The organism is Bartonella sp. AD24XZML (genome assembly GCF_042196485.1).
Classification (GTDB): Bacteria; Pseudomonadota; Alphaproteobacteria; order Rhizobiales; family Rhizobiaceae; genus Bartonella.
This window is the reverse complement of the sequence record NZ_JBHIQH010000006.1, coordinates 1-115,343: the sequence shown is the minus strand read 5'-3', so window position 1 is coordinate 115,343 and position 115,343 is coordinate 1. Positions and strand designations below refer to the sequence as shown.

The 115,343-nt window shown below is 36.8% G+C and carries 84 protein-coding genes and 1 pseudogene; 46 read left to right on the top strand and 39 right to left on the bottom strand.

Annotation, left to right across the window (positions count from 1 at the left end):
• Window positions 1-788: 788 nt before the first annotated feature.
• The 3 genes and pseudogenes from ACFIMX_RS00550 to ACFIMX_RS00540 form a co-directional block, all read right to left on the bottom strand.
• Window positions 789-1,066, bottom strand: a pseudogene (locus ACFIMX_RS00550) (Arm DNA-binding domain-containing protein); the annotation flags it as partial.
• A 456-nt stretch (window positions 1,067-1,522) separates the two neighbouring features.
• A complete protein-coding gene (locus tag ACFIMX_RS00545; protein WP_375639496.1) occupies window positions 1,523-6,181 on the bottom strand; it encodes a translocation/assembly module TamB domain-containing protein in 4,659 nt (1,552 codons plus the stop codon).
• A complete protein-coding gene (locus ACFIMX_RS00540) occupies window positions 6,181-8,145 on the bottom strand; it encodes an autotransporter assembly complex family protein (RefSeq protein ID WP_375639494.1) in 1,965 nt (654 codons plus the stop codon). Before ACFIMX_RS00540 ends, ACFIMX_RS00545 begins: the two co-directional genes overlap by 1 nt.
• Before the next feature lie 417 nt (window positions 8,146-8,562).
• Between ACFIMX_RS00540 and ACFIMX_RS00535 the strand changes: the two genes are divergently transcribed.
• Window positions 8,563-10,095 carry a YifB family Mg chelatase-like AAA ATPase gene (locus ACFIMX_RS00535; protein ID WP_375617482.1) on the top strand — a complete coding sequence of 511 codons (1,533 nt, stop codon included), beginning with the start codon at window positions 8,563-8,565 and terminating at the stop codon, window positions 10,093-10,095.
• A gap of 11 nt (window positions 10,096-10,106) precedes the next feature.
• Here ACFIMX_RS00535 and ACFIMX_RS00530 read toward each other — a convergent pair whose 3' ends face one another.
• The gene (locus tag ACFIMX_RS00530) at window positions 10,107-11,012 is read right to left on the bottom strand and encodes a transporter substrate-binding domain-containing protein (protein WP_375617481.1); all 906 of its coding nucleotides are present in this window, start codon (window positions 11,010-11,012) and stop codon (window positions 10,107-10,109) included.
• Window positions 11,013-12,267: 1,255 nt separating this feature from the next.
• On the opposite strand from ACFIMX_RS00530, the gene gyrB reads away from it, so the two are divergent.
• The 11 genes from gyrB (at window position 12,268) to tsaE (ending at window position 30,686) form a co-directional block, all read left to right on the top strand.
• On the top strand, window positions 12,268-14,700 hold the full coding sequence (gene gyrB, locus ACFIMX_RS00525; protein WP_375617480.1) for a DNA topoisomerase (ATP-hydrolyzing) subunit B: 2,433 nt from the start codon (window positions 12,268-12,270) through the stop codon (window positions 14,698-14,700).
• Between the two features lie 117 nt (window positions 14,701-14,817).
• Window positions 14,818-15,600, top strand: a complete 783-nt coding sequence (gene ubiE, locus ACFIMX_RS00520) for a bifunctional demethylmenaquinone methyltransferase/2-methoxy-6-polyprenyl-1,4-benzoquinol methylase UbiE (protein WP_375693889.1) — start codon at window positions 14,818-14,820, stop codon at window positions 15,598-15,600.
• Window positions 15,601-15,602: 2 nt separating this feature from the next.
• The gene (ubiB, locus tag ACFIMX_RS00515) at window positions 15,603-17,189 is read left to right on the top strand and encodes a 2-polyprenylphenol 6-hydroxylase (RefSeq protein ID WP_375608982.1); all 1,587 of its coding nucleotides are present in this window, start codon (window positions 15,603-15,605) and stop codon (window positions 17,187-17,189) included.
• 68 nt (window positions 17,190-17,257) lie between these two features.
• Window positions 17,258-18,679 carry a bifunctional phosphopantothenoylcysteine decarboxylase/phosphopantothenate--cysteine ligase CoaBC gene (gene coaBC, locus ACFIMX_RS00510; RefSeq protein WP_375617478.1) on the top strand — a complete coding sequence of 474 codons (1,422 nt, stop codon included), beginning with the start codon at window positions 17,258-17,260 and terminating at the stop codon, window positions 18,677-18,679.
• A gap of 1,887 nt (window positions 18,680-20,566) precedes the next feature.
• Window positions 20,567-21,286: a sulfate transporter family protein gene (locus ACFIMX_RS00505; RefSeq protein WP_375617477.1), complete on the top strand. Its 720-nt coding sequence runs from the start codon at window positions 20,567-20,569 to the stop codon at window positions 21,284-21,286.
• Between the two features lie 982 nt (window positions 21,287-22,268).
• On the top strand, window positions 22,269-23,189 hold the full coding sequence (gene accD, locus ACFIMX_RS00500; RefSeq protein WP_375617476.1) for an acetyl-CoA carboxylase, carboxyltransferase subunit beta: 921 nt from the start codon (window positions 22,269-22,271) through the stop codon (window positions 23,187-23,189).
• A 4-nt stretch (window positions 23,190-23,193) separates the two neighbouring features.
• Entirely contained in the window at window positions 23,194-24,513 is a 1,320-nt protein-coding gene (locus ACFIMX_RS00495) for a bifunctional folylpolyglutamate synthase/dihydrofolate synthase (RefSeq protein WP_375693888.1), read from the top strand.
• 42 nt (window positions 24,514-24,555) lie between these two features.
• On the top strand, window positions 24,556-25,554 hold the full coding sequence (locus tag ACFIMX_RS00490; protein WP_375617474.1) for a complex I NDUFA9 subunit family protein: 999 nt from the start codon (window positions 24,556-24,558) through the stop codon (window positions 25,552-25,554).
• Between the two features lie 712 nt (window positions 25,555-26,266).
• Window positions 26,267-27,664 carry an adenosylhomocysteinase gene (gene ahcY / locus ACFIMX_RS00485; protein WP_375617473.1) on the top strand — a complete coding sequence of 466 codons (1,398 nt, stop codon included), beginning with the start codon at window positions 26,267-26,269 and terminating at the stop codon, window positions 27,662-27,664.
• 34 nt (window positions 27,665-27,698) lie between these two features.
• Window positions 27,699-30,164, top strand: a complete 2,466-nt coding sequence (locus ACFIMX_RS00480; protein WP_375639485.1) for an ATP-binding protein — start codon at window positions 27,699-27,701, stop codon at window positions 30,162-30,164.
• Between the two features lie 51 nt (window positions 30,165-30,215).
• Entirely contained in the window at window positions 30,216-30,686 is a 471-nt protein-coding gene (gene tsaE / locus ACFIMX_RS00475; protein ID WP_375617471.1) for a tRNA (adenosine(37)-N6)-threonylcarbamoyltransferase complex ATPase subunit type 1 TsaE, read from the top strand.
• A gap of 679 nt (window positions 30,687-31,365) precedes the next feature.
• Here tsaE and trxA read toward each other — a convergent pair.
• From trxA to ACFIMX_RS00445, 6 genes are all read right to left on the bottom strand, one after another.
• Window positions 31,366-31,689: a thioredoxin gene (trxA, locus tag ACFIMX_RS00470; protein WP_375611361.1), complete on the bottom strand. Its 324-nt coding sequence runs from the start codon at window positions 31,687-31,689 to the stop codon at window positions 31,366-31,368.
• Between the two features lie 177 nt (window positions 31,690-31,866).
• Complete coding sequence (addA, locus tag ACFIMX_RS00465) at window positions 31,867-35,343, bottom strand: double-strand break repair helicase AddA (protein ID WP_375693887.1); 3,477 nt, start codon at window positions 35,341-35,343, stop codon at window positions 31,867-31,869.
• Between the two features lie 2 nt (window positions 35,344-35,345).
• Window positions 35,346-38,465, bottom strand: coding sequence for a double-strand break repair protein AddB (addB, locus tag ACFIMX_RS00460; RefSeq protein ID WP_375693886.1), 3,120 nt, complete (start codon window positions 38,463-38,465; stop codon window positions 35,346-35,348).
• 385 nt (window positions 38,466-38,850) lie between these two features.
• Window positions 38,851-40,425, bottom strand: coding sequence for a peptide chain release factor 3 (locus ACFIMX_RS00455; RefSeq protein WP_375639481.1), 1,575 nt, complete (start codon window positions 40,423-40,425; stop codon window positions 38,851-38,853).
• Window positions 40,425-42,086, bottom strand: coding sequence for a lysine--tRNA ligase (locus ACFIMX_RS00450; RefSeq protein ID WP_375693885.1), 1,662 nt, complete (start codon window positions 42,084-42,086; stop codon window positions 40,425-40,427). Before ACFIMX_RS00450 ends, ACFIMX_RS00455 begins: the two co-directional genes overlap by 1 nt.
• A gap of 378 nt (window positions 42,087-42,464) precedes the next feature.
• Window positions 42,465-43,700 carry an argininosuccinate synthase gene (locus ACFIMX_RS00445; RefSeq protein ID WP_375693884.1) on the bottom strand — a complete coding sequence of 412 codons (1,236 nt, stop codon included), beginning with the start codon at window positions 43,698-43,700 and terminating at the stop codon, window positions 42,465-42,467.
• Window positions 43,701-43,870: 170 nt separating this feature from the next.
• On the opposite strand from ACFIMX_RS00445, the gene ACFIMX_RS00440 reads away from it, so the two are divergent.
• Complete coding sequence (locus ACFIMX_RS00440) at window positions 43,871-44,512, top strand: LysE family translocator (RefSeq protein WP_375617465.1); 642 nt, start codon at window positions 43,871-43,873, stop codon at window positions 44,510-44,512.
• A gap of 792 nt (window positions 44,513-45,304) precedes the next feature.
• Here the strand turns inward: ACFIMX_RS00440 and rlmN are convergent.
• The 6 genes from rlmN to lptC form a co-directional block, all read right to left on the bottom strand.
• Window positions 45,305-46,531 (bottom strand): 23S rRNA (adenine(2503)-C(2))-methyltransferase RlmN, encoded by a 1,227-nt coding sequence (gene rlmN, locus ACFIMX_RS00435; protein ID WP_375639479.1) that lies wholly within the window; start codon window positions 46,529-46,531, stop codon window positions 45,305-45,307.
• 41 nt (window positions 46,532-46,572) lie between these two features.
• Window positions 46,573-47,076, bottom strand: a complete 504-nt coding sequence (locus ACFIMX_RS00430) for an invasion associated locus B family protein (RefSeq protein ID WP_375611465.1) — start codon at window positions 47,074-47,076, stop codon at window positions 46,573-46,575.
• 1,885 nt (window positions 47,077-48,961) lie between these two features.
• A complete protein-coding gene (gene ptsN / locus ACFIMX_RS00425; protein ID WP_375606109.1) occupies window positions 48,962-49,426 on the bottom strand; it encodes a PTS IIA-like nitrogen regulatory protein PtsN in 465 nt (154 codons plus the stop codon).
• Between the two features lie 911 nt (window positions 49,427-50,337).
• The gene (lptB, locus tag ACFIMX_RS00420) at window positions 50,338-51,132 is read right to left on the bottom strand and encodes an LPS export ABC transporter ATP-binding protein (protein ID WP_012754448.1); all 795 of its coding nucleotides are present in this window, start codon (window positions 51,130-51,132) and stop codon (window positions 50,338-50,340) included.
• Window positions 51,133-51,138: 6 nt separating this feature from the next.
• Window positions 51,139-51,738, bottom strand: coding sequence for an LptA/OstA family protein (locus tag ACFIMX_RS00415; protein WP_375639478.1), 600 nt, complete (start codon window positions 51,736-51,738; stop codon window positions 51,139-51,141).
• Between the two features lie 76 nt (window positions 51,739-51,814).
• Window positions 51,815-52,459 carry an LPS export ABC transporter periplasmic protein LptC gene (gene lptC / locus ACFIMX_RS00410; RefSeq protein ID WP_375617462.1) on the bottom strand — a complete coding sequence of 215 codons (645 nt, stop codon included), beginning with the start codon at window positions 52,457-52,459 and terminating at the stop codon, window positions 51,815-51,817.
• Between the two features lie 183 nt (window positions 52,460-52,642).
• Between lptC and ihfB the strand changes: the two genes are divergently transcribed.
• The 7 genes from ihfB to ACFIMX_RS00375 all read left to right on the top strand — a co-directional run bounded on the left by ihfB (window position 52,643) and on the right by ACFIMX_RS00375 (window position 58,544).
• Window positions 52,643-52,921 (top strand): integration host factor subunit beta, encoded by a 279-nt coding sequence (gene ihfB, locus ACFIMX_RS00405; RefSeq protein WP_273790186.1) that lies wholly within the window; start codon window positions 52,643-52,645, stop codon window positions 52,919-52,921.
• 7 nt (window positions 52,922-52,928) lie between these two features.
• On the top strand, window positions 52,929-53,225 hold the full coding sequence (locus ACFIMX_RS00400) for a lipopolysaccharide assembly protein LapA domain-containing protein (protein ID WP_375617461.1): 297 nt from the start codon (window positions 52,929-52,931) through the stop codon (window positions 53,223-53,225).
• Between the two features lie 172 nt (window positions 53,226-53,397).
• Window positions 53,398-54,321: a class I SAM-dependent methyltransferase gene (locus tag ACFIMX_RS00395; RefSeq protein WP_375639476.1), complete on the top strand. Its 924-nt coding sequence runs from the start codon at window positions 53,398-53,400 to the stop codon at window positions 54,319-54,321.
• Between the two features lie 2 nt (window positions 54,322-54,323).
• Complete coding sequence (locus ACFIMX_RS00390; RefSeq protein WP_375617459.1) at window positions 54,324-55,178, top strand: TrmH family RNA methyltransferase; 855 nt, start codon at window positions 54,324-54,326, stop codon at window positions 55,176-55,178.
• Complete coding sequence (gene lspA / locus ACFIMX_RS00385) at window positions 55,168-55,671, top strand: signal peptidase II (protein WP_375617458.1); 504 nt, start codon at window positions 55,168-55,170, stop codon at window positions 55,669-55,671. The genes ACFIMX_RS00390 and lspA overlap by 11 nt, the downstream gene beginning before the upstream one ends.
• 1,123 nt (window positions 55,672-56,794) lie before the next feature.
• Window positions 56,795-57,568, top strand: a complete 774-nt coding sequence (locus ACFIMX_RS00380) for a Bax inhibitor-1/YccA family protein (RefSeq protein WP_375611347.1) — start codon at window positions 56,795-56,797, stop codon at window positions 57,566-57,568.
• Window positions 57,569-57,680: 112 nt separating this feature from the next.
• Window positions 57,681-58,544 (top strand): endonuclease/exonuclease/phosphatase family protein, encoded by an 864-nt coding sequence (locus tag ACFIMX_RS00375; protein ID WP_375617457.1) that lies wholly within the window; start codon window positions 57,681-57,683, stop codon window positions 58,542-58,544.
• Window positions 58,545-58,549: 5 nt separating this feature from the next.
• Here the strand turns inward: ACFIMX_RS00375 and polA are convergent, their stop codons facing one another.
• From polA to ACFIMX_RS00345, 6 genes are all read right to left on the bottom strand, one after another.
• Window positions 58,550-61,459: a DNA polymerase I gene (gene polA, locus ACFIMX_RS00370; protein ID WP_375639475.1), complete on the bottom strand. Its 2,910-nt coding sequence runs from the start codon at window positions 61,457-61,459 to the stop codon at window positions 58,550-58,552.
• A gap of 299 nt (window positions 61,460-61,758) precedes the next feature.
• Window positions 61,759-62,466: a DNA polymerase III subunit epsilon gene (dnaQ, locus tag ACFIMX_RS00365; RefSeq protein WP_375617455.1), complete on the bottom strand. Its 708-nt coding sequence runs from the start codon at window positions 62,464-62,466 to the stop codon at window positions 61,759-61,761.
• A 4-nt stretch (window positions 62,467-62,470) separates the two neighbouring features.
• Complete coding sequence (gene coaE, locus ACFIMX_RS00360; protein WP_375617454.1) at window positions 62,471-63,058, bottom strand: dephospho-CoA kinase; 588 nt, start codon at window positions 63,056-63,058, stop codon at window positions 62,471-62,473.
• The gene (locus tag ACFIMX_RS00355; RefSeq protein WP_375684770.1) at window positions 63,055-63,927 is read right to left on the bottom strand and encodes a shikimate dehydrogenase; all 873 of its coding nucleotides are present in this window, start codon (window positions 63,925-63,927) and stop codon (window positions 63,055-63,057) included. Before ACFIMX_RS00355 ends, coaE begins: the two co-directional genes overlap by 4 nt.
• Window positions 63,920-64,516 (bottom strand): Maf family nucleotide pyrophosphatase, encoded by a 597-nt coding sequence (locus ACFIMX_RS00350; protein ID WP_375693883.1) that lies wholly within the window; start codon window positions 64,514-64,516, stop codon window positions 63,920-63,922. Before ACFIMX_RS00350 ends, ACFIMX_RS00355 begins: the two co-directional genes overlap by 8 nt.
• Window positions 64,513-65,352: a pyruvate, water dikinase regulatory protein gene (locus ACFIMX_RS00345; protein ID WP_375693882.1), complete on the bottom strand. Its 840-nt coding sequence runs from the start codon at window positions 65,350-65,352 to the stop codon at window positions 64,513-64,515. Before ACFIMX_RS00345 ends, ACFIMX_RS00350 begins: the two co-directional genes overlap by 4 nt.
• Before the next feature lie 552 nt (window positions 65,353-65,904).
• Between ACFIMX_RS00345 and rho the strand changes: the two genes are divergently transcribed.
• From rho to ACFIMX_RS00315, 6 genes are all read left to right on the top strand, one after another.
• Window positions 65,905-67,170: a transcription termination factor Rho gene (rho, locus tag ACFIMX_RS00340; RefSeq protein ID WP_015857121.1), complete on the top strand. Its 1,266-nt coding sequence runs from the start codon at window positions 65,905-65,907 to the stop codon at window positions 67,168-67,170.
• A 31-nt stretch (window positions 67,171-67,201) separates the two neighbouring features.
• On the top strand, window positions 67,202-68,509 hold the full coding sequence (gene mnmE, locus ACFIMX_RS00335; protein WP_375693881.1) for a tRNA uridine-5-carboxymethylaminomethyl(34) synthesis GTPase MnmE: 1,308 nt from the start codon (window positions 67,202-67,204) through the stop codon (window positions 68,507-68,509).
• Window positions 68,510-68,615: 106 nt separating this feature from the next.
• Window positions 68,616-70,484, top strand: a complete 1,869-nt coding sequence (mnmG, locus tag ACFIMX_RS00330; RefSeq protein ID WP_375693880.1) for a tRNA uridine-5-carboxymethylaminomethyl(34) synthesis enzyme MnmG — start codon at window positions 68,616-68,618, stop codon at window positions 70,482-70,484.
• Window positions 70,484-71,131: a 16S rRNA (guanine(527)-N(7))-methyltransferase RsmG gene (rsmG, locus tag ACFIMX_RS00325; RefSeq protein WP_375693879.1), complete on the top strand. Its 648-nt coding sequence runs from the start codon at window positions 70,484-70,486 to the stop codon at window positions 71,129-71,131. Before mnmG ends, rsmG begins: the two co-directional genes overlap by 1 nt.
• A 6-nt stretch (window positions 71,132-71,137) precedes the next feature.
• On the top strand, window positions 71,138-71,935 hold the full coding sequence (locus ACFIMX_RS00320; protein ID WP_375617447.1) for a ParA family protein: 798 nt from the start codon (window positions 71,138-71,140) through the stop codon (window positions 71,933-71,935).
• Between the two features lie 41 nt (window positions 71,936-71,976).
• Window positions 71,977-72,873 carry a ParB/RepB/Spo0J family partition protein gene (locus ACFIMX_RS00315; protein WP_375684768.1) on the top strand — a complete coding sequence of 299 codons (897 nt, stop codon included), beginning with the start codon at window positions 71,977-71,979 and terminating at the stop codon, window positions 72,871-72,873.
• 22 nt (window positions 72,874-72,895) lie between these two features.
• On the opposite strand, the gene ACFIMX_RS00310 is transcribed toward ACFIMX_RS00315, so the two are convergent.
• The 7 genes from ACFIMX_RS00310 to dapF form a co-directional block, all read right to left on the bottom strand.
• A complete protein-coding gene (locus ACFIMX_RS00310) occupies window positions 72,896-73,363 on the bottom strand; it encodes a hypothetical protein (RefSeq protein ID WP_375693878.1) in 468 nt (155 codons plus the stop codon).
• Window positions 73,364-73,560: 197 nt separating this feature from the next.
• Entirely contained in the window at window positions 73,561-74,058 is a 498-nt protein-coding gene (locus ACFIMX_RS00305) for a hypothetical protein (RefSeq protein WP_375693877.1), read from the bottom strand.
• Window positions 74,059-74,060: 2 nt separating this feature from the next.
• Window positions 74,061-74,822 (bottom strand): hydroxyacylglutathione hydrolase, encoded by a 762-nt coding sequence (gloB, locus tag ACFIMX_RS00300; protein ID WP_375693876.1) that lies wholly within the window; start codon window positions 74,820-74,822, stop codon window positions 74,061-74,063.
• 62 nt (window positions 74,823-74,884) lie between these two features.
• Entirely contained in the window at window positions 74,885-75,571 is a 687-nt protein-coding gene (locus ACFIMX_RS00295) for a septation protein A (RefSeq protein ID WP_375620900.1), read from the bottom strand.
• Window positions 75,568-76,812, bottom strand: coding sequence for a signal recognition particle-docking protein FtsY (ftsY, locus tag ACFIMX_RS00290; protein ID WP_375693875.1), 1,245 nt, complete (start codon window positions 76,810-76,812; stop codon window positions 75,568-75,570). The genes ACFIMX_RS00295 and ftsY overlap by 4 nt, the downstream gene beginning before the upstream one ends.
• 14 nt (window positions 76,813-76,826) lie before the next feature.
• Window positions 76,827-78,110: a tRNA (N(6)-L-threonylcarbamoyladenosine(37)-C(2))-methylthiotransferase MtaB gene (gene mtaB, locus ACFIMX_RS00285; protein ID WP_375639464.1), complete on the bottom strand. Its 1,284-nt coding sequence runs from the start codon at window positions 78,108-78,110 to the stop codon at window positions 76,827-76,829.
• Window positions 78,110-78,961 (bottom strand): diaminopimelate epimerase, encoded by an 852-nt coding sequence (gene dapF / locus ACFIMX_RS00280; RefSeq protein ID WP_375639462.1) that lies wholly within the window; start codon window positions 78,959-78,961, stop codon window positions 78,110-78,112. The genes mtaB and dapF overlap by 1 nt, the downstream gene beginning before the upstream one ends.
• 225 nt (window positions 78,962-79,186) lie before the next feature.
• Here dapF and ACFIMX_RS00275 point away from each other — a divergent pair, with 225 nt between their 5' ends.
• The 8 genes from ACFIMX_RS00275 (at window position 79,187) to lpdA (ending at window position 90,317) form a co-directional block, all read left to right on the top strand.
• The gene (locus ACFIMX_RS00275; RefSeq protein WP_375639461.1) at window positions 79,187-79,732 is read left to right on the top strand and encodes an AprI/Inh family metalloprotease inhibitor; all 546 of its coding nucleotides are present in this window, start codon (window positions 79,187-79,189) and stop codon (window positions 79,730-79,732) included.
• Window positions 79,733-79,830: 98 nt separating this feature from the next.
• On the top strand, window positions 79,831-81,030 hold the full coding sequence (zapE, locus tag ACFIMX_RS00270; RefSeq protein ID WP_375639460.1) for a cell division protein ZapE: 1,200 nt from the start codon (window positions 79,831-79,833) through the stop codon (window positions 81,028-81,030).
• Window positions 81,031-81,318: 288 nt separating this feature from the next.
• Window positions 81,319-82,281, top strand: a complete 963-nt coding sequence (gene mdh, locus ACFIMX_RS00265) for a malate dehydrogenase (protein ID WP_375617436.1) — start codon at window positions 81,319-81,321, stop codon at window positions 82,279-82,281.
• 88 nt (window positions 82,282-82,369) lie between these two features.
• Window positions 82,370-83,566, top strand: a complete 1,197-nt coding sequence (gene sucC, locus ACFIMX_RS00260; protein WP_375639458.1) for an ADP-forming succinate--CoA ligase subunit beta — start codon at window positions 82,370-82,372, stop codon at window positions 83,564-83,566.
• Between the two features lie 3 nt (window positions 83,567-83,569).
• The gene (gene sucD, locus ACFIMX_RS00255) at window positions 83,570-84,472 is read left to right on the top strand and encodes a succinate--CoA ligase subunit alpha (protein ID WP_375639457.1); all 903 of its coding nucleotides are present in this window, start codon (window positions 83,570-83,572) and stop codon (window positions 84,470-84,472) included.
• Window positions 84,473-84,635: 163 nt separating this feature from the next.
• Window positions 84,636-87,635: a 2-oxoglutarate dehydrogenase E1 component gene (locus ACFIMX_RS00250; protein WP_375693874.1), complete on the top strand. Its 3,000-nt coding sequence runs from the start codon at window positions 84,636-84,638 to the stop codon at window positions 87,633-87,635.
• A 32-nt stretch (window positions 87,636-87,667) separates the two neighbouring features.
• Complete coding sequence (odhB, locus tag ACFIMX_RS00245) at window positions 87,668-88,879, top strand: 2-oxoglutarate dehydrogenase complex dihydrolipoyllysine-residue succinyltransferase (protein ID WP_375617432.1); 1,212 nt, start codon at window positions 87,668-87,670, stop codon at window positions 88,877-88,879.
• A 31-nt stretch (window positions 88,880-88,910) separates the two neighbouring features.
• Window positions 88,911-90,317: a dihydrolipoyl dehydrogenase gene (gene lpdA / locus ACFIMX_RS00240; RefSeq protein ID WP_375617431.1), complete on the top strand. Its 1,407-nt coding sequence runs from the start codon at window positions 88,911-88,913 to the stop codon at window positions 90,315-90,317.
• Window positions 90,318-91,332: 1,015 nt separating this feature from the next.
• Here the strand turns inward: lpdA and ACFIMX_RS00235 are convergent.
• Together ACFIMX_RS00235 and ACFIMX_RS00230 are read right to left on the bottom strand one after the other, a co-directional pair.
• Window positions 91,333-92,571 (bottom strand): saccharopine dehydrogenase NADP-binding domain-containing protein, encoded by a 1,239-nt coding sequence (locus ACFIMX_RS00235; RefSeq protein WP_375617430.1) that lies wholly within the window; start codon window positions 92,569-92,571, stop codon window positions 91,333-91,335.
• 55 nt (window positions 92,572-92,626) lie between these two features.
• Window positions 92,627-93,724, bottom strand: a complete 1,098-nt coding sequence (locus ACFIMX_RS00230) for a carboxynorspermidine decarboxylase (RefSeq protein WP_375639548.1) — start codon at window positions 93,722-93,724, stop codon at window positions 92,627-92,629.
• Between the two features lie 167 nt (window positions 93,725-93,891).
• On the opposite strand from ACFIMX_RS00230, the gene ACFIMX_RS00225 reads away from it, so the two are divergent.
• The 7 genes from ACFIMX_RS00225 to mnhG all read left to right on the top strand — a co-directional run bounded on the left by ACFIMX_RS00225 (window position 93,892) and on the right by mnhG (window position 100,670).
• Complete coding sequence (locus ACFIMX_RS00225; protein ID WP_375617429.1) at window positions 93,892-94,389, top strand: BA14K family protein; 498 nt, start codon at window positions 93,892-93,894, stop codon at window positions 94,387-94,389.
• Window positions 94,390-94,618: 229 nt separating this feature from the next.
• Entirely contained in the window at window positions 94,619-97,540 is a 2,922-nt protein-coding gene (locus ACFIMX_RS00220) for a monovalent cation/H+ antiporter subunit A (RefSeq protein ID WP_375617428.1), read from the top strand.
• Entirely contained in the window at window positions 97,540-97,881 is a 342-nt protein-coding gene (locus ACFIMX_RS00215; RefSeq protein WP_375617427.1) for a Na+/H+ antiporter subunit C, read from the top strand. The genes ACFIMX_RS00220 and ACFIMX_RS00215 overlap by 1 nt, the downstream gene beginning before the upstream one ends.
• Entirely contained in the window at window positions 97,881-99,503 is a 1,623-nt protein-coding gene (locus ACFIMX_RS00210; protein WP_375639453.1) for a monovalent cation/H+ antiporter subunit D, read from the top strand. The genes ACFIMX_RS00215 and ACFIMX_RS00210 overlap by 1 nt, the downstream gene beginning before the upstream one ends.
• Complete coding sequence (locus ACFIMX_RS00205; RefSeq protein ID WP_375693873.1) at window positions 99,500-99,985, top strand: Na+/H+ antiporter subunit E; 486 nt, start codon at window positions 99,500-99,502, stop codon at window positions 99,983-99,985. The genes ACFIMX_RS00210 and ACFIMX_RS00205 overlap by 4 nt, the downstream gene beginning before the upstream one ends.
• The gene (locus ACFIMX_RS00200; protein WP_375639451.1) at window positions 99,982-100,263 is read left to right on the top strand and encodes a K+/H+ antiporter subunit F; all 282 of its coding nucleotides are present in this window, start codon (window positions 99,982-99,984) and stop codon (window positions 100,261-100,263) included. The genes ACFIMX_RS00205 and ACFIMX_RS00200 overlap by 4 nt, the downstream gene beginning before the upstream one ends.
• A complete protein-coding gene (mnhG, locus tag ACFIMX_RS00195) occupies window positions 100,260-100,670 on the top strand; it encodes a monovalent cation/H(+) antiporter subunit G (protein ID WP_375614351.1) in 411 nt (136 codons plus the stop codon). Before ACFIMX_RS00200 ends, mnhG begins: the two co-directional genes overlap by 4 nt.
• A 16-nt stretch (window positions 100,671-100,686) precedes the next feature.
• Here the strand turns inward: mnhG and ACFIMX_RS00190 are convergent, their stop codons facing one another.
• The 4 genes from ACFIMX_RS00190 to ACFIMX_RS00175 form a co-directional block, all read right to left on the bottom strand.
• A complete protein-coding gene (locus tag ACFIMX_RS00190; protein WP_375633929.1) occupies window positions 100,687-101,079 on the bottom strand; it encodes an MliC family protein in 393 nt (130 codons plus the stop codon).
• 17 nt (window positions 101,080-101,096) lie between these two features.
• Window positions 101,097-101,492, bottom strand: a complete 396-nt coding sequence (locus ACFIMX_RS00185) for an MliC family protein (RefSeq protein WP_375617422.1) — start codon at window positions 101,490-101,492, stop codon at window positions 101,097-101,099.
• 416 nt (window positions 101,493-101,908) lie between these two features.
• Complete coding sequence (aroB, locus tag ACFIMX_RS00180) at window positions 101,909-103,042, bottom strand: 3-dehydroquinate synthase (RefSeq protein ID WP_375639448.1); 1,134 nt, start codon at window positions 103,040-103,042, stop codon at window positions 101,909-101,911.
• Window positions 103,017-103,649 (bottom strand): shikimate kinase, encoded by a 633-nt coding sequence (locus ACFIMX_RS00175; RefSeq protein WP_375639547.1) that lies wholly within the window; start codon window positions 103,647-103,649, stop codon window positions 103,017-103,019. Before ACFIMX_RS00175 ends, aroB begins: the two co-directional genes overlap by 26 nt.
• A gap of 260 nt (window positions 103,650-103,909) precedes the next feature.
• Here ACFIMX_RS00175 and ACFIMX_RS00170 point away from each other — a divergent pair, with 260 nt between their 5' ends.
• From ACFIMX_RS00170 to ACFIMX_RS00160, 3 genes are all read left to right on the top strand, one after another.
• Window positions 103,910-104,848: a site-specific tyrosine recombinase XerD gene (locus tag ACFIMX_RS00170; protein WP_375617420.1), complete on the top strand. Its 939-nt coding sequence runs from the start codon at window positions 103,910-103,912 to the stop codon at window positions 104,846-104,848.
• Window positions 104,849-104,926: 78 nt separating this feature from the next.
• Window positions 104,927-105,883, top strand: coding sequence for an acetyl-CoA carboxylase carboxyltransferase subunit alpha (locus ACFIMX_RS00165; protein ID WP_375617419.1), 957 nt, complete (start codon window positions 104,927-104,929; stop codon window positions 105,881-105,883).
• Window positions 105,884-105,923: 40 nt separating this feature from the next.
• Window positions 105,924-106,673: a L,D-transpeptidase family protein gene (locus ACFIMX_RS00160; RefSeq protein WP_375633615.1), complete on the top strand. Its 750-nt coding sequence runs from the start codon at window positions 105,924-105,926 to the stop codon at window positions 106,671-106,673.
• A gap of 886 nt (window positions 106,674-107,559) precedes the next feature.
• Here the strand turns inward: ACFIMX_RS00160 and ACFIMX_RS00155 are convergent.
• From ACFIMX_RS00155 to ACFIMX_RS00145, 3 genes are all read right to left on the bottom strand, one after another.
• On the bottom strand, window positions 107,560-108,621 hold the full coding sequence (locus ACFIMX_RS00155; RefSeq protein ID WP_375633924.1) for a CobW family GTP-binding protein: 1,062 nt from the start codon (window positions 108,619-108,621) through the stop codon (window positions 107,560-107,562).
• A 406-nt stretch (window positions 108,622-109,027) separates the two neighbouring features.
• Entirely contained in the window at window positions 109,028-110,125 is a 1,098-nt protein-coding gene (locus ACFIMX_RS00150) for a D-alanyl-D-alanine carboxypeptidase family protein (protein WP_375639446.1), read from the bottom strand.
• Window positions 110,126-110,817: 692 nt separating this feature from the next.
• Window positions 110,818-111,624 (bottom strand): 1-acyl-sn-glycerol-3-phosphate acyltransferase, encoded by an 807-nt coding sequence (locus ACFIMX_RS00145; protein WP_273790137.1) that lies wholly within the window; start codon window positions 111,622-111,624, stop codon window positions 110,818-110,820.
• A gap of 129 nt (window positions 111,625-111,753) precedes the next feature.
• On the opposite strand from ACFIMX_RS00145, the gene thiD reads away from it, so the two are divergent.
• Entirely contained in the window at window positions 111,754-112,608 is an 855-nt protein-coding gene (thiD, locus tag ACFIMX_RS00140; protein ID WP_375617415.1) for a bifunctional hydroxymethylpyrimidine kinase/phosphomethylpyrimidine kinase, read from the top strand.
• Window positions 112,609-114,441: 1,833 nt separating this feature from the next.
• On the opposite strand, the gene ACFIMX_RS00135 is transcribed toward thiD, so the two are convergent.
• Complete coding sequence (locus ACFIMX_RS00135) at window positions 114,442-114,918, bottom strand: GNAT family N-acetyltransferase (RefSeq protein WP_375639445.1); 477 nt, start codon at window positions 114,916-114,918, stop codon at window positions 114,442-114,444.
• 180 nt (window positions 114,919-115,098) lie between these two features.
• Here ACFIMX_RS00135 and ACFIMX_RS00130 point away from each other — a divergent pair, with 180 nt between their 5' ends.
• Window positions 115,099-115,314 carry a hypothetical protein gene (locus ACFIMX_RS00130; protein ID WP_375693872.1) on the top strand — a complete coding sequence of 72 codons (216 nt, stop codon included), beginning with the start codon at window positions 115,099-115,101 and terminating at the stop codon, window positions 115,312-115,314.
• Window positions 115,315-115,343 lie beyond the last annotated feature (29 nt).

Sequence of the window (115,343 nt, the reverse complement as noted above, 5' to 3'; positions counted from 1 at the left end):
AAAATGATATTCCTCCAATACCTTAACTGCTTGAAGAGTTTATAAATGCACAACGTTAGTGCTTATATAAGGCTATAATTTCAATATGCAAAAAAACAGATGAAAAGCAAAATGACATTCCTCTTTCTTTTAACCGCTAAAATAGAAAAATACGACATATAACTCTGATAAATATTTTTACAAAAATATCTTTTAATATACATTTTAATACTTTGATTTATAATCATAATTTGTTATTTTACATCTTAAACAAAAGATAAGATGTAATTTGCTTATTGCAAATTTTCTTTATATTTATGATGAATCAATCAAAAGCGCTTGTTGTACGTCATAAGAGATATTGGTATATGCATAAAAACTCTTAAGATAAGCAATAAAAATACCTCTACACTTTCAAGTGAAAAGATTGTCAGCAACATGAGAAGCTGGAAAATAGAATGATAATGCCGGCTTATAGCTTTAGTAAATACTTATACCGTTATTAATAAAGGTAGTGTGGATTTTATACCATTCATAAGAGGTACTTTATACCATTTCACAAGCAATCTTATGAAATAGACTCAAGCGCACACTGAGAAATGTTGCTTTAAAACAAGCACATAAACTTGCAATACAATAATGTTATATTTTGGAGTATTCTGTTCGCGGAGCTATTCGTTATAAGAAAAGTGATCTCATTCAAGACACAATAAACAAAAATCTAAAATAATAGGTAATTTTTATTATTAAAAAATATTGCTTTAAATGCGTTTGACAATAAAATCGATATCTTATGAATTCTCCGCTTAACGCTTTTGTTTATCACGTTCTTTAATGGAATCATGTCCTTCACATAAAAACAGAATGCCATTGTGTTGCAAATTCACGTGCTTGTTTTAAAGAAACCTCTCTCAAAGTCTTCCCCAAACCCATTTCGCGATAACGTCCGTGAATTGTATAATGATAAATCCATTAAGCTGCCCTATCTTTACGCTTATGGAGTAACAAGCCGGCACTATTCACACTATTCTGCCAGTCCCTAATGTTGCGACAGCTCTTAGTTCTCGAGATGATTCATAAGAGGCATTTTTAGTCATTTCTTAATAGTTTTATCCGCACAGGATTCTCCGCTTGTAGGCATGCAAGCCGAATGGTTTTGATTGATTCAACATGAGAGAGATTAGTAATGAAAGAATCATATAATATTCAAAGTTCTAATTCAAGTTGAATAACAATAAATTATCTTTATAAATCAATATATTGTACACACTCCACTCTTTAGGCAACAGCACGATATGGGCTTGAAAACAAGGTAAGGTATTTCTCTAAAATAAATATATAGCAGCAAAATAACATACTATCTTTCGTGAAGATTTTGTCCCTTTAGAGAATAGCATGAACAAAAAATCGAATATTTCAGATATATCTCTTCACGCCTCAACAAAAAGGTTCTTCTTTTATAGGATTTCTAGTCTATCTCTTCTTCCTCAGATTTAGAAATGAGAGACAAAAAACGAAGAAATTGTTTTTTTAAATTCAATCTTTAATAATCTCTTTCATAAAAGAGACCTATACTAGAATTTTGTTCATTTCCTATGGCACCTTTAGCTTTGAGATGACGCGAAATATCTAAATTAATTGTCCCTTTCGTCGTTCCATCAGACCCTGCTTCAAAGCCCAAATAAATATTATTGTGTATGTAGCGTCCAATACGTAAGCCTGTATTCCCCTTCTCATTAACGATAACATCAAGATCATCAAGTCCAATTTTAGTTCGTAAAGTATTCAACAAAGATGTATTAGAACTACCTGCAAGATCAGCCGCTGCTGCTGCAAGTTGAGCAATCTGAAATGGTGATAATTCACTAAGAGAGCGATTAAAAATCAAACGCGCCAAAATCTCATCCTGAGGCAAATTTGGTTGTGATGAAAAATTAATATCAAGATTATCAACCGTCCCACTTACAGTTACAGTGACGCGAATATCACCACTGTTATTGTTGGTTACAAAATAAACCGTAGGATTAAGATTACCACTAAAACTCGCTTGTCCTTGATCAAAATTAAGACGTTGCGACAGAATATCAAAACGTCCACGAATCATTCTAAATTCACCAACTGGATGCACATCATTCAATGGACCTGCTAGATTAATGCGTCCTCCCAGTTCAGCATCTAAGCCTTTTCCGCGTACAAAAAATTGATTGCGTGCTGTAATACGCATATTTGATAGCACGACAGATGAAGATTCTTGTGTAACTATACGGCTTTTGCTTTTGTTCGTGTTCTTAACATCAGCACGTTCAAGTGTTGTTTGAATCGATTTAGTTAAATTCTTATTTCTAACATCAAGAAACTTGGCACTTTTAAAATGATCAGGAACAAAAACTTCAGCTTTTTCAACGATGATATCACCACCAAGAACAAGACTATTTAAAAAATGACCTGTCATTGTCATCTCACCTGATAATGTTGCCAGAATCATAGAACCATCATTATAATTGGCATTATCAAGATGAAATATCAAATCTGTCTCTAGACCATTAGAGATACGACCTGAAGCAGAAATTCCTCCCCCCTCAAACGAAGAAGCTGAAGCTTTTTCTATAAGGATATGATCACCTTTCAATTTGCCTTCAATCGTTATATTATTCAATCCTACATTTGTTTGTGAATCAAAAAAGCTACCGTCGCCTATAGAAATATTTCCTATCAATTGTGGCTTTGATAATGACCCATTAAGAGCTGTATCAATTCTTGCTGTACCCGTTATATGTGCACCACGCTTAGCTAATAAGAGATTAACAAAATCAAGAGGCATTATCCCTTTAACGTTTAATTTTGCCTCTGAACCATTAAGAGATACAGGCCCATCGATGGAAAGATCTAATCCTTTATCTCCAGTAGCTATCATATTTTCAATATGAAATGTCGATTTTTTATAAGAACCACGAGCATTTATATTGATTGACATCGGTCCTTTATGCGTCATAGCGGTTAAATTTTGACTAGAAAGCTCAAAATGAGCAGATGGATCCTTCATTGTTCCATCAATATCAACTTTACCTATTACTGTCCCATCAAGCGCTTGTCCTGCAATAAAACCATTCGCCAAACGTGCAGATAAATTTTGCAAATTAATATGAAGATCAAGCGCATTTTTCTCTAGAGATACACGCCCCTGAGCTTGTGCTTGTACTCCTTCTCCTTTGAAATTTGCATTCAAAGTAAGATTTTGATCTACAGTGTTTCCCGTAGCAGAAAAAGAAAAAGGCATAATTTTTTTATCTTGAAAAGCAACGGTTGTCAGTCCCTCACCTTTTATATCGTAAGTTATATCAGGTTTTTTTAAATGACCACGAATCATAACCTGCCCTGTTACACTCCCTGCTGCTCCAAGATCGGATTTCCACAAATTGACTAAAGTAGCAGGAAGGGCATTCATTGTAAGTTGTAAATTCAGGGTATCTTGAATATTTCCTGCTAAGATGATGTTGCCCCCATTTATTGCAATTCCTAATTCATTGATTGTCATTCCATCTTTATCAAAAGAAATTATAGATGGCTTCGGCAATGTTGCATGAAAAGTATGTTGTTTTAAGTCTACAGCTTCAATTTGCACTTCTCGTTTTATACTTTCTGGAAGTTCCTCAACCATTAAACGACCAGAAAGCCGTGCATTGAGAGTATCATGCAACATCGCCTGGACAGTAAAAACCGTTTGTCCATTATTCCTATCAGCGTGAGCATTTAAACGATTGACCATTACCAAAGGTGTTTGAATATGTTCTGCATTGATAACTCCTTCAAACTGAGTCATGCCAAAAGGATCGAATATGTCAACATCTATTGCCAATTTTTTTATTTTATTCTTGGAAAAATTCAAATGGTTAACATGCGCCTTCACATTGGTTTTTTGTCTGCCATTTTGTTCATCAAAAATAAAATCTCCTTTTACTTTTCCATTACCATCCTGCAAAAATAACGCTGAAAGTACGGAAATATCATCGGCATCAATATGCAGTGCTCCTTTCAAAAAACCGCCAAGTTGTTGAGAAAGATCACCCGTTATTTTTGCACTTCCCCCTCTAATATCGATATTTTCAAGTTTTCGAATTTTATGAGAATCTTCAAAAGAGGCCGATAAATGCAAAGGTTTCTTAGCAAAAATTCCTTCACCCTTTACCACCCCTGCTAAAGAAGTAACTGGTGCTGTATTATCTACAAATGCATCTATGTTAAATGTTGTGTTTTGAAGTTTCTTCCCTACAATTAATGCTTCAGAAATATGGGCACGTGTATTTAGTTTTATATGGCTATTGCGCCCTCTCGCCGTACTTTGAATTGTAAGTGCACCGCTTATCCTTGAGTCTAATTTGGACAAATCAGATATTTGAGCAGATAGATCCATTTTAGCGCTTTCATCTGAAAAATAACCATTAGCCTCTATATTTGTATATTGATTTTTCAAATTAAAATGACGTAAAGTGAAGCCCATTCTATTTCGAGCAGCACCACCTGAAAGAGTAGTATTTCCTTTGAATAAACGATCAAAAGACTGCATGCCTATTTTCATATCGTCAGCCATTCCTGATAATTGGAGATCAAAAATGCCACTCAATAAACTGATCGTTCCTTTGGCTTTAATATCTGCACTACCAGAAAGTGATTGTTTACTGAACACTTCCAAAGGAGTTAATGTTTGAGCTTTTAAACCGAGATCGCCTTTAAAAACAAAATTCTCCATTGTCCCTTTTAACCAAGAAGAAAAACCCTGAGCCGTAACACTCAGATCATGAATCAAAATTGGTTTGTTCGAAACAATATCCGTATCTAAATGCACATGAACCGCTTGGCTTAAATTTTCTACTAATGCTCCCTTAATCTTTTTAACCCCTTGAAGCGTCCCTTTAACCTGAACACCAACATGACGAGAAGCTGCATTATCAAGATTTTCGCTTACTCCTCCCATATCAAAAATTGCATCGCGAATATAAATATTTTTATTGCTTAAATGATTTACAACCAACCGCCCATTCCAAGATTGTTGACCTTCGCGACCATAGTCAATGTTCAAAGCAAGAGTATTCGCAGGTTTTGGCACTTCTGATATAGGTAAATGAACAGACTCCTTTTCGTTATCAAGAGCCATTTTGCCATCAACAAAAAGCCGTCGCAAAAATCCATCGGCGGTTATTTCAGCATTGGCTATAACATTCATTGCTTTGTTCTGAATAACCATCTGATCAAGGTGTGTCACACCTTCTTTTGTTCTTCTTGCCTTTGCTTTTAATGTTATATCAGATTCGAAGAGACTACGATATTGAACAGGTATTAAAGGGCTCAGTGTTCCCTCTAATTTCGTAGAAAAACTCTGTCCTTCTGGAACACTTGCAAGAATAACATTACCATCTAAAATAGAATGATGATCGGACTCTAAAGAAAGTTTGATAACCAAATCATCAAAAGTACCATCACCTTTCACGACGAGACTTAATGCTGGACGTTGTTCAATGTTAAAAATATTCGCCAAAATACCATTTTGTGGTTCGTTAGCAGAAATATCAATTTGAGCTGTACGATTACTATCAGATATCTTGGTGAGAACAGAAAAAGAACCCGGTGCATCTAAACGATGCGCCGCTATATCGACATCAAAATTACCACCAGCCAAGGTGAAATTGCCTTTTAAGGACATATCAGCAGAAAAACCAAAAAGATTCTGTTCAAATGTCACATGTTGAGCTGTAAGCGTATTGATAGAAAGAGCAAGCGGCAATTTTGGTAAAGAGAACTTACCCGTCTCAAGGGAAGAAACAAAAGAAGAATTGCCTTGCGGTTTGCGTAAAAATGTAACCTGTTCTGCCGAAAGCTGGTTAATATCCATCCGCCCTCTCAGCAACGCTAGACGATTCCAATCCATTTTAGCATTGGTAATTTTAAGCCAAACCCCTTTTTTATCACTGACAGTAATAGTATCAATTGATGTTTGAGAAGACAGTGTCCCTTGCATATTGTGTAAACGAACTTGACGATTAGGCGCTGAAAGCTTTCGTTCAATTAAAGAAACAAACCATGAGCGATCATCTGTTTTCATTTCGCTAGAGGGAAGAATGTCTCCTCTTTGCGCAAAAACAAAACCACCCACCCAAAAAAACAAAAATACAAAGAAGAAAGCTGATAAACGTACACCTTTTTTCATTAAAATGCTTGCCCTATACCCACATAAAAACCAATGCGAGGGTCACCCTTCTCTCTCTTTAAAGGAAAGGCTAAATCAACGCGTAAAGGACCAAGACCCGTCATATAACGACCTCCTATACCGGCTCCCCATTTAATTTTTTGAGAAAAATCAAAATTCGCCTTTCCCCCTACTAAACCTCCATCAAGAAAACTGACAAACCCTATTTTATCATTTAAAGAAACACGCAATTCTGCTGACCCTTCAATAAGTGCCCGTCCACCAACAACCCCATCATTTTCTGTTTTGATACCAATATTACGGTAAGCATAACCACGAACAGAGCCCCCACCACCAGCAAAAAAAAGCGTATTTGCGGGTACTTGTGCTGTATCATTCCCAAGAATTGTACCAAGCTTTGCCCGCGCAGCAACAACAAAACGATCCCCTTCATCCAACGCCCAATAAGAACGACCTTCTGCTGTTACTTTTGCAACAAAGTTGCTAAAACGCATCTCATAAAAAGGCTCAATGAAAACTTCACCATATAAACCTTTTGTTGCATTAAACTTATTATTACGACTATCGTAAATCAAACCGCTAGGGAAACCGATTGTTGTAAAATTACGGCTCCCAAAATAGATATCACGTGAATAACCATTTGAAACTTCTACAGCAGCCTGTCCCGATAGATTACCATTAAAAATATGCGTAATACCTAATTTTCCTTTGATGGCTTTTGTCGTATAATTTTCTAAAACATCTTGTTGTATTTTTAATTCTGACCTGAAATCTGTATCTGGCGTGAGTACACCGGGCTTTACAAATGTGCCACCAAAAAGATAATCAAAATTTTTAAAATTATATGATTGCTTTTTATTGCTACCAACACCACTTATTTTTGTTTCAATTTTAAGAGTCTCTGCATGACCAAAAAGATTGTTATGCATCCAATAAGTCTCAAAACCAGCACCGTCTAAAGTTGAATAGCTACCGCCTACACCAAAACGACGTGGTTTACGTTCTTGTACAACAAGTGCAAGCGGTAAACTACCATCTAGATTAATAGTATCAGCCTCACGTATATTGATAGCACGAAAAACACCAAGGCGCGCAAGACGTTCATTTGCCTTAGCTAACGCATCAGAATCGTATATCTGCCCTGGTTTCAATCCGGTCATCCACGCGATATAAGCTGAATCTACACGTGGTTTCTTACTTATATTACGCACACTTAAAGGACCATAATAAGCCTTTTGTCCAAGAGCAACAACAATCCGTCCTTCAACACGCAACGCAGCATGGTCAGCCACGACCTCACTCTTCATAATTTTAGCTTTAGCATAACCTTGTTGCCGCCATCCTTCTATCGCCCATTTTTCTGCTTTCAAAATGGTTTCAGATTTAGCAATAGCCCCAACTTTATAGCCCAATTCTTCAATTGTGGGCATTTTATGCGCTTTACGTTTTTCAAACGGAGCTACTTTATCAATATTTGCAATACTAAAAACATATTGTGGACCAGCATTAATTGTAATAACAATATTGGACCGTGCTGGAAGTTGAGTTACCGGACTTAAATCAGCGACTTCTAAGCCATTAATTTTAATACTAATAACACCACCATAGCGTCCATCAGCATAAAGAGCAGAAAGAATTGCTCGATAATCTGAACGCGCCTTGGCGAGCAAACCAGAAGAACTGGCGGATGCTTTCTCTTTATCAGCAACAAGAGAAGAAACAGATTTAACTATTTCTATACCTTCTAATGGTGCACCTGGCGGTGCAACAACATCAACTTTATAAAATTTCTCTGTACTTTTGGCATAATGTGAAGAAGAATTTGTTTTCTTTTGACCAAAAAGAGGGATGCCGAAAAAATCAAATGCAGCAAGTGGCTGTGGAAAAGAAAAAGCAAAACACAAGCCTATAAATACACAGCGCACAGTCCCTGATTTTAATAAAATTCTTGTCTGGTATACCATAAAATCAGATACCTTATAATACACTTTGCATCTACTACGCTTTAAATAATATAAAAATAAGAAAGGTAAATATAATTACTTTGCACATTTTGCACATTTTACACGTTTTATCACATCAAATAACACTCTGCGATACATAACGTCATCCTCCCCTTATATTTTCATAAAATTCTGCACTGTTGTATAACACGAACAGCCTCATTCTTTTTTTCTTAACATATTTATTTAGCTTATTATAAATGTTTTATTGCGTCCCATATCATCATGGTTAAATTTGTACAAATGACTTTCCATGGGAATGCTAAAAAACTGCCCACGTATATAGTTCTCTCTATAAAAAAAGCTATAGAGATGCTTCTTGATTTTTATAAATAGATATGATTGTCTCTACCAAGTCTAAAGGGGGAAAATAAATAAATGATCGCACGTATTACAACTGTTGCTTTTCGCGGTCTAGAAGCAGTCCCTGTCGATGTACAGGTTATGATTTCGTCTGGTAAAATAGGAATGGCTATTGTTGGATTAGCTGATAAGGCAGTTGCAGAAAGCCGTGAACGTGTACAAGCAGCCCTCCACGCTTGTGGACTTTCTATGCCTACTAAACGAATTACGATTAATCTTGCACCAGCTGATTTGCCTAAAGAGGGATCGCATTATGATTTGCCAATCGCTGTAGGCTTAATGCTTGCTATGGGAATCCTCCCTCCCGAAGTAGCTCAAGACTATATCATTTTAGGAGAATTATCACTGGATGGTTCACTTACCGCTGTTAATGGTGTTTTACCAGCTGCCATGACAGCTTTATCACTCGATAAAGGACTGATTTGTCCCTTCCAATGTGGACCTGAAGCAGCATGGGCAAATGCAGAAATAAATATTCTTGCCCCAGAAACTCTGCTCACTATAGTCAACCATTTCAAAGGAACCCAAATTCAAAAACGTCCACAACCGCGCCAATATACTATCGAAACTGGACTTCCAGATCTTTGCGAAATCAAAGGACAAAAAACAGCCAAACGTGCCTTAGAAGTTTGTGCTGCTGGACGCCATAACCTTTTGTTTGTAGGTCCCCCTGGTGCTGGAAAATCTATGCTAGCGCAACGCTTACCTTCCATTTTGCCACCTCTTGATAGCCGTGAGCTTTTAGATGTCTCTCTGATTGCTTCTATTACAGGAGAAACGGTTCATAATACCATTTCACTTCATTGCCCCTTTCGTTCCCCACATCATTCTGCTTCCATGGCCGCAATGATTGGTGGAGGGCTTAAAGGACGACCAGGAGAGGTCTCCCTTGCTCATAATGGTGTGTTATTCCTTGATGAATTGCCTGAATTTTCTCCACAGGTTCTTGATTCTCTTCGTCAACCTTTAGAAAGTGGGGTGTCAGTTATCGCCCGCGCTAATCACCATATTAGCTATCCTGCTCGCTTCCAACTTATTGCCGCAATGAATCCTTGCCGTTGTGGTATGGCAGGCGAAAAAGACCATGTTTGCCCTAAAGGGATACGCTGTCAAATCGATTATCAGTCCCGTATTTCTGGTCCTCTGCTTGACCGAATTGATTTACGGATTGATGTCCCTGCTTTGACGGCTATGGACCTTATGCAACCAGAACAATCAGAAAAAAGCTGTGACGTTGCCAAACGCGTCGCACGGTGCCGTACCATTCAAGCTAAACGTTTTTCAACAATGGGGTTTGATCATATTCGTACCAATGGCGATTGCCCTGCCAAAATTATAGAACAGATTGCCATTCCTGATAAAAGTGCGACCATACTCTTACGAGATGTGAGTGAAAAAATGCACCTCTCTGCACGCGCTTATCATCGCATTCTCAAAGTTGCACGCACAATTGCTGATCTTGACGGATCAGATACTCTTTCACGCTATCATCTCGCAGAAGCTATTTCCTATCGACTAGGCGCAGAAAGATTAACAGCCCTTAATTAAAAAACTACTCATCAATAAAAACTTATTGGAAAATAACGCAAATAAAGTTCTGTAAGTTTACCATCCTCTTCTAGAGATTTCAGCGCATAATTGAGTATATCAACCAATTTTTCATTCTTTTTTGCAACAGCAAGCTGCATTCCTTGCCCCAATAACTGTGGCGCCATATATGCCCCCCCAACAAAATGGCAGCAATCAACAGATTTTTGTTTTTTGAACCATAATGATAAAGCAAATCCATCATCAAAAATAAGGTCAATTTTACGCTCTTGTAATGCTTTATAGAGCTCTTCTCTCTTTTTAAACCCTTGCCATTTGGCTTTAGGAAAATAATGTTGAAAGAGTTTTTCGTGAACACTTTTAGACAAAACACCACTGGTTAAATGTATCAATTGATCACTTATTGGCTCATCGAGATTTAAACGTCGAGAAGCAACAAATCGCGCTGGAAAGCGCAAATATGACTTTGTAAAAACAAGATCTTGCTGGGTTTTACTTGTTTCTTTTAAACCCGCAATAATGACTTCTGCACCACCATTTTTAACATGTTCTACAAGCTCTTTCCAAGGAATCACTTCTATTTCACAAAGCTTCTCTAATTTTAATTTTGAGCAAATAGCGCGCAATAAATCGATATTATAACCTGCAAGATACCCCGATTGATCAATAAAATTAAAAGGAGGAAAATCAAAACTTGTTACAAAACGCAAACGAAAGATATCCGTTGTATCAGGTTGTACCAAATGTTCATGCGAATCAAAAAAAGAAGGCAGCCTTTCAGCTTCTGCGTAAGAGGAAAATAGAACCCCCCCTGCTACAAATAAAATACGAATAAAAATATTGTATGGATTATTGAATAAAAAGTACTGTAAACGCAATTGAAGATGTTTCACATATATAGATTTTTTTATTTTCAAAATCTCTCCCCCATTTTTCAAAACTAAGATACAACACTTCTTAACTATTATCTAACGCACTTCACCAAAATATCTGGCGTTTAATAAATAAAATTCTTGCTATTTTTGAAACCATTGAAAATGCTTAGATTTCTGATGTTAATTTTCCAAAATGAATATATAAAAAGTAATTTTAGAGAAAAGCGATTTAATTTTTTAATATAAGAAATAAGCTGTATATACTTTAGTGGTACACTTTATTTTATCAAAATATCCCGCGTACCTTAAAATATTAAGACCATTTCCTTGCGTATCACAACCTGGGAAGTATATAGATACTATTGAAGAAAAGAGTAAAAACACCCCTCAAATGCCGAGGGTTTTCTCAACATTAAGGTTGCACCAACATTTAAGAGCTGAAAAATAAAATGATGATTCTGATTTGCACTTTATTGTCACGATGGGAAAGATGGGGGACATAAATCTTGTAGTATTCACAGGGTATTTTGCGTTATACTATTCAAATATCGTTGTAAAATGAGTTTGGGAACATTGAGAGATGCTCCTTAAAAAAGCGCGTGAATAAACAGTACAATGGCGTTTTGTTTTGAATGAGCGATGCAACCTCACCAGAATACAAGAAACAAAAGCGTAAGATAATGCGTCATTACCCTCATTATTCAAAAACATCACCGTAAGACGTTTTTTAAATTGTAAAGTTGAATATAAAGATGATCGTGGAAACATGTTTTTACATTTACGCATTTATATTTTCCTCAAATGAAGCTTTTTTCACATTTTAAAGATGACACAAACCAATATACATAATATTTTCGCCTCAATCTAACATACAAAAGTTTGAACTGCTTAGAGAGCTCGCAACTTTTGTTTTAAATATATGGTAGAATTAGGATTGAAAAATTGATTTATGGATAAAACAAGTGAGACCTTTATTAGTGTAACACAAAATGCATAACTAATTCTGAAACAGAACGTATATGCAAAAATAAACAAAGTAAATAGCATCGTTTATGAAACAGCTTTTTGTATAAGTCATAAGTGTTTATTCGCCTTATATCACCGCCCTAGTGTTTTACAGCATAACAGTACACTATCATTTTATCATTCTCTCCATTATATATCGACAGATATTGAATCTAGATCTGATATACGGTAAATATTTAATGTGGTTATTCCATAAATAACTGATCAGAACATTGAGCTTTAAAAAAAGCGGATAAAATATTGTAAATTGAACACAGGAATGGACTAACTTATGAGTGATGAAATAACCTCACCAGCACAAAGCAATAACTATGATGCCGCTTCTATCAAAGTTCTCAAAGGTCTTGATGCTGTACGCAAACGTCCTGGTATGTATATCGGTGATACTGATGATGGATCGGGGTTACATCATATGGTCTATGAAGTTGTAGACAATGCTATCGATGAAGCTTTAGCCGGTCATGCAACTCTTGTAAACGTCACACTCCATGCTGATGGTTCTTGTTCTGTTCGTGATAATGGACGTGGAATTCCGACAGATATCCATCCAACAGAAGGTATTTCTGCAGCTGAAGTTATTATGACACAGCTTCATGCCGGCGGAAAGTTTGATCAAAATTCTTATAAAGTTTCAGGCGGATTACACGGTGTTGGCGTCTCTGTTGTGAATGCATTATCCGTTTGGCTTAAATTGCAAATCAAACGCAATGGTAAAATTCATGAAATATCATTTACCCATGGGGTAGCTGATGCTCCATTAAAAGTTGTTGGCGATTGCGATCAAGAAAGTGGAACAGAAATTAGATTTTTACCAAGCTCTGAAACCTTTACTATGGTTGAGTTTGATTTTGAAATTTTGGAGCGCCGCTTACGGGAATTAGCCTTTCTAAATTCTGGGGTTTATATTCTTCTTGTTGACGAGCGTCATGCTGATATTAAATCCGTTGAATTGCATTATGAAGGTGGATTAATAGAGTTTGTGAAATATATTGACCAATCAAAAAAAGCTCTGCTTGATACTCCTATTTATATTGCAAGTGAAAAGGATGGTATGAGCGTTGATGTTGCCCTGTGGTGGAATGATTCCTATCATGAGAAGGTCTTGTGTTTTACCAATAATATCCCTCAGCGTGACGGTGGAACGCATTTGATAGGTTTTAGAAGTGCCCTTACACGCCAAATTAATGGCTATGCTGAATCTTCAGGTATTGCTAAAAAAGAAAAAGTGAACTTAACCGGTGATGACTGCCGTGAAGGATTAACAGCTATTCTTTCTGTCAAAGTTCCTGATCCAAAATTTTCTTCACAAACAAAGGATAAGTTAGTCTCTTCTGAAGTGCGCCCTATTGTTGAAAGTTTGGTCAATGAAGGTCTTTCAATATGGCTGGAAGAACATCCTCATGAAGCAAAACTTCTCATTAGTAAAGTGGTAGAAGCTGCAACAGCACGTGAAGCAGCACGCAAAGCACGTGAACTCACAAGACGAAAAGGGGCGCTTGATATCACTTCTCTACCAGGAAAGCTTGCCGATTGCCAAGAACGAGATCCCGCAAAATCAGAAATCTTTATTGTCGAGGGGGATTCGGCTGGCGGTTCAGCAAAAAGTGGGCGCTCACGTCAAAATCAAGCAATTTTACCCCTTCGTGGAAAAATCCTCAATGTTGAACGAGCACGTTTCGACCGCATGCTCTCATCTGATATGATTGGAACACTTATTACAGCTCTTGGAACGTCTATCGGTAAAGATGAATTTTCACCGGATAAATTACGTTATCATAAGATTATTATCATGACAGATGCGGACGTTGATGGAGCCCATATTCGTACTCTGCTGCTCACTTTCTTTTTTAGACAAATGCCCGAGTTGATTGAACGTGGACATCTTTATATTGCTCAGCCTCCTCTTTATAAAGTGTCGCGTGGAAAATCTTCCCAATATATTAAAAATGAAGCAGCGTTTGAAGAATTCTTGATCGATACTGGATTAGAAGAAACAACGCTTGAGCTTTCAACGGGAGAAGTTCGTGCAGGGGCTGATTTGTATCAACTCGCTAAAGATGCTCGTATATTACGTCAACTTTTAAATGGTCTTCATACCCGTTATGACCGTAATATTGTTGAACAAGCAGCAATTGCTGGCGCTTTTAATCTTGAAGTCTTTGCAACACAAGAAAAAGCGCAAAAAATAGCAGATACTACAGCACACCGCCTTAATCTGATTGCTGATGATATGGAACAAGGTTGGAGTGGACAATATACAGCAGATGGAAGTTTATGTTTTGAGCGTATTTTGCGTGGTGTTAAAGATGTTGTTACGCTTGATGTGGGACTTATAAATTCAACTGATGCACGCCAAATTGATCGCATTTCCCAAAATTTTATCGACATATATCATCCTCCTGTTCTTTTACGTCGCAAAGATAAAACAGAGCGTATTTTTGGTCCTATGAGCCTTTTAGAGAGCATTTTTACAAACGGTAAAAAAGGTGTTACTCTTCAACGTTATAAAGGTCTTGGGGAAATGAATGCTGAACAACTTTGGGAAACAACGCTTGATCCCAATGCACGTTCTCTTTTACAAGTAAAAATTAATGATGCAACCGATGCAGATTCACTCTTTTCTCGTCTCATGGGTGATGAAGTTGAACCTAGACGTATTTTTATTCAAGACAATGCCTTAAGCGTTGCCAATCTTGATATCTAAAGGTACTCTTCTGTTTTTGGCTGTGTAAACGTCGTAGTTTTATACGTTGTTTTTTCGTAGTTGAACATTCCCTCTCTATTTCTTTACGATAAAAGAAAAATAAGGAAGATCATATACATGGCAATTGAAACAAAACGTGTAGGAACCAAGGGTGGCATGGAGCACTCTTTTGGTTTTACAAGAGTAGATGAAACACAAAAACAATTCATGGTGGATGGTGTGTTTCATTCTGTTGCTGAAAATTATGACAAGATGAATGATATCTTATCCTTAGGGCTACACCGTGTGTGGAAAAATTCCATGATTGCTTGGCTTTCCCCACCAGCACTTTCTCATTGGAAAGTTCTTGATGTCGCTGGCGGTACAGGTGATATTGCTTTTCGTATTCTTAATGCTTCACGCCAAAAAGCCCATGCTACGGTGCTTGATATTAATGGCTCAATGCTCAGCGTTGGCAAAAAACGCGCACAAAAAAATGGTCTTGCCCCTCTGATTGATTTTGTTGAAGCCAATGCAGAAAATCTACCTTTTGAAGATCGAAGCTTTGACGCTTACACGATTGCTTTTGGAATTCGCAATGTTCCTCATATTGATCAAGCTCTTAGAGAAGCTTTTCGTGTTTTAAAGCCCGGTGGACGTTTCTTATGTTTAGAATTTTCAAATGTCGAGATGCCTTGGCTCGATAAAATTTATGATCTTTGGTCTTTCCATGCTATCCCTAAGCTGGGTCAATTTATCGCAAATGATGGCGATGCTTATCGTTATTTGGTTGAATCTATCCGCAAATTTCCTAAGCAAGATGATTTTTCCCATATGATCAAGCATGCGGGGTTTTCGCGGGTATCGTACCGCAATCTCACCGGTGCGATTGCAGCGCTGCATTCAGGTTGGAAAATTTAAAAATGGTGCAAATTTCCCCTTACTTTCAATTGATGCGTGCAGGATGGGTTTTAACACGTGAAGGTGTTTTAAGTGCTCTTCCTCATGATGATCTTCAAGGATTTCCAGCGCTATGTCATCGTATAGCGAGTGCATTAGCACGACGTAAAACGAAAAAAAAACAGCGATCTGAAAATATTTCATATGCCATTAATAAGCTTGGACCCTCTTACATAAAACTTGGTCAATTTCTTGCAACAAGGCCTGATATTGTCGGCCGTGATATTGCGGAAGATTTGTCACAACTACAAGATCGCGTCCAAACATTTTCTTGCACCGCCGCTATTGCTCAAATTGAAAGTTCTCTTGGTCGCTCTATTGATGATTTATTCGTAAATTTTTATCCCCCCATTGCCGCCGCTTCTATTGCTCAAGTTCATCCAGCTGAATACAGTGATGAAACTGGCCATAAGAAAAAATGTGCTGTAAAAGTTATTCGTCCCAATATCAGAGCACGTTTTTCTAAAGATCTTAGAGGATTCTATCTCATTGCTCATTTGCAAGAGCGCTATATCCCTGCCTCTCGAAGGCTTCGTCCTGTTTGTGTGGTGGATACTTTAGCACAAACAACACGGCTTGAAATGGATTTACGCCTAGAAGCAGCAGCTATATCTGAAATGGCTGAAAATATTCAACATGATACAGGCTTTCGGGTTCCACGTATTGACTGGGAACGGACAGGACGTAATGTTCTTACAATGGAATGGATTGATGGTATAAGAATATCCGAAACTTCCAAACTCAAAGAAGCAGGATTTGATTTGAAGGCGCTTGCTATTACGCTTATTCAATCTTTTCTTCGTCATACACTGCGTGATGGTTTTTTTCACGCCGATATGCATCCTGGTAATTTATTTGTAGATGAAAAAGGATGTATTGTTGCTGTTGATCTAGGCATTACAGGAAGGCTTGGCAAAAAAGAAAAGCATTTCCTTGCTGAAATCCTTTATGGCTTTATTACCCGCGATTACCATCGAGTTGCACGCGCCCATTTTGAAGCAGGTTATGTTCCTTCACACCATAATATTGAAAGCTTTGCGCAAGCCAACCGCGCTATTGGCGAACCAATTCACGGACAATCAGCACAAAGCATTTCCATGGCTAAATTGCTCACTTTATTGTTTGAAGTCACTGAATTATTTGACATGCAAACGCGACCTGAACTTTTATTGTTGCAAAAAACGATGGTTGTTGTGGAAGGCGTTGCCCGCACATTAGACCCCACTTTTAATATGTGGAAAGCTTCTGAACCCGTTGTCAAAGAATGGATTAGTAAAAATTTAGGACCCGTAGGCGTTGCAAAAGACTTTAGTGAAGGAGCACAAGCTCTCCTTTCGCTGGCACGCAAAACACCACAATTGGTTCAAAATTTCCAACGAATAGAAGAAGATTTCAATCAAATGAGAAAAACAGGTTTTAATCTTTCTCCTGCTACCCTCAAACAACTTGCTGTAGAACAAAGTCACAGAAACCGTTATGGTCGTTATAGTCTTTTCATCATTGCACTTTGTTGCGCTTGTCTTACTTTTTACTTTTTTCATCTTTTCTAATCTCCTTAATATGCTAAAAATATCAACAATGAAATCATTGCAATCATTTTATTTCTTGGAGGTATTTTATGGCCAGTATTACCATTCGTAACCTGTCTCCTGAAACCAAAGAAGCTTTGCGCATACGCGCCGCGCAAAATGGTATTTCTATGGAAGAAGAAGTCCGGCGCCTTTTGAGCAATCCCTCTCTTCTCACCACACAACCCCTTCATGCTAGCGCTGTTGAAATGCAATCATTGAAATCAAAATCTCTCCTTCTTATTATTGGTGGAAGTATTGCATCCTATAAAGCACTTGATTTGATTCGCCGTTTACAAGAACGTGGAGCACATTTAAAAGTTGTGATGACAAAAGCAGCGCAAAAATTTATTACGCCTTTAGTCGCTGAAGCTTTAAGCGGTGGTACTGTATATACTGATTTATTTTCACACGAAGAAGAACACGATATCGGACATATCCGATTAGCACGTGATGCTGACCTGATTATTTTAGCTCCTGCTACAGCCAACCGTATTGCAAAAATAGCCAATGGCATAGGAGATGATCTGGCTAATTGCATTCTTTTAGCGGCACGCTGTCCACTCTTGATTGCACCCGCTATGAATCCGTCCATGTGGACGCATCCAGCCACTATTCGCAATGTTGCACAATTGCGCGCAGATGGCGTTCATATCATCGGACCAGAAATCGGAAATATGGCTGAACGTGACGAGATGGGATATGGACGCATGAGCGAACCTTTAACTATTGTCGCTACCATAGAGAATCTTTTGAATGTGCATGAAAAACCTCTCTCTGACCGCCATTTCATCGTTACCTCTGGCCCTACTCATGAACCAATTGATCCAGTGCGTTATATTGCTAATCGGTCTTCAGGTAAACAAGGTCATGCCATCGCAACCGCTCTTGCACATTTGGGTGCAAAAGTAACACTTATTTGTGGACCTGTTAATCTCGCAGACCCACAAGAAGTAAAAACCATTCATGTTGAAACAGCACAACAGATGTTACAAGCCGTTCAAACCGCATTGCCTGCTGATGGTGCTATCTTTGTTGCCGCTGTTTGTGACTGGCGCAGTCAAACGCAGTCTTTACACAAAATTAAAAAGAATGCTCATAAAATACCACCATCCCTTCATATGGTTGAAAATCCTGACATTTTAGCAACGATTGGACACGCTCCAAACCGCCCCTCATTGGTCATTGGTTTTGCTGCTGAAACATGTGATATCATTGCCAATGCACAAAAAAAATGTGTTGAAAAAGGAGCTGATTTCATTCTTGCTAATGATATTTCTCTTCAACTAGATGGTACAAGTGTCATGGGCGCTGATACAAATCAAGTTTATCTCGTAAGTAGAAAAAAAGTTGAACAATGGCCCCATATGAGTAAACAACACGTAGCGCAAAAATTAGCAAACGTGATTGTATCATTTTTTGCCCCCAAAATACCTACTCCTCATGAGGAAAATATACCCCTTTGCAAATAAGAACTCTTCAAACGCGTTGATATTAAAACACCTTATAAAATAGAACTGACAATAGGTGTCTATCCATCTCAATTAGTATATAATATTTCTGGTTTATAATGATAATATCGCATTGTTCATATTAAATTAGAATCCCAAATATCATAAGATTCTCTCATTCCCAATCTCTCTCATGTTGAATCAATAAAAATCATTTTCTTGCACGTTGTAAACAAGGATAACTGTATGAATACAAAACGTTTCAGAAAGAACTAAAAGCGCTTATAATGGACCGTCTCAAGAACCAAGGGCTTGTCTCGGACAAACACTGAGGATGATGGTGCCAGCGTGCTCTTTTTATTAAGCGTAAAGTTAGTGATGCCCTATAAGTTTTATATTATTCACGAGAGCTTTACCCATATACCATTCACAAACGCTGTTGCGAAATGGGTGTGATGAGCGTTGGGAAATGTTTTTTTAAAAAATCCTATCTCACCCTAGCCTTCATAAAAGTAGGATCTATTGCACCACTGTCTCGCCAGCTTATAAAAAAAACAAGCTATCATTCACTTTGGCTACCATCAATTTTGACAAAGCTCTTGTAATGGATAAAATTTATAAAAAGCATTTTCTTTCTTCAATGTTTTTATCCACATATCGGTCATATTTATGATATGCAAATAAATGATTTTGATTGTTTCATGATGAGAGCAGCTAATGAGAAAATATGAAAACTTTATTTTGAGCTCTTATTCGCTATGAAAAATAATGTATAAATCAATGATATTATAATATCTCAATGCAATTTGAAGCATATCTCACACTGACGCTTATAAAGAGTGTAGACAAAATTCACTGCACCACTGTCTATAAGTTTATGAAACTGAAGCCTTTATTATTTTTCTCAGTGATCGGTCTTTAAAATTAAATGTGTGTGTCCTCTCTCCAGAATACCAAGACCACAAAAACTAGAATTTTATCCATGATATCCTCACATTGTGATGTTTCATGAGAAGCATTTTTATTCCTTTATTGAAAGCTTTGTATCCATACATTGGTCTCGCCTATAATGTGTACGTAAATAATTTTTTGATGTTTAATAGAGTCTTTGAAATTAAAGAATATTTCTATATTTTGGATTCTTATTCAAGTTGAAAATGATCAATTCTCTTCAATAAATTAGTGGTGTTATTATCTAAAAATTATTTGATACAGTGCACCACTTGTATGAAAAGTGTTTCAATGAATTCTTACCTCATTGCACTTATAGCTTTTAAAATTCAAAATCTCATCATTTTTAAGCATCCGTGGTTTCTCCCTTTCTTTGCTTCTTCTCAAAAAACTGCTCTTCTATGGGATCGGACGGTCAATCGCCTAAGCTTATTTTTTCCACTTCTATCATATTAATCATTCTGTTGCCCAAAATTAGAATATCTACGGAGCTACTACGTTACCCCTATTCCATTGAACTCATTTTTTGAAAGCGAGAGACAAAAGCATGCCGCCAAATAGTAGAAAAGTACAGAATTTTAGGAATTGTGCAAAACAATTAAACACTTAGATAAACGAAGTTAGATAACTCTACTGAATAAATAGAAGTAAACAACTTTTCTCCAAAATAGTTCTTATTCCTTAATTTTTTAAATATATCATATAAACGCAATAATCTACACTATGTATAAAAATACTAAAAATTTCTTCTACAACAGCTACTTTTTAAATTCTTCTTTGTTTTTAAAAATCAAAATTTCTATTTATTCAAACTTTATTTTTAACAAAGAAACCTTAACTGTTTTTTATAATGTTCTTGAAAAAAAATCTTGTAATTCAAAGAAAGAAAAAATTACACTGTACATACTTTAAATATATTTCTTGTTTTTTTTGCTTCTTTCCTTAGTTTGTTAATCTATGATTTTTACTGCTGCTTATCGTGCTTTACAACGTCTTCTGACCTCGCAATATCGTATTATGATACTGAAAGCATTGGGGGTTACTTTTTTCATTCTCACCATTTTATGGTTATGTGTGCACCAACTTTTTGTGTCTTACTTTTGGCCCTGGATTGCTCAAATTCTTCCTGGACTCCCTAGTTGGGCGGGATGGATTGGTTTTAGCATGCTTATCATTTTTAATCTTGGTTTGGCTCTTTTGTTGGCTTTTTTTATTGCACCGATCTCAGCTATGATTGGTGGTTTTTTCATTGACTCTGCTGCTGAAATCATTGAAAAAGAGGAGTACCCAAACGAGCCTATTGGACAAGCTTTGCCGTTTCAGCGTTCTCTTATCATTTCTTTTAAATTTGTTATTTTAAGCCTTCTTGGTAATGGAATTGCTTTTATTTTATTCTTCATACCAGGTATTAATTTAATTGCTTTTTATCTTATTAATGGTTATTTGCTCGGTCATGAATATTTCTTGTTTGCGGCTTACCGTTTTCGAACAGAACAAGATGCCCGTGCTTTTTTACATACTCATTACACAACGGTTTTTGGCGCAGGATTATTGATAGCGCTTTTTGTTTCGATTCCAATTCTTAATTTAGCAACACCGCTTTTTGCAGCTGCCTTTATGACATATTTACACAAAATGCTTTCCCAAAAGACCATGGCACGCATTACACAAAAATAGTGTTCCTTGACTTTAAGGTTAATAAAACTTGCCAGCCAAAGAAAGCATAATATAAAATTTTATGCTTTATCTTTTATTAAAGCAATATATTGATTTATAATGATAACTTATCGTTTCACAACATAAGTGAAAAACCTAAATATTATGAGGGTTTCTCATTTTAATCCTATTCATATTGGGTCAATTGAAATCGTTTGTTAATATGTTATAAACGGAGGTGGTGTGCGGATAAAAGTACTTTCAAAAAGGCGTGAAATATCTTTGTATGAATCCTCTTAATGCAAACATTATCGTCGTATTGAAAACTGAAAAAGAATATGATGGTGCCGCTTTGTACTTTCTATTTCAGTAAAAACGGATAGCATAATGTCTTTTATACCATTCATGGAGAGTGTATACTCTTCATAAGAGAGTTTTGGAAATTATTGAAAGATATCTGTGTAAAATAAACACGTAAATGAGTAATATAATGGTATTTTGAGCGTATTCTATTTTAATTGTGAAAAGCACGCGCTTTAAAAAACCTTTTGAAAAAAATCTTGCTCTGATGTTAGCGTTTCGCTAATATGATGTCGTCTTATACAGTATTTTAAATGGATTATTTTAGCCTTATTAACGGCTTATATTATAAGGTTTCTTTTCTTCAGAACCGTTGATACAAGTGATTAATTGGATATTCATTTTTATTAAAAAATAAGGGATTTGTTAACCATCGCAAGGAGTGAATTTTAATACCAAAGTAAAAAAAATAAAAACATGTAAGTTCTTAAACTTATGAGAAATTTGTTATAGAGAATACTCTTCATAGATATGATTGTTATGATATTGGAAAATTAAAAAGTTAAAAAACAAGCTATACGTACACTGATAAAAGTATTAAATAGACTCCTTTGTTCCATCGGTAAAGCAAATGTGACTGCTTAGGTTCATATTCTTTCAAATCATGCGAAAGATGTGTAATATTTAAAGGAAGGTTATAAAGATGAACTGGATTACAAATTATGTTCGTCCTAAAATTAACTCTATATTGGGGCGCCGTGAAATTCCAGAAAATCTATGGATTAAAGATCCTACCAATGGTGAAATGATCTTCCATAAAGATCTGGAAGCTAATCAATTTGTAGCTCCCAATTCTGGCCATCATATGCGTATCAGCGCTAAAAATCGTCTCATGCATTTCTTTGATGATGGCGTTTATACAGCTCTTGAAAATCCAAAAGTTGTAACAGATCCTTTAAAATTTCGTGACGAAAAACGCTATATTGACCGGTTAAAAGATTATCGTTCTAAACTTGGTGTTGATGATAATATTTTAAGTGCACGTGGTACGATTGAAGGCTTACCAATCATTGCAACCGTTCAAGATTTCGCCTTTATGGGTGGATCACTCGGTATGGCTTCAGGAGAAGCTATTATCAAAGCTTTTGATACTGCCATTGCCGAAAGGCGTCCGCTGGTTCTTTTTTCTGCTTCTGGTGGCGCACGCATGCAAGAAGGAACGCTCTCGTTGATGCAAATGCCTCGTACAACTGTAGCGATTGAAATGTTGAAAGAAGCAAAACTTCCCTATATTGTTGTGCTGACTAATCCAACCACCGGTGGTGTTACTGCTTCTTACGCCATGCTTGGTGATATTCACATTGCCGAACCTGGCGCTATGATTGGTTTTGCTGGTCCACGCGTGATTCAACAAACTATACGCGAAACCCTACCAGAAGGTTTTCAAAGTAGTGAATATCTGCTCGAACATGGTATGATTGATATGGTTGTATCACGTTTAGAAATGAAAACAACGATTGCGCGTCTTTTACGTTTGATGATGAAACGCCCTGCTGTTTTTAACCCTTCCGATCCATCTCCTACAGACTCTCAAACATCGCTTTCTACAACAAAAGCAGCTTAAATTTATGCAACAAAGCCAAATACAAAAGGTGGTAGATGATTTACTAAAAAATTATCCGAAAAAATTTGATCTTTCTTTAGAGCGTATTATTCACCTTTTAGAGCGTCTTGGTAATCCACATTTAAAACTTGCCCCTATTATTCACATCGCTGGAACAAATGGCAAAGGATCTGCCTCAGCAATTTGCCGTGCTCTTTTAGAAAGTGCAGGATACTGCGTTCATGTCTATAGCTCACCTCATCTCGTCAACTGGAATGAACGCTGCCGGATAGGTCAAAAAGGAGGTGGTCAACTTGTTACAGAAAACCAATTGGCTGAGACAATCCGTGAAATTATAAAAGTAAATCGTCAAGAGCCGATTACTATTTTTGAAATTTTTACAGCCGCTGCCTTTATGCTGTTTAGTATACATCCAGCTGATGTTGTCATTTTAGAAGTTGGATTGGGAGGACGTTTTGATGCTACCAATGTCATTAACAAACCAGCTGTATCGCTTATTATGCCCATCGATTATGATCATGAGAACTTTCTTGGAAACACAATTGCTCAAATCGCTTTTCAAAAGGGGGGAATTATCAAACCAAACGTTCCAGTAGTCATCGGGAAGCAAAATTATGAAGAAACTCTTGCTACTTTAATACCCCTTGCCGATAAAAATAAAGCACCTTATTCTCTATTTGATCAAGATTATCAAAGTTATAAAGAACATGGACGTATGGTTTTTCAAAACAATCAAGGTCTCATGGATCTTCCCCTTCCTAACCTTATTGGAGGCCACCAAATTGCCAATGCTGGCGCATCTCTTGAAGCAGTCTATCAAGCGGGCTTTCAACTTTCAGAACAAGCCATAAATGATGCTTTGAAAAATATCTATTGGCCCGCACGGATGCAACATCTTATCCAAGGACATTTGGTTGATCAACTGTCTCCTAATATTGATTTATGGTTAGACGGTGGTCACAATCCTGCTGCTGGAAAAGTTATTGCAGCAGAACTTACACAATGGAGAAAAAAAACAGATCGTCCTATTATTATGATTGCTGGCATGCTCAATACCAAAGATGCTGTCGGTTATTTTCGTTCCTTAGTGAACCTTGTCGATAAAATATATACGATACCGCTAATTAACAATAATGCCAATATCTCTCCAATAAAATTAGCTGAATCAGCGCAAAAAGCAGGAATCTTTGCTACTCCACAAGCACATCTACAAGATGCTTTGCATAAGATTAGAGCCGAATATAAAGAGGCAATTGTCCTTATTAGTGGTTCCCTTTATCTTGCGGGAGATATTTTACGTGACAATAAAACACCTCCATGCTAGAAATTGATTATTTTAAAGCTTTGAAAGATAGACTTTTTAATCATGCAACTTGATTGTGCACTTTATCAACATCCTAAACTTATTACTGTTTTTGGCGGATCTGGTTTTGTAGGACGACATGTCGTTGAAACTTTGACTAAGCGGGGATATCGCGTTCGTATCGCTGTTCGTTATCCACAAAAAGCTTATTACATGCTCCAAATAGGAGAAGTAGGACAAACCCAAATGCTTAAAACGGATATCAAGCATCGTGCCTCTGTTGCACGCGCGTTGCTTGGAGCTGATGCGGCAGTGTTTTTACCTGGTAGCTTAAAACAAGCAAATCAATCGAATTTTAAAAACACACAAATTGATGGTGCTTACAATGTTGCTGAATTAACAGCACAAGCTGCTATTCCACTCATCTATATGTCAGCACTTGTGGCTAACGAGAATGCTTCATGTCTTTATGCACGTGTTAAGTTTATGGGTGAACAAATCGTTCATAACAAGCATCCTCAAGCAATTATTATCCGTCCATCCGTTATCTTTGGACCAGAGGATTGTTTTTTTAACACCTTAGCAGATTTGTCACGTTTTTTACCAATTATGCCTCTTTTTGGGGGTGGGCAAAGCAAATTGCAACCCGTGTATGTTGGTGACGTTGCTGAGTTTATCGCGCGCGCTTTAGATGGACAGGTTGCTTGGGGAAAAAATTATGATCTTGGTGGTCCCCAGATTATCACCTTTCAAAATACTCTTGAAAATATACTCAAAATTATTCACCGTAAAAAAACAATCCTATCCATGCCTCTTTCTGCTGGTCTATTGATTGGAGGAATTTTGGGAACTATCGGTAAATTGCCTTTTGTACCAACACTCGTAACAGTCAATCAGATACGTTTTTTGCAAATGGATAACATTGTTTCTAAAGAAGCTATAGAGAATGGATATACTTTAGAAGGTGTAGGTATTACCCCCAGAGCAATGGCAGCATTCTTGCCAAGTTATCTCTGGCGATTTCGTCCACATGGTCAATTTTCCCAAAACCTACTCGTCTAGAATAAATTCTTCCAAAACTAAGTTAATTATTTGATTTATAATTCATAGCGCGTCGTTAGCGGTTTTAAAATCAGAGTATTCAATAGAGTGATGTTTTTACATTTTAAATACTCTATTCAGTATCACAAAAAATGTTTAATCGTATATCTATAGTCTTTTGATAAAAATCGTTGAAAACAGGAGAAAAGTACTTCTTATAAACTGTCTTTATCCAAGAGCAGGTGCAACATTGGAATCCTAAAGAACCGATTCTGAACTGCCTATCCATAAACAGATAATCTATGGCTTTGCATTTATATTATTTTGCTAAAAAGCTTAGTCATGAGATTATAGTAATTCTTCCTTTTTCAACAACCGCATAAGTGAGTAGAATACGAGTATACTACTTTCGATATTATCCCATAAAAATCGATATAAAAACTGTAAAGCAATGCACCATTTTTATTATTTAAAAGGTATTCCCTCTGGAGACTTTTAAAAGCTTTAAAGTTACGTGAAAAGGATAGAATTTTGTTTATATAATAAGACTTATCATGAAGATCTCCTATTCTGTCAGTAACATCACTACTCAGATCCATAAATGCATATTTGTTGCACAAATTTATGGAGATTTTAAAAGAGCTTTTTCACATAAAGAAGTCCTCTTCTTGTCTTGCATTTTTTTTTAATTTCTCCTACCGTCTTGGAAAAACTTATTTTAAAGGAATGAAGAATGGCAGCTCAAGATTTTGTTGTCAAAGATATTGCACTTGCCGCTTATGGTCGTAAAGAACTTGATATTGCTGAAACAGAAATGCCTGGTTTGATGGCTTGTCGTAAGGAGTTTTCTTCCAGTCAACCTTTGCGCGGAGCGCGTATTTCTGGCTCATTGCACATGACAATTCAAACAGCTGTTTTAATTGAAACATTAAAAGCGATTGGCGCCGATATACGGTGGAGCTCTAGCAATATTTTTTCTACGCAAGACCATGCAGCAGCAGCTATCGCCGCAACTGGCATTCCTGTATTTGCCGTTAAGGGTGAAACATTGGAAGAATATTGGACTTATATAGATGCAATCTTCCAATGGCCAGATGGTAATCCTTCCAATCTTATTTTAGATGATGGAGCTGACGCCACAAACTATATTTTAATGGGAAGTCGTGCAGAACAAAATAAAGATATTTTATCGCATCCCAAAACAGAAGAAGAAGAAATTTTTTTCAAACAAATACAAAAGCGTATGGATGCAACGCCAGGTTTTTTTACACGACAGCGCGCAGCGATTAAAGGTGTAAGCGAAGAAACCACAACAGGTGTAAACCGTCTTTATCAGTTACAAAAAGAAGGACTTCTACATTTTCCTGCTATTAATGTTAATGATAGCGTCACTAAATCAAAGTTTGATAATAAATATGGATGTAAAGAATCATTGGTCGATGGTATTCGACGTGGAACAGATGTGATGATCGCTGGTAAAACTGCCATTGTCTGTGGTTATGGTGATGTAGGAAAAGGTTCAGCAGCATCTCTTTCTGGTGCTGGGGCTCGTGTTAAAGTAACAGAAATTGATCCTATCTGCGCTCTTCAAGCCGCTATGGATGGCTATGAAGTTGTTAATTTGGATGATGCTGCTTCCAGTGCTGATATTATCATCACGACAACAGGCAATAAAGATGTTGTTCGTTTAGATCATATGCGACAAGTAAAGGATATGTGTATTCTTGGAAATATTGGTCATTTTGATAACGAAATCCAAGTCGCTGCCCTTAGAAATTTGCCATGGACAAATATTAAACCACAAGTTGATATGATCACCTTTCCCGATGGAAAACGCATCATTTTGCTCTCTGAAGGACGTTTGTTAAACCTCGGGAATGCGACTGGGCATCCTTCTTTTGTCATGTCAGCCTCGTTTACTAATCAAGTTTTAGCGCAAATTGAACTTTTTACCCGTGCAGAACACTATACAAATGAAGTCACTGTTTTGCCTAAACATCTTGATGAAAAGGTAGCACGTCTACATCTTGATCGGTTAGGAATAAAATTAAGTGTTTTATCAGAAGAACAAGCCGCTTATATTGGAGTCTCACCACAAGGACCTTATAAACCAAACCATTACCGTTACTAATACGTTTCCTTGGGTTAAAAAAGGGAAAGATATCGTGCGCAGCTTTGGTGACTATAACCCCAAAGAAAAAGCTCAAAAAATGATCCGAATATATACGTATATATTTTGCCTTTTTTTCTTTTTTTCTCCAACATGCGCTGTTGCTCAGTCATTGGAAGGTTATTTACCATTTTTCTTCACTTTGCCGAATGGTCCATGGCTGCTTTTAGCGCTGTGTGGAGGAATTTCTTGTGCCTTACTTCTCACGTGCCTAGCTGTTATCATGCGTGCAAAAAAAACTGCACAGAAGACTTTGAAGATAATTCAGGCAAATTTTTCTGAAAAACTTAAATATTATGAATGGCTTCTAGAAGAAACCGAGCAATTCCTCCTTATTTGGGAGAATCCAACAACCTTACCCCGTGTCGTTGGTGCCCTTTCTGCATTGCAAAAAATAGGAATTGATCAGAAAGATTTTCAGCGTTTTGAGCTCTGGGTTGAAGAAAATTCTCTGCGAGAACTTGATTATACATTGACTCAACTACGTTGTAAATGTCACCCTTTTGATCTTTCTATCACCACCACAAACAATGTACTGCTACAAGTTACAGGAGTCATCGCAGGAACAGTCGCTATTGCTCGTTTTCAAGATATCTCAAAACAACAGAGTGAAAATGCTCGTTTACAGAAAGATATCGCCCGTCTTCTTACTGAACTGAGAATGCAGCGTAATCTTCTTGATCTTATTCAAGAGCCCGTATGGATAAAAGATTGTGAAGGAAAAGTTTGTTTTATCAATCGCACCTTTAGAGAAATAACAGACTTTCGTGAAGACAGTGATGACGTGGGGGATCTTTTCAATGAAAATACACAACGCAAAACAGATGAAACAGAAACAATTTTTCAAGAACATGTTCATACGGTTATTGGTGGAGAACGGCATCGTTTTCATCTCACACGTATTACAACAGCTGAAGGGATGGCAGCTTTTGCACGTGATGACAGCGCATATGAAAATCTTGCTCATGAATTAAGATATGTTCTTCAAAGCCATTGTGAAACACTTGACCAAATTTCAACAGCTGTAGCCATTTTTGATACAAACCAAAAATTAAAATTCTGTAATCATGCTTTTAAAATTTTATGGCCGTTGGAGAGTTCTTTTTTAGAAAGTGAACCAAGCCATACATTGTTTCTTGAACGTTTACGTGAAAAGGGGCTCATTGCTGAACACCCTGATTGGCGCGCATGGAAAGAAGAACTTTTAAAAGCCTATTGGCAAACAGAATCGAACCAACAAATTTGGAATCTTCCAGATGGGCGTACGGTGCGTGTTGTCTCGAACCCTCATCCACAAGGAGGTGTCACTTGGCTTTACGAAAACCTTACAGAAAAAATTGATCTTGAACGCCGTTATAATACACTTATTAAAATACAAGGTGAAACACTTGATAAACTTTCCGAAGGCGTGGTTGTTTTTGGTACTGATGGACGCCTTCGTTTATCGAATCCTGCCTTGTCGAAATTGTGGTCTCTTCCTTATAATTTACTGGTAGAAGGAACCCATATTACACAGTTACAAAGCCATTGTTCAGCCTTAACCTTGGGGCAAGAATGGGATCAATTTACCAAGTTCATTACCGGTTTTGCTGAAAAACGTGAAACATTTTCAGGTCGTATAGATCTTAAAAATGATATGATTATTGACTATACTCTGGTCCCTCTTCCTAATGGACAAACGATGCTTACTTTTGTGAATGTTACGGACACTGTCCATGTTGCGCGTGCTCTTCAAGAAAAAAATGAAGCATTAGAAAGTGCTGATCGTTTGCGTAATGAATTTGTCCAACATGTTTCTTATGAATTGCGCACACCTCTCACAAATATTATTGGATTTTCCGATATTTTACGTGATCAAATTTTCGGCTCTATCAATGAACGTCAACAAGAATATCTTGAACACATTCATTCAGAATCAGGAACTCTTTTAAATATTGTTAACGATATTCTTGATCTTGCTACCCTTGATGCAGGCATTATGGAGTTGGACATAAAATCGGTTAACATTGCCGATGCTATGATACAAGCAGTAGCACGTGTAGAAGATCGCCTTAATGGACGGCATATTACGCTTTTACAACAAATTTCTCCTTCCTTAAATTCTATTTCTGCTGATGAAAAGCGCTTGCATCAAATTTTTGTGAATGTACTGAGTAATGCTATTAATTTTGCAACGGAGGCGAGTACTATTGAATTTTGCGTCGATGAACAAGATGATAACATTGTCTTTAGCGTTCACAATCAGGGCTCTGACATCCCAGAAGACGTCCTTGATCGTATTTTTAAACGTTTTTCTTCCCATTCACACCATGGTGGGCGTGCGGGAGCGGGTCTTGGCCTTTCCCTTGTAAAAAGTTTCGTTGAACTACACGGTGGACATGTTGAAATTCTTACCGGTTCTGGAAAAGGAACAACAGTTAAATGTTTTTTCCCACTCTCCAAAGGAGATACGATTTTTTAATTTTGACCTTTATGATAACAAAAATTTTTCATCCATTTCATGGAACTTTTAATGAATTTTAGTTTTTTTCTTGAAAATGAAGAGGCAACAAAGCTTTTTGCACAAAATTTAGCTCTTTCTTTAAAGCCAGGAGATCTTGTAACCCTGCAAGGAGATCTTGGAACTGGAAAGTCAACCATTGCACGTACAATCATTCAAACACTTGCGAACGATAACACTATGGATGTTCCAAGCCCTACTTTTACTCTTGTGCAAAGCTATCAACTTCCAAAGTTTGAAATTATTCATGCTGATCTTTATCGCCTTTCTATGGCAGAAGAAATTGATGAATTAGGGCTTCATGAAGCTCGTGAGAAAAATATTTTACTTGTTGAATGGCCAGAAAGAAATACAGCTCTTTTAGAACTTGCCACTTTTGCACTCACCTTACACTATAAAGAACATGGGCGTCATGTAACAGTTAGATCAGCGCAACATTCCATTGAATGTTTGCAACAGTCTTTCGCAATTCGTACATTTTAAAAAAACATGAACATCATCATTTTTTAATTTGATAATACCTCAATACTACCTATGAAATCTGAGATGATGGACAACATAAAGAAGGCTTCATGGAGGTACCAACCATGGAAGATGAAACGAAATGCTGACTCTTTCATATAACAATGACATAAATTGCAAAGGACAGCCGTTAATTTATAGGAATTCATCAATTTATTTTAGAGAATCTGATACCTACAATTTTGATTCTAGAGAATAGTATAAGAGAATTTTAAATTGAAGTGGTACCCCTTTAGAAGAGCATTATATAACCTGTAGTGAATTGCTTGTTTCTTTCTGCTTAAAAATTGTGAGCTTCAGAAAAGTAATTTGCAAAGTTTTTGCTTAAAATCTCCTTTTATGTGTTGAAAACACTATCTATCTCAATAGTCTTATCTAAGAAGAAATACCTTTATGAAATTATCATTCACCTAATATTTTTAACGCGCCTATAAGGAAAGAATTGCCTATATTCTTCATACAAAGCAATTTTTTATAAAAAATAGTCAATTGAAACATGCATAAAAGCATGAATTCTTAAATTCATTTAAAATTTTGATTTTTATTGTCTTTTCATTATAATATAATGCAAAAAAGAATATTTTAAAAAAGTCAAAAGGAGAGACAAAATTTCTCTCCTTTATAGTGATTATATGTGGAATTAACTAAGCCCATCTTTTATCCATTCAGAAAGACGTCCTTTAGAGGTAGCGCCAACCATATTCGATGAAATATTTCCATTTTTAAACATTAATAATGTAGGGATAGAACGTACTCCGTATTGGGTAGCCAGTTCCGGATTTTCATCAATATTTACCTTAGCAATTTTAACTTGATTTTGCATTTCTATTGAAATTTCATCCAAAATTGGAGCAATCACTTTGCAAGGGCCACACCATTCTGCCCAAAAATCAACCACAACAGGGGTGGAAGAGGTTAGAACTTCACTTTCGAAATTGTCCTTATCAACTTTTATACACGTCATTTATTTATCCTTTATATTCACTTTTTATAGATTGGTATAATAACAATTCATATCAAGTTATTGCAAAGATAAATTATTAAAGGACTTTTTTACACCAGGGATTGTGCGTTGTGTTTGTTTGAGCGATTTTATGAAAGTAAATAAAGTGTAAAAATGCTTTGCAAGGAAAAGACTAACTTATAAGGCAACTTCACTAAGAAATGCCTCAAGTTTTTCTGGAGGAAGTTTAAAAATTTTGGCTTCTTTACTGTAGATAAGCAGAGCCTGGATATCTTTATCGGGATGAATAGCTTGCAATAATTTTCGATAAAGAGCCATTTGCAACCAATGATGGGAAGCAATAGCAGCTTCATTTTCTGGCGGGGTTCCTGTTTTAAAATCTGCAAAGATAACGCTGTTTTGCGTGATGTAGAGACGGTCAATTTGACCAGAGATTGCTTGTTCTTTTCCACGAATTTTCACAATACCCATTAAGGAGACCTCAGCACGTGAATGCTCAGAGAAAAGGGGTTTGAGATAAACATGATCTAATATTTTCCAAATATGGCAAAGAGCATCTTCTCTTTGGCTCTCATGCCAATGAAAGGCTTTGATATTGAGATAGTTTCGAGCATAATCTCGACGTTTTTGTGGGGGACAATCGGGCAAATATTGTAACAATCGGTGAACGAGATTACCATATTCAATGGAAAAAGCTCTGTTTGTGTTCATGGCTCCTAAAACAGGTGAAGTGGTAAGCTGTTTTGGACTTGAGGACAGCTCTGTATCAGCTTCAATGGAAAGGCTCGCCACTGACGGTTTTAACGGTTTTGGTAACACTGGTTCTGCTGGTACTTTATGAGAGAAAAAAGCAGGCAAAGGTGGTAAGGTTTGGCATTCAGCGGAAGGAACTTTTGAGTTTATAGAAGCAGAAGAAGCAGGTGTAATGCAATAACGCCAAGCTGCAATATCTTCCGAAGAATCTTTTATAGCAAGGGCATGCGGTTCGAGGGCTTTTTTTACGAGTTGTAACCATGTATGAGATGGCGTTTTCGGACCTTTATACCCACAAATAAACAAGCGATCTTCAGCGCGTGTCATTCCTACATAAAGAAGACGCCTATATTCTTCTTCTGCACGCTCTTTTAAATATGAAATTGCTTGTTTAGAGAGTTTTGTATCAAACTTTTCATTGGGATGCCAAATAAAGGCTTGTTTTCCATTCCATTGTGCATTGTTTAAAGGAACTTTAAGCAAGTGAGGCGCATGCTGAGGATGCCAAATCGCACTACCAGGATCGACTAAAAACACAACAGCAGCCTCTAGTCCTTTTGCAGCATGAACAGTCATGATACGAATTTCTTCATTACTTTGTTCAAATTCACGTTTAATTTCTGGTTCGCTTGCACTTAATGTTTCTAAAAAAGCTTGTAATCCTGGTAATCCTGTTTTTTGAATAGTGAGCGTATAATCCATAAAAGCATCGAGCACATCATTTGCTTCAGATCCTAAACGAGACAGAATTTTTTGTCGTCCCTTATCATTGTTCAGAATATAGCTATAGAATTCAAAAACTGGTATTTTATCCACTAAAGCGCGATAATGGTTTAGCTTTTCAAAAGCATCTTTAAAAGATACCTGCGATGATATATGCGCGCACAGACTTTGCCAAAGAGAGCCGGTGCGGTGTGCGGCAAGCTGATAGAGTTCCTCTTCACTAAGAGCAAAAAGTGGGCTTTTTAAAACACAAGCAAGAGAAAGATCATCTTGTGGCTGCAAAACAAAACGCGCAAGCGCCATTAAATCACGGATACTAATATGTTTGGTAAGCTGTAAACGATCAGCCCCTGCTACGGGAATATTACGGTGTTTAAGAGCACGGGAAAGAGCTGAGACAAATTGATCACGTTTACGGACCAAGATCATAATATCACTTGCCCGTATTAAGCGTCCTTTTGCTGGAAGCATTTCGCCTTTTTGTAACCAGTCGGCAATCGTTTCAGCAATTTTTTCTGCTAAACGAACTTCAGGTGTATCTAAATGATTAACAGTTGTATGCCAATCTTGAGGAAAGTCACTCGTTTCTTTGGAAATGGCATCCCATATAACAACTTCACCGGGACTGTGAATACGGATAGCTTCATGCACCGTTTTTGTATTTTCTGCCGAAAGCCCTTTATAGTTTTCTGGTGTTTCAAAAACAAGATCAACACTTTTAAGAACATCTGCTGTAGAGCGAAAAGAATAATGCAGTTGTATTTTTTCAAATTGTTGATTTGTTTGTTGCACTTTTTTTTGAATAATTCGTCCATTTGCAGCAAAATTTTCTGGAGCAGCGCCTTGAAAAGAATAAATAGATTGCTTTTCATCTCCAACAGCAAAAAGAGTCCGTATGTTTGTTCGTTGGCTATACCCTGAAAAAAATTCCTGTGCCAACAGTTGAATAATTTGCCATTGCTCAGGGTTGGTGTCTTGTGCTTCATCAAGTAGAATATGATCAAGTCCCTGATCAAGTTTATAGTGCACCCATTGGCTTGCACCCTTGCGCTGTAACAAATGAAGCGTACGCTCAATAAGGTCATCAAAGTCTAAGAAGCCATTGGACTTTTTTAAATTCTTATAAATTTTGAGATAAATAGCACAGAGCTGAAAAGCAGCCATATTGAGGGTGGCAACCTTTGCGCATTGATATTTTTCTAAAAGAACAGAAAGCTTGTTTTGTTTGTCTTCAAGCATTTGTTGAATAAAAGGCCAAATTTCGTCTGATTTTTTATGAGATAAATGTGAAAAATTACGCGGCTCACCTTTTGTTGTAAAATAAACATCAGAAATAAGATTGAGAATATTTGTCTCATCATGCACCTTTTCTAATTGGGAAAGTTTTGCCACCATATCCTTAAAGCTTTGATTACCATTGGTTTCACAATGCTTAAGAGCATAAAGAGGAAGGCGCGCTGTTTGTTTAATTTGTTCCAGAAGATATTGATTTGTTTCATTGGGCGCTAAGTTAAAAAGCGCGCGCAATTTTTCTTCTCCATTTTCAGATAAAAGAGAAGATAAAAAATCAGACAATTTATGTTGCTTTTCAACTGCCTCATAGAGCAATTGGTTAAAAGTATGTTCGCTAATAACTTGAAGTAACTGTTGCAAAGCAGGTTGTACATCACGACGAGCTAAAAGTTGACGACGAGATTCTTGTCGTAATTTTTTTCGACTGATATCATCGGGAAGTTCAAAATGCCCTGCAATATTGGCTTCTAACATAAATTGATGCAAGAGAGATTCACAAAAAGCATGAATCGTTTGGATTTTTAAGCCACCAGGCGTTTCGAGGGCACGCGCAAAGAGTTGCCGTGCATAAGTTAGTTTTTGCGCATTAACAGTTTTTTTTTCAAACCGTGTTAAGGTTTCTTGCAGCTGTGCATCATCGAGCTCATTCCAACTGGAAAGCGTGCGAAAAATTCGTGATTGCATAACAGCAGCAGCAGCTCTTGTATAAGTGAGGCATAAAATACGTGCTGGAGGCGTACCGTTTAAAAGCAAACGGATAACACGTTCACTTAAAACGTGGGTTTTTCCAGATCCAGCATTTGCAGAAACCCACACGTTTTTTTGGGGATGTGTTGCTGTTGCTTGTGCATCAAGAGCGGCTTCAGGAATAGAAAAAAACGTCATGATTACTCTTCTTTATGAAAACCACTTGACCATTCCCACAACCGAGCCAAATGGTCGTAGTCACCTTCATATCGTTTTGACATGGGGACAGCATGTGAGAGATAGCCTTGTTGTGGATTTTGATAATAAATTATGAGTGCGATAAGATTTTCCCATGCATTTTCAGCAAGATCAACAGCACTTAGATAAGTTTTTCCGTCTTTTTTCTTTAAAAGAATTGATTGGGATTTAATTTCACCTTTTTTGTTAAGGGGAATGTAAAATAAATTTGAAGGTGTAAAATCTTGAAAATCTGGGAAGCCCCCTTGTATGAGTAAAGCTGTTTCTAAAGCCAATTGCGGAAATAATAATTCACGAACTTGTTTTGATAAAGGAGGCGTTCCGGTTTTGAAATCTAGAATTTCAACCGTTTTATCTGGCAAAACATCAAGACGATCAGCACGTCCTGAAAGAGTTACCCCTGTTGTTCCTATAGAAATTTTTTGTGATACAACTTCCGAATATCGCTCTCGCAGTCCTAAACTTTGTTCCCATTGAATAAAGCGTGGAGCAAAATTTTCAAAACTATTCCACCAAATTACTTCAATATCCGGTGGAAAGTTGAATTTATCAAATTCTTTACGTCCAATAGAAAGCAGTACATTGAGTGCATTTGCATCATTTGGATTTTTCATTTGTGTACAAAAAGCCGCCAGAATAGCGTGATAAAGTGTTCCACGTTCTGAAGCGCTAGGATCATGAATAAGTTCTTTAAGTGGTTTGAGCCTTAAGATTTTTTTGGCATAAATAGCATAGGGATCATATCGCAATGTTTCTATTTCAGTGACTGAAAAATGGCGCGGGCGTATATCAAGAGGTGGAGAAGGGCAAGGACGTTCCACCTCAGAAGTTATGTTTGTATGATCAAGCATCTTTGCCCAATGGCGTAGTATTTCACCTCGTTCACGGATTTGTTCCCAAACCTGTTTTCCTACAACTGTTTCCATGCGTTGTAGCCAGCGTGATGGAATGGAAGGCGTATGATTAACGCGCAATGCGCGACTCATCACCACTTTATCCATTCCCATTGCCCATTGAAAATCATGCGCAGAAAGACCAATACGCTGCTCTGGTGGTTCCAGAGTTAACATCATTTTCATCGGTCGCGATAAAAAAGCATCATTTCGGGTTGATATCGGCCATGACCCTTCATTAAGACCGCCGATGACCACTGTATCAACCGTTTGCAAACGCGATTCCAAAGTACCCCAGATGAATACACGTGGATGTCCTCCAGGCGAAGGTGCAACGGAACGAGTTGCTATTATAGCAGAAAACATAGCAGGCCATTCACAAAGATGAAATGTTAATCCTGATTGATCACTGACCAATTCACGTAAAAACTTTGATAGGGCTTGTCCTGCTTCGTGTTGATAAAGATGTGCAAGAGAATTATCCTCATTGCGACCAAAATTTTCAAAAACTTCAACAGTTGCTATCGCAGCTTCGTTGATGGTGCATTCTTTCTCTTGTTTCATAAGAGATGTTAAAGGTTCAACAGCTGTCCTCAAAAGATGACAAAGGAAACGTGCTTCTTCACATTTCTGCTGATCAAGAGCGTTGATTTCAGAACTATTATGAAAGTATGTTTCAATCCATTTTTCAAGAAATTGATCACACTCGCAAAGATTGATGCGCCCTGTATTCCCTCGAAGAACAAAAAGTTCAAAATTTTCTGCCATTTCCCGTAAACGATGACGATTTTGTTGGAGTGTTGTAAGGGGATGTTTAAGAAGAGAAAGAAAAGCAATGGGATCATCAGGTTGCAATACATTTTCTAAGATAAGTCGTAAGAGAGTTACAGGCAATGTTTGGGCAAGTGGTATTCCCCCTGAATCATTTGCTTCAATTCCAAATCGTTGTAATTCCACGGCAACACGGCGTGCTAAATTACGGTCATTTGTAATAAGAGCTGTGGTTTTTTGGGGTTCTTCAATAGCTTTGCGTAAAGCAACAGCAATAGCGAGAGCTTCTTCACGTTCATTGATAGCTTCAATAAATGACCAGTCTGCACAAAGAGCCTCATAATCGTTACGGACAATTTGTATCCATTTATCTGTCGTAGAAGCTGGTCGAAGTGCCTCTGATAAAAGAGCCATTCGTCTTTTCTTTGTGCTACTTTGTTGGCCAATTTCGCAAACATGATGACGTTGACACTCCATGAGAGAAAGAAGTTTTTTTAAATGATATTGAGGATGGCTAAAAACATTTTCTGCTGGATCAAAAAAATCGCAAGCTGTTTTTTCTTTATTGCTTGTGCTTAATGCATTCCATTGTTCTTCATCCATATGGATATCAAGACCAGGAAGAACAACAGCCCCTTTGGGCAGAGAAGCTATAACCTTTAAAAGATGAGAAACTGCGGGCATAGAACCCGACACACCAGCTGCAATGATCGGTTTATCAGGCAGCATACGTCGTAAAGCCTCTGCATGCATTGTGAGTGCTTGATTACGCCATTCAACGGGATTGCTTCGTTGTCTTTCTTTCAAGATTTTGGGCCAATTTTGCGTAACAATAGTCAGAAAGTCAAGCGTTATTTGCCACCATTCAGCGACCATATCAGGTGCAATATCTTTAAGTTTCGACCAATCTGCTCCTTCTGTTTCAATTTCATCCATCAAATGCGCTAAATCCTGAGCAAACCAAATTGCATCAGCACTATGAGCCGGAATAAGCACATCTTCTGTACCAAACATGGCACGCAGATGCGCAGGTAAATTTTCACGCCATGGACGAATAAGGCGCGCTAAAAGCAGTAAGCGTTCACTTTTTCCAATGGGTGGATTCAGAGTGCTGGTATGATTTTCAACAAAAAGGAAACTGTCTTCATCGACATCTCCTAGAGCACGAATAGTTGGCAAAAAGGTTGATTGTGTATTACTTCTTTCAACAAAAGCTAAACGCAAAGCGCGCGCAGCACGACGTGTCGGAACATAAATAAGGCTATCAGCAAGAGCAGTTTGAATATCTCCATTGGGAGCAAAATTATCAATAAGGGTACCAGAGAGCAGTGCATCAACAAAGTGAGGCAAAAAATCCGTTCCAGAAGATATAGAAAAGACACGTGATTTATAAGTCATATGATCTCATATTGGGAATAACAAATTTCATCTTATTGATTATTTGCTTTATTTTGACTGTATACAATTTTCATACAAGAAAAAACTGAAAAGCTCTATTTATACAGGAGATTTTTAACTGACATTCAAAATACTTAAATATATGAGCTTATCTTAAGCTATTGTGAAAAAATATATCAAAATTTTAAAAGACGTTACAATTACAAATATATTATAACTTATTGAATATTATAAATAAATTTACCGTATTCTTTATACAGTACAATTTGAAAGTGTTCTTTACATACTCCTTTTGTTTTCAGAAAAAATAACAATATTCAGATCCCCAACTCAATATGAAAAATCATTACCAACCAAATTGTTACATAAAAAATTCTTCTTTACATTAAAAACTTACTTGATAATCTTTAAAAGTAGAAAATTTTATCTTAGGAGCTCTTTCTGCTTCATAATTTAATGAAAAATGGTTCTCCGCTAAAAAAACTGGATCACCTTCTAAATCATACGCAATAGCAGAGCGGTGATTGCTGAGAAACTTTTGCAACTCATCTTTGCTCTGCGCTGAAATCCAACGGCATAAATTAAAGCGCGCAGACTCAAAATTCACTGGCAAAGAATATTCTATTTTTAATCGTTCTTTTAAGACATCAATTTGCAAAGCACCAATAACACCAATGAGAGAAGGCGACCCATCATCAGGAATAAACAATTGTACAACCCCTTCTTCAGCCATTTGTTGCAAAGCTTCTTTGAGCTTTTTTGCTTTCATTGGATCGCCCAAACAAACACGACGCAAAATCTCTGGTGCAAAATTTGGTACTCCCTTAAAGAGGATATCTTCTCCTTCAGTCAAAGTATCGCCGATACGCAATGTTCCATGATTAGGGATCCCTACGATATCACCAGCATAGGCTTGATCAGCAATTTGGCGCGAACGCGCAAAGAAAAATTGTGGAGCCGAAAGTGTCATCGGTTTTCCTGTTCGAACCAACTTTGTTTTCATACCACGTTCAAGTGTTCCCGAACATACCCGAAAAAATGCAATACGATCACGATGATTAGGATCCATATTCGCTTGAATTTTAAAAACAAATCCCGTCATTTTAGGTTCAGTTGCTATGACATTGCGCTGATCTGCACTTTGATCACGAGGACTTTGACCAAAATCAATAAGCGCATTGATCAAATCACGAACACCAAAATTTCGCAAAGCTGAACCAAAATAAACCGGTGTCATATGACCTTCACGGAAAGCTTGCAGATCAAAATTCTTGCAAACACTTTGAGCAAGTTCTACTCCTTCAATAAAAGTTGAACGTTGATATTCAGGGAGTAAATGGACAATCTCTCTGGGATTTGAAACTATTTGCTGTGTTATCTCATCATCTTTTTGACGAAACCGATTATGATGAAGGTCATAGGTACCAACAAAATCTTTACCCGTCCCAATGGGCCATGTTATAGGGGCGGTATCAAGAGCAAGCTTTTCTTCAATTTCATCTAAAAGCTCTATAGGATCACGTGCCTCACGATCCATTTTATTGATAAAAGTAACAATAGGAATATCCCGCATCCGACATACTTCAAACAGTTTTAGTGTTCTAGGCTCAATCCCGCGGGCCCCATCCAATACCATGATAGCACTATCAACAGCTGTAAGCGTGCGATAAGTATCGTCTGCAAAATCTTCATGGCCTGGGGTATCTAGGAGATTAAAAATATGATTTTCATATTCAAACGTCATCACCGAAGTCACAACGGAAATACCACGATCACGCTCAATATTCATCCAATCAGAACGGGTTTGAATACGATCTTTTTTGGCTTTTACTTCTCCTGCAAGTTGAATAGCACCACCAAACAATAAAAGCTTTTCTGTTAATGTTGTTTTCCCCGCATCTGGGTGAGCAATAATTGCAAATGTACGGCGTCGCTTTACTTCCTGCACTCTTCGTTCCATTATTCCTCCATAGGTCGTGCAAGTGTTTCAGCAATCAGTGCACGCATTTCATTAATCCCATAAAGCGCTATAAATGATCCCCATCGTGGACCTCGCTCTTGTCCAAGAAGAACTTCATACAACATTTGAAAAAAAACATTGGAAACACCAGGCCCACCTTCAGGGCTTTTTTTGCTATGATCTTGATAGCGTTCCGTTAACCGTGCAACATCAAGAAGCATATTTTGTAATATGTTGCCATCAACAGTTTCAGGTAAATGAGCTAATTTTTCATCAATTTGTGCTAATGTTGCTCGTTCGCTATCATCTGGTATACGAAATTTCTTGTTTGGTTTAACAAAAACATCAAAATATTTAATGGCAAACTTCACCAATTGATCCAGTTCTGGATAAGTTTGTGCATTTGCTCCTTTAGCGTAACGAGAAATAAAACCCCAAAGAACTTCTGCATTCTCCGCATTTGAAGCACTTACCAAATTTAAAAGCATCGCAAAGGATACAGGCAAATCAACCTGCGGTGGACAACCATTATGAATATGCCATACAGGATTACTAAGCCGTTCTTGCCAACTTTGACGACCATAAGCAGAAAGATGAGCATAATATTCATCCACAGCTTTAGGAATAACATCAAAATAAAGCCTTTTTGCTGTTTTAGGTTTTGAAAACATATAAAGCCCTAAACTCTCTGTTGGGGCATAAGTAAGCCATTCATCAATGGTTAAGCCATTTCCCTTGGATTTGGAAATTTTCTGCCCTTTCTCATCTAAAAAGAGCTCATAGTTGAATCCTTCTGGGGGCTTTCCACCTAATACTTTACAAATTTTAGAAGAAAGATTTGTGGAATCGATAAGGTCTTTTCCGGCCATTTCATAATCAATGCTAAGTGCTGTCCAACGCATTGCCCAATCTACCTTCCACTGACACTTAACTTTGCCCCCAGTAACCTCTGTTTCTATGGTTTCTCCTGTTTCAGGTTCAATATAAGTGACAGTCCCTTTTTCAACATTACGCGCAATCATCGGTACCTGTAATACTTTTCCAGAAAAGGGAGAAATCGGTAGAAAGAGTGAATAGGTCGCTTGCCGTTCTTCACCTAATGTTGGTAAAATAATTGCCATAACCTTGTCATAACAAGCAAGGATTTTTAAAAGTGTTTCATCAAAACGACCGGAATTGTAATAATCCGTAGCACTTGCAAATTCATAATCAAAACCAAAACGATCAAGGAAAGCCCGTAACCGCGCATTATTTGCCGCTCCAAAAGAAGGATAATCATCTCCAAAAGGGTCGGGTACACGGCTCAACGGTTGACCAAGATAATGTTCCATCCTCTCGCGATCAGGCACATTCTCAGGAACCTTGCGCAAACCATCCATATCATCAGAAAAACAAAGTAATTTTGTTTTTACTTTATTCTCCGTGAGAATATGAAATGCATGACGCACCATGGTTGTACGTGCAACTTCCCCAAAAGTTCCAATATGCGGTAAACCAGAAGGGCCATAACCTGTTTCAAATATCAGACTGTCTGGATAACCCGTTTTTTCATACCGTTTGATAATCTTACGTGCTTCTTCAAATGGCCAAGTTCTCGATTGAGAAGCTGCATCTTTTAATTCAGGCGTAAGGTTGAGGGTATCACACTGATCACGCATCATTATTATTTATCCTAAAAATTACACTCTTTCAAAATAGGGTGTATGGTTCTTGAATTTATTCGTCAATAATAGCAAGCAAAAAGATGAAAATTTCTTTATACTCTTAAGCCACAATACAAAAACCGCCCTCGTTATAAACATATTCTGTTCTGATAAAAATCAAAAACATTCAATATTATAAAGCAAAATTGACTTGTTTTGATTATCGAAGCCTTCATTGCTATTATTATCATGGGTTTTGCTTATTATATTTATTAGCGCAAAAGATAAGCTTCTAGTATTGAACGAAAGAACGGTAAAAACCAACAGAAAAAATGCTTAAACTAGGCATTTCATACAAAAGCACTGCACCTACTTTACACTTGTCACCGTAACTTTCTATTTCTTTTTTTTATCACCTTGATGATGCATTGCTAATGTACGCAAACGTAGAGCATTTAATTTAATAAAACCAGTTGCATCTCTTTGATCATAAACACCTTGATCATCCTCAAAAGTTACTAACTCACTGGAATAAAGTGATTTCTTACTTTGGCGCCCTTCAATAATTACATTCCCCTTATAAAGCTTTAACGTGACTTCACCTTCAACATGTTCTTGAGATAAATCAATAGCTGCCTGCAACATCTTACGTTCCGGCGAAAACCAAAATCCATAATAAATGAGTTCTGCATAACGTGGCATCAACTCATCTTTTAAATGAGCTGCGCCACGATCTAACGTTAAAGATTCTATAGCTCTGTGAGCCGTCAAAAGAATGGTTCCACCTGGTGTTTCATAAATACCCCGCGATTTCATACCCACAAAGCGATTTTCTACCAAATCTAACCGACCAATACCATTATCGCACCCGTAACGATTTAATTCTGCAAGTAAAGTTGCAGGAGATAAATTTTTTCCATTGATTGAAACAGCATCGCCTTTTTTAAAGCCAAGAGTAATTCTGGTTGCTTGATCTGGAGCATCTTCCGGCGAAAGAGTACGCATATGGACATATTCAGGAGCAGGAAGTGCTGGATCTTCTAAAATCTTTCCTTCTGATGAAGAATGCAATAAATTTGCATCCACTGAAAAAGGCGCTTCACCTTGCTTATCCTTTTCTACAGGAATTTGATGAATACGAGCAAATTCAAAGAGATCTGTCCGACTCTTAAAATCCCAATCACGCCATGGAGCAATAATCTTTATATCAGGATTAAGCGCATAAGCGGAAAGCTCAAAGCGTACCTGATCATTGCCTTTTCCTGTTGCTCCATGAGCAATGGCATCTGCCCCTGTTTCCTCAGCAATTTCAATAAGGCGTTTTGAAATAAGTGGACGTGCAATTGATGTTCCTAAAAGATAAGTCCCCTCATAAACGGTATTGGCTCGAAACATCGGAAACACAAAATCACGCACAAATTCTTCGCGCAAATCTTCAATGTAGATCTCTTTAACACCTAGCATTTCAGCTTTACGACGAGCAAGTTCTAGCTCTTCCCCCTGCCCCAAATCTGCTGTAAAAGTTACAACTTCAACACCTAGCGCACTTTGCAACCATTTAAGAATAATTGACGTATCCAATCCACCTGAATAAGCCAAAACAACTTTTCTAATATTTTGCCACTTTTTCATTTTAACGTTCTATATGAGCTACTTTTTTATTTCTACCCAAAAATCAAAACGATGCAAGAAATATAAAAATAAATTCTTTTTAAGCAACATTAAAAAGACGCAAAAAGCGTAAATAAAGGTGCCTCAAAGTATAAATAGTGAACACTGCTTAAAAACAAAAGGAGATTTACGTGTCATTTCTACCGGAGTGGTCTATTGTTGTACAATTTGCTTTAGCATCGTTGATTTTAGCACTTATTCCAGGACCAGATATGATGCTTTCTGTAGGACGAACCATTACACAAAGCAAAAAAGCTGGAATTATGTGCGCCTTGGGTAGTGCAACAGGGTTTGCCATTCAGGTTACGGCTGTAGCACTTGGCTTATCAGCGCTTATTTTTGCTGCACCACATACTTTTGTTCTTCTGAAAATTGTTGGCGCCTTTTATCTTTTATGGTTTTCCTTTCAAGCGTTACGGAGAAACCCCAATTTTTCCTTTGAACAGACATCTTCTAAATCTCAAAGCGCTAAACGTAACTATCTTGCTGGTATTGGAATTAATCTTCTCAATCCTAAAGTTATACTCTTTAACGCGACATTCTTACCACAATTTATCAATGCGAATGATCCTATGGCAACACAAAAATTACTCTTTTTAGGACTCTCTTATATTCCTATTTCTTTCCCCATTACAATTGCAATCGTTTTTACAGCGCATAAACTTACCAAAACTCTCAAAAAGAACCCTCTTTATATTCGCTTTCTCGACTGGCTTATTGCTGGTACTTTTACCAGCTTTGCCCTCCATCTCCTTGTGGTTACAAAACATTGATTTATAAGTGTAATGTATCGCTTTTAATTTAAATAAAAAAACAAATATTATAAGATTTTTTCATTTCAAACCTGTTTATTTTGAATAAAACAATACCTTTCCTTTGTACATCACAAGAGAAGCTGGAGTTTTCGTATGGATAAAAACTATCTAAGAAAAGAATAAAAACACCTCTTATGAACCATCTCAAGTGCTAAAAGCTGTTACAACATTGGGAGCTAAAAAATAGAATGGTGGTACCAATTTACACCTTTATTAAACATAAAGGTGTAGGAGTACAATACATTTCACAGAAGCTTTTTGTTATACTCCTCACAAGCATTATCGTGATATGAAGAGTGCACTAAGAGATACTTAAAAAACATATCAATGGATAACTCAATGGTATTTATATTTTAGATCCTCTGTTTTGCTTGTGATGCGTGATCTTATTTAAGAAAATAATAAACAAAAACATGAGGCACTGCACAATCTCCACTTTTTAAAATATATTACCGTAGATGCTTTTAAAAGACATAAAACCGAATTAAAGAGTATGATAATAAGGTAGAAATTAGTTATAATCCTTAAGACCTCATATTCCCTCTAAATTAGGCTTCCTTCTTAATTTCAGAGATTATACAAACGAGACTATAGACAATATCTTACCCCATTTAGCATATAAACGCTGAAACTGTTCGTCTAGCACTTATCCATCTTAGTATCTGTCTCACATATGCCATCGCATGAGGTTTGGATATTAAATTACAAACAAAAAAGCATAGGCCTTGATATAGCTGAAAATTACGTTAACTAATGACCAATAGCATTTTCAAGTCGTAAACGTTCAGATTTACGTAAGCGCTCTGAAGCCGATTTAAGCTGTCCACATGCAGCTAAAATATCGCGTCCACGCGGTATCCGAATAGGAGAAGCATAGCCCGCTTGATTAACGACATCAGCAAAACGCTCGATTTGCTCCCAATCAGAGCACTGATAATTACTCCCTGGCCACGGATTAAAAGGGATTAAATTAATCTTAGCAGGAATCCCTTTCAATAACTGAATCAATCGCTTAGCATCATCTAAACTATCATTGATATCTTTCAGCATAACATATTCAAATGTGATTCGTTTTGCATTGGAAAGACCAGGATAATTACGGCAAGCCTCCATTAGTAAAGCAAGCGGATATTTTTTATTAATGGGAACAAGCATATCCCTTAGTGTATCATGTACTGCGTGGAGTGAAATTGCTAACATAACACCAATTTCTTCTCCAGTTCGGATAATTCCAGGAACAACCCCACTAGTTGAAAGCGTAATTCGACGTTTTGATAAAGAAAGTCCATCGCCATCAGAGGCAATCAATAAAGCTTTTTTAACAGCTTCAAAATTATAAAGAGGTTCTCCCATTCCCATCATAACAATATTGGTAATTTTTCGTCCTTCAATGGGAACAATTGCTCCATCAGGGGTATTCTTATCAGGAAAATCACCCAAACAATCACGTGCAACCAATAATTGTGCCAAAATTTCTTCTGCGGTCAGATTACGAACAAGCATCTGCGTTCCCGTATGGCAAAAAGAGCAGGTTAACGTACACCCTACTTGCGATGAAAGACATAAAGTACCACGTCCTTCTTCAGGGATATAAACCGTTTCAATTTCAACAGGCCTTCCAGCTCCACGTGCAGGAAAACGTAAGAGCCATTTACGCGTACCATCTTTTGATATTTGTTCTCCAACAATTTCTGGGCGCGCAATGGAGAAATGACACTTAAGTGTTTCTTGCATTGCTTTAGAAATATTCAGCATATCATCAAAATTTGAAACACCACGCACATAAAGCCAATGCCAAAGCTGACGCACACGCATACGCGTTTGATGCTCTGGTACACTAACTGTCTTTAAAGCTTGCATCATTTCATCTTGCGACAAACCAATTAAAGAGAGCTTAGAACTCTCCTTCACGACCACATTATCTGTTTTTCGTGCAAAACATGAACCAACTGGTCTAAGGTCATAGGAAATGGCCATTGCTTTCCAATTTACATCACTATTTTAGAGTTATCGAAACCTTAATGGCACTTTTGAGCTGCGTTTAATGCAGCAGTGACCCCTTTTAAGGAATAAGTATAAGTGGTATGCGTTCCTCGTTTTGATATCGCTTGCACTGTCATATTGCTTCCAGCACGCATAGCAGAAACAAGCTGCTTTTCTAGCTCTGATGACGCCAGCCAAGCTGAGGAATCTTTCGTGAAAAAATCAAAGTCCTTACCTCCAATGGTCACTGTCACTCTCGACCCTTCTTGAAGGGTATAACCAGCCATAAACTGCGGTTCAAACGAAATAGGTGAATGAGAACGCTTGGTAACCAAGAAAAAGTTATCACCATGATTAACTGTCGTTGGAAGAGCCTTCAAAGGTACCGATAACACATAGCAAATCGTATTTTTGGGCGATTTATAAGAATAGGCTCCCCACGCTTCAAATTGATTTAAACGGCTTGGCGTTTGTGCATATGCCACTCCCGCTGTAACAAGAACCATTACAGATGCAGCAATAACAGTCTTTTCAAACATCTTCATTTAGCTCACTTCTTTAGTCTCTAACAAGATTTTCTTCATTAGAAAAATTCAACAAAAACTCCTCGATATTCATGTGTTATTGTCCTAATTCCTTCAATAAGCGAAATATTTTCATACTAATCAAAATAGATTTCTACGTTTCATTGTGACCTTTTAATCATTACCAAAACATAAACTTCTTATTCAATAACCACATTAAAAAATAATATCTTCATTTTACGCTACTTATTTCGTTTTTGTATAAAAAATGATTTCTTTAAGCTATAAAACTTCAAAACGAGATGAAAATATACCATCACTCTGTTAAGAAATAAACCATACTCTTTATATCACAAGCAATCTGATGCAAAATTTTGAAAATACACCCCGGACTCCCCGCAAAAAAGCTTAATCGCCTTACGAATATCACTTCTCGACTTTATGCATTCAATACATTTATGTTCGCAAAATACTCCATCTTTTACTCATTATAGTGCATTCATATTTCGTATTCAATATCGTCCCGATAACACTTTTTCTCAATCTTCAAAATACCTTGTAAAAATAATAAAATATTATCAAGATATTAATAATAAAACATAAAGAATTTAGATTCTATCTCAATAATCACATACAACTTTGTTTCTTTTGATCTTATTTCCCTATATATTTCATCTCCAATTATTAATTTCTAAAATGATTTTAGTAGCTTATAATAGCTTAATCGTATTATTTTAATGTATTAGACGATATTTTTCTTTCTGTTATAAAAAACTTCTTAAGAATTCTTTGGGAAAGTCTCCTTATCTTATTTCTAAGTAATTTATAAAAAGAAATATAAAACTTTTTTCTATAGCAGTTCTAACATTACCGTTTTTTAAACAATATTTTAATCAATTAAAGACACTTAAATAAATCTTCCTATGCATAAAAACTCTTTCACCCAACCTAAAGGTATAATTTTCATTCTTACCGTACAAAATTGTTCTTTAGCATGAGCTCTATACAACAGCAGACATCTAAATCATATCTATAAAATAGTTGATCTCTCCACTTGTGAAGAAGAAAGCTGGCACCATAACACTATTTTCCAGCTCCCAATGTTTTGCTACAATTCTCGATACTTGAGACGATTCATAGGAAGCATTTTTACCCCTTTCTTGTACAGTTTTTATCCACACGCTAATTCCGTTTACAACGTGCAAGGAAATGGTTTTGATTGATTCAACATAAACAAGTTTGGAATGAGAGAATTTTACAATATTCGGATCTCTCATCCAACATGCGAAATAGTGAATTATATTTAAAATCAATATCTTGCTATACTGAAGATACAATATATCTCTTATTTTTTCTTGAGCATTAAAATATTATCCCTAAACACTCAAACTCAACTTACAAAAAAATTCAATGCACAAATAAACTTTTCTGTTTATTTCTTCCCGCTTTCAAAGGACGAAGATTCTTAATCCAATCTGGACTGAAAAAGTTTGGATTCTTGTCGAGCGGTCTCATCTTTTCTTCCCACTCATGTGATTCACTTAACTAAAGTCTCTACAGACAAGTCCTGCTTAAAAATATTTACCACGTACTCTAAAAGCACTTAATATATTAAGAAGACTTACAGAATTTATCTCACCATATCTCAAATGATAGTGTTTTTACAGTATAACAGGATAAAAGAATCCACGAACATAATAATTAGATGCTTTAATATACGAGAACAAGAAAGGACAAGCCCTTCGTTTTTGTTGCTTGCTCTTTAAAAAGAAGGTTCACTTAGAAGTGATTTTCTTAAATCTCATGACATAACCTTTTGTTATTAGTCTTAAGATGCAAATTATATTATTTCCTACGCTCTGTAGTGCATACTTCGCAATTTATACGCTCATAATAACTTTTAAGCTGCATTTGATTCTGAAGTCTGAATCAATAAAGCATAAAGCGCATTGGCATTATGCGTACTGCGCAACTTTTGTACAACATCAGTGTGACGCAAAACACGTGCGATCTGTGATAAAGCTTTTAAGTGATCTGCACCAGCATTTTCAGGTGCTAAAAGGAGAAAAACGAGATCTATAGGTTCGTCGTCAAGAGCTTCAAAATCAACAGGACTTTCAAGACGTGCAAATATACCAATGATCCGATTAATATCAGGTAATTTTCCATGAGGAATCGCAATACCTCCACCCAAACCCGTTGAACCAAGCTTCTCGCGTTGTAAAACAACATCAAAAATCACATGCTCACTAAGACCTGTTAGCTTGGAAGCTTTTTCGGCTAAAATTTGCAGAACCTGTTTTTTCGAATTAGCATTAAGAGCCGGAATGATCGCTTCCGGTGCTATTAACTCACTCAAATTCATACTTTAATTTTCCTCTTACACGCTAAAATGCTCATCAATAAACCTATAAACGCTATAGATACTTAATGTTCTTTCACTTTTCGCAACATCGCATGTGTTTTTACTTTTCAATTTATAATGGGTGATGGCTCAATACATCTCATATCACTTCTAAAACAATAATAAATAGTATTCAGATCATCATTAACGGCATGAGAAACCAAACAAATGAAGTTGTTCATAAAGTTAATTTCCTTACGACTCTAGAAAAGGCCATTATTCATAAATTTATTAAACTTGTCATAAGAGTTGATGTATAATCCGCCATCAGAGTTTTTCTTTCTTTAAAAATGAGCCCTTAAATTAAGATGAAAAGCATACTGAGCAAAATGGACCTTTACTTTGAAAATTACTGTATAGCTTGAACATCGACTTATAACAAGAATATAAAGATTTTTAGAAATTTAATGATTATTTTAAAAGATTTATAGATTTAGCCTGATATCTGTAGCCAAGCTCCTATTTTCAAATAGGCCATATAAACCAATAAAATACGACAACTCCTATTGAATAACCGCAATATATAAACCGGTGCTCCCATCAAAATACCTAAAACAGCATCATCGATATATTATTTGATTCGACAGAGAAAAATATGATAAATATCTCTTACCTTTCAATAACACACGCATTTATTGAGCGCTTCGTTTATCACTCATTATCACGTTAATCTAGTGATATCTTTTTTATAATACAATTATGAGTAAGCTAAACTTATAAAACAACAAACTAACCTCTAATGATGAAGCCTTTTTCACCACTCAATAACAACATTAAGGTTATAGTCATAAAAGAAGTTTTGGCATAAATAAGGAGATTTTCAGTAATAATGTTTGGTTAAACTTAAACGGAAACTCGTGAAAGCTGTAAAATCAAAGAGAAAACTGATTTCCCAAATAAATTCTGCGTACATCAACGTTGTTGATAATATCGTTAGGACAACCGTGAACTAACACCCGTCCTGTATGAATAATATAAGCGCGATCGACAAGCCCTAATGTCTCACGCACATTATGATCCGTTATTAAAACACCAATGCCACGCCTCGTTAAATGACGAATAAGTTGTTGAATATCGAAAATAGCGATAGGATCAATTCCTGCAAATGGTTCATCAAGTAACATAAAATGGGGACGAGAAGCTAAAGCGCGCGCAATTTCAAGTCGCCGACGTTCACCTCCAGATAACGAAAGTGCAGACATTTTACGTAAATGATCAATTTTAAATTCATGTAAAAGGCTATCTAACTCTTCACGTTGTTTAAGGCGATCTTTTTCAACGACCTCTAAAACAGCTTTAATGTTATTTTCTACTGAAAGACCACGAAAAATAGACGCTTCCTGTGGAAGATATCCAATACCTAAACGCGCACGTCGATACATCGGAAGATGCGTAATATCAAATCCATCAATTTTAATGGATCCTCCATCAGATTTTATAAGCCCTGTCACCATATAAAAACAAGTTGTTTTACCTGCCCCATTGGGCCCTAAAATGCCAACAGCTTCTCCCGTACGAATACCAAAAGAAACACCATTAACAGTTCGTCTTCCTCGATAAACTTTAATCAAATTACTGGCAATCAAGGTCCCTTTTAAGGGATTTTTTGAAGCTTCACTTTCAAGATTATACCTATCGGTCTGTTTTTTTCTTTTGATTCCAAACATGAAATCTTAATGGCCATTCTTTTGATTTTGTTTTAAAATAATAGAAACACGACCTTTTTTCTTAGGCGTCTCACAACCTTCTAAAAAAGCCTTTCCGCTTTCCATATTTGCCGTTAGTTTGCACCCCGTTGCCACATTGTCACCATCAGTTAACACAACATGATTCCCTGTCAAACTCATCATTTTTAACTTTCCATCAAAAACGCCTTTATCACCCGTAGCAACTTGCGTAGCAATTTTTATATAAACTTTTCCTAAAGCTTCCATTTTTTGTATACTCGACGAACCAAATAAAGAAACAGATGATGCCTTTGTATCTTCCTTGTTTTTATCAATTTCTTTATATGCTTTATCGTAGTAAACAACTAATTCTGCCGTTCTTAAAAGACGTTCACCTTGCACCACTGAAACATCACCCTTAAAAAGCGCTATCCCTTCTTTATCACGTATTTCCAAAGAATCTGCATGAAGTTCTACTGGTTCTTTGTCGCTTGATAGACTTATTCCAAAATGAGCCACTTCAGCATATCCTAAAACTGCTCCTTCTCCTAACATTCCCATGCTAAAAGCCAATATCATACCTATCCATCTTTTGTACGATTTCATTATTTCAATTCTTCTGTTTGTATATACACATACTTCTCTTTATAAATATCCTTTAAAGATTTGTATTGATATTGCGTTATTGCTTTTGAAGCACTAAATGCACACCACCATGAAAATATATGTTTTTTCCTTTTTCTCGAATTTGTAAGGCGTTTGCGGCAAGATTCAAACCGGCTTGCTGAATATTAACACGTTGATCTGTTTTTAACTGTCCCTCGGATAAGTTAATACTAGCTGACATAAATTGTACCATCATCCCATCATTCGTCGTAATCGTGAATGGCTTATCCAACTGTAAAAAACCATTAATGTTATCGTAAACCCCCCCTTGTGCTGAAAGAAAAACCTGTCTTTGTTGGCCCATAAATGCTCTAGCTGTAATGTTTTGCAACCCAATCATTCCAGCGTGTGTATGGTCTTGAAATGCCTTTTCTGCTTTAAGCCAATAAGGTTCATGAGCACGCGTATACCCTTCTAATTTTGGATTGAGCATCGTCAAATTCATCACGCCACTTTCTCTATTATTCAAAGGCATAGAATCAGAAGTAACGGGAACCAAGAAAAACGTAAACCAGCAAAAAACCAGCGCTGAAATCAACGCTAAGAGAGGTAAAAAAAATTTTAATATGCTAATGCGACGCGAATGATGGGATGCTTTTTTTAAAACATCTCCAAAAGATGATCGCGTTGAAAAGGCTTTATAATGATTGTGTACGGACATACTCTCCTGATCTCTTAAATCCTCCGCATTTTTAATCTGTATACCCTTTATAGAAGGTATTTTCAAATTTTGTTTCTTGCAATTTGTTTTTTCTTGATTTTATTTTGCTTTTATCCGTTTATATATTGTAATATGCATGGAGTGCACAATTACAAAATTTTTTTGTGTGAAAGTGAGGCTATTGTGGTAAAATCAGAGCTTGTGCAAATTATCGCTCGTCATAACCCGCATCTTTTTCAACGGGATGTGGAGAATATTGTAAACGCTATTTTTGAGGAAATTGCAACAGCACTTGCAAATGGCAATCGCGTTGAACTTCGTGGATTTGGAGCTTTTTCTGTAAAAAGCCGTTCAGCCCGTAATGGACGTAATCCACGAACAGGTGAAGCCGTTTCTGTTGAAGAAAAGTGGATTCCTTTTTTTAAAACTGGCAAGGATTTACGCGACCGTCTTAATCAGTGAGAAACTTATGATAATTAAACGTATTCTTCTAACAAGTATCGGTGTGATTCTCGCAGCGGTTTTGATTGTTTTTATCGTGGCTAATCGTCAAATGGTTCCGTTAACCCTTGATCCTTTTCGAGCAAATCCTGAAAGTTTTACTTATCATGCTCCCCTCTTTATATGGCTCTTTATTTTCTTTGTTTTTGGTATTTTATTAGGAAATCTGATCAGTTGGTTTTCCTATCACAAATACAAAAAAGCTCTCAAAAAAAGTAAAGCCGAGATTGAAAAATTGAAAACATCTATCACAAATCTGGTGTAATGGTATTTAAATGAAATCTTTTCTCTCTGTATTTTATATTCAGTACAGAGTTAAAAGTGCTCTTTTTCTTTTTTTATACATGTTTTAATTGACTTTAGCTTTTTTGCACTTTTACGAAACATTTAAGAGCTTTATAATATATTTTTATACCTCATATACCGTGATACAAAACATGCCCGCACAATGCTTTCAATTCAATAGATATCCGCAGGAAAAGCTGCCCCTTATTTTAGAAACGGGTATAAGCGAAAACTATGCTCTCATTGATTCTGGTCATGGACAAAAATTAGAACGTTATGGAGCTTACCGCATTATTCGACCAGAAGGTCAAGCACTATGGAAACCCGCTTTACCACAAAAACAATGGGCTGATGTTGATGCTATTTTCACAGGAAACCTTGATGAAGAAGGGGTTGGGCGTTGGCATTTTCCTAAAAAGCCACTTGATGAAACATGGGCTCTTGCTTGGAATGGATTGTCTTTTCTAGGCCGTTTTACTTCCTTTCGTCATGTGGGGGTTTTTCCTGAACAAGATGCCCATTGGCGCTCTATGGAAGAACAAATTGTTAAAGCCGAACGCCCTATAAAATTGTTGAATCTTTTTGGCTATACAGGTATTGCCTCTTTGATTGGAGCACGAGCGGGTGCGAATGTTACCCATGTTGATGCTTCTAAAAAAGCCATTGCGTGGGCAAAAGCTAATCAAGAAAGAGCAGGATTACCAGATCATTCTATTCGCTGGATTTGCGATGATGCTATGAAATTTGTCGAGCGTGAACTGCGTCGTAAGAAAAGCTATGATATGATTCTTCTTGATCCCCCTGCTTATGGGCGTGGACCCCATGGTGAAATTTGGCAACTGTTTGATCATTTACCCACTATGATCACAAATTGTCGTAAACTTCTCTCTGATAAACCGCTCTCTGTTGTCCTTACAGCTTATTCTATTCGTGCTTCCTTCTTTGCACTTCATGCTTTAATGCGTGATGCATTTGTAAATCTTGGTGGTACGGTCGAATCAGGAGAACTCATTTTGCGTGAAGAAGTTGCAGGACGTGCTCTTTCTACTTCTCTTTTTAGCCGTTGGATTGCTTGAATATGTGTAGACCCAAAACTGGTAGAGTGAAAGAAGTTACCTCTCTTAGCAACCCCATCATAAAAAATCTTAAAGCACTTAGCCAAAAGAAAAACCGTAATAGAGAAGGTCTTTTCATGGCAGAAGGATTGAAATTGGTCATTGATGCTCTCAATCTTGGCTGGACAATACAGACGCTTATTTTTTCTAAAAGTGAAATCGGTAATGCTACTATCGAAAATACTGCTGCACGTGCTGTAGCCAACGGTGGTTTTGTTATTAAAGCCTCACAAAAGGTTATGGAATCACTTACCCGACGCGATAATCCACAAACAGTTATTGGTATTTTCAAGCAAAAATGGCACTCTTTTGAAATGATAAAAGGGCAGATTAAAGATGTTTACATCGCGCTTGATCGTGTACGTGATCCTGGAAACCTTGGTACCATTATTCGAACAGCTGATGCTGTAGGTGCTAAAGGTGTTATTTTAATTGGCGAGACAACAGACCCTTTCTCGCCTGAAACAGTCCGTGCAACCATGGGATCTATTTTCTCTGTACCACTTTATCGTTTTGATGAAAACGGCTTTTTAAACTGGTCTTCTCACTTTAAAGGTATGATTGTTGGAACACACCTCAAAGGTTCTCTGGATTATCGCACACTTGACTTCAAAAATGGCCCTATTATCCTTTTAATGGGAAATGAAAAACAGGGATTATCAGATCTTCTTACGAATCGGTGTGATAAACTTACGCGTATTCCACAAAGCGGACGAGCAGACTCGCTTAATCTAGCTGTAGCAACAGCTGTTATGCTTTATGAAATCCGTCGCCCCTATTTAATACTGGAACCATGTGAGGAAAAACATGATTCGTAAATCACTCCCTTTTCTTCTCTTGGGCTTGGCTTTTACAGTAGTACTTGATCAAGCTGTCAAATACTGGGTTATGCACAATATGCCTTTAGGAACAGAAATTTCGCTTATTCCTTTTCTTTCCCTTTATCATGTGCGCAATTCTGGCATTGCATTTTCGTTTTTTTCTTCCTTTTCTCAGTGGGGAATCATCGCCATCACGATCATTGTGATTATCTTTCTTCTATGGTTATGGAAAAATACTGAATATAATAAGTCTTTAATGCGCTTTGGTCTTATTCTTATTATTGGGGGAGCCATCGGCAATCTCATTGATCGTATTCGCTTTCATCATGTCACTGATTATATACTTTTTCATATTGATGATATTTTTTATTTTGCTATTTTCAACCTTGCAGATAGTTTTATCACTCTCGGTGTTATTGCCATCCTTATTGAAGAATTGCGTACTTGGATGAAAGCAAGGCGTCATTCCAATAGTGCATCTTCTCATTGATATGTTCAGTGCCTTAGAAAACAGAGATTATTGACCATCACAAGTCTGATTACACATTGATTTCTCTTAATCAATTCTTGTTGCTCGTCATTTCACGTGTTTCTCTTCATGGGACTATAAGATCTTACTTTCTTTCCAACTTTACATTTCTACACTTAGTTAGTGCAAAAGAAATGAACCCAAATAGAATCAATATTTTTTATCCATGTGTCCTACATCACAATTTTTGAGGAGACATTTCACAGCATTTGAAGTTCTGTTTATTTGATTAGAACAATTGCTTTTCGTATGTTTTTTAGTTTTTACAGATATCGCTTTTACAGAGCCTTTCTTAAGTGCTTCGTTTAAAAACTCTCCTTTTTTATTTTATATATTGTTTAATAAAAAACATTTTTTCAACTATTTTCAATGGTGTCTTGTTAAAACAACATATTGATTATAAATATAAATTACCGTTTTTCATATTGAATAAAAGCCCTTACTATCCTAAATCTCTTTTATTTGGAATCTGTTCATGTTGAATCCATTAAAACCATGTCTCTTGTAAGACACAAGCAAATCAATAATCTTGATTTATTTAATATGAACAGATTTTCAACCAGAGAATCTTGCGATATTCGGAGTATCATTTAGCATTCAAAAAGACAATTTATCATTATACATCAATATTTATATAAAAATCCAATTCAATAGCTCTTATAACCGTGCAAAACAGATGCAATATTGGAGGTTGAAAATAGTGTGATGATACTTGCCGCTCTTCTCATAAACGCAAAAATAGTGAATATTTTATAAGGGATTGTATTACATAGTTTCTGTGAACAATAGAAAAGTTTTTAAGTGTAGTCTTTTTATCTTGCAAAAATATGGCAAAAAATGGAAATATTTTTTATTAAAATGAACTATTTCCTTACCAATTTGTAAGGTTCCTTCTTCATATAAATCTCTTGTAATTTTTAAATAAATCTCCATAATAAGAGCATATATGCTGGAATTCTGTCAGTGATTCTTAAGGGTTTTTGTATTTGCCTAATTAAGGCTTATACCAAGCTTATCTGTGTAATGACAGAGACACCTTTAAAGCCCTATACCTGGCAGAACATATGCTAAAGGATTTTATATTATGGCTAATTTTAAAGATTTACGTTCGGCACCTGCTTCTCATGCCGATGCATCAATTGATCAGGGATTACGCGACTATATGTTGGGTGTCTACAATGCAATGGCCATTGGTTTGCTTATTACAGCTGCTGCCGCTTATGCAATTGTATCATTAGCAACGACAACAGATATGAGCCAAGCAGCAGCTCAAATCAATAGCAGTGTTTATCTAACACCATTTGGAGTAACATTTTATACATCGCCATTCTCTTATATTGTTATGTTTGCACCACTCATAGCAGTCTTATTTCTCAGTTTTAAAATTAATACATTGAGCACAAATGCTGCTCGTAGTCTCTTTTTTGGTTATGCTGCTCTGGTTGGTCTTTCACTGTCTTCAATCGTTTTGCGCTATACGACAGAAAGTGTTGTGCAAACCTTTGTCATTTCCGCCGCAACTTTTGGAGCTCTTTCACTTTATGGATACACAACAAAGCGTGATCTCACAGCAATCGGTTCATTCTTATTCATTGGATTGATCGGCTTGTTGCTTTCCATGATTGTGAACATTTTTCTTGGATCAAGCGCTTTGCAGTTTGCTATCTCTGTGATTGGTGTTTTTATCTTTGCTGGTTTAACAGCCTACGATACCCAGAGCATTAAGTTGATGTATTATGAAGGAGATGAAAGCGATACCAGAGGACGTAAAGTTATTATGGGCGCGCTGAATCTTTATCTTGATTTCATCAATATGTTTGTCTTCTTGCTACAGTTTCTTGGCTCAAACCGTGATTGATTGCAAAAATCATTACTTAATTAAAGAACCTTGTTTCTAAAAGAAACAAGGTTCTTTTGTTTTTAGTGTAAATCTTTACCCTCTGCTTCTTAGAAACTATTCTTTTCGCAAAATGACAAAAATCCCTTATAAGCAAAAATTCCCTTGGTTTACCGGTTTTATCCAACAAAAACTCCATAGCTCCCTTTTAAATACAACTCACAGCCGCTCTCATCATCAATCAAACATCGTCAATCAAAATAGTAATTATGATCTGACCGTTGCTTCCTATAATGTGCATAAATGTGTAGGTGTTGATAAAGTTTTTAATCCTACAAGAATTGTCCGTGTTATTACTGAATTACAAGTTGATATCCTTGCTCTTCAAGAAGCAGATAAACGTTTTGGGGAACGCATCGGTTTGATTAATCTTCAGCTATTAAAAGCTGAAACCGGTTTGATTCCTGTACCTCTTAATACTATGTCACCTCATGGCCATGGTTGGCATGGGAATGCTCTTTTTTTGCGAAAGGGATATGTACGTGATACTTTACAAGTCACTCTTCCTAGTATTGAACCACGTGGGGCTGTAATTGTAGAGTTGGAAATGGCAGCAGGCCCTATTCGTATTATTGCAGCTCATTTTGGCTTATTACGTTACTCTCGTAAACAACAAACAAAAATGCTCCTTGAAATTTTCCAAAAACGCTCCCTTATGCCTACACTCCTCATTGGAGATTTCAATGAATGGCGAATGGGAAAAGGCTCATCTTTAAATCATTTTTCTCCCTATTTTGATAGCACTTTTGAAGTTGTACCAAGCTTTCCCTCTCGTTTTCCTTTGTTAGCCCTTGATAGAGTTTTTTCTTTTCCCCACCAATTGGTAACAAGTATTGAAAATCATTATTCACCACTTGCACGCATTGCTTCAGATCATTTGCCTATCAAAGCCTATCTTAATCTTTCCAACGCAATCAATATTCTTAAAAATAAATAAAAAAATTAATGTGCCTCATCCCAATTTTGAGCCGTCATAACTTTTACTTCAAGCGGTACAGATAAAGATAGAACCGGTATTGTAGCATTTTCCATAACATTTTTAACAACAGTCATAGTTTTTTTACTTTCTTCTTCTGGTACTTCAAAAATCAGTTCATCATGAACTTGCAGCAACATTTTTGCTGATAGTTTTTCTTCTTTTAAAGCATCTCCCATATGTATCATAGCGCGGCGAATAATATCTGCTGCAGAACCTTGAATTGGAGCATTGATAGCTGCCCGCTCATTAAGAGAACGAATTTTTACATTCTTTGCTTTTATCTCTGGATAATGGATACGACGTCCAAAAATTGTTTCTACATAACCATTTTCACGTGCAAAGATTTTGGTCTTCTCCATATAATCTTTAATTCCTGGAAATCTTTCAAAATACAGTTGAATATAACGACCCGCTTCTTGGCGTGAAATTCCCAATTGATTGGCTAGTCCAAAAGCTGAAATACCATAAATAATACCAAAATTAATCGCTTTTGCACGCCGTCGTATATCTGAATGCATTCCTTCTATCGCAACACCAAACATTTGTGATGCCGTTATAGCGTGAATATCATGCCCTTTAGCAAAAGCTTCTTTTAATGCTTTTATATCCGCAATATGTGCAAGAATACGCAACTCAATCTGACTATAATCAGCAGAAAGTAACACATGTCCTTTGGGAGCAATAAAAGCTGTTCGAATTTTACGTCCTTCAGCAGTTCGCACTGGAATATTTTGCAAATTTGGCTCTGATGATGATAACCGACCTGTTGATGTTATTGCCAAAGAATAATTTGTATGAACTCGCCCTGTTTTTGAAAAAATATAAGAAGGCAAGGCATCTGTATAGGTAGATTTTAGCTTTGAAAGTTGACGCCACTCAATAATTTTACGCGGTAAAATATGACCTTCAGCAGCCAACTCTTCTAAGGTCCGTGCAGAAGTTGACCATTGTCCACCCTTAGTTTTAGCGCCTCCAGGCAATCCCATTTTGCCAAAAAGGATATCCCCTAATTGCTTTGGCGAAGCAAGATTAAACTTTTCATCAGCTTGTTTGTAAATTTCCTCTTCTAGAATCAAAGCAGCTTGTGCTAACTCTCCTGAAAGACGCAATAAAATCTGCCTATCAATAAGAATCCCCCGTTCTTCCATTCTTGCAAGAACTTCTACAAGAGGCCGATCAAGACGCTCATAAATTTTTGTCATTCCACGAGCAACAAGTTGCGGTTTCAATACTTGCCAAAGACGTAGCTTTATATCAGCATCTTCCGCCGCATAAAGGGTTGCTTGTTTTAAATCTACTTGTGCAAAAGAAGTAATTTTTTTCCCGTTATGTGTTAAATCTTTATAGACAATTGGTTTATGCTCAAGCCAACGTTCAGACAAATCATCCATATTATGGGTTAACATTCCAGCATCAAAAGCATATGATAAAAGCATGATGTCGTCAAAAGAGCTTATCATAATGTCGTATTGCTTCATCACCAACCAATCATATTTTATATTATGACCAATTTTTAACACCGCTGAATCTTCTAATATCGGTTTTAAAAGTGTTAAAGCTTTTTGGTCCTCAATCTGTGAGACAATGCGCCCGCCCCTCAAAAGATCCTCTTCTCCTTCATCAAAATGTTCAAGAGGTATATAAGCTGCTTTTTCCGGCTGTAATGCGAGTGAAAAACCAACAAGCTTTGCTTGCATCGGATCAAGAGATGTTGTTTTAGTATCAAAAGCGAAAAAACCCTGCTCTTGTGCTTGTGATAACCAGTCTTTTAAAATTTCCTCATCAAGAATTGTTGTATAAGCATCTCTTGTAATTTTTTGAGTCAGCGCTTGATCTTTACGTTTTTGTGCAAAAACTTGTGGAGAATTTTCAGAAAAATTATGAAGAGATGCGCGCTCAGTATTCTTGATATAAGAATCATTCCTGGGGCTTAGTTTTTCCCATTCAACATCTATATCAAGTGCGTCAATAACAGCTGCATCGCATGTCGTTGCCTCTACCACGCGACGCGTTAATGTTGAAAACTCCATCGCTTTCAAAAAAGCAATTAAACGTGGACCATCTTGTGGCTCCAAAATAAAATCATCTAAATCATTATCTATAGGAACATCTGTTTTAAGCCTGACAAGTTCACGAGATATTTTAACTTGTTCTCTATAAGCTTGAATGTTTTCACGTCGTTTTGTTTGTTTAATTTTTGTTACGTTTTGCAATAAAAGATCAAGAGAACCAAATTCATTTAACAACTGAGCTGCAGTTTTTGGACCAATGCCTGGAATACCCGGTACATTATCCGTTGAATCTCCAATTAATGCTTGTAAATCAATCATTTTTTCAGGCGCAACACCCCATTTTTCTATAACTTCTGAGATACCTATATGCTTATCTTTCATTCCATCATACAAAGATACATGCGTATTTACGAGTTGCATAAGATCCTTATCAGAAGAAATAATGGTTGTTTTTGCCCCAACCTTTGTTGCCAACTTTGCATAGGTAGCAATTAAATCATCCGCTTCAAAGCCTTCCTTTTCAATACAAGGCAAATTAAAAGCCTTCGTTGCTTGGCGTATTAGCGCAAATTGAGGAATTAGATCTTCAGGAGGTTCAACGCGATTCGCTTTATATTCAGGATAAATTTGTTTCCGAAAAGTATCAGATGAATAATCAAAAATAACAGCAAAATGTGTTGGAACGACACCTGTAGCTGTATTACGAGCATCACAAAGTAATTTCCATAACATATTGCAAAAACCAGCTACTGCTCCTACAGGAAGTCCATCCTTTTTACGTTTTAAAGGCGGCAAAGCATAATAAGCACGAAAAATATAGCCTGATCCGTCAACCAAAAAAAGATGATCTGTTGCTTTCATAACAATTTTTTCTCCATTTCAGCTAAAAAAACAAATTACCCTTATATATTTTTTCACTTTGCCTCTAAAAAGCCATTTTTTCTCTTCATAAGACGTGAAGTCGTTGCACTTTATATTAAGTACCTAGAGCTTTTCTTTGCTGTTACAGGATTAATAGCTTTCATTTTGCTCCTCCTATGATAGCTGAGGTACGATGTAGCGACAGGGTCGTTGTGGTGTTCCCCTCCCCACAACGACCGTTTTTTTTGACCTCGATATCCTTTAATTTCAATCGTGACTCTTTTAGATAAAAGATGATGTTATTCATGAATTTTGAAGTTTTTCCACAGAGCTTTTTCACCCATTTTGTAGATAAAATCAGCGTGTAACTTTTTTTCTTGCGTACTCAATCTTGAAGGTAAAGCCTGTGGGCGAATTTTAACGGCATAAGATGTATCTTTATCGTTCTGGATATGTTCATCAATACCCCTTCTGTTATCAAAACCCAATACACCTTGTTTTCCACCGATGAGCTCAATATAAACATCAGCTAGAATCTCTGCATCAAGCAAAGCACCATGAAGAACACGATGGCTGTTATCAATTCCAAAACGTTTGCATAAAATATCAAGAGAATTAGGACCCATAGGAAATTTACGCCGCGCCATAGCCAATGTATCAAGAATATTATCAACACTGATAAGCGGTTTGTTGACGCGTTTTAATTCTGCATTAATAAAACCAATATCAAAACTCGCATTATGCGCAATCATTGTCGCGTCTTTGATAAATTCCAAAAATTCATCAACAATATCACTAAAACTTTTCTCGTTTTTCAAGCGTTCATTGGTTAATCCATGAATTGCTACAACTTCATCAGGAATAATAACGCCTTCAGGGTTTAAATAAACATGAAATTGGCGTCCTGTGAGATAACGATCAACCATTTCTACACAACCAATTTCGATTATGCGATCTTTCTCTTTATCTAAACCTGTTGTTTCTGTATCAAAAATAATTTCACGCATGATTTTAATTCTTTAGCAATTTTTTTATCACATCAAAAACCTGTTGACGGGTATTTTCTAAATCTTTCCCTGTATCAATAATAAAATCAGCACGTTCTCGTTTTTTTTCATCTGGCATTTGTTGAGCATTGATAAAGGCAAATTTTTTCTCATTCATACCTTGGCGAATCATGACACGTTCTTTTTGTATTTCTGGTGGAGCAGAAACAACAATAACGCTATCCACACGACTTTCACCATTTTTTTCAAACAAAAGTGGAATATCAAGAATAACTAATTTTTTCCCTTGTTCACGCGCTATATCAATAAATTTCCCTTCTTTTTCTTGTACCAAAGGATGAATTATTTTTTCTAATTTTTCTAATTTCTCTTTATCATCAATCAAAATTTCAGAAAGTTTCAAACGATTAACTTCACCGTTTTCAACAACACCAGGAAAAATACGCTCTATGAATGACAAAGCTGGCTCACTTTTATAAAGCTGTTTTACTGCTTCATCAGCACTAAAAACAGAAATACCCGCTTGCTTGAAAAAATCAGCAACTGTTGATTTTCCCATAGCAATTGATCCCGTTAATCCTACGATCTTCATTCTCTTTTTTCACTCATATCATCTAAAATGGCTGTCCGTAACGCTTTTGTCACCTGTGGTCTTATTCCAAACCACTGTTCAAACCCTATAACAGCCTGATGTAGAAGCATCCCAAGCCCATCAACCGTCTTGAGATCACAAGCCTTTGCCTGTTGTAAAAAAGGAGTTATCAATGGTGTATAAATAATATCTGTTACTAACGCCGTTTTTTTTGCTTTATGAAAATCACAAAAAAAAGAATCACTTTTTTCTTCTGGAATTTTTATACCAATAGATGTTGTATTAACAATCAAATCAACTTGATGAAGTATTTCATGGATTTTATGCCAATCGTAAACTTTAATGATTTTTCCAAAATGCTGAGCTAAATTATCAGCACGTTGTTTTGTACGGTTAATTAAATAAATCTGTTCAAATCCGCGTTTTTTTAAGGCATATATGATAGCGCGTGCGGCACCACCTGCTCCAAAAACAAGAGCTGTTTCCCCTCCCCAATCAGATGCAAAATCATCAAGATTAGCGCTAAAACCATAGGCATCACTATTCGTGGCACAAAGCTTATCTCCTTCATACCAAAGTGTATTAACAGCACCAATCATTGTTGCTCTCTCATCTTTATAATCTGCTAAACGAAAAGCTTCCTGTTTATAAGGCAAAGTAACATTTCCTCCACAAAAGCCTATTTTTTGTAAAGACGCAATAAAATGACTGAATTCTTCAGATGTTACTTCTTGTGCAATATATTCTCCTTGTAAACCATATTGTTTAAGCCAAAAATTGTGAATTTTTGGCGATTTTGAATGATGAATTGGAGAACCAACAACAAAAGCACGCGGATAATTTGTTTTTTTTATTGTTAAGTCAACCATCAATAATTCCTAAGTGGCGCAGTTTTATGAGTAGAGGCAGCAAAGGTAAACCAACAATGGTAAAAAAATCTCCTTCAATTTTTTCAAAGAGATGAATTCCTTCTCCTTCAATTTGATATACTCCCACGCTGTTTAAAACATCTTTTCCTACGCGTGCTAAATAACGTTCAATAAATTCTGATGAGAGTAAACGGACGGACATATGTGCACTAAAAGCTTCAACCCAAATTTTTTGACCATTTTTAAATAAAGCTACTGCACTATGAAGAGAATGGGCTTTTCCTGATAACTCACATAAACGTTGATATGCTTCTTTAATATTTTTTGCTTTGTGAAAAACTTGACCTTCCAAATCAAGAACTTGATCACAACCAATAACGAAAGCATCAGGAAAACGATCTGAAACATTTTTTGCTTTTGCACTCGCAAGAAAACAGCTGAGTTCTTTAGGTTTTTTTTCTTTTGCTTTTTTTTCTACTTCTCTTTCATCAAAAGAAGCTCCTTCAATGGAAAAATTTAAGCCTGCTTTTTTTAATAATTTTGCACGGTAAAAACTAAGAGATGCTAATATTAAAGTATCTGCGTTCATGAGAATTTTCTCTCATTTCCTTCACGAAATCGTGATAACAGTTCAAATATTGCAGCAGCAGTTTCTTCAATAGAACGTCTTGTGACATCAATAATAGGCCAACCAAAACGTTCGCAAATGCGTTTTGCATAGATTAATTCTTCAGCTATGTTGATACGATTTGTATAATTATCAAGAGCAAAACTTTCTCCCAAATCTCGATTTTGGCGGATATGTGAGATTCTTTCAGCTGAAGCAATTAAACCAATAATTAAAGATTTTTTTGCCTCTAAAAGGGATTCTGGCAAATCAATATTAGGAATAAGAGGAATATTAGCTGTCTTTATTCCGCGATTTGCTAAATAGATACTTGTTGGCGTTTTAGAGGTTCTTGAAATTCCCACAAGGATCACATCTGCTTCGGATAAGCTACTGGAAGACTGTCCATCGTCATGCTCTATTGTAAAATCCAGTGCCTCAATACGGCGAAAATAATCTGCATTAAGATCATGTTGTGCGCTCGCACGTAAATTTGTTGGCATTCCAAGGTAAGACTGAAAAGCATTTAAAACAGGATGCAATATATCAATACAGGGAACTTTCATTTTTTTACACCTTTTTTGAAGGAGAAGTTTAAATTCTTCATCAATCATTGTGTAAAGAACAATACCTGGCTCTTGTTGTATTTCATCAAGAGCTTTCTGTAACTGTATTCTATTACGAATCATAGGATAAATATGCTCTGTTGCCTGAATCATTGCATATTGCGATGCTACAGCTCTTCCAACAGAAATTAATGTTTCTCCTGTTGCATCAGAAAGCATGTGTAAATGAAAGATTTTTTTTTCTTTTGTCACAAAAATTTTAACTCCTTGTTAAGACATGTGTATATATCCTCACCGTTTTTTATAAAACTAAAATTTATAAAAAATTCTCCTTTTTTATGCACAAATTAAATGCTTGTGATAATTTAATCCCTCTTATAAAAAAAGAGGGGATAATATATTTAAGATAGTGATATTTTTATTCTTTTTTCAGTTCCTTTTGTGGATAAAATTGAGGATAAATAATAATCCACACTAAACACAGTTATAAATAAGAATAATCCTTTCTTTAATATAAATTAATTAATATAAATTTCTGTAAAAAATACTTTTGAATAGCATTTCATTAATGCTATAATTCTAACTCACATTTTTGTTATTAAAATAATTAAATACTATTTGGATTTTATATTTTTTCAAGTTTTTTATATAATTACTTAATATTACAGGAACAAATTTCATATAAATGGTACTTGCAGATTAAAAAAATTGAGTGTAGGATATTTTTTCTTAATAATATTTCACTCATAAATTTCCATAAATTATTTAGAACAATCTTCTCCTTAATTACAAAGAGCATATTTCATGCAAAAAATGAAACTACAAGAACTTAAAAGCAAAAATCCCGTTGAGCTTGTTTCTTTTGCTGAAACATTAGAAGTTGAAAATGCCTCCCTTATGCGCAAACAAGAATTAATGTTTGCTATCTTGAAAAAACTTGCTCTACAAGACGTTGAAATTATAGGAGAAGGTGTTGTTGAAGTTTTACAAGACGGATTTGGATTTTTGAGATCTGCTGATGCTAATTATCTTCCTGGTCCTGATGATATTTATCTTTCACCTGCACAAATACAGTCGTTTTCTTTAAAAACAGGCGATACAATTGAAGGACCCATACGCAGTCCAAAAGAGGGAGAACGTTATTTTGCTCTCCTTAAAATTAATACAATTAATTTTGAAAAACCTGAAAAGATTCGTTATAAAATCCACTTTGATAATCTTACTCCTCTTTATTCAAATGAACGTTTCCAAATGGAAATACAAGATCCTACAGAGAAAGATATGTCATCACGCGTGATTGATTTGATATCTCCATTGGGAAAAGGACAAAGAGGGTTAATTGTAGCTCCTCCTCGAACGGGAAAAACAGTTTTACTTCAAAATATTGCTCATTCTATTACCACTAATCATCCTGAATGTTATCTCATTGTTCTTTTAATTGATGAACGACCAGAAGAAGTTACTGATATGCAGCGTTCAGTAAAAGGAGAAGTGGTTTCTTCTACTTTTGATGAACCTGCAATACGTCACGTACAAGTGGCAGAAATGGTTATTGAAAAAGCCAAACGTCTCGTTGAATATGGGCGTGATGTTGTTATTCTTCTCGATTCTATTACACGTCTTGGGCGTGCATATAATACAGTTGTTCCTTCTTCGGGTAAAGTTTTAACAGGTGGTGTGGATGCAAATGCCCTCCAGCGTCCAAAACGTTTTTTTGGTGCAGCACGTAATATTGAAGAAGGCGGATCTTTAACCATTATTGCAACGGCTTTGATTGATACAGGAAGTCGTATGGATGAGGTTATTTTTGAAGAATTTAAAGGAACAGGTAATTCGGAAATTGTTCTTGATCGAAAAGTTGCTGATAAACGTATTTTCCCTGCTATGGATATTTTAAAGTCAGGAACGCGTAAAGAAGAACTTCTGGTAGAACGACAAGATTTACACAAAATTTTTGTTCTTCGTCGTATTTTAGCATCTATGAATGTAACAGATGCAATTGAATTTTTGATTGATAAATTAAAGCAAACAAAAAATAATAGTGAATTTTTTGATTCAATGAATACGTAGAGTCATTAAAGTTTTTATTAGGATAAAACCTGTGGATACAATCTTTGCTGTTTCGAGTGGATTGTTACCTTCAGGGGTTGCAGTCATTCGGCTTTCTGGTCCTCATGTTGTGGATATAGTTAAAACGCTTTGTGGTAGTTTACCTAAAGCACGTTTTATGCATTATGGAAATCTTACTGCTCGTGATGGTAGTTTTTTAGATTCTGGTTTAACTGTTTTTTTTCCTGCTCCTCATAGTTTTACGGGGGAAAATTGTGCAGAATTCCATTTACATGGAGGAAAAGCAGTCGTTAATCGTTTTCTTGATGAATTGTCGACATTTTCTGGATGCCGTATTGCAGAGGCAGGTGAATTTTCACGTCGTGCTTTTATGGAAGGAAAATTAGATCTTGTTCAAGCAGAAGGTCTTGCTGATTTAATAGAAGCAGAAACGGAAAGCCAACGGCGTTTAGCTGTTATGGGTACAAGTGGACATTTAACGACGCTTTATCGTGATTGGCGTCATAAGCTTATGAAGGCGCGTGCTTTTATTGAGGCAGAACTTGATTTTGTTGATGAAGCAGATATTCCCAACGCAATATCTGATAAAGTTTGGAAAGATGTTGAGGATCTTTGTACTTCTATTCGGGAATATATTACTGAAGGAGAACGTGCGAGTATTTTACGTGATGGATTAAAAATTGTTATTGCTGGTGCTCCAAATTCTGGAAAATCAAGCATTATGAATCGTCTTTCAGGAAGATCTGTTGCTATTGTAACGGAAGAAGCAGGAACAACCCGTGATGCTTTAGAAATGAGAATTATTCTTGGTGATTTACCTATTTTTTTAACCGATACTGCTGGTTTTAGAAAAACAGAAAATAAAATAGAACAGATGGGAATAGAAGTTGCTAAACAGCATGTTATGGAAGCTGATTTGGTTATTTTGGTTTATGATATAGGAAATCCTAAGCAAGTTGATTTACCAGAAACATCGGCTGAAATATGGTGTGTTGGCAATAAGCTTGATCTTTATGAAAAAAATGATCAGCGTTGGTCTATACAATTTTCCGCATTAACTGGTTTAAATTTTGATTATTTTATAAGAGAACTTGAATCATTTTGTCATCATCGTGCTTCTGAAATTGGAAATATTGTTCCAGCACGTAAAAGGCAACTTCAATTATTAAAGCAGGCTGTTAAAGAGATTGAATTTTCTCTTAATTATCATTCTCTTGATCTCAGTTTACGTGCAGAACATCTCCGTCGTGCAAGTGATTTTCTTGGGAAAATTACAGGAGATATTGATGTTGAAGATTTGCTTGATATTATTTTTTCAGAATTTTGTGTTGGTAAATAATGATTCACGTGAAACATTGATTATTTCATAGACAGATTATAAAGATTATGTAATTTATATCCTGTTTCACGTGAAACCTTAGAATATTTTCTACGGAATGAATTAAATGCAATCATATGATGTTGTTATTGTTGGTGGTGGTCATGCTGGCTGTGAAGCGGCTTCAGCTTCAGCACGTGTAGGAGCCAAAACAGCGCTTGTTACACATAAAATATCAGCACTGGGAACAATGTCGTGTAATCCTGCTATTGGTGGACTTGGAAAAGGGCATCTAGTTCGTGAAATAGATGCATTAGATGGTCTCATGGGAAGAGCAGCGGATGCTGCTGGAATTCAGTTTAGACTACTTAATAGACGTAAAGGACCGGCAGTAAGAGGACCACGGACACAGGCAGATAGACAACTTTATAAAAAAGCAATTCAAAAATTATTAAAAGAACAAGAAAATCTTACTCTTATTGAGGATGAAGTTATTGATCTGGTTGTTAAAGATAATTGTGTATCAGGTGTTATTTTAAAAAAACAAGGAACAATTTTTTCTGGTGCTGTTGTTTTGACAACAGGTACATTTTTAAATGGCTTTATTCATATTGGTAATAAAACATGGGCTGCTGGTCGTATGGGAGATCAGTCAAGTGTAAAACTTGCTGAACATTTGAAAAAATATCATATAAAACTTGGACGATTAAAAACAGGAACCCCTGCTCGTTTGAGTAAAAAAACAATTGCTTGGGAAGCTCTCCAAAAACAACAAGCAGATGAAAATCCCATACCCTTTTCTCTTTTAACAGAGAAAATTGAACAACCACAAATTGAATGTGCAATAACACGTACAAATGAGAAAACACATCAAATTATTCGCGAGAATATTTATCGCTCTGCTTTATATTCTGGAAATATTGAAGGGTTAGGACCACGTTATTGTCCTTCTGTTGAAGATAAAATTGTGAAATTTGGAGAACGTGATGGACATCAGATCTTTCTGGAACCAGAAGGATTAAATGATGATACTGTTTATCCAAATGGTCTTTCTACTTCTCTTCCTGAAGATGTACAAATTTCTCTATTGAAAACCATTGAAGGATTGGAAAATGCTATAGTTTTGCAACCTGGTTATGCTATTGAATATGATTTTGTTAATCCACAACAATTAACGAGAAACTTAGAATTACGTTCTTTACAGGGTTTGTTCTTAGCAGGCCAAATTAATGGTACAACAGGATATGAGGAAGCAGCAGCACAAGGACTTTTAGCTGGATTAAATGCTGCACGTAAAGTAGGTAAATTAGATGAAATACTTATAAGTCGTTCTACTGCTTATATTGGTGTTATGATTGATGATTTGGTTTCACGTGGTGTTTGTGAACCTTATAGGATGTTTACATCACGTGCTGAATTTCGTTTATCTTTACGATCTGATAATGCTGATACGCGTTTAACACCTTTGGCACAAAAATGGGGTATTGTGAGTAAAATACGTTGGGAATGTTATCAGAAAAAACAACAACGGCTTGATCAAGCACGATCAATATGTCAAAATCTTTTTTTAACGCCCAATGAAGCTTCTGCTCATGGATTACATGTTAATCATGATGGAATTCGGCGTTCGGCTTATGACTTTCTTGCTTATCCTCATATGACCTTAGAGCGTCTTTCAGATTTTTGGCCACAATTACAAACAATTGATTCTAAAACAGCAGAATCTTTAGAAATTGAAGCACAATATGCCGTTTATTTAGATAAACAGGCACAAGATATTGCCTCTCTTCAGAGAGATGAGCGTTTAGAAATTCCTTCTTCTCTTGATATTCAGGCAATTTCAGGTCTTTCAAATGAACTTAAATCAAAAATTCAAGAAGTGTCGCCGCGTTCAATTGCTGATGCACAAAAAATTGATGGCATGACACCCGCCGCTTTATCGCTTATTATTACATATATTCAACGTCAACGACGTGAAAAGGCTAAAACAGCTTAATGAATTTTTCTACAGAAAAAAAATATAAACAATTATTAAATATTGTTCCTTCTGTTTCACGTGAAACGATGGAAAATTTAATTCAGTTTGAGTCTTTAATACTTCATTGGAATGCACATATTAATTTGATATCTGCTACAACTATACCAGATCTATGGACACGACATATTCTAGATTCAGCACAAATTTTTCCTTTGTATGCTCATTCTTTACATTGGTGTGATTTAGGATCAGGAGGAGGTTTTCCTGCAATTGTGATTGCTATCTTTTTGAAAGAAAAAAAAGCAGGACATATTAATCTTGTTGAAAGTAATGGGAAAAAAGTTGCTTTTTTGCGAACAGTTATTGCTCAACTTAATCTTCCAGCAACGGTTTATTACGCTAGAATTGAAGATATATATCAAAAAATTCCCAGATCTGATATTATAACGGCACGGGGATTAGCGCCGCTTGATACTCTTTTACAACTCATTTTTCCTTTATTAACAGAAAAAACAATAGCTCTTTTGCAAAAAGGTCGGGATTACTCTACAGAAATAAAAAATGCCTCTGCCAATTGGCACTTTGATCTGTTAAAACATAAAAGTAAAGTTGATGAAAATTCTGTTATTTTGGAAATTTCTCATATTCGATCATATAGAGGGTAGAGCAAAATGAGCGAAACACGAATTATCGCTATTGCAAACCAAAAGGGTGGAGTCGGTAAAACAACCACAGCAATTAATCTTGCTACAGCTTTAGCGGCTATTGGTGAAAATGTCCTTATTATGGATGTTGATCCACAAGGTAATGCTAGTACAGGTTTAGGGATTGATCGTAATAGCCGTCCTTTATCTTCTTATGATGTTTTGGTTTCGGGCGTTTCAATTACACAGGCGGCTTTAAAAACAGCCGTACCCAATCTTTATATAGTTCCCTCTACACTTGATCTCTTAGGTGTGGAAATGGAAATTTCTTCATCAAAAGATCGCATACAACGCTTACGTAAAGCTCTCTATGATGATCCGGAAATGGAAGAAAAATTCAATTATATTTTAATTGATTGTCCTCCCTCCCTTAATCTTTTAACACTTAATGCTATGGGGGCTGCGGATTCTGTTTTAGTGCCTATGCAGTGTGAATTTTTAGCACTTGAAGGTTTAAGTCAATTACTTGAAACAGTAAAACAAGTGCGATCCGTACTCAATCCATCTTTAGAGATTCAAGGTATTGTTCTAACAATGTATGATGGACGTAATAACCTTTCAAATCAAGTTGTTGAAGATGTACGTTCTTTTATGGGAGATAAAGTTTATCGTACTGTTATTCCACGAAATGTAAGAGTATCAGAAGCGCCTTCTTTTGGCAAACCTGTATTGCTTTATGATCTTAAATGTGCTGGGAGCCAAGCTTATTTGCGTCTAGCATCAGAAATGATTCAACGTGAAAAACAAGCACGTGCTGCTGCTTAAAAATGTAAAAAATTTTGTAAGAAAATTCAAAGAGCAAAATTATGAACGATGATCTATCAAAAAAAAGACTAGGACGTGGATTAGCGGCATTGATTGGAGATATCAATTTAAACAATAACATTGCACGTTCATCAAGCTTTGATAAATTAAATGAATCCGGTAGTATTTCTGAGCGATTTATTTCTATTGAATCTATTTCATGTAATCCTCACAATCCTCGGCGTCATTTTACTGAAACAGAGCTTGATAATTTGACACAATCAATTCGTCAACACGGTGTGGTTCAACCGGTTATTGTGAGGCCTTTAAGAGATCATCCTCATCGGTTTGAATTGATTGCGGGTGAACGGCGCTGGCGTGCAGCACAACGTGCAAATTTAAGTCAATTACCCGTTATTATTCGTGATGTGGACGATAAAACGGCTTTGGAATTGGCAATTATTGAAAATGTTCAACGTGCAGATCTTAATCCTATCGAAGAAGCAAAGGGATATGAGATGCTTCTAAATGAACATGATTATACGCAAGTAGATTTAGCGCAAGTTATAGGAAAAAGTCGTAGTCATGTTGCAAATACGCTTCGTTTGTTAAAACTTCCAGAAAAAGTACAACAATTCTTAACTGATGGACAACTTTCTGCAGGTCATGCACGTTGTCTTATAACCGTTGATGACCCACAAAATTTAGCTGAGAAAATTATTCGTGAAGGGCTTTCTGTACGTCAAACAGAAATACTTGCATATGAGCAAGCTAATCCTAAAACTAAAAAACGTACCAATTTGGAGAAAGATGCTGAAACAAAATCTTTAGAAAAATTACTTGCAGATGTGATAGGAATGAAAGTTATTATTCGACATGGTAAAAAAGGTGGAGATTTAAAAATACATTACTCTTCATTAGAACAATTAGATGAAATTTGTCGGCGTTTACAAAGTTAATCAATTGTTCTAAAAAGTTTTTTTAACAGTTATCTTTTAAAATTTTTATTATTCTATACATATGCTCTTTAGCAAATTCTATATTGCTTGAAGGTAAAAAGTTTTTTTCATAAGTAGAATTTTCTTCATCAGTAAGTACATACAATGTCGCTTGAAGTGCTAGGTGAGCAATAACAAACTCTTTCGGTGTTATATTATTTTCTTTTAAAATATTCACGAGTTTTGGATTATTAGAAATATAGGCAGCGTATTTTTTAATATTATCATTATAATTATTGAAATCACTTTTTTTATTTGTTTGTTCTGGTTCTGAAGATAAATTTTTACATTCTATTTTGATTTTTTCCAGCTTTAAAAGAAGATCTTCTGTTAAGGGATAATTTGCAATGAAAGGCGGTATAAAAGAAAGATCATCTATTTCTTGTTTTTTTTCTTGAGCGTATGATGCAAAAGGAAAAATGAAGAAAAAGCACAATAGAAATTTAAACATAACTAAAAATTATCCTTTTTTTTTGAATTTCAATAAATATTTTTTCGTCTGTTATTCTTTATTTTTATAAAAACATTTGTTAAATATAATCGAAATAAACCCAATTATTAGGAATGATAAAAACACGGTGATTTTTTAATGCACAGACTTTTTTTATTAGATTAATGGGATGATATTTTTTAATGTGTCATAGCTGATTAGTTGCTCAAAATGAATTTTTCACAGCTATCTAAAAGAATTGTCGCTTTTAAAAAATGTTTTTTAACAAATTCAAGATTGTTTAGAAATATAGCATTTTTCTCAGTAGAATATTCCTTTTCAGGTACAAATATGAGAAGCGTTGATATTTCTTTAAGAGCTAAGGTTCCTGAAGCAAAATCTTTCGGTGTTATATTATTTTCTTTTAAAATATTTACAAGTTTTGGTTTACTAGAAATATAGGTAGTGTAATTTTCAATACTAGAGTGGATATTAGAATCATAAGTTATAAGATTATTTTTTGTTTCTGGAAGTAAGTTTTTACATTCTTTTTCAATTTTTTCCAGCTTTAAAAGAAAATCTTCCGTTAAGGGATAATTTGCAATGAGAGATGATATAAGAGAAGAATTATCTGTTTCCTTTTCCTCTGCCATTGTTTGTTGAATATGTATCACGAAAAGAAAAAGCAGGAACAAACGTAATACAAACTTACGCATAGTTAAAAATTATCCTTTCTTCTTCGAATTTCAGCAAAGACTTCTTCATCTGTTTCTTCTTCCATTACAAGGTTTCTTCGCAACACACTGTCATCCCAGCGGAGAAAGGGATTGGTGGCTTTTTCTTGCCCTAAAGTTACTGGTAAAGTCATAGCGTTTTTTGCACGTAGCAAAAAAACTTCCTCTATTCTTTGGTGGAGTTTTTTATTATGTGGGTCAATTGTTAGTGCGAAAAGAGCGTTATTTTTTGTATATTCATGTCCACAATAAAGAAGTGTTTCATCAGGAAGTTTACGAAGTTTTTTTAAAGAATTCAGCATTTGTGTTGGTGTTCCTTCGAAAAGACGTCCACAGCCCAATGAAAAAAGTGTATCTCCAGCAAAGAGTAAATTCTTTTCAGGAAAATAGTAAGATAATGCGCCTAGAGTATGACCAGGTGTTGAAAGAGCTAAAAGAAGGTGTGAGCCAAAAGAAAAACTTTCATCAGGTTGAAGTGTTTTATCAAGATGATTGATCTTTTCTTTTTCTGCTTCTGGTCCGATAACCGTAGCGTTGTAAACTTGTTTTAATTCTGATAGGGCTTCTACATGGTCGTGATGATGATGAGTTACAAAAATAGTGTTAAGTGTCCAATTGCGGCGCTTTAAGGCATTGTGAATTGCTTTGCCTTCAGGAGCATCTATTGCAACTGTCATACCACTTTTTTTATCATGAAGGAGTACACCGAAATTGTCTTCTCGACAAATAGACTGTTCAATCAACATATTTTTTCTCCCGAACAGTGTTTGGCGATGAATCTATAAAATAATCGGTAGTGATGATTTTTTTAAGAATCAGATTTGTCCTCTTCTGTAAAAAGTCCTTTTGAATGTTTTATAATTATAGGCATTTGGGTAAGCATGAAAAGGACTGTTATAGGCATGACGCCAAATACTTTGAAACTTGTCCAGAAATTATCGCTAAAATTACGCCAAATTATTTCATTCAAAATGGCAAGAAAAATGAAAAAAAACGCCCAACGATAGGTAAGTTTTTGCCAACCTAAATCATCAAGTTTTAAGGTAGAATCAAGAGCATAACGTAAAAGTGGTTTTTTAAAAAACATCCCACCAAAAAGTATAAAAGCAAATAAGCTATTAATGATTGTTGGTTTCATTTTTATGAAAGTTTCATTATGAAGCCAGAGAGTTAGAAAGCCAAAAACTAAAACAAATATTCCTGAAATAAGAGGCATAATAGGAATTTGTCTTGCAAGGATCCATGATAAGCTTAGGGAAATAATAATAGCCACCATAAAAATAGCTGTTGCAGGGAAAATAGGCTTACTAAAATTTTGAAAAAATCCAATGTTTTTTATCAGCCATTCTCCCTTATAATTGGCAAAAAAGAAGGCAACCAATGGACCCATTTCCAAAAGAAACTTAAGTGTTGGTGAGAGAGAAATTTTTTTATTGTTATTCATCTTTTTTTCAGAATTATTGTGTAAATTAAGATTAGATAAAGGCTGTTTCATGCGTGTTTTCCTGCAATAGTTTCGGCAAAGTCAGAAGCAGAAAAGGGTTGAAGATCTTCAATATCTTCTCCTATACCGATAAAATAAACGGGTAATTTATATTTTGCTGCGATAGCGACAATAATTCCTCCTCGTGCAGTCCCATCTAGCTTTGTCATAACTAAACCATTAACACCAGAAATATCACGGAAAATGTTCACTTGGTTGAGTGCATTTTGTCCGGTTGTTGCATCAAGAGTTTGAAGGATTGTGTGGGGTGCTTGGGGGGTGTGTTTTTTTAAAACACGAATAATTTTTGCCAACTCATCCATTAATTCAGATTTATTTTGTAAACGCCCGGCTGTATCAATAATTAATACATCACTGTTTGTTTTTTTTGCTTTTTCATAAGCATCAAATGCTAAGCTGGCGGCATCTGCACCCAATTTTGTCGAAATAACAGGAGAATTGGTACGTTCACCCCAAATGTGTAGTTGCTCAATAGCAGCGGCTCGGAAAGTATCACCTGCTGCCAGCATAACTTTTAATCCCCCTTCTGTTAATTTGGCTGAAAGTTTTCCAATAGTTGTCGTTTTTCCAGTGCCATTTACACCTACCAGCAAAATAACATGAGGTTTATGGCTGAGATCAAGTTCTAATGGTATTGCAACAGGTTCCAGAACTTTTTTGATCTCGTCAGCTACAATAGTATGAATATCATCTGGGGAGAGGTTTTTTCCGTAACGACTGGAAGCTAAAGTATTTGTGATGCGTGTTGCCGTCTCTACACCTATGTCAGCTTGGATAAGAATATCTTCGAGCTCTTGCAATGTATCTTCATCAAGTTTTCTTTTAACAAAGAGATCGCCAATTGATCCGCTTAGGCGTTGTGAAGAAAGGGATAGTCCTTTTTTAAGGCGCCCAAACCACGCTGTCTTTTTTTGTTCAACAGAAGGTTCAGATAAAATTTCTTCATTCTTTTTTTCACGGATGTTGTCTGTGATAATAATTTTACCAGAAAAGGGAATTTTATCAGAATGGGATTCTAGAAATGGAGATTTTTCATCATATTTTGTAAGTATTGACTCTGGATTTTTTGTTTGTTCTTCTTTTTCTGTGTCTATAGAAATTTGATTATTTTTTGTCTTTTCATTATTTTCTTCTATTATATCGCTTTTATCAGGAATAGAAATCTGTTGTTCAATTTCTTGCTCTTGAGATTTGTTAAAAGAGAATATTTTTTTTATAAAAGATTTAGTCATAAGAATTCTCCTGCTCAAGCAGCGTTTAATTTTGGAGGGACAGCAATCAATTTATCGCCATCATGATCAACTATAAGGGCTTGAACAATTGTTCCTGCTTTTGCACCTTTAACTTGTACAAGAGTATAATCTTCTGTTCGTCCGATTTCATCTTTTTCAACGAGAATTGTTTGTAGACTGTTTTGTAAATGAGCAAGATGTTTTTGGTAAGCCATATCACCTGCTTTACGCAATTTTTCAGCACGCAGCTTAACTATTTTACGGTTGATTTGTGGCATACGTGCGGCAGGTGTTCCTTCTCTTGGACTAAAGGGGAAGACATGGAGATGGGTTAAATTACAGTCTTTGATTAAGGCAAGACTATTTTGAAACATCTCTTCTGTTTCTGTAGGAAAACCAGCAATTAAGTCGGCACCATAAACCATTGTAGAACGTTTGGCACGCAATTCTTGGCAAAATTGAATGGCATGTTCGCGCAGATGACGCCGTTTCATCCGTTTTAAAATCATATTATCACCTGCTTGCAAAGATAAATGCAAATGGGGCATGATTCTTGTTTCATAAGCTAAAAGATTTATGAGTTCTTCGTCTGCTTCAATAGAGTCAATAGATGAGAGGCGTAATCGGGCTAAGTCAGGGACATGATGCAAAATAGCTGAAGTTAATTTTCCTAGAGTAGCTTTTCCAGGAAGATCGTGGCCATAACTTGTAAGGTCAACACCTGTAAGGACCACTTCTTGGATACCCCCACCTATCAGCTTTTTAATTTGTTCTATGACAGCACCCATGGGAACTGAACGAGATGGTCCTCGTCCATAAGGAATAATGCAAAATGTACAGCGGTGATCGCATCCGTTTTGTACCTGTACAAAAGCGCGGGTGCGCTCTTGCATTGCACTGACCATATGTGGAGCAATTTTTTGTACTTCCATAATGTCATTGATATGCACCTTTTCATAATGATTAATACCAAAATCAGGAAGTTGACGATAAGAATGAGCGTGAAGTTTATCTTCGTTTCCTAAAACAAGATCTACTTCTGTCATTGAGGCAAAATTTTGTGCTTCTGTTTGGGCTGCACACCCTGTTATAATGATACGCGCATGAGGATTTTCACGTCTTGCTTTGCGGATAGCTTGTTTTGCTTGTCGTACGGCTTCGGCAGTGACAGCACAGGTATTAAAGATAATAGCACCATCTTTAAGCTGATCTAGCCCTGAAGAAGTACTTTCTTTGCGAATGATTTCCGATTCGTAGCTATTAAGTCGACAACCAAAAGTTACAATTTCTATTGCCATCAGGAGTGATCCTTTTTGTAGCACCCTGTTAAAGGGCTTAAAAAACCACTAAAGTGATATTTAATTGGTCCTGTCATGATAATATGATCGTCTTCTCGGTAAAAAATATTAAGTGTTCCCTTTGGTAAATTTACATCAACATGGCGCTCTGTAAGTCCACGACGATAAGCAGCCACTGCACTTGCACAAGCAGCACTCCCACATGCTTGTGTTAATCCTGCCCCTCGCTCCCATGTACGTAAATTTAGACTTTTCTTTGACGTTATGCAAGCAATGGAAATATTGCATCGTTCGGGAAACAGGGGATTATGTTCAAGCTTTGTCCCATATTTTTCTAATGGAATATGTTGAATATCATTTTCAACAAAAAAGATAGCATGGAGATTGCCAATGGATATGAGACAAGCGTCTTTTAGGGGACCAGCCATAATTTCTACGTGATTGGTATCAACTATTTCACGTGAAACAGGCATCTCTTTTGCATTGAAATTTGGGCATCCCATATCAACAGAAATGAGATTATCGGTTTGGTATTTTCCTTCAATAATTCCAGCGGGAGTTTCTAAATGAAATTTTTCACCAAAATTGTGATCTTTAAGCCATGCGATGACACAGCGGGTACCATTGCCACAAGCTTTAGCCATTGATCCGTCAGCATTCCATATTTCTATGCGGAAGTCGGCTTTTTTTTGGGTTGGTGTGTGGATAGCCATGATTTGATCAAAATGCATTTCTGGATCTGCCGACAAAGCAAGGATTGCTTGTGGTGTAAGAGCGTATGTGCTTTCACGCATATCAACAACAATAATTTGATTTCCAAGACCGTCCATTTTGCTAAATGGCGTTTTCATGAAACTTCTCTATTTCTAATGATTACTTATAAAAAGATATATGACTGAAAATATTATAAATTTCTAGTGTTTAATAAATATAAAATTGGGTACATAAATTATTTCTTTTAAAATAAGTGATTTTAACCTGTTTTTTTTAATTTGTTAATTTATCTTTGTAACTATAACAAATATTCGCTTAATTTTTTTGTGAACTTATTTATTGTCGTGGGAGAGAGTACAGACATGGTGTTTTCAAAAGTTTCGTTTTTCGTTGCACTATCAACTGTAATGTTTTTAGGGGGGTGTTCAACAACACGGTTTGATGGTAATGACGATGGTAACGCATTAGAAGTTTTTTATCCATCTCAAAAAATGACAATATTAGAAGCGTCTGATCTGTCGTCTACTTCTTCGTCGATATCTGAAGATGCAAACGCTCCGATGTATGAAAAAGGAGATTCTCAGAGCGATGGACGAATGGCTAGTCTCGAATTGCCAAGCAATGCCACTGATTTATTTCCTGCAAGTATTGCTGGGGTATGGAATCTTTCTATGGGAGGAAAAGTTTGCCGGATTGCAACTCCACAAACAAAGTTTGGACAAGGGTACCGTGCTGGTCCTTTACACTGTCCAGGAATTGTTTCCCAAGTGAGATCGTGGGCTGTTAAAGGAAAAAGATTATATTTTTATAATAACTCTGGACGTGTTATCCTCGTTCTTTATTCTTCAAATGTTGATCGTTTTGAGGGACGTACACTTGATGATCATCCCGTTATTTTAAGTCGTTAAATCATTTTTGATCGTTTATGACAAACTAAACTAGACGGACAGATTCTTGAAAAGTATTTGTATTTTTCATTGAGGTCGGTTTGAAAAAGGTTTTTTGGATGATTCTCGTTTCAACACGTTATAAGGAGCTTGTCGCTAAAGGAGAGGTTTGTTTTGATCCCGCTCAATTAGCTATAACAGAATATTTTGATCATTTATTAAAAAAAATTGCGGAACAAAATATCTCTCATTCTTTGCCTTGGATATTTTGCTCTTTCTTTAACAGAATATTTAAAAGGAAAAAACAAAATATTTCTTGCGTTGTAAAACAAGGAGATGAAACAGTTTTTTTTCAGGGACTGTATATTTATGGTGAAGTAGGACGGGGCAAAACCATGCTGATGGATTTGTTCTTTTCTTGTTTGCCTAAAGTTCATAAAAAGCGTGCCCATTTTAATGATTTTATGGCTGATGTGCATGAGCGTATTAATTCTTATCGTCAAGCATCTGGGTGTACAAAATTTAAACAAGATAATCCTATTTTAGCTGTTGCTAAAGATCTTGCACGAGAAGCAAAAGTACTTTGTTTTGATGAGTTTAGTGTAACGGATATTGCTGATGCTATGGTATTGGGGCGGCTTATTTCTGCTCTGTTTGATAAAGGAATTTTCTTTATTGCGACTTCAAATGTGGCGCCGGATAACCTTTATTGTAACGGTTTGAATCGTGAGCTCTTTTTGCCTTTTATTCAAGTTTTGAAAGCATATGTTCGTGTTGTTAATCTTGATGCAAAAACAGATTATCGCCTTGAAAAATCAAATCTACAACAGATGTATGTATCGCCGTTGGGGGGCCAAGCAAATGAATATATGGATCAAGCATGGGCACTTGTATTGCAAGGACATAAGGAGATGTCTGATGAGCTTTCTATAAAAGGGCGCTTTATTCCTATTCCGCGCTTTGGTGCAGGATGTGCTCGTTTTGATTATGGGGATTTATGTGCAAAGCCTTTGGCCGCGGCTGAGTATTTGTTATTAGGAGAGCATTATCATACGATTTTTATTGATAATGTACCGGTCATGGATGATACATGTCGCAATGAAACAAAACGGTTTATTTTGCTTATTGATATTCTTTATGAGCGGCATATACGGTTGTTTATGTCGGCAGCCGCAGGGATAGGGGATTTGTATAAAGGGCATGCGCAGATTACGGAAACATTTGAATTTCAAAGAACACAATCACGTCTTTTCGAAATGCAAAGCTACGATTATTTAAAACTTTGGGAAGAACATTTTCTTTTGAAGAAGAAGCATTGATTATACTTTTACCTTTACGTAAACTGTCAAAACAATAACTTTTTGAAATTAAAGAAATATAATAATTCTGTTGTATTTTTTTTAAATTCACTTTATCGATACATCGTGATAATTTTCTAATAGTTGTTTCAGCGGAGGGTTGTTGTTTCTGTAAGGAGATAAATTTGTAAATTTCATTTCTTTACTCCTTTTTATGATATTGTTTGAATATGGTTGAAGTCAAAAATATCAGTATACGGACGTTGATTGGGTGTGCGCTGAATGATCTAAAAGTTAGGAAAAAATAAAATGGCACGGAAAAAAATAGCTCTCATTGGTTCAGGTATGATTGGTGGTACTTTAGCACATATTATTGGGCTTAAAGAGCTTGCTGATGTGGTCTTATTTGATATTACAGAAGGTGTGCCACAAGGTAAGGCTCTAGATATCGCCGAATCTTCTCCCGTTGATGGTTTTGATATCAGTCTAAAAGGTGCTAATGCTTATGAAGCAATTGAAGATGCTGATGTTGTTATTGTAACAGCAGGTGTTGCGCGAAAACCTGGTATGAGCCGTGATGAACTTTTGGGCATTAATTTAAAGGTTATGGAACAAGTTGGAGCTGGAATTAAAAAATACGCTTCTTCAGCGTTTGTTATTTGTATTACCAATCCCCTTGATGCGATGGTGTGGGCATTGCAGAAATTTTCAGGTCTCCCTACACATAAAGTAGTTGGTATGGCTGGTGTTCTTGATTCAGCGCGTTTTCGTCATTTTTTATCTGAGGAATTTAAGGTCTCTATTAGAGATGTGACAGCGTTTGTTTTAGGGGGGCACGGTGATACAATGGTTCCTCTCGTGCGTTATTCAACAGTTGGTGGTATTTCTTTGCCTGATCTTATAAAGATGGGCTGGACAACACAGGAAAGAATTGATCAAATTATCCAGCGTACCCGTGATGGCGGTGCAGAGATTGTTGGTTTGTTAAAAACAGGTTCTGCTTATTATGCACCAGCAGCTTCTGCTGTTTCTATGGCTGAGGCCTATCTAAAGGATACTAAGCGTGTTGTGCCTGTTGCAGCTTATCTTTCAGGAGAATATGGGGTTAATGATACCTATGTTGGGGTACCTGTTGTACTTGGTGCAGGTGGTGTTGAACGAGTCATTGAAATTGATCTTGACAAAGAAGAAAGAGGAGCTTTTGATCATTCAGTAAATGCGGTTAAAAAGCTTTGTGAAGCTTGTATTGCTCTTGTACCTAGTCTCAAGTAAATTGAACAAGATTTAATTCATTAAAATAAGTATTTAGAATGTTAAAACTTTAGGATTAATAAGATCCATAAAAGAAAAGGACAAATGCATGAATATCCATGAGTATCAGGCCAAACGTCTGCTTCATGAATATGGAGCACCAATTGCAAATGGTGTCGCTGTTTATTCTGTAGAGCAAGCTGAAAAATGGGCGGAAAAATTGCCTGGACCTCTCTATGTGGTTAAAAGTCAGATACACGCTGGTGGTCGTGGTAAGGGTAAGTTTAAAGAACTTGGTCCTGATGCAAAGGGTGGTGTTCGGCTTGCACAATCTGTTGAAGAAGTTGTTGCAAATGTTCAAGAAATGCTTGGAAAAACTTTGGTAACCAAACAAACTGGTCCAGAGGGTAAGCAGGTCAACCGCCTTTATATTGAAGATGGTGCCGATATTGAACGGGAGCTTTATCTTTCACTTTTGGTTGATCGTAGCGTTGGTCGAATTGCTTTTGTTGTTTCAACAGAAGGTGGAATGGATATTGAAACGGTTGCTGAAGAGACACCAGAAAAAATATTCACGCTTCCCATTGATGCTGTAGAGGGTGTTACTTCAGCTGATTGTGCAAGACTTTGTGATGCGTTGAAACTACAAAGTAGTGCGCGAGAAGATGGTGAAAAGCTTTTTTCGATTCTCTATAAGGCATTTTGTGAAAAAGATATGAGCCTTTTAGAAATCAATCCGCTTATTGTGATGAAAGATGGTCACTTGCGTGTTCTTGATGCGAAAGTTTCTTTTGATAATAATGCTCTGTTTCGTCATCCAGATATTTTAGAATTGCGCGATCTTTCAGAAGAAGATCCAAAGGAAATAGAAGCATCAAAGCATGATCTTGCTTATGTTGCTCTTGAGGGTACGATTGGTTGCATGGTTAATGGTGCTGGGCTTGCTATGGCAACAATGGATATCATTAAGCTTTATGGAGCAGAGCCAGCGAATTTTTTGGATGTTGGTGGTGGAGCAACAAAAGAAAAGGTGACAGCTGCTTTTAAAATTATTACGGCCGATCCAAATGTTAAGGGCATTTTAGTTAACATTTTTGGTGGTATTATGCGTTGTGATGTCATTGCTGAAGGTGTGGTTGCTGCTGTTCGTGAGGTTGGTTTAAAGGTTCCCTTGGTTGTTCGTCTTGAAGGTACTAATGTTGAGCAAGGTAAAACAATTATCAATGAGAGTGGTTTGAATGTTATTCCTGCTGATGATTTAGATGATGCTGCCCAAAAAATTGTTGCAGCCGTGAAGGGAGCTTAAGCTATGTCAATTCTTGTGAATAAAGAGACAAAAGTTCTAGTTCAAGGGCTTACAGGAAAAACAGGAACATTTCATACAGAACAGGCACTTGCTTATCATGGTACGCAAATGGTTGGTGGCGTTAATCCTAAAAAGGGTGGAGAAACATGGGAAGGTTTAAAAGGCGAAACTCTTCCTATTTTCGCTAATGTTGCAGAAGCAAAAGAAAAAACAGGTGCAGATGCTTCCGTTATTTATGTTCCTCCTGCAGGGGCTGCGGCAGCTATTATAGAGGCTATAGAAGCTGAAGTTCGTTTAATTATCTGTATTACGGAAGGTATTCCCGTTATGGATATGGTTAAAGTGAAGGCGCGATTAGAAAACTCAAAGTCTCGTCTTATTGGTCCTAATTGTCCCGGTATTCTTACACCAAATGAATGTAAAATTGGTATTATGCCTGGTTCTATTTTTAGAAAAGGTTCTGTTGGGGTTGTCTCGAGGTCGGGAACTTTAACTTATGAAGCCGTTTTTCAAACGAGTCAGGAAGGTCTCGGACAAACAACTGCTATAGGGATTGGTGGCGATCCTGTTAAGGGTACTGAATTTATTGATGTGTTGGAAATGTTTTTAGCGGATGATGAAACCGAGTCTATTGTTATGATTGGTGAGATTGGTGGTTCTGCTGAAGAAGAAGCAGCACAGTTTCTGCAAGATGAAGCAAGAAAAGGTCGAAAAAAGCCAGTTGTTGGCTTTATTGCTGGCCGTACGGCTCCTCCAGGACGTACAATGGGACATGCTGGTGCTGTTATTTCTGGTGGTAAAGGTGGAGCAGAAGATAAAATTGCGGCAATGGAATCAGCAGGGGTTCGTGTGTCTTCTTCGCCATCACAGATAGGTAAGACTTTGATGTCAGTTTTGAAAGGCTAAAAGAAAGTTTCACCTGAATAAGAAAAGGTTCTTAGATTCAGGTGAGAAAACTTGAGTATAAAAAGGTAAAACTTTTTTGAATGTTCGAATCACTGCTTGTTTGTAAGCATTTAAAGGTCAAAAAGAGATATAAGGAGACGGAATAAATGTTCCGGAGAAGTATATGGCAAGGCAGGACGAAATAAATAGCCTTTTTGCACAGACATCATTTCTTTATGGTGGGAATGCGGATTATATAGATCAACTTTATGCTCAATATGAAAAAGATCCTACCAGTGTTGATTCACAGTGGCGTGCTTTTTTTGAAGGACTTCATGATAATAAAGAAGATGTTCTTAAAAATGCTGAAGGAGCAACATGGCAGCGTGATCATTGGCCATTAAAAGCAGAGGGTGAATTGATTTCTGCTCTTGATGGTGATTGGTCTTCTCTTGAAAAATATTTTGGCGATAAATTAAAGGAAAAAGCAATAACAGGTGCTGCACAAAAGGGAAAAACTTCCAGTGAACAAGATATTATTCGTGCAACACGTGATTCCGTTCATGCAATTATGATGATTCGTGCGTTTCGAGAACGGGGACATCTTCATGCGCAACTTGACCCTCTTCAATTGTCCGAAAAACAAGAAGATTATAAGGAACTTTCTCCAGAAGCGTATGGTTTTACTCCAGCTGATTACGAGCGTCCCATTTTTATTGATAATGTTTTAGGGTTGGAATATGCAACTATTCCGCAAATGCTTGAGATTCTCAATCGTACCTATTGTTCAACAATCGGTGTGGAATATATGCATGTTTCTGATCCGGTTCAGAAAGTATGGCTTCAAGAACGCATTGAAGGGCGAGATAAAAAAAATTCTTTCACACACCAAGACAAGAAAGCTATTCTGAATAAGCTTATTCAGGCAGAGGGATTCGAACAGTTTTTAGACACTAAATATAAAGGCACAAAGCGTTTTGGACTCGATGGTGGTGAGGCGCTGATTCCCGCTCTTGAGCAGATTATCAAATGTGGTAGTGCTTTGGGGGTGCAGGAAGTTATTTTAGGGATGGCACATCGTGGTCGTTTAAATGTTCTTTCACAAGTTCTTGCCAAACCGCATAGGGCTATTTTTCATGAATTCAAAGGGGGATCTTACAAGCCTGATGATGTGGAGGGATCCGGTGATGTCAAATATCATTTGGGAACTACCGCTGATCTGGACTTTGATGGTAAAAAAGTTCATTTATCGCTGTTGGCCAATCCATCTCATCTTGAGATTGTTGATTCGGTTGTTATGGGAAAAGCACGTGCTAAACAAGATCAACTTATGGGACATGCGCATACTGATTTACTCCCATTAAGTGAGCGTTCAAAAGTGATGCCATTGCTTATTCATGGTGATGCCGCTTTTGCAGGACAAGGCGTTATCCAAGAAACTTTTGGTCTTTCAGGTCTTAAAGGTTATCGTGTTGCAGGCTCACTTCATGTTATTATCAATAACCAGATTGGTTTTACAACATCTCCACGTTTTTCACGTTCTTCGCCTTATCCATCAGATGTCGCAAAAATGATTGACGCACCAATTTTCCATGTGAATGGTGATGATCCTGAGGCAGTTGTTTTTGTTGCCAAAATAGCAACAGAGTTTCGCCAAATTTTCCATAAACCAGTGGTTATTGATATGTTTTGTTATCGCCGTTATGGGCATAATGAAGGTGATGAACCTTCCTTTACGCAGCCGCTTATGTATAAAGCAATACGTAATCATAAAACAACACTTCAACTTTATAGTGACCAATTGGTAGCAGAAGGAATGGTTACTTCAGAAGAGATTGAGCAACAAAAAAAATTATGGCGCGATAAGCTTGAAGGTGAACTTGAAGCAAGTGCTTCTTATAAACCTAATAAGGCTGATTGGCTTGATGGAAGCTGGACGGGACTCAAAGCTTTTAGTAGTTCTGATGAGCAGCATTCTAGAACAACTGGTGTTGAATTAAAAACTTTAAAGGAAATTGGTCAGAAAATTGTTGAAATTCCGGCAGATTTTCACGTTCACAAAACCATTCAACGTTTTTTAAATAATCGTGCTAAAATTTTTGAAACCGGTGAGGGTGTTGACTGGGCAACTGCTGAAGCTTTAGCTTTTGGTTCACTTTGTTTGGAAGGAGCACCGGTTCGTCTTTCCGGTGAAGATGTTGAACGGGGAACTTTTTCACAACGTCATTCAGTTCTTTATGACCAAGAAAATGAGGCGCGTTATATTCCTTTGAATCATTTACAAAAGGGGCAAGCGCTTTATGATGTTGTTAATTCTATGCTTTCTGAAGAAGCTGTTCTTGGTTTTGAATATGGATATTCTCTTGCTGAACCACGAGGATTAACACTTTGGGAAGCACAATTTGGTGATTTTTCTAATGGTGCACAGGTCATTTTTGATCAATTTATTTCATCCGCAGAGCGTAAGTGGCTTCGTATGTCTGGTCTTGTGTGTTTATTGCCTCATGGTTTTGAAGGGCAAGGGCCGGAGCATTCTTCTGCACGTTTAGAACGGTTTCTTCAACTTTGTGCGGAAGATAATATGCAGGTTGCTAATTGTACAACCCCTGCAAATTATTTTCATATTTTGCGTCGACAAATTAAGCGTGATTTCCGGAAGCCATTGATTTTGATGACACCGAAATCACTTTTACGTCATAAGCGAGCTGTTTCTTTTCTAAATGAAATGGGGCCAGAAACAAGTTTTTGTCGTGTGTTGCTTGATGATGCAGAATGTCTCAAAGATTCTGTCATTAAGTTGCAAAAAGATAATAAGATTCGCCGTGTCGTTCTTTGTACTGGTAAGGTTTATTACGACCTTTATGAAGAACGTGAAAAAAGGGGTATTGATGATGTTTACCTCCTTCGTGTTGAACAGCTTTATCCTTTCCCTGCAAAAGTTTTGGTGAATGTATTATCGCGCTTTTTGCAGGCGGAAGTTTTTTGGTGCCAAGAGGAACCAAAAAACATGGGGGCTTGGTCATTTATTGAGCCTTATTTGGAATGGGTTTTGACGCATATTAATGCGCAATATTCACGTGCTCGTTATGCAGGACGTTCTGCGAGTGCGTCACCGGCCTCTGGGTTAATGGTGAAACACCTTGAACAACTGGCTGCGTTTCTTAAAGACGCGTTAGGTTCTTAATTTATTACTACTCTGATGTATGGAAAAATATTATGACTACTGAAATTCGTGTTCCTACTTTGGGCGAATCGGTTACCGAAGCAACGGTTGGCAAATGGTTTAAAAAACTTGGCGAAGCTGTCGCTATGGATGAGCCTTTGGTTGAATTAGAAACTGATAAGGTAACCGTTGAAGTTCCTTCTCCTGTTGCTGGGAAATTATCTGAAATCATTGCAAAAGAAGGCGATACGGTTGAAGTAAATGCTCTTTTAGGAGTGGTGAAGGCTGGAGAAGCTGGTATCTCCCAATCACTTTCACCTTCTGCTACACTTGTTCCAGCGGCTTCATCTGAATCGGAGAAGCCTGCTTTGAGCAGTGCAATGCCTCCTTCTCCTTCAGCAGCAAAATTGATGGCTGAAAATAATGTTGCAAAAAGCGATATTTCAGGTTCTGGAAAACGTGGACAAATTCTTAAAGAAGATGTTCTTGGTGGATTAAAACAAAGTACAAATGCTCCTACACCCTCTTCTTCTGCGACGAGTTCTTCGGCAACTCCTGTCCAAGAAACACGTGAAGAGCGGGTTCGTATGACGAAATTGCGTCAAACAATTGCTCGCCGTCTTAAAGATGCACAAAATGTAGCAGCAATGTTAACCACATTTAATGAGGTTGATATGTCAGCGGTGATGGATTTGCGCAAGCGTTATAAGGATATTTTTGAAAAGAAACATGGTGTTAAACTTGGTTTTATGGGTTTTTTTACCAAGGCTGTTTGTCATGCATTAAAAGAACTTCCTGCTGTTAATGCAGAGATTGATGGGACAGATATTGTTTACAAAAACTATGTCAATGTTGGAATTGCTGTTGGAACGGATAAAGGGCTTGTTGTTCCAGTGGTGCGAGATGCAGATCAAATGTCATTGGCAGAGATTGAAAAAGAGATTGGTCGTTTGGGGCGTCTTGCGCGTGATGGAAAATTAGCCGTTTCTGATATGCAGGGCGGAACTTTTACCATTACCAATGGTGGTGTGTATGGATCGTTGATGTCAACACCGATTTTGAATGCACCACAATCTGGTATTTTGGGAATGCATGCGATTAAAGAGCGAGCAATGGTTGTTGAGGGTCAAGTTGTGATCCGCCCCATGATGTATTTAGCGCTTTCTTATGATCACCGTATTGTGGATGGGCAAGAAGCTGTGACTTTCCTTGTGCGTGTTAAGGAAAGCTTAGAAGATCCGGAACGCCTTGTTCTTGATTTGTAAAATACAGTTTTCAGGATGAAAGGAGAAACGGATGTCTTATGATGTGGCTGTGATCGGAGCGGGTCCAGGTGGTTATGTAGCAGCAATAAAAGCGGCGCAGCTGGGACTTAAAGTAGCAATTATTGAAAAGCGTACAACATTAGGAGGAACATGTCTCAACGTTGGTTGTATTCCTTCTAAAGCGTTGTTGCATGCTTCAGAAGTGTTTTCTGAAACCCAGCATGGTTTTGAAACGCTTGGTATTTCTATTGGTAAATCTAAGCTTAATCTTGAACAAATGATGGTTCATAAGAAAGCTGTGGTGACAGCCAATACGAGTGGTGTTTCTTTTTTGATGAAAAAAAATAAAGTTGATACTTTTTTGGGGACAGCCAAAATTTTGAGTGCGGGTCATGTAGAAGTTGTTGCCAGAGATGGTAATAAACAAACAATTGAAACAAAAAATATTATTATTGCTACCGGTTCAGAGAGTTCAGGCATTCCAGGAGTGAATGTTGAAATTGATGAAAAGACTATTGTTTCTTCTACGGGAGCTCTTTCACTTGAAAAAGTACCAACGCATATGATTGTAGTAGGTGCTGGTGTCATTGGTTCAGAACTTGGATCAGTTTGGAGCCGTTTAGGTGCTAAGGTGACCATTATTGAGTATCTTAATAAAGTTTTGGGCTCAATGGATGGTGAAGTTTCACGGCAATTTCAGAAATTAATGGAAAAACAGGGGATTGAATATAAAACGGGTGCAAAGGTAACAGCTGTTACACAATCTGGTTCAACTGCTCAGGTGAGCTTTGAATCTGTCAAAGGTGGTGAATCTGAAACTTTAGAGGCTGATGTTGTGCTTATTGCTACTGGACGTTCTCCTTATACAGAGGGGCTTGGCTTACAAGAGGTTGGTGTTCAGTTAGATGAACGCGGATTTATTTCAATTGATGCTCATTGGCAGACGAATGTTCCAGGAATTTATGCGATTGGTGATGTTGTAAAAGGGCCAATGCTAGCACATAAAGCAGAGGAAGAAGGCGTTGCTGTGGCAGAAATTTTGGCAGGTCAAAAAGGGCATGTTAATTTTGATGTTATTCCTAGTGTTGTTTATACACAGCCGGAAATTGCGAGTGTAGGAAGGACAGAAGAAGAGCTAAAAACTGCTGGTATTGAATATAATGTTGGCAAATTTCCTTTTATGGCCAATGGTCGTGCACGTGCAATGCAAAAGAGTGATGGGTTCGTTAAAATCCTTTCTGATAAAAAAACAGATCGGGTATTAGGGGGGCATATTCTTGGATTTGGTGCTGGTGAAATGATCCATGAAATTGCAGTTTTAATGGAATTTGGTGGTTCATCAGAAGATCTGGGACGTTGTTGCCATGCACATCCTACCTTATCAGAAGCCGTGCGTGAGGCAGCTTTGGCAACATTTGCTAAACCACTTCATATTTAAAAAGCTTTTAAAAAGTAAATTTTAAAAGGTACGGAGGGCAGAAAATATTTGTGAAGCATGCAACAACATTTTAAAACTTAAAAAAAGAATATAACCAATTGTATTGAAATGTCCCATTTGTTGTATGCTTTTCGATAATTACTGTTTTAGATATCTGTTGTGCATTTTTGATTGATTATTCTGTTGTGCAATATCGTTTAGAGCGGTGGTGTTTAGTCTATGTAAAGTTTTATATATGGGGTAGTTTTTATACTGTTATAAAATATTTAAGATAAGATTCTGAACCTATCTGCGTGCTTTGTGTTAAGAAAACATCTCTCAAAATGCTTAAATCTACTTCGCGATGTGTTCATGAATGGTATAGCTGTAAAGTTCCTCTTGAAATATATGAAATTCATTCAAACTGTTATAAGACCTATTGTGCACTATAATCTTTATGTTTAGTAAAAGTACACGCTGGTATTATAATACACTTTTTCAGTTCTCAATATTGCTAAAGCTCTTTATTATTTGAGAGTTTGTGATTAAGAGAATTTTACAGTATTCAGCGTTATAAATCAACATGTTGTATATGATGGTGAATCATATGAAGAGAGAAGCCAAGAGGAATTCACCCAAAGAAATTGAATTGTTTAATGATTGGTGTGGGTTAAGGATCTTTGTCATTTAAGATGAAGAGGGGAGGGATTAAATATTCTACAAAATACCGCTCTTCTTTAAAAGAGCGGTATTTTTATATCTTTTGTTTATGACACTATCTTTTGATGATAATGACAAGTTATACAGTGTGATTAAATTAGTTTTTTCTTCTCTGTTTTTCTTGATCATTGATCGCTATGTCTTAAAAAGATGCTATGTCTCTTCTTTAGGGTTGTTAAGAAATCGCAATGTTGCCAAAATATAACGAATAGCTAAAATTTTTTTGAAAACCATAATTACACGAGAATATTAAGTTTGTTTTCATTGGGCAGTTTTGTGATAACTTAAAAAATCAAGCATATGCTTTCTATAGGTATTAAAATTGTAATTTTTTATCCTCTTGTTGTTCTCTTATAAAAGTGGGAAGCCCCATATGATCAAGATATTTAAGGAAAGGGTGGGGTGGTAATTCTTCCACATTGACCATAGTTTTAACATCCCATTCACCTGTGGCAATAAGAAGAGCTGTTGCGGCTGCTGGTACGCCAGCCGTATAGGAAATGCCTTGTGCCCCAGTTTCATGAAAAGCTTGTTTGTGATCGGCTATATTATAGATAAAAATTTCTCTCGGGTTTCCATCTTTTTCGCCTTTAATAAGATCTCCAATACAGGTTTTTCCTGTGTAGTCTGGGGCAAGAGAGGAAGGGTCGGGTAAGACGGCCTTTACGACTTTCAAGGGCACGACTTCTTGTCCTTCTGCTGTCCTAATGGGCTGTTCAGATAAGAGACCAAGATTTTTCAGAACCGTAAAAACAGTGATATAACGATCACCAAATCCCATCCAGAAACGGACATTCTCTACATCAAGATTTTTGGAAAGTGAATGAATTTCATCATGTCCTGTCATATAGGCTTTTTGTTTTCCCACAACGGGAAGATCCCATTCATGGCTGACTTCAAACATTTTATTGGAAGTCCATTTTTTATTTTGCCATGACCATACTTGTCCTGTAAATTCACGGAAGTTAATTTCTGGATCAAAATTTGTAGCAAACCAACGTCCATGATTTCCAGCATTAATATCAATAATATCAATATCTGTGATTTTATCAAAATAATCATCGCGCGCTAATGCTGCATAAGCATTTACTACACCTGGGTCAAAACCTGCTCCTAAAATAGCGGTTATACCAGCTTTTTCACATTCTGGACGCCGAGGCCATTCATAATTGCCATACCAAGGAGGTGTTTCACAAATTTTCAATGGGTCTTCATGAATCGCTGTATCGATATAAGCGCATTTGGTTTCAATACAAGCTGAAAGAACAGACATATTAAGAAAAGCAGAACCAACATTAATGACAATTTCACATTTGGTCTTTTGGATGAGCTTTATAGTTTCTTCTACATTCATGGCATTGAGCGAATGGCTTTTGAGAACACCTTGCTCTTTCATTGTGTTTTTTTCTTTAATAGAAGCAATGATGGCTTCACATTTTTTGAGTGTTCGTGAAGCAATATGAATTTCACCAAGAATATCGTTGTTTTGAGCACATTTGTGTGCAACAACTTGTGCAACACCTCCAGCACCAATAATGAGAACATTTTTTTTCATTGTAGGTTCATCTCCCTTTTTAATACTGTTGTATGACGTTTTTTATGGTTTATCTTTATGAAAGGCTTTCCTGATAGTCGTTATAGCTGAATTGGCGTTGAAGTGTTAATGTATCATCGCACTCTTTGAGAACAATAGCAGGCATTGTAACGCCATTAAACCAGTTTTTCTTGACCATTGTATAACCTGCTGCATCCTGAAAAGACAGCCTATCGCCTATTTTAAGAGGTTTTTGAAATTGAAATGTTCCAAAAATATCGCCGGCAAGACAAGATTTTCCACAAATCATAATTTCGTGTGGTCCTAGATTAGGTTCTAATTTGGCATTTTCACGATAAATGAGAAGATCAAGCATATGTGCTTCAATTGAGCTATCAACGATGGCTAGATTCTTTTCATTATACAATGTGTCAAGAACACTGACTTCTAATGTGGTGCTTTTGGTAATAGCAGCTTCTCCTGGTTCTAGAAAAAGAGTAACACCATGAGTTTTAGAAAATTGTTTTAAGCGTTTTGCGAAAGCTTCTAGAGGATAATTTTCAGCCGTAAAATGGATTCCGCCGCCAAGGCTTATCCAGTCAACAGCAGAAAAAAGTTCTGCAAATTTTTCTTCCATATATCCAAGCATTTGGTTAAAAAGATTAAAGTCAGCATTTTCACAATTGTTATGGATCATCAATCCGTTGATAAGAGGCAGAACTTCTTTGATAGCGCTTTGGTTTGTTTCTCCTAAGCGGCTAAAAGGGCGAGAGGGGTTGGCAAGATCAAAATTTGATGCGCTGATTCCTGGATTTAACCTTAAACCTCTTTGAATGGTTTTTGTTGCATCAGAAAAGCGTTGAAGCTGTTGGATGGAATTAAAGATGATTTTATCTGCATAACCACAGGCTTCATCAATTTCATCATCTGCCCAAGCCACTGAATAAGCATGGGTTTCTTTGCCAAATTTTTCTCTTCCTAAACGTAGTTCATAAAGGGATGATGATGTGGTTCCATCCATGAACTCAGACATTAAATCAAAAACACTCCATGTGGCAAAACATTTTAAAGCAAGTAAAATTTTAGCTCCGGACATTTCCCGTAAACGAGAAATTGTTTGCATGTTTTTGATGAGTTTCGATTTGTCTATAAGATAGTAGGGGGTTTTTATCATCATTTATTCATTCTTTTTTGAAGGATCTTATTGCCAAGATCAACGTTTAGTACAAAGAGTAACAGAATGTCTCAAGAAAAAAGAATCTTAAGAAAAGAATCTGTTTCTGTCTAGCAAGAGAAAGGCTTTCTGTAATTACTGTTGTTTATTATGTTGAGTTTTTTGTTATGAGTATGAAAAAAAAATTATATTATGCTTTAGCTTTTGTATTTGCTAGCAGTTTTTTCATTATAACAACCACTCTTGTTAATTGGGGGCAAAATAGAAGTGACGCTAAAGCCAAACTGGTTACTCAGACTTCTGTCCTAGATAGTTCGGTGCCTCTGATTTTTACGGGGCGTAGAGAACTTAATGGTTTCAAAGGTTATCGTCATTATCGGCGTGGTTATCGTAAATACAGTGATAATTGGTGGTATCCTGAAGTGGCATTTGTTACATCGCCGCACTTAAGCACAAAAGGCGCATCATTAAAAGTTGTACCAGATGCTAAAAAAGTGTTTTTAACGTCTTCTTCGGAAAAATTAGAAAAAAAAGAGCCATGGATGCTTAAACAACATATTGAATCTTGCCGTGCGCGTTATCGCTCTTATAATAAAAATGATAATAGTTTTCAGCCTTTTCATGGGGGGCGTAGGCAGTGTTTATCACGCTTTTTTAAAGGATAGAAATTAAATAAAATTTTAATTGCTTCTTGTCGTGGGCGTTATTGTTCTTACAATAAAGAGAAGACTTTTGTTGTGCGCAGTATTTTCATGCCAGCATTGTTTTTTTAAAAATTTTAAATGCTTTTAAGTTTTATTAAATCTTATTATCATTAAGTGTGGAATGGGGGGTGAGAATATAAGTTTTTATTTTGTCGATGACAAAATATTAAGGCAAAATGGAGTTTAAAGAATGACAACACGGGAAGCAATGTTGGTATTGCTTGTTTTGCTTCCCTTTGGTGGAAGTGCTGTCATTGGCTTTTTTCGTTCGACAGCAAAAAATAATGAAGCGTGGTTTGCTGGGGTTGTCGCACTTTTCTGTCTTATTTTTACAATAATGCTTTATCCGGAAGTTCGCGGAAACCACATAGTGCGTTTAGATATTTCTTGGCTTCCAGAATGGGGAAGCGATTTGATTCTCCGCATAGATGGTTTGTCGTGGCTTTTTTGCTTGCTTATTACAGGGATTGGGCTGCTTGTTGTCATTTATTCACGTTATTACATAGATCCAGCGGATTCTGTACCGCGTTTTTTTTCCTTTTTTTTGGCCTTTATGGGATCAATGATAGGAATAGTTTTATCAGGTAATCTCGTCTTTTTGGTTGTTTTCTGGGAACTCACCAGTATTTTTTCTTTTTTGCTGATCGGCTATTGGTACCATAATGCAAGTGCGCGTGAGGGTGCGCGTATGGCTCTAACGATCACAGGTTTTGGCGGCTTTGCCCTTTTTATTGGAGTTTTATTGATTGGGTATACTGTTGGCAGTTTTGATTTGGATAAGGTTCTGCAGTCTGGAGATATGATCCGGTCAAGTTCTCTTTATAGTCCTATCCTTATTTGCATTTTATTGGGAGGGTTAACAAAAAGCGCGCAATTTCCCTTTCATTTTTGGCTACCCAACGCGATGGCTGCTCCAACCCCTGTATCGGCTTATTTGCATTCGGCAACAATGGTAAAAGCGGGATTGTTTTTGCTTGTTCGTTTATGGCCTGTGCTCTCTGGAACAGAATCTTGGTTTTGGCTGGTTGGCTTTTCAGGACTCTCAACTCTTCTTCTAGGTGCTTATTTTTCCATGTTTCAGCAAGACTTGAAAGGACTGCTTGCGTACTCGACTATTAGTCATCTTGGATTAATTACAACACTTTTAAGTCTTGGTAGTTCACTTGCATGTGTTGCGGCAATCTTTCATATGGCTAATCATGCTACTTTTAAAGCTTCTTTATTTATGGCTGCTGGCATTATTGATCACGAGACGGGAACACGTGATATGCGTAAACTGTCAGGGCTTTATCGTTCTATGCCTATCACAGCAACTCTTGCTTTAGTTGCGAGTGCAGCGATGGCTGGGGTTCCTTTGTTGAATGGTTTTTTATCGAAAGAGATGTTTTTTGCTGAAGCTGTTGAAACGCATATGGAATCATGGCTCGATTGGATTGCGCCTTATGTGGCAACGCTAGCTAGTCTGTTTAGTGTGACCTATTCTATACGCTTTATTCATGGCGTTTTTTTAGGACAAAAGCCTGACAATTTACCCAAGACTCCCCATGAACCACCGCATTTCATGCGTTTACCAATGGAGCTTTTGGTGTTTATTTGTTTAGCGGTTGGTATTTTTCCTAATTTAACAATAGGACCTATTTTAGATAATGCGGTCGTGTCTGTTTTAGGAACAATGACAATTCCTTATAGTTTGGCTGTTTGGCATGGGTTTAACACTCCATTAGTGATGAGTTTTGTTGCATTATTAGGGGGCGGATTGCTCTATGCTGTCGGGCATCGTTATTTTTTATCCTGTGATGATGGGGCTCCTTTTTTCCGTCACTTAAAAGGACCGCGTATTTTTGAACGCATTCTCGTAATTATTTCTTGGAAATGGGCCCGTGCGGTGGAATCTGCTTTGTCAACACGCCGTTTGCAGATCCAATTGCATTGGATTTTTTGGGTCTGTTTTGCTTTTGTTGGTCTTTTACTTTGGTGCGATGGTTTCATTCCAGTGGGGACATTACCGCTTTTTCCACTTGATATTCCTTTTCTCGCTCTTTGGCTGGTTGGCGGATTATGTGCGCTTTTAGTTGCTTGGCGAGCAAAGTTTCATCGTCTTGCTTCACTTATGCTTTTAGGGGGAGCTGGTTTGATGACTTGTGCAACCTTTTTATGGCTTTCTGCTCCTGATTTAGCAATAACACAATTGGTTGTTGAGGTTGTTACAGTCGTTTTATTATTGCTTGGTTTACGGTGGTTGCCTAAACGTTTGCATGACCCTGGGCCGGCTGCTGTTCGTTTTTGGGTTCGCTTGCGTCGTTTCCGTGATTTCATCATATCCCTTGTAGGAGGTGCTGGTGTAGCATGGCTTTCTTTTGCAGTGATGACACGTCCCCAAGGTACAACGATTTCTGATTTTTTTCTAACGCATGCTTACTCAGATGCTGGTGGTCGCAATGTTGTGAATGTGTTATTGGTTGATTTCCGTGGTTTTGATACCATGGGAGAAATTGTGGTTTTGGGTGTTGTTTCCCTTACTGTTTTTGCCCTATTACGACGTTTTCGTCCTGCGCCTGAGAGTATTGATGCGCCTTTTCAACAACGTATCCAGAAAGCCTTTGATATAGCACAGCCTAATCGAAATGTAGGAGATACAGTATTGAATTATTTAGCTGTTCCTGCTGTTATTATGGGTTGGCTCTTTCCGATTATTATCGCTTTTGCTATTTATTTATTCATGCGAGGGCATGATCTGCCAGGAGGTGGATTTGTCGGTGGTATTACTTTGGCAATAGGATTTATTTTACAATATCTTGCACGCGATATTCGGTGGGTGGAAACGCATTTGAGAGTTTTACCTTTGCGTTGGATAGGCTTTGGCTTATTGTTGTCAGTCGTAACGGGGATGGGCTCTTGGTTTTTTGGATATCCTTTTTTAACATCCTTTTTTCGATATATTCATCTTCCGTTAATTGGGAAAGTTTCCATGGCATCCGCTTTTTTGTTTGATTTTGGTGTGCTTTCTCTTGTGTTAGGAGCAACTGTTCTCATTTTAATTGCGCTTGCACACCAGTCAATTCGGAGTTACCGAATCGGTAAGAAACCTATTTTAAAAGAGAAGGAAAATTAATGGAAATTGTTCTTTCTTTGGGTATCGGTGTTTTTGTCGGATCAGGTATTTGGCTTGTTTTGCGTCCACGTACTTTTCAAGTCATTCTTGGTTTGTCCTTGATCTCCTATGGTGTTAATCTTTTTATATTTTCAATGAGTAGACCGCGTAGTAATGCTGCTCCAATTGTTGATCCTACCCCTGTTATTAATCCAGCTAATTATGTCGATCCTCTCCCACAAGCCTTGGTTTTAACTGCAATTGTGATTGGTTTTGCAACAACAGCTTTATTTTTAGTTATCTTGTTGGTTTCACGTGGTTTAACGGGTTCTGATCACGTTGATGGACGTGAGGTGCAATAATGGAAATAGGAGTGCATCATCTCCTTATTTTGCCTATTCTTTTGCCGTTAATCACTGGAGCACTTCTTCTTTTTTATGATGAACGTCGTGCAAGACTTAAATCATTCATCAGTCTTTCTTCTGCGGGACTGTTGGTCGTTACTGCCATTTTATTGATTATACGTACTCTTGAAATAGCACCGGCTTGCGATGTTTATCGACTTGGTAATTGGCCGTCTTCTTTTGGAATTGTTTTAGTCCTTGATCGCTTAAGCGCTATGATGCTTTTACTTTCCAGCTTGTTGGTGACTAGCGTGTTGGTTTTTGCGCGGGCTCATTGGTACAAAGCTGGTTCTCATTTTCAGTCACTAATGCAATTTTTTATGGTGGGGATAAATGGTGCTTTTTTGACTGGTGATTTATTTAATTTATTTGTGTTTTTTGAAGTTATGTTAACAGCTTCCTATGGGCTTGCTTTGCATGGTTCTGGTCAAACACGCGTGCGCGCAGGGTTGCATTATGTCGTGGTTAATCTTGTTGCTTCATTATTTTTTTTAGTTGGTATAGCGCTCATTTATGGAGTCGTTGGTACTCTTAATATGGCCGATTTGGCTGTTAAAATAAAATATATATCTTCTACAGATATTGTTTTGTTCGAAATAGGTGTTGCACTTTTAGGTATTGCTTTTTTGCTTAAAGCGGGTATGTGGCCGCTTAATTTTTGGTTGGTGCCAACTTACAGTGCAGCAGTAGCGCCAGTTGGAGCTTCTTTTGCACTTTTGAGCAAGGTGGGTATTTATATTATTTTACGTTTAACGTTGCTATGGTTTGGTTCTGAAAGTGAATATTTTAACCATTTTGGTCATACGGTTTTGTTTTATGGTGGGCTTGCCACTATGATTGTTGGTTTTATTGGGGTATTGGCAAGCCAAGTTTTGGTGCGTTTGGCAGCTTATAGTGTCCTTGTCTCTTCTGGTACATTGTTGACTGCGATCGGGATAGGCAATGCAGCACTGACAGCAGGCGCACTTTTTTATATTGTTTCTTCAACTTTAGCACTGGGAGCTTTTTTTCTTTTGGTAGAGTTGGTTGAACGCTGTCAAGATGTGGCTGCTAATGTTCTTGCTGTCACAATGGAGGTGTATGGTGACGATGAAGAGGAGGAAGAAGATGAAGTTGGCATCTATTTTCCAGTAACCTTGGCAATTCTTGGAGCTTGTTTTGGTATCTGTGCCATTTTGATTATTGGATTGCCGCCTTTTTCTGGTTTTGTTGCTAAATTTATGATGTTCATGGCAATTTTAAACCACAGTAGAGAGGATTTTTCTGCCTCTCTACCGGTTTACCAAGATTGGCTTTTTGTAGTTTTTGTCACTCTCTCTGGTTTTGCGGCTTTGATTGCATTGACACGAACGGGTATCCGAACTTTTTGGGTTTCTCTTGAAGGGCGTATTCCCCGTGTGCAAGTGATAGAATTTGCGCCTATTGCCGTTCTCCTTGCTTTGTGTTTTCTTATAACAATTGTAGCCAGTCCTGTTAGTCATTATATGTCTGAAACTGCTAAGACTTTATATGAACCTCAAAACTATATTGGGAGCGTTTTAACGGATTTTTCTCTCGAAAATAGGGAGGTGAGTAAATGAATCGTTTTTGTCCTTCCCCTTTTTTCAGTGATGTCATTGTCCTTATGTGGCTTATTTTAAATGGTTTTAGTTTAGGGCAATTGCTTTTAGGGATTTTAACCGCTTTGTTTTGTGGTTGGATGATACGGCTTCTGGAGCCGGAGAAGGCTGTTATTAAAAGCTGGAGTGCGGTTTTTCGTCTCGTTTTTCGAGTATTTATAGATTCTATATTCTCAAATGTTTCGGTGACTTGGTTTGTTTTAACAAAAAGGTCTCGAGAGCAGAAATCTGGTTTTATTGTAGTACCTCTTCTGCTTCATAATCGCACTGCTTTGGCTATTTTAGCATGTATCCTTTCGGCAACCCCTGGAACTGCTTGGGTTGCCTATAATAGTAAAAAGGGTGAACTTTTGCTTCATGTCTTAAATTTAAAAAATGGATATGATTACAAACAGTTGATCAAAAAACGGTATGAGCAATTGCTTTTGGAGATTTTTTTATGAGTATGGTGATTCTTTATTGGGGGCTTTTCTTTTCACAGTTTTTTTTAAGTTTAGCGGTGATTTTCGCGCTGTTTCGGTTGATTTGTGGTCCACGGGCGCAGGATAGAATTGTTGGTTTGGATGCCCTTTATATAACTACTATTCTTTTGTTTCTTACATTCGATATTCGTTCAGGAACAACCACTTATTTTGTCGCAGCTCTCATTATTGGATTGTTGGGATCTGTCTCAAGCATCGCTTTGGCGAAATTTCTTATGCGGGGGGAGATTATTGAATGAAAGATGATATATCGCTTGTGGTTGCTATTGCTATCACAGTTTTCTTAATATTAGGGTCTGGATTGACATTGATCGCAACGATAGGTTTGGTGCGTTTTTCCAATTTTTATAAGCGTTTGCATATGCTTTCAGTATGTACGAGTTGGGGCGTTGGTAGTATTCTTATTTCTTCATTTCTTTATTCAATATTTGTGGACCATTATTTTGTTTTTCATGAAGTGTTGCTAATGTTTTTTTTATTTTTAACAGCGCCGGTAGCTTCTATGTTGCTCTCACATACAGCAGCTTATCGACATCATTCAGAAGAACAGTCAGAAAAACCGCTGGCTCTTTTATTACACCAGACGGAGGAAAAGTTACCCACGTCAGAAGGAACATCAAGAGATGAGAGCCAGCGCGGTTCTTGAAATGTAAGAACCTTCTTTATTCTGTGCTTTTTTCTTCTACACAGTGGATGGGCTTTTCTTCTTTTGGATCATTAATAAGATCGTAAAATATGGCTTCATTTTTAGTTATCCACCAAATGTATTGACCACCCACATATTTTCCTCCAGAAGCGGCAATTACATTAGAACCAACGATGCGCTTACCGTTCCATTTTAAATCAACAAGCGCAATATTGCCAGCATTATGATAAGTTGCCTCAACATGCTCTTTGCTTGTTCCCATGTCGCATTGATAGGAGACGGTCTCTGTTGTTGGTTCTGGATCATTTGGTACTTCAATGACTAAAGAACTTGCTAATGCATTAATTGAACCGAGAAGGAACACACTTAAAGTAATGAAAAATTGTTTAGTAAAAGAAATTTTTTTCATAATATTTCCCGTGTTATTTAAAATAATAATGTTGACTCATCTTTACATAGGATAGGTTTTTTTTCTTCTGGATCCTGAGCAAGGTCATAAAGCGTGACTTCTTTGTTCTTCTCCCACCAGATGTACTGAGCTCCTGCAAATTTTGCTCCTGTTGCCGCGATGACATTAGCAGCAATGACACGATCACCGTTCCATTTGAAATCAACCAACGAAATATTGTCAGCATTAAGATAAACTGCCTCTACGCGCTCTTTACCTGTTTCAGTATCACACTGATAGGTAATGGTCTCTGTTTTGGGCTCTGGATTGTCTGGTACTTCAATGATTAAAGAACCAGCTAAGCTATTGTTTGAGCTGAAGAGTGATAAACTTAAAGCGGTGAAAAATCCTAAAATGTGCAAAGTTTTTTTCATGATGCTTCCCTATATTCCTAATATTGTGCACAAAGAATAATTTGACTGATACGATGGTGTCTACGGCAGGATTCGAACCTGCGACCCCAGGATTCATACCACTTCGATTTTCACCGCCAGCCTTATCGGCTGTTTGTGGTCTGGACTGTCTCTTCACCTTAAAGCTTTTGCTCTTTAGGTGCTGCCCGTTCAGTCTCTACACCTTTCTCTCATTTGAAAAGAGACTTGGCTCGGGATTGGCATATAGTCGCCCATGAAGCTTTCCCCGAATTTGAGCAGATTCACTTTGAGGATTTCTCCTCAAAGTGCCCAATTTCTTTAGGAATCCTGTGCTCTATCCTACTGAGCTACGCAGACATCATCATATTTAATCTTTAATAGAAGTATAAAAACGAATCAATTATATTCAATATGAATTAACGAATTTCTGTTAATTTTTGTTCCAAAAAGGATAAAACTGCATCTGGTGAAACATTTTTTGCAATAAATGATTGGCCAAGTCCGCGTGTTAAGATGAAAGTCAAATTGTTTTGCGAAACTTTTTTATCTTGGGCAATGAGAGTCATTAAAGTTTCAGCATCTGGTAGACCCCCTGGGATATCCTTTAATTGTGTAGGCAATCCTATAAATTTGAAGTGCGCTTCAATGCGTTGTGTAAGCGTGGGGCTTATTAAATTTAATTGAGCAGAGAATTGATGAGCTAGAATCATCCCAATTGCTACGCTTTCGCCATGGATTAAACGGTTGGAGTCATAAGCGGTTGCTGTTTCAAGCATGTGTCCAAATGTATGGCCAAAATTTAAGAGTGCACGCTCTCCCGTTTCGTACTCATCGCGTGCTACAATGTCAGCTTTAAATTGGCATGAGCGAACAATGGCCTCTGTTCGCATAGGGCCATTAGAGAAAATTTTCTGCCCATTTTTTTCAAGCCACTCAAAAAAGTCAGGTTGGTTAATGAGACCGTATTTTACTATTTCTGCGTAGCCAGCGCGAAATTCGCGCGGCGGCAGGGTATCAAGAAGACACGTATCAGCAATAACGCATTGTGGTTGATAAAAAGCACCGATAAGATTTTTGCCATATTGGCTATTGATTCCAGTTTTTCCACCAACAGAGGAATCAATTTGTGCAAGAAGCGTTGTGGGCATTTGAATGAAGTTCATACCACGGCGGATTATACTTGCCGCAAATCCTGCTAGATCGCCAATGACACCACCGCCAAAAGCAATAACACAGTCGCCTCTTTCTAAACGCGCAGCAAGAATTTGATCGATGACAACTTGCAGGGTTGAAAATGATTTTGATTGTTCTCCCGCTTCTACAATAATAGGGACAGTATGAATTTTATTTTTTGTTAATTCTGCTTGCAATATCTCCAAATGAAGGGAAGCAACATTTGTATCTGTAACAAGCGCCAAGCGCGTTTGATGAGGATCTTTTTTATTAAGAGCATGTTTAATTTGTGAAGCAGCTTGTGTAATCAGACCCGGACCAATGATGATATCGTAACAGTGTTTGTCCAGTTTAACAGTGACGGTTTTGGTTTGCATGCTGGTTATCCCTATTGTTAATTTCTGTGTATAGGTAGTGCTGTACGGATCGTATAACATTTCGTGCTACGGTATGACGGCTTTCTTTATGACTGTTAATTGTTAAGTTTGCCTTTGCATAGATAGGATAACGCTGTTCCATGAGTTTTTGCATGGTTTCTTTAGGATTGGCTGTTTGAAGCAAGGGACGTGTCGGGTGCTTTGAGACACGTTGCATGAGGATATCAAGATCGACTTTTAGCCATATGGATATACCATTTTTGTGAATGGCTTTTCGGATATTTTCATTTATATAGGCACCACCACCTGTTGCTAAAACAAGGGGATTTTTTTTCATGAGGTTTAGAATAACACGCTGTTCAAGAGCACGAAATTCGGATTCACCATAAATTTCAAAGAGTTCCGTAATTGTCATTTGTGCAGCTTTTTCAATTTCTTGGTCAGAATCATAAAAAGGTAAACGGAGCATGGTGGCGACGCGTTTTCCGATCACTGATTTGCCTGCCCCCATAAGACCAACAAGGACAAGTGCTCTTTTATCAAGGGACGATAAGAGCTGATTCTTTATTTGTGTTATGGGGACGCGTTTTGGTCGATTGCTTTTCATAACTTTATTTCGGCATTTATCCATCTTAAAGTCAATTCCTGTTAATCTTTGTGAGGCATAATACGAGATAGAATATTTTTGGGTAGGTTATTGTTTTATGCCAACATTGACTAGATTTTTGATGATTCTTTTCATTTTGCTTTCTGTTCTTTTCATTATAATGGGTGCTCTTGTGGTTTGGGTTGAACCAGTAACTGTGGATATGTACATTGATGTTCCCTTGGATTCATGGAATCTTTCTACGGAAGCGAATCAATGAAATGAAAAGTGGTGCTGTGATAGATCATTTTCTTGAGATGATGAGTGCGGAGAGAGGGGCTTCGTCTCATACGCTTGCGGCTTATCAGCATGATTTGCAGTGGGCACAAGACGAATTGTCTTCACACTCTGTTTCGCTTTTTTCAGCACAAAAAGAAGATTTAATTACCCTTTTGTCGCTTATGCATACTTTTGGTTTTGCGGCATCGTCGCAAGCGCGCCGTTTATCAACTTTGCGTCAGTTTTATCAATTCCTTTATGCTGAAGGGTTGAGAGCAGATGATCCCTCTCATGATATTGATGCACCTCGTCAGAGGCGTCCTTTGCCCAGAATCATGAGTGAAGATGCAGTGATAAAATTGCTTGATTTTGCGGAGTTAGAAGTCAATCAAGCAGACTATGGGTCCAAAGGTTATTTCCGTGCACTGCGTCTTCAGCTATTGATTGAAATGCTTTATGCAACAGGGTTACGTATTAGTGAGTTGGTGAGTCTGCCGGTTCAGTCTGTTCGAAGGAAGGAATACAGCGTTTTGGTTCGTGGTAAGGGCAAAAAAGAACGAATGGTGCTGTTATCAAAAAAAGCATGCCAAGTTCTTTCACAGTGGTTAAACTTGCGTGATCAGGGAAAGGATGCTACGAGTTCTTATCTTTTTCCTGCGCATTCCGAGACAGGATATATTGCTCGTCAAGTCGTTGCACGAGAGTTGAAAAATCTCGCTAGAAGAGCAGGGATAGGAAGTGATAGCTTTTCTCCCCATGTGTTGCGTCATGCTTTTGCTAGTCATCTTTTGCAAAATGGTGCTGATTTGCGTGCCGTTCAACATTTGTTAGGTCATTCTGATATTGCTACCACTCAGATTTATACCCATGTGTTGGAAGAGGGACTTTATCGTTTAGTCAATGAGCATCATCCACTTGCCGATGAGCAAAAGGCTCGTTAAAGAAAAGGTGATGTTTTTGAAAAAGACTTTATAAAGCAAATTATAAGTGTATAAGTGACACTGAATGAGTTGATACAAATGTATAATTATCTTGATTTTGAAAAACCAGTTGCTGATCTTGATGGGAAAATTCTTGAATTAAAAAAAATTTCTCAGGAAAAAGGCAGTCTTGATATGAGTGACGAGATTGCTCGTCTTGAAACGCGTTCCCAAACAGCGTTGCGCGATATTTATAAAAAATTATCGCCGTGGCAAAAAACACAAGTCGCTCGTCATCCGGATCGTCCCCATTTTATGGACTATTCTAAACGCCTATTGAGTGATGTTACGCCTTTGGCCGGAGATCGCAAGTTTGCTGAAGATGAGGCTATTCAAGCGGGGTTTGCACGCTTTAAAGGTGAGGCCATTGCTTATATCGGTCAAGAGAAAGGTCACGATACGCAAACACGTTTGCGCTATAATTTTGGTTCTGCACGTCCAGAAGGCTATCGTAAAGCTGTACGTATTATGGAAATGGCTGACCGCTTTGGTTTGCCACTCCTCACTTTTATTGATACAGCAGGTGCTTATCCTGGGGTAAGCGCTGAAGAACGTGGGCAAGCGGAAGCAATTGCTCAATCAACAGCTACAACTTTGCGTTTGAAAGTTCCTGTGGTTTCCGTTGTTATTGGAGAAGGCGGTTCTGGAGGGGCGATAGCAATCGCGGCTGCCAACAAAGTTTATATGTTGGAGCACGCAATTTACTCTGTTATTTCACCAGAAGGAGCAGCTTCTATCTTATGGCGTGATCCAGCTCGTGCAAAAGATGCTGCAATGAATATGCGTATTACCGCTCAAGATTTGTATCGCTTAAAGATTATTGATGGCATTATTTCGGAACCTTTAGGGGGAGCACATCGTGGCAAAGAGATTGTCATTGATGCAACGGGTGATGTTATTTCAGAGGCTTTAAAAGCTATGGCTGGAAAAGATGGTCAAGTGCTTAAACAAGAGCGAAGGGAAAAATACCTTCAAATTGGTCGATCTCTAACATAGGTTATTTTTTGTGAGGGGTGTTGGATTGGAGTTTTATTCGATGACATTTAGCAGATTCCTCGCTGTGTGTGTGTTGTTTGTAATGGGACTATTGACAGCATGTGAAGGAAGATTACCAGCCTCTATTCGCGCTAAAGTTGAGCAGCCGTTGCCGCAAGAAATCAAAAATAGAATGGTTCTGTATGATATAGATCCCTATGCACCGATTATGATGCGGTTTTTTAAGGAAGAAAATCTTGCTGAAGTTTGGAAGCAATCTCGTTCAGGACCTTTTATCTTGGTTGCTCGCTATGGCATTTGCAAATGGTCTGGTAAGCTTGGACCTAAATATAAAGAAGGGGATCTTCAGACACCAGAGGGTTTTTATACTATTAGCGCAAACCAAATGAATCCTTATTCAAAATATTATCTCTCTTTTAATATAGGATTTCCTAACCTTTATGATCAGGAAAATGGTCGCACAGGAAGCAATCTTATGGTGCATGGTTCTTGCTTTTCCGCAGGTTGTTATTCTATGAGTGATAAGAACATGGCTCAGATTTATGCGTTTGCACGGGATGCTTTTAAAGGAGGACAAAGAGAGTTTCAGTTGCAGGCTTTTCCTTTCCGCATGACCGAGGATAATATGTCACGCCATAGCAAGAATCCTCATTATCAATTCTGGATTATGCTTAAGAAAGGTTATGATTTTTTTGAAAAAAATCGTCAACCTCCAACTGTTGAGGTTTATGGAAAACGTTACGTTTTTAATCGCGATATTGATAAAAATTCAGTTTCTCTAATGCAGTGAGTGGTATTGTATCCTACTGCACCGTAAACACTATCACTTAATAATGGTCATACAGGATATGCAAAAACTTGCACATAAGGTGTTTAAGTGAGTGGTCAATATTTTAAAGCGCAGAGTTTTTTCATAGAGCTTTATGTAAGTAAATCATATGAAGTGGGAAGCCAAGAGGAATTTTCTCAAAGAAGTTGGATTGTTTGCACATCGTTACTGGTATCAATCTTCGTTTTTAGTGAAGAGTAAGTTAATATAAAATATACCTCTCTTTTTATTTCTTTCAAAGAGTTTTATTCTTTTATGCTGTGAAATATTGTCTTGTCGTGCTGTTATATAAGATACATTCACATATTTTAAAATGCGATATTGCCTCTGTCTAATTTTGGTTTTTTTCTTAACAGGGATTTTGATTTCAATTAGCTTGAATAAATATAGAGTTGAGCAGAATATTTTAGAACCAAGAATTTGGCCAATCGATCTGTGAAATGAATCACATGAAGTGGTTTGCAGATGAAGCGCATTTAGAGAGAAAACAATCTATTTGCAGATTGATGGGTATTAAATTTTGTATCATAACAATTTGATTTATAATGATAATTTAGTTTTTTAAATCAAATTAGAACCCTGAATACCGTAAGCTTCTCTCATTTCAAAGCCGTTCCATGTTGAATAAATTAAAACCATTTGCTTGCACGTTACAAGCGGGGATAGCCGCGTGGGTGAAACTGTGCAAGAAAGACTAAAATGCTTTTTACAAACCGTCTCAAGTACCAAGAGCTGTTTCAACATTGGGAATTAGCAAAGTGTGTAATGGTGCCGGTTTGCTCCTTTAAAAGCATAAAGATGGTGGTGCTAATGAATTTAATGTTATATCATTGAAGGGGAGAAAAAATTAAAATTTTATTCCTGGAATGACCAGGGGATTTTCTAAGAGAGCTGTTTTGTCTGCAGTATCTATTGCTGGTTTATTAAAAAAAGCATTGAGGAGCTTTTGTATTGCGTCTTTTTCAACACCATCGGCAATGATGACGAAACGTGTTTGTTTTATTCCTTTTGGCCATGCTGGCAATCTTATGGGAGGATGAAAAAATGTTTGTACGCCATGTAATACAAGTGGGCGATAAGGGTCATCACGTAATGCGATAATTGCTTTAATACGTAATAATTTTGTACCATAACGCTCTTGTAGGAGATCTAAAAAAGCCTCAATTGTGGCGTAATCAACAGGACCCTCACAGTTTAGTGAAAAGGTACGAATGGTTTTATGGGGGCTATGATCATGTGGGGTAGTCGTAAGATTTTGTTTAAGTTTTGTATTTTCTACTTTTTCATCCCATAATGTGTTATTTATTAATAGATTTGAACAGAAATCTTTAGAATGGGCGTCAATGATTTGTGCTGTAGGATTCATTGTTTTAAGTGTGCTAAGGAGTGCATCTGAAAGCGTTTGTGGGTCTCTAAGATCTGTTTTGGTGAGAATGATTTTATCAGCAAATATTAATTGTTTATATATTTCAGGATAGCGCTCACATATGGAAAGTGGGCTTAATGTATCAAATGTTGCAAGAACAGCATTTATGGACAATGTTTGAATAAACAATGGGTGGCTTAAAAGTATTTGTAAAATAGGGGCGGGATCAGCCATCCCTGTGGTTTCAATGATAATATGATGGAGTTGTTTGATCTGTCCTGTCTGAACGCGATTTATTAAATCAATTAATGTGTCGATGAGATCACTGCGTAAATTGCAGCATAAGCAACCATTGGCAAGCTCAATAATTCCTTCTGTTGTTTTTTCAACCAGAAGGTGGTCAATACTGATTTCGCCGAATTCATTGATGATAACAGCACATTCTGTTAGAAGAGGGTCTTGTAGCATACGGTTGAGCAAAGTTGTTTTGCCAGAGCCTAAAAAACCCGTAATAAGCGTGAGAGGGATGCGCTTTATTTTCATGTTAATCATCAATCATAGTTTTGTTTTTAAAAAATATATCTCAGTATGTCTAACCAATTTATAATGATGTCCGTGAGGGATGTAATGGTTAATCCCTCATGAGATCCATTGTACCACTATCTTTACGCTTATAAAGGTAGGTGCACGTGGGTATATTATACACTTTTTAGCATCAATGTTATGATAATTCTTGGTTCTTGAAAGGACTTATAGGAAGGATTTTTATTCCTTGTTTTAATTATTTTATCTACATGTTCATCCACCTTGTGGCGCGCAAGAGACTGGTTTTATTGATTCAACAAATACAGATTTGAAATGAGAGAATCTTACAATACTTGTGGTTTTGACATAAGGTACAAAATAATTAATTATCATTATAAATCAAAGTATTATAATTAATTGTAGATTATGATTTATGGCTTTTTATAGAATGGTTTGCGTGCCTTTTATACGGAATATAGGGTTTTCTTAGTGGTTTTACTGTCATTTTAGGTGTTTGTGGCGTACGAATGAGGTGTACTGATAAAGGATGAGAAAAAGAAGGTGGAGCAGTGATAAAAGGTGAGGTGAGAATAATATTTCCTTGATCATCATATGATTTTGCATGCATTTTTATGGCTTCAGGTGTGCATGTTTGTTGTCTCATATTGTTGGCTTTTGTTATGTTGCTCCCATAAGGTTTTAATGTTGCTAGTGTTAATTGGGGGGTTCCTTGGTGCAAAAATCCTATTTCAAGAAGTTGTGCAGCTTTTTCTTCTCTTTCACTTATGTTGTTAGCACCTAGAATGACAGCAATAATTGTACGTTTATTGCGGGTGGCTGAAGCAACAAGATTAAAACCAGAGGCACAAATAAAGCCTGTTTTCATACCGTCTATCCCATAAAAACGGCCAATGAGGTTGTTTGAGTTATGTTGGATTTTTCGATTATTACCAAAATCAATGGCTGGAATAGAAAAATAATGAGCATATTGTGGAAATTCTCTACGTATTTGAACGGCTAAAAGAGCAATATCGCGTGCCGTGGAATAGTTTTGAGGATCTGGTAAACCACTTGCGTTCGCAAAATGGGTGCCAAACATGCCTAAACGTTTAGCTTCGCTATTCATTTTATGTACAAAATCTTTCTGTGAACCCGCAACAGCTTCACTCATGGCAATGGCTAAATCATTGGTAGATTTAACCATAGTGATACTTAAGGCTGTATCAAGTGTGAGTACAGAACCAGCTTTATAGCCTGAACGATATGAGGGAGCTTTTGCGGCGTATTCGCTGATGGTGATATGTTTGTTTGGTGAAACTTCTCCTCGGCTCATGGCACGAAAAATAACATAAGCGGTCATTAATTTTGTCAAGGAAGCAGGATACCAACGCTCAAAAGCTTGATTATGTTTTAAGATACGCCTCGTTGTAACATCAACAGAAATAAAAGGCTGCGCTAAAGCAACAGCGCTGGATAAACTCAAAATCACAGAAAAAAATAAATTATAGAAGAGACGTTGCATTAATTTAAATCTAGTTCCCTCTTATTCGTTATTTAGAATTGTTTTAATGTAGCACACAAAGCTTTTAAGTCTAGGATAGGGAGGAAAGATGGTTAATTGCTGTATCCGTTGTGTCTGTGGGATAAAAACCAACACTCATTTTTATTTTCCCCTTGAATTTGGTTTGATGACTTAAGTATCTCAAGAAATACTTTTTAAATAATGAAGATTGTACAAGATTTCATGTTCTTGGAGGGATTGAATTTCTCAGAAAGGAATGAATCTGCATAATCATGCATTTTTCTTGCTCTCCTGTTAGGATAGCCCTTGGCACTTGAGACGGTTCGTAAAAAGCATTTTAATCTTTTCTTGTATCGTTTTATTCACACAGATATCCCCGCTTGTAATGTGTAAGAAAATGATTCTAATTGATTCAACCTAGAATAGATTTGAAATGAGAGAATCTTACGGTATTCAGGGTTCTCATTCAAGTTGAATAACGCTAAAACATCCTTATAAGTCAATGAGATGTATGTTATTTAAATGATTTTAAAGAGAGGAAGAATTCTTTTTCAAAAAAATTTACACATTGATTGTTTCTTATCATGTACATGTGTTTTATAATTTTGAATTAGAAAGTTTGAAGTATCTTTCTTATATTTTTGTTCCCTATACTCCGCTCAATATACAAAGTTATGCATTATTCTTATCAATTAGTGCATTGTTTCATGATGATTTAGTTTTTGAAGTTTCTGAACAGCGTATGGTGGCATAGGAGGAGGGGTAGGATCTTGAGCTGCTAAGAGAAGCAGTTCATCACACGCTTTTTCAGTTTTTTGGACAAGTTGATCTAGAAAATCACGTTTGCTTAAACCCGCTTCTATCGGGGGAAGAATACGGACACGAATTGTTCCGGGATAGCGGCGAAAATTATTGCGTGGCCAATATAAACCCGCATTGTGTGCAATAGGGACAACTTGAAGTCCTAATTCATTATAGAGCGCGACAATTCCTGACTTATAATCTGGTTCTTGACCGGGTTGTCGGCGTGTTCCTTCGGGAAAAATCAAGATTTGGCGCCCTTGTTTTACTTTCTCTTTTGCTTTTTGTATAATCATTTTTAAAGCTTTGATGGGTGTTGTGCGGTTAATGGGGATAATTTGCGTTTTTGCCATATACCAGCCAAACAATGGAATCCACATCAATTCACGTTTTAAAATGAGAGTGGGATCATCAAAATAAGGAACAAGACTGAAAGTTTCCCAAGCTGATTGATGCTTTGGAGCAATGATATAGGGGCCTTTGGGAAGATTTTCTAAACCTTCAATCTCATAACTTGTGCCTGCGATGTATTTTTGCAAAAAGAGTGTAACGCGTGCCCATGTTTTAGGGACAATCCATGCCTTTTTGCGGGGCATTAAAAAATAAACGGGAGCGTAAAGAATCATTTGTATGAAAGTTGTTGTATAAAAAGCGAACGTAAAAAGAATAGAACGAAGGATAAGCACTACATTTTCCATTTTATATCTATAAGAAGACTTCATATATAATATAATTCACATGAGAAAACATCTTCTTTATGTTTTCTCAAGCATCTATTTTTTCGGTAACTCATTTTCCGATATTTAAAAACAGAAGGAAAGAGGTTAATGGAATTACAAAAAGATAAACTTTTTATTCCACGGATTTTATCTATTGCGGGAACAGATCCTTCTGGTGGCGCTGGAATGCAGGCGGATTTGAAGGTTTTTTCAGCTATGAAAACTTATGGTATGAGTGTGGTTACAGCTGTTGTTGCACAAAATACTCAGGGTGTGCGTTCTTTTCAGGCATTAGATGCTTCTTTTGTTGCAGATCAAATTGATTCTGTTTTTGAGGATATCCATGTTGATGCCGTTAAAATTGGTATGGTTGCAAATGCTCAGATTGCACAGGTTATTGCAGAACGTCTTGCTTATCATAAAGTGCGTTTCATTGTTTTTGATCCGGTTATGGTTGCAAAAAGTGGTGATGTTCTTTTAAAGTCTGATGCAATTGAAATTATGCGTGATGTTCTTGTGCCGATGTCAACTTTGATCACGCCAAATTTGCCTGAAGCTGCACTGTTATTGGGGGGTGAAGTGCAATGGTCTTTAGAGACTATGTATCAATATGCTCCACGACTCTTGGCGCTAGGGTGTCATGCAGTTTTGTTAAAAGGGGGACATTTGAATACGCTTACCAAAAATAGCACAGAAAATTACGATTGTTCTAGTCCAGATCTTTATTGTGATTGTGAAAACCTTTTTATACTTGAAGCTTCTCGTCTTTCAACCACTCATGATCATGGGACAGGGTGTACCATTTCTGCTGCCATTGCAGCTCTGTTACCTACTCAACCTTTGGATTGCGCTGTTAAACAAGCAAAAGATTATTTGCATGGCGCTTTAACTGCTTCAGATGCTTTAAAAGTAGGGAAAGGGCGAGGGCCGCTTCATCATTTTTATGCATTATGGAAAGATTAATACAACGATTGATTGTGAAAAATCTTCACTCTATGAATTTGTTTCGTCATTATATGATGTTTTGGACTTATGACTGATAAGTGTTAGCGCATTGTAGCTTAACAGTTATTTTGTATTAAGAAGGATAAGAAAAAATGTTATAATTTGCTTCTTTTATATATTTTTTACGATTAATCTATCCTGTTTCAGAGGCAATTTTGAGTATAAAAAAGAGAGCAAGGAATTGTAAAATCAGGATTTGATAGCAAAAAGAGTAGAGGGAAAGACCTTTTACAAGGCGATATTAAAGCTGGCGGATCCCGCTATATTCGCTGTTTCTTATATTGGTGGCAAAACAGGGTGAGCCAAAATCGTCATCAAAATTATTATATATCTAACATTTACATAGTTTTTGTCAGCATGGATAGGGTTTTCTAAATAGAAATTGATACTTCCTGATGGAATTATTAATGATCTTTCAGGTGATGTGGTAAATTTTTTTCCGATATTACAACCTCATTATCCTTTTTTATGGAACTGCTTTATGGAATTATTGGCATTTCATATGAGTAGCCATTCGGAGTTTCAATAGACCTGTAGCGTATGGTTTAATCTTTTCAAAATTGAATTTTTATTCTGTTGTTTAGCAGATGTTACCATTAAACATTTAAAATAGTCTGATTTTATTGTGCACTATGACGGTTTCAACACCTTATGTTACCTTATCTTGATTTGAAGTTATGTTCCTTATGTAAAATAGAATGCACTTATATTGTTAATTCACATGTCTATTTTAAAGAGATTTCTCTCAAAGTGTGTCACATCCATTTTATAATAACGTTCGTGAATGATCTAAAGCCTCTATGAAGTGTATAAAGCTATTATGCTTCCCATTTTTACCTTTTCAAGGTGAAAGGGGTACCTCCCTATACTATTTTAGCTCCCAATGTTGCGATAATCTTTGGTATTTCAGAGCGTTCAGAAGAAGAGTTTTTATTCCTTTCTTCAAGTGAATTTTATTGATGCCTCAATTTTTCCTGTTATGCGTGAGCAGATGATTGTGAGTGATTTTAATGTATAGAGATTTGAAATGAGATAATCCTATGATATTTGAGACGCTTGCTCAATATAAATAATGATAAATTATCTTTATAAATCAAGTTATTAATTTATTTTTGTGTTGAAGATTATTCTGGATAAGAATTTGTTCAAGAAAGAGGATTATCAAATAATGTCCACGCTGTTTGCACAAGTACAAGGGGAAAATTTCTTTTGTCATTTCAAATGATGTGCCAGAAATTCCAAAAACTTAATTTACTCTAAATAATAGGTGAAAACAGTTTATTTCGTTTGAAAATAATTACAATTAGCGTGAGGGATTTTTCATCATCAACTGTGACATAGAAAAAGAAACAATACACATAAAGGACCTTTAAATGATCTTTGAAAGATTTTTTAAGCTCCTTTGGTTATTTTATAAAGCGAAAATTTTTTCTATTAATTAACTAACAGACTAACCATCTAACAAATTATGATGCAACTGTCGTTTTAAATGTTTGCTTTCGAGCTCTTCATAAATATCAGTAACAGACAGTAGATTATCGATCATATAAAAAATTACATTTGTTCAACTTAGATTTGTGATAGATATCTTTATTTAAGACAAAGTAAAAATGAGAAAATTTGAGTGAGCCATTTGAAACAATTATGTTTGTAAAACTGATTTTAGCTTTTCACTATCAGTATTAAAGGCGATTGGCCAAGCTTCCTTGGTTATATCGATTGCTTGATCATATTTGAGTTCTGCTGAAAATAATAAATTCTTTTAATTGATGAGCAAAAAAGAATTCAGAGCTAAACCACTATGTGTTTATTGGAATAAATTTTAAATTCACCAAAGTTTGTAAAGCCCAATTTTTTATAAATGCTAATTCCCTCGTGAGAGGCTTGCATACCAATAACATGACATCTCTTTCTTTTTAAATGCTCAATAGCAATTTTTGTCATGAATGTCCCAATACCTTTTTTCTGAAAATCTGGCTTGGTGACAATATCATACAATCCACCAATCCCATCCGCTTTAATACAAAAACATATTGCTATAGGATTGTTATTTATATAACCAACGAACATCTCTACATCAGAGTCTTTTTTATAACAACGGCTTATTGTTTCATAAAATATAACTGCTTCTTCATTAAAAGGCTCGAAGACTGATGCCATAACATTTCCATAATCTCTAAAATCTTGAAGTGATTCAACTTCCTTGATTTTGAAGCTATCTGGCATAAAAGTAACATGTGAGTCTATATCTTGCGCTAAAGCTGCCATTCCTACCTCTGTTTCAACATGCTCTAAGCCAATAGATAAGAGAACTTCATCAACTTTATAATGAGATGAATGAGGTCCAACCCACTAAACTAAAGGTAGTTTCTGCGCATTAAAGGAAGCGATTATAGATTTTGCCTGCTCTACAGGTATAGTTTCTTGTAAATTTTAGAAGAGATAATATTGAATGTATCTGAAGCGAATGTTGAATTAATAGAAGACACGCCATTTGAAAAATCAACAACCTTCATTTTAGGGCACAATTTTGGTAAAAAACGTACTTTTGAACAAAAATTATTCTCTAATGATAAGTCAATTTTTGATTTGTTTAACATTTGTTTTTCTTGTCATTGTAGTTTGACAGTAGGTTTTGTACTAAGTGGGAAAAGGTGGGATTAGGTAGGAATACGTGGTAATTTGTTGTTTTT

What these genes read in the sequence shown, in the direction of transcription:
- ACFIMX_RS00545 (WP_375639496.1), bottom strand. Translation starts at nt 6,181, where the DNA reads ATGAAAAAAGGTGTACGTTTATCAGCTTTCTTCTTTGTATTTTTGTTT.
- ACFIMX_RS00540 (WP_375639494.1), bottom strand. Translation starts at nt 8,145, where the DNA reads ATGGTATACCAGACAAGAATTTTATTAAAATCAGGGACTGTGCGCTGT.
- ACFIMX_RS00535 (WP_375617482.1), top strand. Translation starts at nt 8,563, where the DNA reads ATGATCGCACGTATTACAACTGTTGCTTTTCGCGGTCTAGAAGCAGTC.
- gyrB (WP_375617480.1), top strand. Translation starts at nt 12,268, where the DNA reads ATGAGTGATGAAATAACCTCACCAGCACAAAGCAATAACTATGATGCC.
- ubiE (WP_375693889.1), top strand. Translation starts at nt 14,818, where the DNA reads ATGGCAATTGAAACAAAACGTGTAGGAACCAAGGGTGGCATGGAGCAC.
- ubiB (WP_375608982.1), top strand. Translation starts at nt 15,603, where the DNA reads ATGGTGCAAATTTCCCCTTACTTTCAATTGATGCGTGCAGGATGGGTT.
- coaBC (WP_375617478.1), top strand. Translation starts at nt 17,258, where the DNA reads ATGGCCAGTATTACCATTCGTAACCTGTCTCCTGAAACCAAAGAAGCT.
- ACFIMX_RS00505 (WP_375617477.1), top strand. Translation starts at nt 20,567, where the DNA reads ATGATTTTTACTGCTGCTTATCGTGCTTTACAACGTCTTCTGACCTCG.
- accD (WP_375617476.1), top strand. Translation starts at nt 22,269, where the DNA reads ATGAACTGGATTACAAATTATGTTCGTCCTAAAATTAACTCTATATTG.
- ACFIMX_RS00495 (WP_375693888.1), top strand. Translation starts at nt 23,194, where the DNA reads ATGCAACAAAGCCAAATACAAAAGGTGGTAGATGATTTACTAAAAAAT.
- ACFIMX_RS00490 (WP_375617474.1), top strand. Translation starts at nt 24,556, where the DNA reads ATGCAACTTGATTGTGCACTTTATCAACATCCTAAACTTATTACTGTT.
- ahcY (WP_375617473.1), top strand. Translation starts at nt 26,267, where the DNA reads ATGGCAGCTCAAGATTTTGTTGTCAAAGATATTGCACTTGCCGCTTAT.
- tsaE (WP_375617471.1), top strand. Translation starts at nt 30,216, where the DNA reads ATGAATTTTAGTTTTTTTCTTGAAAATGAAGAGGCAACAAAGCTTTTT.
- trxA (WP_375611361.1), bottom strand. Translation starts at nt 31,689, where the DNA reads ATGACGTGTATAAAAGTTGATAAGGACAATTTCGAAAGTGAAGTTCTA.
- addA (WP_375693887.1), bottom strand. Translation starts at nt 35,343, where the DNA reads ATGACGTTTTTTTCTATTCCTGAAGCCGCTCTTGATGCACAAGCAACA.
- addB (WP_375693886.1), bottom strand. Translation starts at nt 38,465, where the DNA reads ATGACTTATAAATCACGTGTCTTTTCTATATCTTCTGGAACGGATTTT.
- ACFIMX_RS00455 (WP_375639481.1), bottom strand. Translation starts at nt 40,425, where the DNA reads ATGGAACGAAGAGTGCAGGAAGTAAAGCGACGCCGTACATTTGCAATT.
- ACFIMX_RS00450 (WP_375693885.1), bottom strand. Translation starts at nt 42,086, where the DNA reads ATGATGCGTGATCAGTGTGATACCCTCAACCTTACGCCTGAATTAAAA.
- ACFIMX_RS00445 (WP_375693884.1), bottom strand. Translation starts at nt 43,700, where the DNA reads ATGAAAAAGTGGCAAAATATTAGAAAAGTTGTTTTGGCTTATTCAGGT.
- rlmN (WP_375639479.1), bottom strand. Translation starts at nt 46,531, where the DNA reads ATGGCCATTTCCTATGACCTTAGACCAGTTGGTTCATGTTTTGCACGA.
- ACFIMX_RS00430 (WP_375611465.1), bottom strand. Translation starts at nt 47,076, where the DNA reads ATGTTTGAAAAGACTGTTATTGCTGCATCTGTAATGGTTCTTGTTACA.
- ptsN (WP_375606109.1), bottom strand. Translation starts at nt 49,426, where the DNA reads ATGAATTTGAGTGAGTTAATAGCACCGGAAGCGATCATTCCGGCTCTT.
- lptB (WP_012754448.1), bottom strand. Translation starts at nt 51,132, where the DNA reads ATGTTTGGAATCAAAAGAAAAAAACAGACCGATAGGTATAATCTTGAA.
- ACFIMX_RS00415 (WP_375639478.1), bottom strand. Translation starts at nt 51,738, where the DNA reads ATGAAATCGTACAAAAGATGGATAGGTATGATATTGGCTTTTAGCATG.
- lptC (WP_375617462.1), bottom strand. Translation starts at nt 52,459, where the DNA reads ATGTCCGTACACAATCATTATAAAGCCTTTTCAACGCGATCATCTTTT.
- ACFIMX_RS00400 (WP_375617461.1), top strand. Translation starts at nt 52,929, where the DNA reads ATGATAATTAAACGTATTCTTCTAACAAGTATCGGTGTGATTCTCGCA.
- ACFIMX_RS00395 (WP_375639476.1), top strand. Translation starts at nt 53,398, where the DNA reads ATGCCCGCACAATGCTTTCAATTCAATAGATATCCGCAGGAAAAGCTG.
- ACFIMX_RS00390 (WP_375617459.1), top strand. Translation starts at nt 54,324, where the DNA reads ATGTGTAGACCCAAAACTGGTAGAGTGAAAGAAGTTACCTCTCTTAGC.
- lspA (WP_375617458.1), top strand. Translation starts at nt 55,168, where the DNA reads ATGATTCGTAAATCACTCCCTTTTCTTCTCTTGGGCTTGGCTTTTACA.
- ACFIMX_RS00380 (WP_375611347.1), top strand. Translation starts at nt 56,795, where the DNA reads ATGGCTAATTTTAAAGATTTACGTTCGGCACCTGCTTCTCATGCCGAT.
- ACFIMX_RS00375 (WP_375617457.1), top strand. Translation starts at nt 57,681, where the DNA reads ATGACAAAAATCCCTTATAAGCAAAAATTCCCTTGGTTTACCGGTTTT.
- polA (WP_375639475.1), bottom strand. Translation starts at nt 61,459, where the DNA reads ATGAAAGCAACAGATCATCTTTTTTTGGTTGACGGATCAGGCTATATT.
- dnaQ (WP_375617455.1), bottom strand. Translation starts at nt 62,466, where the DNA reads ATGCGTGAAATTATTTTTGATACAGAAACAACAGGTTTAGATAAAGAG.
- coaE (WP_375617454.1), bottom strand. Translation starts at nt 63,058, where the DNA reads ATGAAGATCGTAGGATTAACGGGATCAATTGCTATGGGAAAATCAACA.
- ACFIMX_RS00355 (WP_375684770.1), bottom strand. Translation starts at nt 63,927, where the DNA reads ATGGTTGACTTAACAATAAAAAAAACAAATTATCCGCGTGCTTTTGTT.
- ACFIMX_RS00350 (WP_375693883.1), bottom strand. Translation starts at nt 64,516, where the DNA reads ATGAACGCAGATACTTTAATATTAGCATCTCTTAGTTTTTACCGTGCA.
- rho (WP_015857121.1), top strand. Translation starts at nt 65,905, where the DNA reads ATGCAAAAAATGAAACTACAAGAACTTAAAAGCAAAAATCCCGTTGAG.
- mnmG (WP_375693880.1), top strand. Translation starts at nt 68,616, where the DNA reads ATGCAATCATATGATGTTGTTATTGTTGGTGGTGGTCATGCTGGCTGT.
- rsmG (WP_375693879.1), top strand. Translation starts at nt 70,484, where the DNA reads ATGAATTTTTCTACAGAAAAAAAATATAAACAATTATTAAATATTGTT.
- ACFIMX_RS00320 (WP_375617447.1), top strand. Translation starts at nt 71,138, where the DNA reads ATGAGCGAAACACGAATTATCGCTATTGCAAACCAAAAGGGTGGAGTC.
- ACFIMX_RS00315 (WP_375684768.1), top strand. Translation starts at nt 71,977, where the DNA reads ATGAACGATGATCTATCAAAAAAAAGACTAGGACGTGGATTAGCGGCA.
- ACFIMX_RS00310 (WP_375693878.1), bottom strand. Translation starts at nt 73,363, where the DNA reads ATGTTTAAATTTCTATTGTGCTTTTTCTTCATTTTTCCTTTTGCATCA.
- ACFIMX_RS00305 (WP_375693877.1), bottom strand. Translation starts at nt 74,058, where the DNA reads ATGCGTAAGTTTGTATTACGTTTGTTCCTGCTTTTTCTTTTCGTGATA.
- gloB (WP_375693876.1), bottom strand. Translation starts at nt 74,822, where the DNA reads ATGTTGATTGAACAGTCTATTTGTCGAGAAGACAATTTCGGTGTACTC.
- ACFIMX_RS00295 (WP_375620900.1), bottom strand. Translation starts at nt 75,571, where the DNA reads ATGAAACAGCCTTTATCTAATCTTAATTTACACAATAATTCTGAAAAA.
- ftsY (WP_375693875.1), bottom strand. Translation starts at nt 76,812, where the DNA reads ATGACTAAATCTTTTATAAAAAAAATATTCTCTTTTAACAAATCTCAA.
- mtaB (WP_375639464.1), bottom strand. Translation starts at nt 78,110, where the DNA reads ATGGCAATAGAAATTGTAACTTTTGGTTGTCGACTTAATAGCTACGAA.
- dapF (WP_375639462.1), bottom strand. Translation starts at nt 78,961, where the DNA reads ATGAAAACGCCATTTAGCAAAATGGACGGTCTTGGAAATCAAATTATT.
- ACFIMX_RS00275 (WP_375639461.1), top strand. Translation starts at nt 79,187, where the DNA reads ATGGTGTTTTCAAAAGTTTCGTTTTTCGTTGCACTATCAACTGTAATG.
- zapE (WP_375639460.1), top strand. Translation starts at nt 79,831, where the DNA reads ATGATTCTCGTTTCAACACGTTATAAGGAGCTTGTCGCTAAAGGAGAG.
- mdh (WP_375617436.1), top strand. Translation starts at nt 81,319, where the DNA reads ATGGCACGGAAAAAAATAGCTCTCATTGGTTCAGGTATGATTGGTGGT.
- sucC (WP_375639458.1), top strand. Translation starts at nt 82,370, where the DNA reads ATGAATATCCATGAGTATCAGGCCAAACGTCTGCTTCATGAATATGGA.
- sucD (WP_375639457.1), top strand. Translation starts at nt 83,570, where the DNA reads ATGTCAATTCTTGTGAATAAAGAGACAAAAGTTCTAGTTCAAGGGCTT.
- ACFIMX_RS00250 (WP_375693874.1), top strand. Translation starts at nt 84,636, where the DNA reads ATGGCAAGGCAGGACGAAATAAATAGCCTTTTTGCACAGACATCATTT.
- odhB (WP_375617432.1), top strand. Translation starts at nt 87,668, where the DNA reads ATGACTACTGAAATTCGTGTTCCTACTTTGGGCGAATCGGTTACCGAA.
- lpdA (WP_375617431.1), top strand. Translation starts at nt 88,911, where the DNA reads ATGTCTTATGATGTGGCTGTGATCGGAGCGGGTCCAGGTGGTTATGTA.
- ACFIMX_RS00235 (WP_375617430.1), bottom strand. Translation starts at nt 92,571, where the DNA reads ATGAAAAAAAATGTTCTCATTATTGGTGCTGGAGGTGTTGCACAAGTT.
- ACFIMX_RS00230 (WP_375639548.1), bottom strand. Translation starts at nt 93,724, where the DNA reads ATGATAAAAACCCCCTACTATCTTATAGACAAATCGAAACTCATCAAA.
- ACFIMX_RS00225 (WP_375617429.1), top strand. Translation starts at nt 93,892, where the DNA reads ATGAGTATGAAAAAAAAATTATATTATGCTTTAGCTTTTGTATTTGCT.
- ACFIMX_RS00220 (WP_375617428.1), top strand. Translation starts at nt 94,619, where the DNA reads ATGACAACACGGGAAGCAATGTTGGTATTGCTTGTTTTGCTTCCCTTT.
- ACFIMX_RS00215 (WP_375617427.1), top strand. Translation starts at nt 97,540, where the DNA reads ATGGAAATTGTTCTTTCTTTGGGTATCGGTGTTTTTGTCGGATCAGGT.
- ACFIMX_RS00210 (WP_375639453.1), top strand. Translation starts at nt 97,881, where the DNA reads ATGGAAATAGGAGTGCATCATCTCCTTATTTTGCCTATTCTTTTGCCG.
- ACFIMX_RS00205 (WP_375693873.1), top strand. Translation starts at nt 99,500, where the DNA reads ATGAATCGTTTTTGTCCTTCCCCTTTTTTCAGTGATGTCATTGTCCTT.
- ACFIMX_RS00200 (WP_375639451.1), top strand. Translation starts at nt 99,982, where the DNA reads ATGAGTATGGTGATTCTTTATTGGGGGCTTTTCTTTTCACAGTTTTTT.
- mnhG (WP_375614351.1), top strand. Translation starts at nt 100,260, where the DNA reads ATGAAAGATGATATATCGCTTGTGGTTGCTATTGCTATCACAGTTTTC.
- ACFIMX_RS00190 (WP_375633929.1), bottom strand. Translation starts at nt 101,079, where the DNA reads ATGAAAAAAATTTCTTTTACTAAACAATTTTTCATTACTTTAAGTGTG.
- ACFIMX_RS00185 (WP_375617422.1), bottom strand. Translation starts at nt 101,492, where the DNA reads ATGAAAAAAACTTTGCACATTTTAGGATTTTTCACCGCTTTAAGTTTA.
- aroB (WP_375639448.1), bottom strand. Translation starts at nt 103,042, where the DNA reads ATGCAAACCAAAACCGTCACTGTTAAACTGGACAAACACTGTTACGAT.
- ACFIMX_RS00175 (WP_375639547.1), bottom strand. Translation starts at nt 103,649, where the DNA reads ATGAAAAGCAATCGACCAAAACGCGTCCCCATAACACAAATAAAGAAT.
- ACFIMX_RS00170 (WP_375617420.1), top strand. Translation starts at nt 103,910, where the DNA reads ATGAAAAGTGGTGCTGTGATAGATCATTTTCTTGAGATGATGAGTGCG.
- ACFIMX_RS00165 (WP_375617419.1), top strand. Translation starts at nt 104,927, where the DNA reads ATGTATAATTATCTTGATTTTGAAAAACCAGTTGCTGATCTTGATGGG.
- ACFIMX_RS00160 (WP_375633615.1), top strand. Translation starts at nt 105,924, where the DNA reads ATGACATTTAGCAGATTCCTCGCTGTGTGTGTGTTGTTTGTAATGGGA.
- ACFIMX_RS00155 (WP_375633924.1), bottom strand. Translation starts at nt 108,621, where the DNA reads ATGAAAATAAAGCGCATCCCTCTCACGCTTATTACGGGTTTTTTAGGC.
- ACFIMX_RS00150 (WP_375639446.1), bottom strand. Translation starts at nt 110,125, where the DNA reads ATGCAACGTCTCTTCTATAATTTATTTTTTTCTGTGATTTTGAGTTTA.
- ACFIMX_RS00145 (WP_273790137.1), bottom strand. Translation starts at nt 111,624, where the DNA reads ATGGAAAATGTAGTGCTTATCCTTCGTTCTATTCTTTTTACGTTCGCT.
- thiD (WP_375617415.1), top strand. Translation starts at nt 111,754, where the DNA reads ATGGAATTACAAAAAGATAAACTTTTTATTCCACGGATTTTATCTATT.
- ACFIMX_RS00135 (WP_375639445.1), bottom strand. Translation starts at nt 114,918, where the DNA reads ATGGCAGCTTTAGCGCAAGATATAGACTCACATGTTACTTTTATGCCA.